The organism is Massilia aerilata, from assembly GCF_042656905.1.
Lineage (GTDB): Bacteria > Pseudomonadota > Gammaproteobacteria > Burkholderiales > Burkholderiaceae_D > Telluria > Telluria aerilata.
The window spans coordinates 282,275-394,090 of sequence record NZ_JBHSMZ010000016.1; the positions used below are offsets into that span (position 1 = coordinate 282,275).

The 111,816-nt window shown below is 65.5% G+C and carries 110 protein-coding genes, 1 other RNA gene and 1 pseudogene (2 of these 112 only partly in view); 50 read left to right on the forward strand and 62 right to left on the reverse strand.

Annotation, left to right across the window (positions count from 1 at the left end):
• Both ACFPO9_RS20680 and ACFPO9_RS20685 read left to right on the forward strand, forming a co-directional pair.
• Window positions 1-77 carry the end of a LysR family transcriptional regulator gene (locus tag ACFPO9_RS20680; RefSeq protein WP_379774289.1) on the forward strand. Its footprint begins 826 nt before the window's first position, so only the last 77 of its 903 coding nucleotides appear in the window; the start codon falls outside the window, past its left edge; the stop codon is at window positions 75-77.
• 2 nt (window positions 78-79) lie between these two features.
• On the forward strand, window positions 80-343 hold the full coding sequence (locus tag ACFPO9_RS20685; protein WP_379774291.1) for a hypothetical protein: 264 nt from the start codon (window positions 80-82) through the stop codon (window positions 341-343).
• A gap of 3 nt (window positions 344-346) precedes the next feature.
• Here ACFPO9_RS20685 and pcp read toward each other — a convergent pair whose 3' ends face one another.
• The 3 genes from pcp to ACFPO9_RS20700 are packed head-to-tail and all read right to left on the reverse strand — an operon-like array spanning window position 347 to window position 2,638.
• Window positions 347-994, reverse strand: a complete 648-nt coding sequence (gene pcp / locus ACFPO9_RS20690; protein WP_379774294.1) for a pyroglutamyl-peptidase I — start codon at window positions 992-994, stop codon at window positions 347-349.
• 4 nt (window positions 995-998) lie between these two features.
• The gene (locus ACFPO9_RS20695; RefSeq protein ID WP_379774296.1) at window positions 999-1,955 is read right to left on the reverse strand and encodes a DUF979 domain-containing protein; all 957 of its coding nucleotides are present in this window, start codon (window positions 1,953-1,955) and stop codon (window positions 999-1,001) included.
• Window positions 1,952-2,638: a DUF969 domain-containing protein gene (locus ACFPO9_RS20700; RefSeq protein ID WP_379774299.1), complete on the reverse strand. Its 687-nt coding sequence runs from the start codon at window positions 2,636-2,638 to the stop codon at window positions 1,952-1,954. Before ACFPO9_RS20700 ends, ACFPO9_RS20695 begins: the two co-directional genes overlap by 4 nt.
• A 216-nt stretch (window positions 2,639-2,854) precedes the next feature.
• Between ACFPO9_RS20700 and ACFPO9_RS20705 the strand changes: the two genes are divergently transcribed.
• Window positions 2,855-4,003 carry an NHL repeat-containing protein gene (locus ACFPO9_RS20705; RefSeq protein WP_379774301.1) on the forward strand — a complete coding sequence of 383 codons (1,149 nt, stop codon included), beginning with the start codon at window positions 2,855-2,857 and terminating at the stop codon, window positions 4,001-4,003.
• A 21-nt stretch (window positions 4,004-4,024) separates the two neighbouring features.
• On the opposite strand, the gene ACFPO9_RS20710 is transcribed toward ACFPO9_RS20705, so the two are convergent.
• Complete coding sequence (locus tag ACFPO9_RS20710; protein ID WP_379775047.1) at window positions 4,025-4,327, reverse strand: YciI-like protein; 303 nt, start codon at window positions 4,325-4,327, stop codon at window positions 4,025-4,027.
• Between the two features lie 95 nt (window positions 4,328-4,422).
• Here ACFPO9_RS20710 and ACFPO9_RS20715 point away from each other — a divergent pair, with 95 nt between their 5' ends.
• From ACFPO9_RS20715 to ACFPO9_RS20740, 6 genes are all read left to right on the forward strand, one after another.
• Complete coding sequence (locus ACFPO9_RS20715; RefSeq protein ID WP_379774303.1) at window positions 4,423-4,725, forward strand: PAAR domain-containing protein; 303 nt, start codon at window positions 4,423-4,425, stop codon at window positions 4,723-4,725.
• A gap of 168 nt (window positions 4,726-4,893) precedes the next feature.
• A complete protein-coding gene (locus ACFPO9_RS20720; protein ID WP_379774306.1) occupies window positions 4,894-5,967 on the forward strand; it encodes an alpha/beta hydrolase in 1,074 nt (357 codons plus the stop codon).
• Between the two features lie 354 nt (window positions 5,968-6,321).
• The gene (locus tag ACFPO9_RS20725) at window positions 6,322-7,320 is read left to right on the forward strand and encodes a BMP family lipoprotein (protein ID WP_379774308.1); all 999 of its coding nucleotides are present in this window, start codon (window positions 6,322-6,324) and stop codon (window positions 7,318-7,320) included.
• Between the two features lie 97 nt (window positions 7,321-7,417).
• Entirely contained in the window at window positions 7,418-8,947 is a 1,530-nt protein-coding gene (locus tag ACFPO9_RS20730) for an ABC transporter ATP-binding protein (RefSeq protein ID WP_379774311.1), read from the forward strand.
• Window positions 8,948-8,962: 15 nt separating this feature from the next.
• Entirely contained in the window at window positions 8,963-10,063 is a 1,101-nt protein-coding gene (locus ACFPO9_RS20735) for an ABC transporter permease (protein ID WP_379774314.1), read from the forward strand.
• Window position 10,064: 1 nt separating this feature from the next.
• Entirely contained in the window at window positions 10,065-11,030 is a 966-nt protein-coding gene (locus ACFPO9_RS20740) for an ABC transporter permease (RefSeq protein ID WP_379774317.1), read from the forward strand.
• Between the two features lie 62 nt (window positions 11,031-11,092).
• On the opposite strand, the gene ACFPO9_RS20745 is transcribed toward ACFPO9_RS20740, so the two are convergent.
• The 10 genes from ACFPO9_RS20745 to puuE form a co-directional block, all read right to left on the reverse strand.
• Window positions 11,093-11,944, reverse strand: a complete 852-nt coding sequence (locus ACFPO9_RS20745) for a MipA/OmpV family protein (protein WP_379774319.1) — start codon at window positions 11,942-11,944, stop codon at window positions 11,093-11,095.
• Between the two features lie 100 nt (window positions 11,945-12,044).
• Window positions 12,045-13,106, reverse strand: coding sequence for a S1/P1 nuclease (locus tag ACFPO9_RS20750; RefSeq protein WP_379774321.1), 1,062 nt, complete (start codon window positions 13,104-13,106; stop codon window positions 12,045-12,047).
• Between the two features lie 61 nt (window positions 13,107-13,167).
• Window positions 13,168-14,862 carry a bifunctional metallophosphatase/5'-nucleotidase gene (locus ACFPO9_RS20755; protein WP_379774323.1) on the reverse strand — a complete coding sequence of 565 codons (1,695 nt, stop codon included), beginning with the start codon at window positions 14,860-14,862 and terminating at the stop codon, window positions 13,168-13,170.
• A gap of 78 nt (window positions 14,863-14,940) precedes the next feature.
• Window positions 14,941-17,340: a TonB-dependent receptor gene (locus ACFPO9_RS20760; protein WP_379774326.1), complete on the reverse strand. Its 2,400-nt coding sequence runs from the start codon at window positions 17,338-17,340 to the stop codon at window positions 14,941-14,943.
• Between the two features lie 469 nt (window positions 17,341-17,809).
• Window positions 17,810-19,297 carry an adenosine deaminase family protein gene (locus ACFPO9_RS20765; protein WP_379774329.1) on the reverse strand — a complete coding sequence of 496 codons (1,488 nt, stop codon included), beginning with the start codon at window positions 19,295-19,297 and terminating at the stop codon, window positions 17,810-17,812.
• A 31-nt stretch (window positions 19,298-19,328) separates the two neighbouring features.
• Window positions 19,329-20,633, reverse strand: coding sequence for a guanine deaminase (guaD, locus tag ACFPO9_RS20770; protein ID WP_379775050.1), 1,305 nt, complete (start codon window positions 20,631-20,633; stop codon window positions 19,329-19,331).
• A gap of 7 nt (window positions 20,634-20,640) precedes the next feature.
• Complete coding sequence (gene xdhC, locus ACFPO9_RS20775; protein ID WP_379774331.1) at window positions 20,641-21,648, reverse strand: xanthine dehydrogenase accessory protein XdhC; 1,008 nt, start codon at window positions 21,646-21,648, stop codon at window positions 20,641-20,643.
• A gap of 1 nt (window position 21,649) precedes the next feature.
• Entirely contained in the window at window positions 21,650-23,977 is a 2,328-nt protein-coding gene (xdhB, locus tag ACFPO9_RS20780) for a xanthine dehydrogenase molybdopterin binding subunit (protein WP_379774333.1), read from the reverse strand.
• 11 nt (window positions 23,978-23,988) lie between these two features.
• Window positions 23,989-25,437, reverse strand: coding sequence for a xanthine dehydrogenase small subunit (gene xdhA / locus ACFPO9_RS20785; RefSeq protein ID WP_379774335.1), 1,449 nt, complete (start codon window positions 25,435-25,437; stop codon window positions 23,989-23,991).
• Between the two features lie 207 nt (window positions 25,438-25,644).
• Window positions 25,645-26,598: an allantoinase PuuE gene (gene puuE, locus ACFPO9_RS20790; RefSeq protein WP_379774338.1), complete on the reverse strand. Its 954-nt coding sequence runs from the start codon at window positions 26,596-26,598 to the stop codon at window positions 25,645-25,647.
• Between the two features lie 112 nt (window positions 26,599-26,710).
• Here puuE and uraH point away from each other — a divergent pair, with 112 nt between their 5' ends.
• From uraH to ACFPO9_RS20850, 12 genes are all read left to right on the forward strand, one after another.
• Window positions 26,711-27,064 carry a hydroxyisourate hydrolase gene (uraH, locus tag ACFPO9_RS20795; RefSeq protein ID WP_379774341.1) on the forward strand — a complete coding sequence of 118 codons (354 nt, stop codon included), beginning with the start codon at window positions 26,711-26,713 and terminating at the stop codon, window positions 27,062-27,064.
• Window positions 27,065-27,121: 57 nt separating this feature from the next.
• A complete protein-coding gene (locus ACFPO9_RS20800; RefSeq protein WP_379774344.1) occupies window positions 27,122-27,679 on the forward strand; it encodes an ATP-dependent Clp protease proteolytic subunit in 558 nt (185 codons plus the stop codon).
• A gap of 252 nt (window positions 27,680-27,931) precedes the next feature.
• Complete coding sequence (locus tag ACFPO9_RS20805) at window positions 27,932-29,176, forward strand: hypothetical protein (protein ID WP_379774346.1); 1,245 nt, start codon at window positions 27,932-27,934, stop codon at window positions 29,174-29,176.
• 18 nt (window positions 29,177-29,194) lie between these two features.
• The gene (locus ACFPO9_RS20810) at window positions 29,195-29,602 is read left to right on the forward strand and encodes a type 2 periplasmic-binding domain-containing protein (RefSeq protein WP_379774349.1); all 408 of its coding nucleotides are present in this window, start codon (window positions 29,195-29,197) and stop codon (window positions 29,600-29,602) included.
• 70 nt (window positions 29,603-29,672) lie between these two features.
• Window positions 29,673-31,238, forward strand: coding sequence for a methyl-accepting chemotaxis protein (locus ACFPO9_RS20815; protein ID WP_379774351.1), 1,566 nt, complete (start codon window positions 29,673-29,675; stop codon window positions 31,236-31,238).
• Between the two features lie 195 nt (window positions 31,239-31,433).
• The gene (locus ACFPO9_RS20820) at window positions 31,434-32,732 is read left to right on the forward strand and encodes an HlyC/CorC family transporter (protein WP_379774354.1); all 1,299 of its coding nucleotides are present in this window, start codon (window positions 31,434-31,436) and stop codon (window positions 32,730-32,732) included.
• A gap of 300 nt (window positions 32,733-33,032) precedes the next feature.
• Window positions 33,033-34,763, forward strand: coding sequence for a type IV-A pilus assembly ATPase PilB (pilB, locus tag ACFPO9_RS20825; protein WP_379774357.1), 1,731 nt, complete (start codon window positions 33,033-33,035; stop codon window positions 34,761-34,763).
• Between the two features lie 20 nt (window positions 34,764-34,783).
• Window positions 34,784-36,019, forward strand: coding sequence for a type II secretion system F family protein (locus tag ACFPO9_RS20830; RefSeq protein ID WP_379774360.1), 1,236 nt, complete (start codon window positions 34,784-34,786; stop codon window positions 36,017-36,019).
• 101 nt (window positions 36,020-36,120) lie between these two features.
• The gene (locus ACFPO9_RS20835) at window positions 36,121-36,609 is read left to right on the forward strand and encodes a hypothetical protein (RefSeq protein WP_379774363.1); all 489 of its coding nucleotides are present in this window, start codon (window positions 36,121-36,123) and stop codon (window positions 36,607-36,609) included.
• A 1-nt stretch (window position 36,610) separates the two neighbouring features.
• The gene (locus ACFPO9_RS20840; protein WP_379774366.1) at window positions 36,611-37,132 is read left to right on the forward strand and encodes a C39 family peptidase; all 522 of its coding nucleotides are present in this window, start codon (window positions 36,611-36,613) and stop codon (window positions 37,130-37,132) included.
• Window positions 37,133-37,198: 66 nt separating this feature from the next.
• On the forward strand, window positions 37,199-37,741 hold the full coding sequence (locus ACFPO9_RS20845; RefSeq protein WP_379774368.1) for a hypothetical protein: 543 nt from the start codon (window positions 37,199-37,201) through the stop codon (window positions 37,739-37,741).
• Between the two features lie 80 nt (window positions 37,742-37,821).
• Complete coding sequence (locus tag ACFPO9_RS20850; protein WP_379774371.1) at window positions 37,822-39,786, forward strand: acyltransferase family protein; 1,965 nt, start codon at window positions 37,822-37,824, stop codon at window positions 39,784-39,786.
• Between the two features lie 6 nt (window positions 39,787-39,792).
• Here ACFPO9_RS20850 and ACFPO9_RS20855 read toward each other — a convergent pair whose 3' ends face one another.
• Window positions 39,793-40,245, reverse strand: a complete 453-nt coding sequence (locus ACFPO9_RS20855; RefSeq protein ID WP_379774374.1) for a hypothetical protein — start codon at window positions 40,243-40,245, stop codon at window positions 39,793-39,795.
• A 194-nt stretch (window positions 40,246-40,439) separates the two neighbouring features.
• Here ACFPO9_RS20855 and ACFPO9_RS20860 point away from each other — a divergent pair, with 194 nt between their 5' ends.
• The 7 genes from ACFPO9_RS20860 to ACFPO9_RS20890 all read left to right on the forward strand — a co-directional run bounded on the left by ACFPO9_RS20860 (window position 40,440) and on the right by ACFPO9_RS20890 (window position 45,559).
• Window positions 40,440-41,312 carry a prepilin peptidase gene (locus ACFPO9_RS20860; RefSeq protein WP_379774377.1) on the forward strand — a complete coding sequence of 291 codons (873 nt, stop codon included), beginning with the start codon at window positions 40,440-40,442 and terminating at the stop codon, window positions 41,310-41,312.
• Between the two features lie 7 nt (window positions 41,313-41,319).
• Window positions 41,320-41,958, forward strand: a complete 639-nt coding sequence (gene coaE, locus ACFPO9_RS20865; protein ID WP_379774380.1) for a dephospho-CoA kinase — start codon at window positions 41,320-41,322, stop codon at window positions 41,956-41,958.
• Window positions 41,959-42,031: 73 nt separating this feature from the next.
• Window positions 42,032-42,787 carry a cell division protein ZapD gene (zapD, locus tag ACFPO9_RS20870; RefSeq protein WP_379774382.1) on the forward strand — a complete coding sequence of 252 codons (756 nt, stop codon included), beginning with the start codon at window positions 42,032-42,034 and terminating at the stop codon, window positions 42,785-42,787.
• Window positions 42,788-42,795: 8 nt separating this feature from the next.
• On the forward strand, window positions 42,796-42,975 hold the full coding sequence (yacG, locus tag ACFPO9_RS20875; protein ID WP_379774384.1) for a DNA gyrase inhibitor YacG: 180 nt from the start codon (window positions 42,796-42,798) through the stop codon (window positions 42,973-42,975).
• 1 nt (window position 42,976) lies between these two features.
• Window positions 42,977-43,357, forward strand: a complete 381-nt coding sequence (locus tag ACFPO9_RS20880; protein ID WP_379774386.1) for a tautomerase family protein — start codon at window positions 42,977-42,979, stop codon at window positions 43,355-43,357.
• A 65-nt stretch (window positions 43,358-43,422) separates the two neighbouring features.
• Window positions 43,423-44,412 (forward strand): aldo/keto reductase, encoded by a 990-nt coding sequence (locus ACFPO9_RS20885; RefSeq protein WP_379774389.1) that lies wholly within the window; start codon window positions 43,423-43,425, stop codon window positions 44,410-44,412.
• Between the two features lie 103 nt (window positions 44,413-44,515).
• Complete coding sequence (locus ACFPO9_RS20890; protein WP_379774391.1) at window positions 44,516-45,559, forward strand: hypothetical protein; 1,044 nt, start codon at window positions 44,516-44,518, stop codon at window positions 45,557-45,559.
• Between the two features lie 14 nt (window positions 45,560-45,573).
• Here ACFPO9_RS20890 and ACFPO9_RS20895 read toward each other — a convergent pair whose 3' ends face one another.
• The 4 genes and pseudogenes from ACFPO9_RS20895 to argJ form a co-directional block, all read right to left on the reverse strand.
• Window positions 45,574-46,596 (reverse strand): S41 family peptidase, encoded by a 1,023-nt coding sequence (locus ACFPO9_RS20895; protein ID WP_379774394.1) that lies wholly within the window; start codon window positions 46,594-46,596, stop codon window positions 45,574-45,576.
• A 77-nt stretch (window positions 46,597-46,673) separates the two neighbouring features.
• Window positions 46,674-47,084: an NUDIX domain-containing protein gene (locus tag ACFPO9_RS20900; protein WP_379775053.1), complete on the reverse strand. Its 411-nt coding sequence runs from the start codon at window positions 47,082-47,084 to the stop codon at window positions 46,674-46,676.
• Window positions 47,079-47,957: pseudogene (locus tag ACFPO9_RS20905) on the reverse strand (ATP-binding protein); the annotation flags it as partial. The gene ACFPO9_RS20900 and the pseudogene ACFPO9_RS20905, both read right to left, overlap by 6 nt.
• A gap of 6 nt (window positions 47,958-47,963) precedes the next feature.
• Window positions 47,964-49,202: a bifunctional glutamate N-acetyltransferase/amino-acid acetyltransferase ArgJ gene (argJ, locus tag ACFPO9_RS20910; protein WP_379774396.1), complete on the reverse strand. Its 1,239-nt coding sequence runs from the start codon at window positions 49,200-49,202 to the stop codon at window positions 47,964-47,966.
• 133 nt (window positions 49,203-49,335) lie between these two features.
• Here argJ and ACFPO9_RS20915 point away from each other — a divergent pair, with 133 nt between their 5' ends.
• From ACFPO9_RS20915 to ACFPO9_RS20925, 3 genes are read left to right on the forward strand one after another with little or no spacing between them, the layout of a single operon-like run.
• A complete protein-coding gene (locus ACFPO9_RS20915) occupies window positions 49,336-50,949 on the forward strand; it encodes a DUF945 family protein (protein WP_379774398.1) in 1,614 nt (537 codons plus the stop codon).
• Between the two features lie 23 nt (window positions 50,950-50,972).
• Complete coding sequence (locus ACFPO9_RS20920) at window positions 50,973-52,040, forward strand: AI-2E family transporter (RefSeq protein WP_379774400.1); 1,068 nt, start codon at window positions 50,973-50,975, stop codon at window positions 52,038-52,040.
• Window positions 52,041-52,096: 56 nt separating this feature from the next.
• A complete protein-coding gene (locus ACFPO9_RS20925; RefSeq protein WP_379774402.1) occupies window positions 52,097-53,098 on the forward strand; it encodes a MerR family transcriptional regulator in 1,002 nt (333 codons plus the stop codon).
• An 85-nt stretch (window positions 53,099-53,183) separates the two neighbouring features.
• Here the strand turns inward: ACFPO9_RS20925 and ACFPO9_RS20930 are convergent, their stop codons facing one another.
• Window positions 53,184-53,594 carry a helix-turn-helix domain-containing protein gene (locus ACFPO9_RS20930; RefSeq protein ID WP_379774405.1) on the reverse strand — a complete coding sequence of 137 codons (411 nt, stop codon included), beginning with the start codon at window positions 53,592-53,594 and terminating at the stop codon, window positions 53,184-53,186.
• A 505-nt stretch (window positions 53,595-54,099) separates the two neighbouring features.
• On the opposite strand from ACFPO9_RS20930, the gene ACFPO9_RS20935 reads away from it, so the two are divergent.
• Entirely contained in the window at window positions 54,100-54,411 is a 312-nt protein-coding gene (locus ACFPO9_RS20935) for a hypothetical protein (RefSeq protein WP_379775065.1), read from the forward strand.
• Here the strand turns inward: ACFPO9_RS20935 and ACFPO9_RS20940 are convergent.
• Both ACFPO9_RS20940 and secA read right to left on the reverse strand, forming a co-directional pair.
• Window positions 54,299-54,556, reverse strand: a complete 258-nt coding sequence (locus ACFPO9_RS20940) for a transposase (protein ID WP_379774407.1) — start codon at window positions 54,554-54,556, stop codon at window positions 54,299-54,301. The genes ACFPO9_RS20935 and ACFPO9_RS20940 overlap by 113 nt on opposite strands.
• A gap of 79 nt (window positions 54,557-54,635) precedes the next feature.
• A complete protein-coding gene (gene secA, locus ACFPO9_RS20945) occupies window positions 54,636-57,419 on the reverse strand; it encodes a preprotein translocase subunit SecA (protein WP_379774410.1) in 2,784 nt (927 codons plus the stop codon).
• Window positions 57,420-57,654: 235 nt separating this feature from the next.
• On the opposite strand from secA, the gene ACFPO9_RS20950 reads away from it, so the two are divergent.
• Window positions 57,655-58,155 carry a DciA family protein gene (locus ACFPO9_RS20950; RefSeq protein ID WP_379774413.1) on the forward strand — a complete coding sequence of 167 codons (501 nt, stop codon included), beginning with the start codon at window positions 57,655-57,657 and terminating at the stop codon, window positions 58,153-58,155.
• 3 nt (window positions 58,156-58,158) lie between these two features.
• On the opposite strand, the gene lpxC is transcribed toward ACFPO9_RS20950, so the two are convergent.
• From lpxC to mraZ, 18 genes are all read right to left on the reverse strand, one after another.
• Window positions 58,159-59,094, reverse strand: a complete 936-nt coding sequence (gene lpxC / locus ACFPO9_RS20955; protein ID WP_379774415.1) for a UDP-3-O-acyl-N-acetylglucosamine deacetylase — start codon at window positions 59,092-59,094, stop codon at window positions 58,159-58,161.
• Between the two features lie 72 nt (window positions 59,095-59,166).
• A complete protein-coding gene (locus ACFPO9_RS20960) occupies window positions 59,167-60,060 on the reverse strand; it encodes a DMT family transporter (RefSeq protein ID WP_379774418.1) in 894 nt (297 codons plus the stop codon).
• 48 nt (window positions 60,061-60,108) lie between these two features.
• Window positions 60,109-60,612, reverse strand: coding sequence for a peroxiredoxin (locus tag ACFPO9_RS20965; RefSeq protein ID WP_379774420.1), 504 nt, complete (start codon window positions 60,610-60,612; stop codon window positions 60,109-60,111).
• Between the two features lie 224 nt (window positions 60,613-60,836).
• Window positions 60,837-62,042, reverse strand: coding sequence for a cell division protein FtsZ (ftsZ, locus tag ACFPO9_RS20970; protein WP_379774422.1), 1,206 nt, complete (start codon window positions 62,040-62,042; stop codon window positions 60,837-60,839).
• Window positions 62,043-62,187: 145 nt separating this feature from the next.
• Window positions 62,188-63,420 carry a cell division protein FtsA gene (ftsA, locus tag ACFPO9_RS20975; RefSeq protein WP_052233471.1) on the reverse strand — a complete coding sequence of 411 codons (1,233 nt, stop codon included), beginning with the start codon at window positions 63,418-63,420 and terminating at the stop codon, window positions 62,188-62,190.
• Window positions 63,421-63,438: 18 nt separating this feature from the next.
• Entirely contained in the window at window positions 63,439-64,263 is an 825-nt protein-coding gene (locus ACFPO9_RS20980) for a cell division protein FtsQ/DivIB (protein WP_379774425.1), read from the reverse strand.
• 4 nt (window positions 64,264-64,267) lie between these two features.
• On the reverse strand, window positions 64,268-65,236 hold the full coding sequence (locus ACFPO9_RS20985; RefSeq protein WP_379774428.1) for a D-alanine--D-alanine ligase: 969 nt from the start codon (window positions 65,234-65,236) through the stop codon (window positions 64,268-64,270).
• The gene (gene murC, locus ACFPO9_RS20990) at window positions 65,233-66,642 is read right to left on the reverse strand and encodes a UDP-N-acetylmuramate--L-alanine ligase (protein ID WP_379774430.1); all 1,410 of its coding nucleotides are present in this window, start codon (window positions 66,640-66,642) and stop codon (window positions 65,233-65,235) included. Before murC ends, ACFPO9_RS20985 begins: the two co-directional genes overlap by 4 nt.
• Entirely contained in the window at window positions 66,639-67,715 is a 1,077-nt protein-coding gene (gene murG, locus ACFPO9_RS20995; protein WP_379774432.1) for an undecaprenyldiphospho-muramoylpentapeptide beta-N-acetylglucosaminyltransferase, read from the reverse strand. The genes murC and murG overlap by 4 nt, the downstream gene beginning before the upstream one ends.
• A complete protein-coding gene (gene ftsW, locus ACFPO9_RS21000) occupies window positions 67,712-68,935 on the reverse strand; it encodes a putative lipid II flippase FtsW (protein ID WP_379774434.1) in 1,224 nt (407 codons plus the stop codon). Before ftsW ends, murG begins: the two co-directional genes overlap by 4 nt.
• Window positions 68,935-70,443, reverse strand: coding sequence for a UDP-N-acetylmuramoyl-L-alanine--D-glutamate ligase (gene murD / locus ACFPO9_RS21005; protein ID WP_379774436.1), 1,509 nt, complete (start codon window positions 70,441-70,443; stop codon window positions 68,935-68,937). The genes ftsW and murD overlap by 1 nt, the downstream gene beginning before the upstream one ends.
• A 10-nt stretch (window positions 70,444-70,453) precedes the next feature.
• Window positions 70,454-71,623, reverse strand: coding sequence for a phospho-N-acetylmuramoyl-pentapeptide-transferase (gene mraY / locus ACFPO9_RS21010; RefSeq protein ID WP_379774439.1), 1,170 nt, complete (start codon window positions 71,621-71,623; stop codon window positions 70,454-70,456).
• Window positions 71,624-72,994, reverse strand: coding sequence for a UDP-N-acetylmuramoyl-tripeptide--D-alanyl-D-alanine ligase (locus tag ACFPO9_RS21015; protein WP_379774442.1), 1,371 nt, complete (start codon window positions 72,992-72,994; stop codon window positions 71,624-71,626). It abuts the gene before it with no gap.
• Window positions 72,994-74,541 (reverse strand): UDP-N-acetylmuramoyl-L-alanyl-D-glutamate--2,6-diaminopimelate ligase, encoded by a 1,548-nt coding sequence (locus tag ACFPO9_RS21020; protein ID WP_379774445.1) that lies wholly within the window; start codon window positions 74,539-74,541, stop codon window positions 72,994-72,996. Before ACFPO9_RS21020 ends, ACFPO9_RS21015 begins: the two co-directional genes overlap by 1 nt.
• Entirely contained in the window at window positions 74,541-76,328 is a 1,788-nt protein-coding gene (locus ACFPO9_RS21025) for a peptidoglycan D,D-transpeptidase FtsI family protein (RefSeq protein WP_379774448.1), read from the reverse strand. Before ACFPO9_RS21025 ends, ACFPO9_RS21020 begins: the two co-directional genes overlap by 1 nt.
• Entirely contained in the window at window positions 76,325-76,597 is a 273-nt protein-coding gene (gene ftsL / locus ACFPO9_RS21030) for a cell division protein FtsL (protein ID WP_379774451.1), read from the reverse strand. Before ftsL ends, ACFPO9_RS21025 begins: the two co-directional genes overlap by 4 nt.
• The gene (rsmH, locus tag ACFPO9_RS21035; RefSeq protein WP_379774454.1) at window positions 76,594-77,550 is read right to left on the reverse strand and encodes a 16S rRNA (cytosine(1402)-N(4))-methyltransferase RsmH; all 957 of its coding nucleotides are present in this window, start codon (window positions 77,548-77,550) and stop codon (window positions 76,594-76,596) included. Before rsmH ends, ftsL begins: the two co-directional genes overlap by 4 nt.
• 8 nt (window positions 77,551-77,558) lie before the next feature.
• Entirely contained in the window at window positions 77,559-77,987 is a 429-nt protein-coding gene (gene mraZ / locus ACFPO9_RS21040; protein ID WP_230020397.1) for a division/cell wall cluster transcriptional repressor MraZ, read from the reverse strand.
• Between the two features lie 480 nt (window positions 77,988-78,467).
• Between mraZ and ACFPO9_RS21045 the strand changes: the two genes are divergently transcribed.
• Window positions 78,468-79,418, forward strand: coding sequence for an AAA family ATPase (locus ACFPO9_RS21045; RefSeq protein WP_379774459.1), 951 nt, complete (start codon window positions 78,468-78,470; stop codon window positions 79,416-79,418).
• A gap of 8 nt (window positions 79,419-79,426) precedes the next feature.
• Here the strand turns inward: ACFPO9_RS21045 and ACFPO9_RS21050 are convergent, their stop codons facing one another.
• Window positions 79,427-79,819: a hypothetical protein gene (locus ACFPO9_RS21050; RefSeq protein ID WP_379774461.1), complete on the reverse strand. Its 393-nt coding sequence runs from the start codon at window positions 79,817-79,819 to the stop codon at window positions 79,427-79,429.
• A gap of 120 nt (window positions 79,820-79,939) precedes the next feature.
• On the opposite strand from ACFPO9_RS21050, the gene ACFPO9_RS21055 reads away from it, so the two are divergent.
• Entirely contained in the window at window positions 79,940-80,557 is a 618-nt protein-coding gene (locus ACFPO9_RS21055) for a YcxB family protein (protein ID WP_379774464.1), read from the forward strand.
• Here the strand turns inward: ACFPO9_RS21055 and ACFPO9_RS21060 are convergent.
• Genes ACFPO9_RS21060 through ACFPO9_RS21070 form a run of 3 tightly spaced genes read right to left on the reverse strand, consistent with a single transcriptional unit; the run spans window position 80,513 to window position 81,797 of the window.
• Window positions 80,513-80,902: a hypothetical protein gene (locus ACFPO9_RS21060; RefSeq protein ID WP_379774467.1), complete on the reverse strand. Its 390-nt coding sequence runs from the start codon at window positions 80,900-80,902 to the stop codon at window positions 80,513-80,515. The genes ACFPO9_RS21055 and ACFPO9_RS21060 overlap by 45 nt on opposite strands.
• A 12-nt stretch (window positions 80,903-80,914) precedes the next feature.
• Complete coding sequence (locus tag ACFPO9_RS21065) at window positions 80,915-81,328, reverse strand: hypothetical protein (protein WP_379774469.1); 414 nt, start codon at window positions 81,326-81,328, stop codon at window positions 80,915-80,917.
• 1 nt (window position 81,329) lies between these two features.
• Window positions 81,330-81,797: a hypothetical protein gene (locus tag ACFPO9_RS21070; protein ID WP_379775056.1), complete on the reverse strand. Its 468-nt coding sequence runs from the start codon at window positions 81,795-81,797 to the stop codon at window positions 81,330-81,332.
• A 123-nt stretch (window positions 81,798-81,920) separates the two neighbouring features.
• Here ACFPO9_RS21070 and ACFPO9_RS21075 point away from each other — a divergent pair, with 123 nt between their 5' ends.
• The gene (locus ACFPO9_RS21075; RefSeq protein WP_379774472.1) at window positions 81,921-82,460 is read left to right on the forward strand and encodes a GNAT family N-acetyltransferase; all 540 of its coding nucleotides are present in this window, start codon (window positions 81,921-81,923) and stop codon (window positions 82,458-82,460) included.
• Here the strand turns inward: ACFPO9_RS21075 and glpK are convergent.
• Window positions 82,452-83,936 (reverse strand): glycerol kinase GlpK, encoded by a 1,485-nt coding sequence (glpK, locus tag ACFPO9_RS21080; RefSeq protein WP_379774474.1) that lies wholly within the window; start codon window positions 83,934-83,936, stop codon window positions 82,452-82,454. The two genes, ACFPO9_RS21075 and glpK, sit on opposite strands and share 9 nt — an antisense overlap.
• 18 nt (window positions 83,937-83,954) lie before the next feature.
• An RNA gene (gene rnpB / locus ACFPO9_RS21085) (RNase P RNA component class A) lies at window positions 83,955-84,299 on the reverse strand.
• Between the two features lie 142 nt (window positions 84,300-84,441).
• Between rnpB and ACFPO9_RS21090 the strand changes: the two genes are divergently transcribed.
• Window positions 84,442-86,142 (forward strand): thiamine pyrophosphate-binding protein, encoded by a 1,701-nt coding sequence (locus ACFPO9_RS21090; protein ID WP_379774477.1) that lies wholly within the window; start codon window positions 84,442-84,444, stop codon window positions 86,140-86,142.
• 138 nt (window positions 86,143-86,280) lie between these two features.
• Here the strand turns inward: ACFPO9_RS21090 and ACFPO9_RS21095 are convergent, their stop codons facing one another.
• Entirely contained in the window at window positions 86,281-86,442 is a 162-nt protein-coding gene (locus ACFPO9_RS21095; protein WP_379774479.1) for a hypothetical protein, read from the reverse strand.
• A 333-nt stretch (window positions 86,443-86,775) separates the two neighbouring features.
• On the opposite strand from ACFPO9_RS21095, the gene ftsY reads away from it, so the two are divergent.
• From ftsY to rpoH, 4 genes are all read left to right on the forward strand, one after another.
• Complete coding sequence (gene ftsY, locus ACFPO9_RS21100; RefSeq protein WP_379774482.1) at window positions 86,776-88,005, forward strand: signal recognition particle-docking protein FtsY; 1,230 nt, start codon at window positions 86,776-86,778, stop codon at window positions 88,003-88,005.
• A 7-nt stretch (window positions 88,006-88,012) separates the two neighbouring features.
• A complete protein-coding gene (locus ACFPO9_RS21105; RefSeq protein ID WP_379774485.1) occupies window positions 88,013-88,684 on the forward strand; it encodes a cell division ATP-binding protein FtsE in 672 nt (223 codons plus the stop codon).
• Window positions 88,681-89,604 (forward strand): permease-like cell division protein FtsX, encoded by a 924-nt coding sequence (ftsX, locus tag ACFPO9_RS21110; RefSeq protein WP_379774487.1) that lies wholly within the window; start codon window positions 88,681-88,683, stop codon window positions 89,602-89,604. The genes ACFPO9_RS21105 and ftsX overlap by 4 nt, the downstream gene beginning before the upstream one ends.
• A gap of 416 nt (window positions 89,605-90,020) precedes the next feature.
• Window positions 90,021-90,911 (forward strand): RNA polymerase sigma factor RpoH, encoded by an 891-nt coding sequence (rpoH, locus tag ACFPO9_RS21115; protein WP_379774490.1) that lies wholly within the window; start codon window positions 90,021-90,023, stop codon window positions 90,909-90,911.
• 141 nt (window positions 90,912-91,052) lie between these two features.
• Here the strand turns inward: rpoH and ACFPO9_RS21120 are convergent, their stop codons facing one another.
• A complete protein-coding gene (locus ACFPO9_RS21120) occupies window positions 91,053-91,937 on the reverse strand; it encodes a dienelactone hydrolase family protein (protein WP_379774493.1) in 885 nt (294 codons plus the stop codon).
• Between the two features lie 98 nt (window positions 91,938-92,035).
• Here ACFPO9_RS21120 and ACFPO9_RS21125 point away from each other — a divergent pair, with 98 nt between their 5' ends.
• A complete protein-coding gene (locus tag ACFPO9_RS21125; protein ID WP_379774496.1) occupies window positions 92,036-92,695 on the forward strand; it encodes a glutathione S-transferase family protein in 660 nt (219 codons plus the stop codon).
• 78 nt (window positions 92,696-92,773) lie between these two features.
• The gene (locus ACFPO9_RS21130; protein ID WP_379774499.1) at window positions 92,774-93,589 is read left to right on the forward strand and encodes a calcium-binding protein; all 816 of its coding nucleotides are present in this window, start codon (window positions 92,774-92,776) and stop codon (window positions 93,587-93,589) included.
• 12 nt (window positions 93,590-93,601) lie between these two features.
• On the opposite strand, the gene ACFPO9_RS21135 is transcribed toward ACFPO9_RS21130, so the two are convergent.
• Window positions 93,602-94,069, reverse strand: coding sequence for an MgtC/SapB family protein (locus tag ACFPO9_RS21135; protein ID WP_379774502.1), 468 nt, complete (start codon window positions 94,067-94,069; stop codon window positions 93,602-93,604).
• Between the two features lie 102 nt (window positions 94,070-94,171).
• Between ACFPO9_RS21135 and ACFPO9_RS21140 the strand changes: the two genes are divergently transcribed.
• The gene (locus ACFPO9_RS21140; RefSeq protein WP_379774504.1) at window positions 94,172-94,426 is read left to right on the forward strand and encodes a hypothetical protein; all 255 of its coding nucleotides are present in this window, start codon (window positions 94,172-94,174) and stop codon (window positions 94,424-94,426) included.
• On the opposite strand, the gene ACFPO9_RS21145 is transcribed toward ACFPO9_RS21140, so the two are convergent.
• Window positions 94,386-94,802 (reverse strand): DUF2141 domain-containing protein, encoded by a 417-nt coding sequence (locus ACFPO9_RS21145; protein ID WP_379774507.1) that lies wholly within the window; start codon window positions 94,800-94,802, stop codon window positions 94,386-94,388. The two genes, ACFPO9_RS21140 and ACFPO9_RS21145, sit on opposite strands and share 41 nt — an antisense overlap.
• A gap of 36 nt (window positions 94,803-94,838) precedes the next feature.
• Between ACFPO9_RS21145 and ACFPO9_RS21150 the strand changes: the two genes are divergently transcribed.
• Window positions 94,839-95,381 carry a sterol desaturase family protein gene (locus ACFPO9_RS21150; protein ID WP_379774510.1) on the forward strand — a complete coding sequence of 181 codons (543 nt, stop codon included), beginning with the start codon at window positions 94,839-94,841 and terminating at the stop codon, window positions 95,379-95,381.
• On the opposite strand, the gene crtB is transcribed toward ACFPO9_RS21150, so the two are convergent.
• Genes crtB through ACFPO9_RS21175 form a run of 5 tightly spaced genes read right to left on the reverse strand, consistent with a single transcriptional unit; the run spans window position 95,272 to window position 101,242 of the window.
• Window positions 95,272-96,258 carry a 15-cis-phytoene synthase CrtB gene (gene crtB / locus ACFPO9_RS21155; protein WP_379774512.1) on the reverse strand — a complete coding sequence of 329 codons (987 nt, stop codon included), beginning with the start codon at window positions 96,256-96,258 and terminating at the stop codon, window positions 95,272-95,274. The two genes, ACFPO9_RS21150 and crtB, sit on opposite strands and share 110 nt — an antisense overlap.
• Window positions 96,255-97,769: a phytoene desaturase gene (locus tag ACFPO9_RS21160; protein ID WP_379774514.1), complete on the reverse strand. Its 1,515-nt coding sequence runs from the start codon at window positions 97,767-97,769 to the stop codon at window positions 96,255-96,257. Before ACFPO9_RS21160 ends, crtB begins: the two co-directional genes overlap by 4 nt.
• Window positions 97,766-98,941: a lycopene beta-cyclase CrtY gene (crtY, locus tag ACFPO9_RS21165; RefSeq protein WP_379774516.1), complete on the reverse strand. Its 1,176-nt coding sequence runs from the start codon at window positions 98,939-98,941 to the stop codon at window positions 97,766-97,768. Before crtY ends, ACFPO9_RS21160 begins: the two co-directional genes overlap by 4 nt.
• A complete protein-coding gene (locus ACFPO9_RS21170; protein ID WP_379774519.1) occupies window positions 98,938-100,257 on the reverse strand; it encodes a glycosyltransferase in 1,320 nt (439 codons plus the stop codon). Before ACFPO9_RS21170 ends, crtY begins: the two co-directional genes overlap by 4 nt.
• A gap of 19 nt (window positions 100,258-100,276) precedes the next feature.
• Window positions 100,277-101,242 carry a polyprenyl synthetase family protein gene (locus ACFPO9_RS21175; RefSeq protein WP_379774521.1) on the reverse strand — a complete coding sequence of 322 codons (966 nt, stop codon included), beginning with the start codon at window positions 101,240-101,242 and terminating at the stop codon, window positions 100,277-100,279.
• Between the two features lie 194 nt (window positions 101,243-101,436).
• Here ACFPO9_RS21175 and ACFPO9_RS21180 point away from each other — a divergent pair, with 194 nt between their 5' ends.
• The 3 genes from ACFPO9_RS21180 to ACFPO9_RS21190 are packed head-to-tail and all read left to right on the forward strand — an operon-like array spanning window position 101,437 to window position 103,958.
• Window positions 101,437-101,823, forward strand: a complete 387-nt coding sequence (locus ACFPO9_RS21180; protein ID WP_379774523.1) for a hypothetical protein — start codon at window positions 101,437-101,439, stop codon at window positions 101,821-101,823.
• On the forward strand, window positions 101,820-103,577 hold the full coding sequence (gene ggt, locus ACFPO9_RS21185; RefSeq protein ID WP_379774525.1) for a gamma-glutamyltransferase: 1,758 nt from the start codon (window positions 101,820-101,822) through the stop codon (window positions 103,575-103,577). The genes ACFPO9_RS21180 and ggt overlap by 4 nt, the downstream gene beginning before the upstream one ends.
• Before the next feature lie 12 nt (window positions 103,578-103,589).
• A complete protein-coding gene (locus tag ACFPO9_RS21190; protein WP_379774528.1) occupies window positions 103,590-103,958 on the forward strand; it encodes a hypothetical protein in 369 nt (122 codons plus the stop codon).
• A 7-nt stretch (window positions 103,959-103,965) separates the two neighbouring features.
• Here ACFPO9_RS21190 and ACFPO9_RS21195 read toward each other — a convergent pair whose 3' ends face one another.
• The 3 genes from ACFPO9_RS21195 to ACFPO9_RS21205 are packed head-to-tail and all read right to left on the reverse strand — an operon-like array spanning window position 103,966 to window position 106,669.
• Complete coding sequence (locus ACFPO9_RS21195) at window positions 103,966-105,387, reverse strand: hypothetical protein (protein WP_379774530.1); 1,422 nt, start codon at window positions 105,385-105,387, stop codon at window positions 103,966-103,968.
• Window positions 105,388-105,395: 8 nt separating this feature from the next.
• Window positions 105,396-106,280, reverse strand: coding sequence for an ABC transporter ATP-binding protein (locus tag ACFPO9_RS21200; protein ID WP_379774533.1), 885 nt, complete (start codon window positions 106,278-106,280; stop codon window positions 105,396-105,398).
• A complete protein-coding gene (locus ACFPO9_RS21205; protein ID WP_379774536.1) occupies window positions 106,277-106,669 on the reverse strand; it encodes a GntR family transcriptional regulator in 393 nt (130 codons plus the stop codon). The genes ACFPO9_RS21200 and ACFPO9_RS21205 overlap by 4 nt, the downstream gene beginning before the upstream one ends.
• 141 nt (window positions 106,670-106,810) lie before the next feature.
• Between ACFPO9_RS21205 and ACFPO9_RS21210 the strand changes: the two genes are divergently transcribed.
• On the forward strand, window positions 106,811-107,962 hold the full coding sequence (locus ACFPO9_RS21210) for a GGDEF domain-containing protein (protein ID WP_379774539.1): 1,152 nt from the start codon (window positions 106,811-106,813) through the stop codon (window positions 107,960-107,962).
• 126 nt (window positions 107,963-108,088) lie between these two features.
• Here ACFPO9_RS21210 and ACFPO9_RS21215 read toward each other — a convergent pair whose 3' ends face one another.
• From ACFPO9_RS21215 to ACFPO9_RS21230, 4 genes are all read right to left on the reverse strand, one after another.
• Window positions 108,089-108,673, reverse strand: a complete 585-nt coding sequence (locus ACFPO9_RS21215; protein WP_379774541.1) for a TerD family protein — start codon at window positions 108,671-108,673, stop codon at window positions 108,089-108,091.
• A gap of 32 nt (window positions 108,674-108,705) precedes the next feature.
• On the reverse strand, window positions 108,706-109,404 hold the full coding sequence (locus tag ACFPO9_RS21220; RefSeq protein WP_379774543.1) for a TIGR00266 family protein: 699 nt from the start codon (window positions 109,402-109,404) through the stop codon (window positions 108,706-108,708).
• A gap of 56 nt (window positions 109,405-109,460) precedes the next feature.
• Complete coding sequence (locus tag ACFPO9_RS21225; RefSeq protein WP_379774546.1) at window positions 109,461-110,036, reverse strand: TerD family protein; 576 nt, start codon at window positions 110,034-110,036, stop codon at window positions 109,461-109,463.
• Between the two features lie 75 nt (window positions 110,037-110,111).
• A complete protein-coding gene (locus ACFPO9_RS21230; RefSeq protein WP_379774549.1) occupies window positions 110,112-111,182 on the reverse strand; it encodes a DUF475 domain-containing protein in 1,071 nt (356 codons plus the stop codon).
• Window positions 111,183-111,293: 111 nt separating this feature from the next.
• On the opposite strand from ACFPO9_RS21230, the gene nhaR reads away from it, so the two are divergent.
• A protein-coding gene (gene nhaR, locus ACFPO9_RS21235) for a transcriptional activator NhaR (protein WP_379774552.1) crosses the window boundary here: on the forward strand, window positions 111,294-111,816 show its 5' portion. It continues 365 nt past the right edge of the window; 523 of the gene's 888 nt are visible here — the first part of the coding sequence; it begins with the start codon at window positions 111,294-111,296; its stop codon lies off the right edge, out of view.

Sequence of the window (111,816 nt, forward strand, 5' to 3'; positions counted from 1 at the left end):
ACATTACTTATCCGATCCAGGACGATGCGCCGGTGGTGCGGGCTTTCCTGAAGATCGTCAATCCGGAAGGGGAATAAACATGAAAAAGACCGATTTGGCCAAGTACGACGCGAAGAAACTGATGAACCAGGCGGGCCCGCGCGGGTCCGCCTTCGGCGCCGCCACCGCAGCGCCGGTCGACCGCCGCGAACAGCGCGAACGCGAACGCGCCCTCGGCCTGGTGCCCTTCGCGGTCAAGCTGAATGGCGACCTGGTCAAGCAGCTGCAGGAGCTGGCGAAAGAACGCGGCGTCGAGATGAACGAGCTGGTGGCCGAGGTGCTGCAAAAAGGCCTGGCTGCCTGAAGCTCAGTGCGTGGCGCCGCCGGCCTGCACCAGATCGGCACCGGTCGCCACCGCCACTTCCACCGCCACGCGCAAGCCTGCCACGATCTCCTCCAGCGTCATCGAAGGCGTCGGCTGCACCGGATACGCCGCCGCCTGCTCGGGCAGGAAAGGCACGTGGATGAAGCCCGCCTTTACCCCCTGCCCTCGCAGGTGGTGCATCAGCGCATAGAACACGTGATTGCAGACGAAGGTGCCGGCAGTCTGCGACACGCCGGCCCGGATGCCCTGCTCGCGGATCGCCGCCGCCATGGCCTTGATCGGCAGGGTCGTGAAATAGGCCGCCGGGCCGTCCGCCACGATGGGGACGTCGATCGGCTGCCGGCCGGCGTTGTCGAGGAAGCGCGCGTCGTCGACGTTGATGGCGATGCGCTCGATCGAGATCTCGGGCCGCCCGCCGGCCTGCCCCACCGCGATTGCGATGTCGGGGCGGAGCGCGTCGACGAAGCCCAGCAGCGCCTCGGCGGCGGCGCCGAACACGCAGGGCAGCATGCGCACCTCGACCTTGAAACCGTCGCCGGACCAGCCGTCCAGCAGGCGCACGGCTTCCCACGAAGGATTGATGGCGGCGCCACCGAAGGGTTCGAATCCGGTCAGCAGGACAGTTTTCATGGGCTTATCGGTACATCAGGAAGTACAACAGGACGATATTCGCCAGCAGCAGCGGCAGCGCCGTTGGAAGCTGGGCCTTGATCACGGCGTTCTTGTCGTGCAGCTCGAGCAGGGCCGCAGGCACGATGTTGAAGTTGGCGGCCATCGGCGTCATCAGGGTGCCGCAGTAGGCGCTGAACATGCCGATTGCCGCCATCACGGCCGGATTCGCATGATACACCCCCACCAGGACCGGAATCCCGATGCCGCCGGCGATGACGGGAAAGGCCGCGAAGCCGTTGCCCATCACGACCGTGAACAGCGCCATCCCGATGCAGAAGGCGGCGCAGGCCACCAGGCGCGAATCCATGTCGATGTACGAGGTGGTGATGTGGGCCACGGCCTTGCCGACGCCGGCCTCGGAAAACAGCAGCCCGAGCACGGCCAGCATGTGCGGCAGCACCACCGCCCAGCTCATGGCGTCGATCAGGCGGCGCGCCTCGCGCACGCCCTGCAGCGGCGTCGCGCGCGTGAACCAGCAGGCCAGCGCCAGCGCGATCATCGAGGCGCAGCCCATGCTTACCAGGCTCAGGTTCTTCGGGTCGAGCAGCGGTGTGGCGTCGATGCGCACGTCCTTTAAAAGCGTCGACCCGATCATGGTCACCACCGGAATCGCCAGCGCCGGCACGAGCAGCTTGTGGCCCAGCCTTGCAGCGCCGGCGCGGCGCGTTTCTTCGGGCGGCAGATGGGCCTTGCCGCCCTTGACCAGGCCGAAGCCCGCCACCAGCGCCATCGCGATCATCACGAGGCCCGTGGCCGCGGGCGGCATGCGGCTGCCGGCCAGGTAGAGCAGCGCGTACAGGCCCCAGAACAGCGCCGTCGTGGTGCGCCGCGGATTGCTCCGGTCGCGCAGGTTCATGATGGCCGTGGCCGCGAACAGCAGGCCGACCAGGATGTAGAAATCGTCGAGCGCGAGGATCATCGTGCCGCCTTCAGGATATGGGCGTCGAGCCGGCGCAAATTCCAGGCGTGGATGAGGAAGGCCGTCACCGCGGTCGGGATGCCCCACAGCGCCATGCGCAGCGGATCGACTTCCAGCCCTTCGGCGCGCAGGATGGTCTGCATCAGCACGATGGCGCCGAAGGCCACGAACACGTCCTCGCCGAAAAACAGGCCGACGTTGTCGGTGGCGGCGCTCATCGCGCGGATACGCTGGCGCATCGCCTCGTCCAGCTTCACGCCGCGCGCTTCGGCGGCCGCTTCGGCCATCGGCGCCACCAGCGGCCGCACCATGTTCGGATGGCCGCCCAGGCTGGTCAGGCCGAAGGCGGCGGCCAGCTCGCGCACCAGCAGGTACACGGTCAGCAGGCGCCCGGTGGTGGCGGAGCGGATCTTCGCGATGCTGGCCTGGGCATGCTCCTTCAGTCCGGCGCGCTCGAGCAGGCCGATCGCCGCCAGCGGCAGCAGCAATATCAGGGGCAGGTTGCGCGTCTTGACGAAGGCCGTGCCGAGCGATTCCAGCAGATGCATCACGGGCAGGCCGCCGGCGATGCCGGTCACGCCGCAGGCGGCGATCACGACCAGGACCGGATTCGCGCGCAGCAGGAAGCCGGCGACGACGACGGCAATGCCAAGCAGCGGCCACAGGTTGACGACAGTGTGCATAAGTCTCCAGCTTGTTTTTGTTAGCGCGAAGATATTACCTCAGCAGGGGCACGCCTCAGCGAATGGATGAGATCCGCCGCCACTACCCGCGCCGCCGTCGCTTTTACGCCGGAATTCCGGCCACTGCACGAATGCGCCCTTTTTGCTTTGCGTGCGCGCATACCGGCGCCACGCGTGGCCGCTATGCTCAATGGGTCATCAAGAGGAGAGATGTTCATGAGACCGCTATTGCGCTGCGCGGCATTGCTGGCCGCGCTAGTACTCGCCAGCTGCGGTGGCGACGTCGGCATCGGCATCGGCGTCGTCTGGCACGGCGGCGACCATCCCTGGCCGAATCATCCGGACTGGCCCAGCTGGCCCGACCGGCCACAGGGCGCCACCGGCCTCTTCCCCATCGCCGGGGACGTCTGCGGCGTCTGCACCGGGTCCACGGACGGCACCGGCTCGGCGGCGCGCTTCAATGCCCCGGAAGGCATCGCCGCCGACACCGCCGGCAACCTGTATGTGGCGGAGCCGGCCAGCGCCACCGTCCGCAAGCTGACCCCGCAGGGCGCGGTCACGACTCTGGCCGGCGCCCGCGGCGCGGTCGGCTACGCGGACGGCGACGGCAATGCCGCACGCTTCAACCAGCCCTCCCGGCTCAGTGCCGATGCGCAGGGCAATGTCTACCTGACCGATACCGGCAACTCGGTAGTGCGCAAGATTACGCCGGCGGGCGCGGTCGGCACGGTGGCCGGCAACGGCATCTGCGGCAGCCTGGACGGGCGCGCCACCGGCGCCCAGTTCTGCAGTCCGAAAGGCATCGTCCTGGACCGCCGCGGCAACCTGTGGATCGCCGACACCGGCAACCACACGGTGCGCCGCATCGATATCGCCGGCAACGTCACCACGGTGGCCGGCTCGCCGGGCGTGTGCGGCAGCGCCGACGGACGCGGCGGCACGGCGCGTTTCTGCAATCCGCAGGACGTCGGCGTGGACGAATGGGACAACGTGTACGTGGTCGATACCGGCAATTCGACCATCCGCATGATCAAGCCGAACGGCGAGGTGTCGACCCTGGCCGGCCAGGCCGGCCAGTGCGGAGCGGCGGACGGCAGCCCCACGGTCTCGCGGCTGTGCGCGCCCGGCGGCATTGCGGTCGAGGGCAACGATTTGTATATCGCGGACACCGGCAACGCCACCATCCGCAGGATCAACCTCGACAACGTGACCAGCACGGTGGCGGGGGTGGCCGGCCGCCAGGGCATCGCGCTGGGCGCCCTGCCCGGCGGCCTCGACCGCCCGGTCGGCGTGGCGCGCGCGCCGGACGGCTCGTTTGCGCTCACGACCCACAACCTGGTCGTGAAGCTGCTGCCGGCGAAGTAGGAATTCGCCGGCGTTTTCGGATTACTCCGGACGCACTGGCGTGCTGGCGTCCTTGCCGACAACCGTCGTCCACGGACGCACGATCCAGGTTTTCACCAGGCCTTCGGTCACATAAGGATCGGCCTTGGCGAAGCGCTCGGCCACTTCCGGCGAATCGCCGGTGAACAGCAGGACGGCGTAGTCGGCCGGGTCGGCCAGGGCGCCGGCGATCACGATCTCGCCGCGCTGTTCGGCTTCCCAGGCCAGTTTCAGGTGTTCGTTGCGAAATTCGCCGCGGCGCGCCAGGTAGTCGGGCGCCAGTTCATACATCAGCAGGTAGTGCACGTCGTCTCCAGTCGGTACAGAAGGAATCATCATGACAGTCCATCTTAACCGATCAGGAGCAAGGCCGGACCCGATGGGGATGGCACCATGGGATCATGAAACGCCATCTCATCACCCTGGGCGCCCGCACGACCGCCAACGGCGTCGTCACCACGGCCTCGAGCACGATCTCGATCAACGGCGCCCGCGTCGCCCTCGAAGGCGACGAAGTCTGCTGCCACAGCTGCGGCGCCACCGGCACCATCCGCTGTACGGGGCCACGCACCCCGGAGCGCTTCGACGGCAGGCTGGCCGCGCTGGAGAACGACGAGTGCGTCTGCAATTGCCCGACGCCGCCCAGGCTGATCCCGAGCCAGCACCTGCGCTATCAGGCGCTCAACGACACGGCCGCTTCGTAAGCATGCCGTCCTCTGCACCTTCCCGCCAGGCATGATATTGTTGTGTTATGGCAACGCATTTGCGGATGTCGCGCGCGTCATCAGGCTTTGTCCCCGAACGCACAGACCGTTTCAAGATGGCAGAGGTAGACTGGTAGCATGGACACTCGGAAAAAAGTAGCGGCTGGAATGGCTGGCTTTGCCAGCATGCTGTGGCTGGGCCTCACGGCCGCGGTCGCCGCCAACCAGCGCCGCCTGGTGTTCAATCCCACCGTCGAACGCGAAGTGCAAAGCCCGCGCAGCAGCGGCCACCGCACCCGTCCCGTGGTCTTGCGCGCCGCCGACGGCACCCGTCTCTGCGGCTGGCTGATGACGCCCAAGATGCCGGGCCCGCATCCGGCCGTGGTCTATTTCGGCGGCCGCTCCGAGGAAGTCTCCTGGGTGGTGCGCGATGCCGGCAAGCTTTTCCCCAATATGGCCGTGCTGGCCGTGAATTACCGCGGCTATGGCGAATCGCATGGCGTGCCGGCGGAAATCCAGATGGTCGAGGATGGCTGCATGCTGTTCGACTGGATGGCCGCGCGCGTTCATGTGGACTCGCGCCGCATCGCCGTGGTCGGCCGCAGCCTGGGTTCCGGCGTGGCGGTGCAGGTGGCCAAGGAGCGCCCGGCGCATTCGGTGGTCCTGATCACGCCCTACGATTCGATCCTGGCGATTGCCAAGCGCAAGTTCCGCGTGATGCCGATCGAGTACATGCTGCGCCACCGCTTCGAGTCGATCAAGTATGCGCCGGCCCTGAAGGCGCCGACCTATGTGCTGCGCGCGGCCAGCGACGACGTGGTGCCGCATTCGCATACCGATCAATTGGTGGCCAAGCTGGCCCAGTTGTGCGGCGACGACATCGTGCCCGAGTCGGACCACATGAACATCCCCTACCTGGAAGGCACGCAGAGCCGTATCGCGAATTTCCTGACGTCCCAGTTCGACAAGCCGCTCCGCGAAGCGGCGGCAGCCGGCAGCCCGGGCGCCGATTCGCTCCAGGTGCAGGTGCAGGCCGCGGCCATTTCCGTCGGCGCGATTCCCGCTCCAGCCATCGCCGCCGCCGCGATCGACGCGGCGCCGGTCCTCCTGCCGCCGCCCGGCGCGGCGATTCCCGCGCCTGCCCTCGCAGTGGCCGCCGACGCGGCCCCGATCGCCATGCCCGTCCTTGCCACGCTGCCGCTGGCGGCGGCCACGGCCGAGCTTCCCCTCTCAGGCAAGTAGAGCGCAGCGCTACGCCAAATTGCCAGGTGTTGTCCTTACGCATACGCCAACACATGTGGTTTTCTGTAAGAAACACCTGAAAAATAGCACTATTTATATTTCAACTAAATAAATTGCGAAGTAAAATCGTATTTGCCACGAATAAACGTGCTGATGCATAGTTTGCAAAGCTGAAGGTCTCCGGACTGCACTTAAGCGCCCGGCCTCGACCGCGATACAAATCGTAACTACAAGATAGAACGAGATTTGACACAATCCGCTGGCAGAGCGCCGCGGACTGCTGGTCCTTGCTTTGCCGCCTCCCATCGCAGCCGTTGCGCCGGGTACAATATCAGGATTCCAGGAGCCATTTACATGAAATTCAAGCAACTCAGTATGATGATCGCGGCGCTGTGCGTCGCCGGCAGTGCGGCCGCAGCAGGCGCGCCGAAGCTGGGCATCGTCTACGACGCCGGCGGCAAGTTCGACAAGTCGTTCAACCAGTCGGCAGCCGAAGGCATTGAGCGCTTCAAGAAGCAGAACGGCATCAACGTCTTCGAAGCCCAGGCCAGCAGCGACACCCAGGCCGAGCAGGTGCTGCGCGGCCTCGCCCGCAAGAAGCTGGACCTGATCGTGTCGGTCGGTTTCTCGCAGACCCAGGCCGTGCAGAAGATCGCCGCCGAATTCCCGGCCGTGCACTTCGTGATCATCGACGGTAACGCCACCGGCAAGAACGTCAACTCGATCCTGTTCAAGGAGCAGGAAGGCTCCTACCTGGTCGGCGTCGCCGCCGCGATGGCGGCCAAGTCGGGCAAGATCGGCTTCGTCGGCGGCATGGACATCCCGCTGATCCGCGCCTTCGAATGCGGCTATGCGCAGGGCGCCAAGGCCGTCAATCCGAAGATCGACGTGCAGCAGAACATGGTCGGCACCACCGCCGCGGCCTGGAACGATCCGGCCAAGGGCGGCGAGCTGGCGCGTGCCCAGTTCGACCGCGGCGCCGACGTCGTGTTCGCCGTGGCCGGCGGTTCGGGCCTGGGCGTGATCCAGATGGCCAAGACCAAGGGCAAGCTGGCGATCGGCGTCGACTCCAACCAGAACGACATCCAGCCGGGTTCCGTGCTGACCTCGATGGTCAAGAACGTCGGCAACGCCACCTACGATGCGCTGATGCAGGCGAAAGCCGGCCAGTTCGCCTCGGGCGTGACCTACAAGGGCCTGAAGGAAGGCGGCGTCGACTGGGCACTGGACAAGAACAACCGCGCCGTCGTCTCCGCGGCAATGGAAAAGCGCGTGAACCAGGCCAAGGCCGACATCATCAGCGGCAAGATCAAGGTGGTCGACTACCGCACCGCCGGTTCCTGCCCGCAGTAAGCACAATCCGATTTAAACAAAGCGCGCCGCGCCTGGGTAAAACCGGCGCGGCGCGTTTTTGAATAATGCTTCTTATATTTACTGACTACAGATCGCTATGCAGCCAGCCGTAGAATTTCGCAACATTAGCAAAGCCTTCGGGGCGGTGCAGGCGAATGCCGACGTCAGCTTCTCGATCGCCAAAGGCTCGATCCATGGCGTGATCGGTGAAAATGGCGCCGGCAAGTCGACTTTGATGAGCATCCTGTATGGCTATTACAATGCCGACAGCGGCCAGGTCCTGATCGATGGCCAGGCACAGGATATCCGCACCAGCCATGAGGCCATCGCGCTCGGCATCGGCATGGTGCACCAGCACTTCATGCTGGTCGAGAACATGACCGTGCTCGACAACGTCATGCTGGGCAACGAGGGCGGCTTCAAGCTGGCCGCCAAGCGCGGCGCCGTGGAAGCGAAGCTGCGCGAGATCTGCGACCGCTACCGCCTCGACGTCGATCCGCTCGCGACCATCCACGACCTGTCGGTGGGCGCGCAGCAGCGCGTCGAGATCCTCAAGCAGATCTACCGCAGCGCCAACATTTTGATTCTCGATGAGCCCACCGCCGTCCTGACCGCCCAGGAAACCGCGTCGCTGTTCGAGATCCTTCGCCTGTTCAAGGAACAGGGCAAGACCATCATCCTGATCACCCACAAGCTGCAGGAGATCATGGACATCACCGACGAGGTGACGGTCATGCGCGCCGGCCGCGTGGTGGGCGCCGTGAAGACGCTTGAAACCTCGAAGGAGCAGCTGGCCAACATGATGGTCGGCCGACCGATCCAGAGCGAACTGCCGCGCGCGCCCTTCAATCCGGGCGCCGACGTGCTGAAGGTCTCGAACCTGCAGCTGAAGGACGCCAACGGCGTCGCCCTCCTCTCGGACATCGACTTCACCCTGCGCGCGGGCGAAGTGGTGGCGATCGCCGGCGTGTCCGGCAATGGCCAGAGCGAGCTGCTCGAGATCCTGTCCGGCATGCGCCTGCCGACCAGCGGCAAGGTCGAATTCCTCGGATCGGCCCTGCCCTATGCCGGCCGCGCGAACGCCGACGGCCTGCCGGCCACCTTCCGCGAGCTGGGCATCGGCCACGTGCCGGAAGACCGCCTGCGCGACGGCGTGATCAAGGATTTCTCGGTCATGCACAACACCGTGTTCGGCTACCAGGACCACGTCAAGAACCGCTGGGGGCTGTTCGACTTCAAGAAGATCGCCCAGCGTTGCGCCGGCCTGATGCAGGCCTTCGACGTCCGTCCGAACAATCCGGACCTGCGTATCGGGCTTCTGTCGGGCGGCAACCAGCAGAAGGTCGTGATCGCGCGCGAAGTCGCGGCCAAACCGAAGATGATGCTGGTCGGCCAGCCGACCCGCGGCGTCGACATCGGCACCATCGAGAGCATCCACACCCAGCTGCTGCGCCTGCGCGACGAGGGCGTGGCGATCCTGCTCTCCTCCGTGGAGCTGGAAGAAGTGCGCGCGCTGGCCGACCGCATCCTCGTGATGTCGGGCGGGCGCATCACCGGCATTCTCCCGATCGACGAATTCGACACCACCCGCATCGGCCTGCTGATGGGCGGCATGCACAAGTCGTGATTGCACTGAGCTGACATGAAAACTGAACTTCCACGCTGGGCCACGGGTTTCGTCCTGCCCATCCTGAACCTGCTGTCGGCGCTGCTGGTGGCGGCGCTGGTGATCCATCTGCTGGGCGAGAGCCCGCTCGAATCGATGCAGATCCTGATCAACAGCGCGATCGTCAATCCGGAAGGCCTGGCCTACACGCTGTTCTACGCCTCGACCTTCATCTTCACCGGCCTGGCCGTGTCGATCGCGATGCAGGCGGGTCTCTTCAACATCGGCGCCGAAGGCCAGATGTACATCGGCGGCCTCGGCATCACCCTGGTCATGCTGGCCTTCGATGCCAGCCTGCCCGCCTGGGTGCTGATCCCGGCCGGCATGCTGGGCGCGGCCCTGTTCGGCGGCCTGTGGGCCTTCCTGCCGGGCTTCCTGCAGGCCAGGCGCGGCAGCCACGTGGTGGTCACGACCATCATGTTCAACTTCATCGCCGCCAACCTGATGAACTTCCTGATCGTGCGCTACATGATCCCGGAAGGCCAGCAGAACCCGGCCTCGCGCACCTTCTCGGAAGCCGCCACCATGCCGCAGCTGCAGAACTGGTTCATGCGGGCCGACGGCAGCTCGCTGCTGGGCGACACCCCGCTCAACATCAGCTTCCTGATCGCGATCGCGGCGCTGGTGATCTACGGCGTGGCCGTGTGGCGTTCGTCCTGGGGCTACAAGCTGCGCGCGACCGGCTTGAACCAGCACGCCGCGCACTACGCCGGCGTGAAGATCAGCCGCACCATCATCGTCACGATGCTGGTGTCGGGCGCGCTGGCCGGCCTGGCCGCGGTCAACTCGGTGATGGGCTCGACCCACTACCTGTCGCTGAACTTCCCGGCCGGCGCCGGCTTCGTCGGCATCGCGATCGCGCTGATGGGCCGCCAGCACCCGGTCGGCATCTTCCTGTCGTCGGTGCTGTTCGGCGCGCTGATCCAGGGCGGCTTCGACCTCTCGCTGGAAAAACCGAACATCCCGCAAGAGACCTTCATCTTCATCCAGGGCCTGATCATCCTGTTCTGCGGCGCGATGGAATACCTGTACGGTCCGGCGCTGCTGAAACTGATCAATCTCCGCAAAGGTAAATAAAATGGAAGACCTTCATCTCGCCAGCATCGTCGTCTCGACGATCCGCAATGCGCCGGTGCTGATGTTCGCCGCGATGGCCGGCCTGTTCGCCGAACGCAGCGGCGTGGTCGACATCGGCCTGGAAGGCAAGATCCTGGCCTCGGCCTTCGTCTCCGCCGCGGTGGCGTATACGACCCAGAATCCGTGGTACGGCATCGCCGCCGGCGTCGCCGTGTCCGCGGCCCTGGCCATGATCCAGGCCTTCGTCGCCATCACCCAGAAAGGCAACCAGCTGGTGTGCGGCATCGCCATCAACATCGCGATGAGCGGCCTGACCTTCGTGCTGGCCCAGTTCTTCTTCCAGCAGGGCGGCCGCACGCCGGACCTGGGCGGCGCGCGCCTCACCGACGTGGTCCTCCCCGGCACCGCGGCCCTGGACGGCATCCCCTTCATCGGCTGGCTGTACGGCCACGTGATCGGCGGCCAGTCGGTGCTGGTCTACCTGGCGTTCCTGCTGCTGCCGGTCGTGCACTGGGTGATCTACCACAGCCGCTTCGGCCTGCGCCTGCGCGCCTGCGGCGAGAACCCGCATGCGGCCGACGCCGCCGGCGTCTCGGTGGAGCGCACCCGCTACCTGGCGATGCTGGTGGCCGGCGTGCTGTGTTCCTTCTCGGGCGCCTATCTCGCCATCGTCCAGAGCGGCTTCTTCCTGCGCGACATGTCGGCCGGCGCCGGCTACCTGGCCCTGACCGCCCTCGTGTTCGGCAACTGGCGTCCGCTGCACACCGTGCTGGGCTGCCTGATGTTCGGCCTGTTCGGCGCGATCCAGATCCAGCTCGAAGGCGTCGACCTGCCGGTCGTGGGCCGCATCCCGGGCTCGCTGATCCAGATGATCCCTTACGTCGTCACCGTGGTGGTGCTGGCTGGCCTGATGGCCAAGTCGGTGGCGCCGAAGGCGATCGGCAAGCCGTTCGTCAAGTCCCGATAAGGGCAACGTGGGCACGGAGTGCTCACCCTACGGTAGGGTGGGCTCCCCGAGCCCAGCCACATTCACTCCGCCCCGCGCGCCCGCGCTTCCGAGCGCGCAAATGTCCACACCAGTCCCACGAAGGCCGACACGCCGCTCGATTTGCGCATCAGCGGACTGTCCTTGTTGGCCGCTCCCGAATACAGCTCGTAACGCACTGAACTGAACAGGCGCAGGTCCGGGTTCAGGCGCAGGCTGCCGCCCACGCCGGTGCGCACCAGCATCAGGCCGGCATCGGCGTGGTAGGCGGGGCGCGTCGCCGTCGCATATTGCGGTTCGACTTCGTAGAAATAATGGTTGACGCGGCGGTCGCCGAACACCGCGCCCAGCTGGGCGTCCATGGTCCAGCGCGCGCCTTCGCCGCGCTGCTCCCACACCAGGCGCGGCTCCATGGTCCAGCCCTGGCGCCGCAAGCCGCCCCTGGCTTCGATGACGGCGCGCAGCGGCAGGTCGATGCGCAGTTTGCCGTGCTCGCCCAGGTCGGCGAACTTGTATTTCACGCGCGGACCGAATTCCAGCAAGGTGCCGAGGTCCGGCATGCCGCGCCGCGCCTCGACGTCATCGGAGTGCGCGGGCAGCGAACCGGAAAAGCCGATGTCGAATTCGACCTTGTCCGTGTTGAGCAGGCGCGCGCCGACGCCGTTCTGGTCGGCGCGGAAAACCTTGCCGCGATAGATCAGGAAAGGCAGGACCAGGCCGCGGTTCGAGCGGTCCGACGAACCTGGATAGGCCGGCGTGCTGAAGCCGGCGGCGCCGACGCCGGCCTCCCACAGCGGCAGGCTGCGGTCGACGGGTTCGACGCGTTCGGACTGGGCGGCGGCGAGGCCGGGCAGGAAAACGGCGCCGGCAAGGGCGAGACAGGAAAGTGTGCGCATGATGGCAGGAAGGTAAATGTTGGCGACATTGTAAATGCAGGTGCAAAAAAAACGCCGCACACCCTGTGGCGTGCGGCGTTTCATGAAGTGGTGCGGCAGATTACTGGTAAATCGCCTGCAGCAGCTGCGCCAGATGATACCCACCCTTGATCAGCTGGGTCTTGGCGATCTGCGAGCTCGGCACCGGGTAGTTCTGCGGCACTTCCAGGCTCCAGGTGTAGTAGGTCTCGCCCTTCTTGCTCACCTGCGGCGTGATCTTGCCGACAGTGACGCCGTCGAAGGCCTGCTTGGACACGGCCAGCGCATCGTCCGCCCACTGGTAGGGCCAGGTGGCCAGGTCGCCGGTGGCGGAGGCGATCGCCGGCTTGCCGTCGATGGCGGCTTGCGCGAACTTTTCCGGGGTCCTGGTCTGGATGCGGCGGAAGGCGTAGTTGACGGTGGTGCTGTCCCAGTAGGAGTGGAAAGGCTTGGTCAGGGCCTTGGGCACGCCTTCCTTGAGCGGCTTGGCTTCTTCCGGCGGAATCACGTCGGACAGCTTGGCGACCAGGCCGGTGAGCTTTTCGTCGTCCATCAGGAAGTTGTTGCCGCCGCGCGAATCGAAGACCGCGGTTTCGTCGATCTCGGCCTTGGTCCTGGGGACCACGAACTTGCCGTCCTTGGACACGAAGGCCGCGCCCACGTGCAGCGGCTGGTGGATGTCGCCGGTCATGTGGGTGACCAGGATCAGGGCCTGGCGCGGGGTGAACTTGTGCGGGTTGGTGGCCGGGGTGTCCTTGCCCTGCAGGACGGCGATCGCCTGCTTCAGGGTCTGCACGATGTCGTCGTCGGCGGTACCGGCGGCGCCGTCATGGTAGTGCTCCAGCTGGAACGGCACGTCGGTGTAGTGGTACTCGCTGTGCTTCGGGTTGGCGTTCACGTAGTCGATCATGTCCTGGCTCTGCGGGCCGCAGTAGCTGCCCTTCACGCAGTCCGGCCAAGTGGAAACCGATTCCAGGGTTTCGCCAGGCAGCAGGATGGACTTGATCTGCTGTTCGGCCTTGCTGCCCTTGAGCAGCTTGTCGGCGATGGCGCCGACCGCGCGGTGGCCGTCAGTGCCCCAGGCGAGTGCGTCGGTCGAGGCGAAGGCGCCTGCCAGCGCGAGTACACAAGCGAGTTTTTTCATGAGTGATTCCTTGGTAAGACCGTGTCTTGTCTAAGCTGTCTATTATCCGGCAATGCGCTTCTCAGCGCACCTTCTGAATACGGGCCTGTGGCGCCGCCATCGAGGCCGCGCCAAACTCCGGATGCTGCTTCATGTAGGCGATCAGGGCGTCGAGGTCGCGCATCTGCGTGTCCGAGCGCTTGACGCCCTTGGCCAGGGCCGGGAAGTTGTCGCCGCCGTCGGCCAGGAAGTTATTCGCCGCCACGCGGTAGGTTTTCGCATCGTCGACCGGCACGCCGTTCACCTTCAGGCTGCCCGGCACCAGGCGCTGGCCGACCGGGCGCGTGCTGTCCCAGGCATAGGACAGGCTGTGCGAGACCTGCAGCATGTAGCGGCCGCCGCCCGGGCGGTCCCACTGCTGCTCCAGGGTAGCGCGCAGATTGGCGCCGCTCAGGTCCATCACCACCAGGGTGTTCCCGAACGGGAGCACGGCCTGGGCCTGGCCGAAGCTGACCACGCCCTTGTCGCCCACTTCCAGATCCTTGCGGATGCCGCCCGGATTCATGAAGGCCACCTGCACGCCCTGCTCGCGGGTGGCGGCCAGCGCGGCGTCGGCGATCAGATCGCCCAGCGGCGATTCGCCGGCTTCGCTTTCCTTGCGCTGCACCGGGGCCGCGGCGCCGATGGTCGCCACCGGCTTGGCCAGTTCGGCCGTGCTGCGCGCGCGGATGCCCTGCAGGTAGGCGGCCAGGGCCGGATCGGGAGCGTAAGCGCCCGGCGCCATCACGACGTTGCGCACGTCGATGTCGCGCACGGCGCCGCTGGCCGGGTCGACCTGCATGCGGATGCGCGACAGCACGTGGCCGGCGTAGTCGGCCTGGGTCACGACGCGGCCGTCGACCTTGCACAGGTACCCCTTGTGCGAGTGGCCGGTGATGACCAGGCGGATCGCCGGGTCGAGCTTTTTCACGATGCCGACGATCGGACCCTGCAGGCCGTCGCACCAGGTTTTATCGAAAGGCTCGCCGGTATGGCCGCCCTCGTGGATCAGGACCACGAACACCTGGGCGCCCTGCGCGCGCATCGCCGGCAGGACCTTGTTGATCGAGTCGGCTTCGTCCAGGAAGGACAGGCCCTTGATGGCCGAGGCCACCGCCACCGACGGCGTGTCCTGCAGCACCGCGCCGATCAGGCCGACCTTGACGCCCTTGACGTCGACGATGCGCCAGCCCGGCACCAGGTTCTTGCCGGTCGCCTGCTCGACGACGTTGGCGGCGAGGTAGCTGAAGCCGGCGCCCTTGAAGCCCGGCGCGAGCTGGCAGGCCTTGCTGGGCCGCGGCGAATCGCAGCCGCCGTGCTGCTGGCGCAGCAGTTCCTTGCTGCCCTGGTCGAATTCATGGTTGCCGAGCGAGCTGGCGACCAGTCCCATCTTGTTCATGGCTTCGATGCTCGGCTCGTCCGCCCACATCGAGGACAGCGCCGGGCTGGCGCCGACCAGGTCGCCGGCGGCGACGAACAGCAGGTCCTTGTCTTCCTTGCGGAAGGCGGCAATCGCCCCGCCCAGGACGTCGATGCCGCCGGCCTGGATGGTCTGCTTCTGCGCGCTGCCGGCCGGCGCGTACGTGTACTTGCTCGGTTCGAGGTTGCCGTGGAAGTCATTCAGGGCCACCAGGTTGATGTCGACGCTGCGGGCGGCCGGTTGGTGGGAAGTGGCGCAGCCGGCGGCCGTGAAGGCGAGCGCGAGGGCCAGGGCGGCGGTAGAGAGACGAAGGGCCATGTGGGTGTCAATACGAAAGCGGGGATCAAAAAAAACAGGCCCGGAGGCCTGTTTTCATTTTACGGCATCAGCCTGCGATCAGATATCGACCGACAGGGTGACCGATGCGAAGCGCGGTGCGCCCAGGTAGTAACGCAGGGTGCCGGCCGAGATGCCCGGGTAAGCCAGTGCGTTGGTCACCGTGGTCGACGACGGATTGCGGTACTGCTTGTTGGTGATGTTGCTGATGTTCCATTGCAGCTTCGGATTCTTCAGCAGGCCGTAGTTCGCGAACTTGTAGCCGCCGTCCAGGCCGAAGGTGGTGTAGCCCGGCGCGGTTTCGTCGTTGACGAAGGTGCCCTGCTGTTCGCTGGTGGCGCGTGCCTTGATGCGAGCATAGAACTCACCCACCGAGTACTGGAGCGACAGGCCGCCCTTCCAGCGCGGGGTATTCGGCATTTCCTTGCCGGCGGTCGGCAGCACCGCGGTCGAGCTGATGCGCAGGTCGTTCTTGATCTCGCTCTTCTGGTAACCAGCCGAGGCGTACAGCGACCAGCCGTTGATCGGCATGTTGTTCGCTTCGATCTCGAAACCGCGGTTACGCACGTCGCCGACGTTGGTGTAGCTGCTGGCCTGCGAGAACTCGTCGAACGCAGTTGCCTGGCGGTTCTTGAAGTTCACGTCGAACACGGTCAGGGTCGCGATGTACTTGTTGTCCTGGTGGCGGTAGCCGAGGTCGGTGTTCCACGAGGTTTCCGACTTCACGTCGCCCTTCAGGGTCGCAACGCCATTGACGAACTGGACGTTGGTGCCGGCGTTACCGTACACGAAGTTCGGCGGCGCCTTCATGTTCTTGGCGATCGACGCGAAGATCTGGTCGTCGTTGGTGATGCGGTAGCGCGCGCCCAGCTGCGGCAGGATCGAGCTGTAGGTCTTTTCGATACGGTAGGTACCGTAGGTGTTGCCTTCGCTCAGGTTGTTGGTGACGTCACGCTTCAGGTGCGGGGTGCGCACGCCGAAGTTCAGGGTCGCCTTGTCGTCCAGCAGGGTCACGGTGTCCTGCAGGAATGCCTGCCAGCCGATCGACTTGGTCACCCAGTCGCGGCTCTGGAAGAAGGTGCCGTCGGCGCGCTTGATGGCGCCATCCTGCAGCCACGGATCGAAGCCGCCGTTGTTGTCAACAGGCACCATGGTGCCGGTCTGACGGTGCTTGGCGTTCTCGTACCAGAAGCCGCCCAGGATGGTGTGGTCGCCCATGGTGTGGGTGACCGAAGCGGTGACGCCAGGACGGTTGGTGCGGGTCACGCTGGCGTTGGCCACGATCACGGTGTCCAGGGTGTCGCCGTCGCCGTTCAGGTCGACGGTGCCGTTGGTGTTGTAACGGCCGGTGCTGGCGTTGACGGTGGTGCCCAGGAAGCTGTTTTCACGCTGCGAACGCTGCTGGATACCGCCGTTGCCGAAGCCGTACCAGTAGTAAGGCACGATCTTCAGGTCGGTGTCCGCGCCCAGGCGGAACTTGGCGACTGCCGAAGCGATGGCGTTCTTGAAGGGGTTGCGCGACAGGCCGTAGTACGGCGGGGCCGGGGTCACGTCGACGTCTGCCTTGCCCTTGGTTGGGGTAGCGTGGCCAGGGAACACGGCGGTGGTGTCGTACTCATAGCCGTTCTTCTGCAGTTCGGCCAGGGTGACGTTGTTGATGTTGTTGTTGTTTGCGTTGTTCCACAGGATGGTGGCGTGAACGTAGTTGAAGCGATCCCAGTCGTAGTTGAAGCCGCCGTCGATGTGCTCGCGCTCGGCGCCGCCTTCACCCTTCCACTTCTTGGAGTGGGCTTTGGAGTACGAAATGAATGCCTTCGAACGGCCGTCCGGGAACAGGCCGGTGTCGTAGCGGACGAAGGTCTTGTTCAGGTGCAGCTGGCCCAGGGTCTGCATCACGCGAACGCGCTGCTTGTTTTCCGGGTTGCAGGTGATGATGCCGAAGTTACCGCCGGTGGCGCCGACTTGCGGCGAATCCACGTCGGTCGAACCCTGGGTCACGAATTCCGAGCAGGTGTTTTCCTGGTCGACGTATTCTTGCGGATAGACCGAGAACGAACCCGAGTCATTGACCGGCACGCCGTTGATGGTGGCGCCGATCTGGTCGCTGTTGAAACCGCGCAGGGTCAGGCCGCCGCCGAACAGGCCGGTCGCGTCCATGTTGTAGCTGTTCACCGACGGCAGCATCTCGAGTGCTTCATAGGCGTTGCCGGTCGGGCGCTGCTTTTCCAGTTCCTCTGCCGTGATGGTCGAACGTGCCTTCGGCGCGTCTTCGGTGACCATCAGACCCATACCAATCTTCTTGCCGGTGATGACGACTTCGCGCATCTGGCCAGCGTCGGCGTCAGTCTTCTGCGTCGTCGAAGTTTGGGCGTTGGCCGCGGCCGCGAAGCATGCCAGCTGGCATGCCACAGCGATCAGGCTGAGGCGCAACTTGGGTTGTTGATGAAAAGCGGATTGCATTAAGGTACTCCCTAGAGTGTTATTGTAAAAACGACAACAGCAGTTTTGACCCTGCGAAAATCTATGGGGAGGGACGACCCTCCGGCTTTGAAGCACGGCAGTATAGGAAGCGGATATGTCAGATTGATGACATGAGGACAATCTGCGAAAACTTGCAAATTTATCTAGCCGCGCCACCCGATCATGCATGAGCCCACCATGCGTGACAAATATGATTTCCGACAGCAATTTATATGTTGACCATATAAATACATGGTGAAAATCATGATTTCCTGGGTTTTTCCCCTGCAAACATGCATAAGCACTGTCGGGCGGATTATAAGGGAGGCATGCTTATGAGAAATCACAAACCGCGAAATTCTCAAAATCTGTCCTTTTGGCAAAAGAATTTTGTCGTTTAGGCGAGACAGATTTAAGTTTTTGACAAGGCTTTACCCACCCGGCAAGCATGCCGGATGGGTAAAACAGATTATCTGGCGGCGGGCGCCTTGCGGTCCAGGAGGACGATACCAGCCTCGAATCTGGCGAATCGCTCGTCCAGCTGGCGGGTCAGGCGGGCCTTCTCAAGCGCCGGCAGGAAGGAATAACGGATGCTGTTATAGGACGCTTTCTTGACTTCCGCATAGCTCGGCTTGTAGCGGCTGGCAAACAGCACGTACTCGTTGGCCAGGTTGTGCCGGGTCACGCCGGCGTCGTCGGTCGAGATCACGTAAGGCACGCCGTACTTGCGGTACAGGGTGACCGGGTGGTTCTCCCCCTTCACGCCGTTGATGAAGCCATTCGAGGTCAGGTTGATCTCGACCGGGATGTCCTTGTCGCGCATGCGCTGCATGATGGCGGCGGCATTGGTTTCGTGCGCGAGGTCGATGCCGTGGCCGATGCGGTCGGCGCCGGCCAGGTTCAGGGCTTCGTCGATGTGGTACTGCAGGTCTTCGGGCGGCACGTCGCCCAGGGCCAGCTCGCCCGCGTGCAGGGCCACCTTGACGTCCGGGTAGACCGACTTCAGGAAGCGGAACATCTTCATGTGCAGCGTGTAGTCGCGCATCGAGACCATCTGGCTTTCCTGGCCGACGATGTTCACGCCCACGATCTTGCTGTCCTTCTTCGCCGCCTTGAAGCCGGCCAGCATCGAGGAAAACACCTGGGACGGGTTCAGCAGGCGCAGCACATAGGTCTGGTAGCGCATGGTGAAGCGCTCGTCGTCGATGCCGGCGGCGGCTTCGTCGATCTTGGCGGTGAAGTCAGCGATCGCCCCGTTGAACTTCTGGTCGCCGTCCAGTTGCGACATCCAGGCGCGCATCTGCGCTTCGAAAGCTTTGTCGTCCTTCGCGTTCTGCCAGGCCTGGGTGTCGAACTCCTTATTGACAACGAACGGCGACATCTTGAACATGGTCTCGATGTAGCCGACGTTCTCGCGGATGGCGCGTTCCTTGATCTCGACCAGGCCTTCGTGGAAGTTCGCGTTCGAGATCGGGCCGAAGTAGCCGAAGGTCTGGAAGAACTGGCGGTCCGGCGGCGCCTGCAGCGCGCCGTGGTTATAGAAATCCTTGCTCGACCAGCGCTGCAGCAGCTCGCGGTAGGTGAAATCGTCGGCGTAGACGTCGGCGCTGCCGAGGCAGCTGCGTTCCTTGGGCTGCTTGTTGCGCTCGGCCTCGACCACGGCCGGCTTGGTCTCGATCCTGTAGGTCTGCTTGTCGACGCAGTAGCCCTGCTTGTCGAGGAAGTCGACATAGGTCTCGGCGTAGATCGCGCCCGAGTAGTGGTGGTGCAGGTCCCCGCCCTTGGGCATCTGGGTGAAGAACATGGTCAGCTCGGCCGTCTTCGGCTCGCCGGCGATCAGCGCGGCGTAGTGGCGCGCGGTGGCGGCCTCGTTGGCCTTGGCGGCGTTCGGGCGCGCATCGGCGGCGCCGGCGGCGAGGGCCAGGCTGAGCGTGGCGGCGAGGAAGGTCTTCTGCATAGGTACTTTCGGTCGGTCCAAGGGGGAAACCTCAGGGCAGCGTCCTCTCGTGCACCAGACTGCCGGCCGCGTAGGTGGCGCGGACGGCGCGGTCGTCGCCCAGCATCGCCAGCGCGAACAGGGTCTCCTCGAGCGTATTGCTGTGCGCGGTGCGGCGCGCCAGCAGCGGCGTGGCCCTGGGGTCGAGCACGATGAAATCGGCCTCGACGCCGGGCGCGAAATTCCCGATCGTGCCTTCGAGCTGCATGCTGCGCGCGGCGCCCAGCGTCGCGAGGTAGAACATACGCAGGGCCGGGAGGTAGCTGCCTTTCAGTCGCGCAACTTTATACGCTTCATTCATGGTTTGCAACATCGAGAAGGAAGTGCCCGCCCCCACGTCCGTGCCCAGCGAGACCAGCGCCCCCGCCTGGTCGGCGCGTGCGATGTCGAACAGGCCGCTGCCCAGGAACAGGTTCGAGGTCGGGCAGTGCGAAATCGCCGCGCCGGTTTCCGCCATGCGCGCGAAGTCGGCATCGTCCAGCCAGATGCAGTGGCCGTACATGGCGCGCGGGCGCATCAGGCCGTAGTGGTCGTAGACGTCCAGGTAGCTGCGGCGCTGCGGGAACAGTTCGCCCACCCAGCGGCACTCGTCCTGGTTTTCCGAGACGTGGGTCTGGATGAAGGTGTCCGGATAGGCGCGCGCCAGCTCGCCGGTGGCGGCCAGCTGGGCTTCGGTCGAGGTCGGGGCGAAGCGCGGGGTGATTGCGTACATGCTCCGCCCCTGCTTGTGCCAGCGCTTGATCAGGTCTTCGCTCTCGCGCAGGTCGGCGGTGTCCTGCAGGAAGTCCGGGCAGTGGCGGTCCATCAGCACCTTGCCGCCGCCCATGCGCAGATTGCGCGCCGTGGTCGCCTCGAACAGCGCGTCCACCGATTCCTTGTGCACCGTGCAGTAGACCAGGGCCGTGGTGGTGCCGTTCCTCAGCAGCTCGTCGAGGAAGAAGTCGGCGGTGGCGCGGCCATGCGCCGGATCGCCGAACCGGCGCTCGGTCGGGAAGGTGAAGTTCTCCAGCCAGGGCAGCAGGCCCGGCGCCGGCGACGCGATCATGTCGGTCTGCGGGAAATGCAGGTGGGTGTCGATAAAGCCGGGCACGATGATCTTGCCGCGGTAGTCGACGACCTCGACGCCTTGCGGCAGGCTGCCGATCAGCTGCGCATGATCGCCGGCCGCCTTGATATGGCCGTTCTCGACGACCAGCAGGCCGTCGGCATGCCAGGCGTAGGCATCCTCGGCAAAGGCCGGATCGGCGTGAAAATGCAGCAGGCTCGCTCGGTAGGCCTGCAGGTTCCGGGTGTCCATCGACATATTAAAGTATTCCTGTTGAAGCTTTGGTAGCGGTGCGGGCTTCCCACACCATCAGCAATTGCGCGGCCACGGCGACCGCGATCACGGCCGGGGCCTTGCCTTCGATGCCGGCCACGCCGATCGGGCAGACCATGGCATCGAGGCGCGCCTGGTCGACCCCGCGGTCGCGCAGGCGGTGCTCGAACTGCTTGCGTTTGGTTTGCGATCCGATCAATCCGAACCAGTCCTGGTCGAAGGACGGGCGCTTCAGGATCGCGTCCGCCAGGCGCTGGTCGAGCGCATGGCTGTGTGTCATGACGAGGAAGCTGGTTCCCGGCGCGGCCTGCTCCGCCAGCGCTTCCGGCGTGTCGGTCGCTTCGATGCCCACGTTGCCCGGTACGCGCTCGGGGAACAAGTCCTCGCGCTGGTCGATCCAGGTCACGCGGCAGGGCAAGTCGGCCAGCGCGCGCACGATGGCCGCGCCCACGTGGCCGGCGCCGAACAGCATCAGGTGGTCCATCGGCGCTTCGACCTTGTCGACCAGCCAGCGCCGCCCGTCGGGACCGCGCATGATATGGGTGCCTTGCGCGCCTGTAAAGTCCGGCGCCGCGCCGCCGTGGATTTGTTGTCCGTGCGCGTCGAACAGGGCCCGGTCGGGCACGCCGTCGAGTGCGACCAGGCGCCAGCTGTCTTCATGCGGGCGCTCGGCCAGCACTTTGGCGTGGCCGGCATCGAGCAGCTCGAAAGCCAGTTGCACCACGCCGCCGCAGCACTGGCCGAGGCTGGGACCGAGCGGAAAACGTTCGAGGCGGCGGGCCTCGAGGCTGGCCAGCATCGCGCGCGCGGTCTCGCAGCCGCGCAGCTCCAGGTGGCCGCCGCCGACCGTGCCCCACTGGCGCGTGGCGTCCACCAGCATCCGGGCGCCGGGTTCGCGCGGCACCGAGCCTTCGACCGCGGCCACGGTGACCAGCACCCTGGGCGCGGCATCAGACCCGGCATCTTCTGCCGCTGCTTGCAGCCAGTCTTCCATCTCAGGCGCCCGCTTCGACCGCGGCGACGGCCTTGAGGATGGCTTCGCAGGTCGCCGGTGCGTTCAAGGGCGGATGGACCTTGTGGCCGCCGACGCTGGAGATGGCGTCGCGGATCGCGAAGAACACCGAGAAGGGCAGCAGCAGCGGCGGCTCGCCCACGGCCTTCGAGCGGTGGATCGAATCCTCGACGTTGCGGTTCTCGAACAGGCGCACGCGGAAGTCTTCCGGGCAGTCGGAGATCGCCGGGATTTTATAAGTGGACGGCGCGTGCGTCATGAGCTTGCCGCCGTCGTTCCACCACAGCTCCTCGGTGGTGAGCCAGCCCATGCCCTGGATGAAGGCGCCTTCGACCTGGCCGATGTCGATGGCCGGGTTCAGCGACTTGCCGGCGTCGTAGAGCGCATCGGCGCGCAGCAGCTTCCATTCGCCGGTGAGGGTATCGACGATCACTTCCGACACCGCGGCGCCGTAGGCGAAATACGAGAAGGGACGGCCGGTCATGGTCTTCGGGTCCCAGGACAGGCCGGGGGTGGCGTAGTAGCCGTCCGACCACAGCTGGGTGCGCGCCAGGTAGGCTTTCGCCACCAGCTCGCCGAAAGGGATCTCGCTGCCGTTGACGAACACGGTATCAAGCGCGAAGCGCACGTCGTCCACCGCGCCGCCGTACTGCTTGACGGCGAAGGCGGCCAGGCGTTCGCGGATCTGGCGCGCCGCATCCTGGGCCGCCTTGCCGTTCAGGTCCGCGCCGGTGGAAGCCGCGGTGGCCGAAGTATTCGCGACCTTGCTGGTATTGGTGGCGGTGATGCGCACCCGGTTCAGGTCCACGCCCAGCTCGTGCGCCACCACCTGCATCACCTTGGTGTTGACGCCCTGCCCCATCTCGGTGCCGCCGTGGTTGACCAGGATGGAGCCGTCCACATACACATGCACCAGCGCGCCGGCCTGGTTCAGGTGGGTGACGTTGAAGGCGATGCCGAACTTGACCGGCGTGAGCGCCAGGCCCTTCTTCAGCACCGGGCTGCTGGCGTTGAAGGCCTCCACGGCGGCGCGGCGCGCGCGGTATTCGCTGCTGGCTTCCAGCTCGTCCACCAGCTCGTGGATCACGTTGTCGACGATGACCTGGCCGTAGGGCGTGACGTTGCGCTCCTGCTTGCCGTAGAAATTCAGCTTGCGCACATCCAGCGCATCGCGGCCCAGGTTGCGCGCGATCTCGTCGAGCACGTACTCCATCGCGATCGCGCCCTGCGGGCCGCCGAAGCCGCGGAAGGCGGTGTTCGACTGGGTGTTGGTCTTGCCGCAGGCGGCGCGGATGTCGACGTCGGACAGGTAATAGGTATTGTCGAAGTGGCAGACGGCGCGGGTGGCGACGGGGCCGGACAGGTCGGCCGAGTAGCCGGCGCGCGAGACCATATCCACTTTCGCCGCGACGATGCGGCCCTCGCCGTCGTAGCCGACTTCGTATTCGTAGTGGAAGCAGTGGCGCTTGCCGGTGACCAGCATGTCGTCGTCGCGGTCGGCGCGCAGCTTGACCGCGCGCCCCGTCAGCCTGGCCGAGATGGCCGCTGCAGCCGCCCACAGCGCCGACTGCGATTCCTTGCCGCCGAAGCCGCCGCCCATGCGCCGGCATTCCACCACCACGTGGTGCGAATGCAGGCCGAGCGCGTGCGCGACCACGTGCTGCATCTCGCTCGGGTGCTGGGTCGAGCACTGCACCAGCATGCCGTCGTTCTCCTGCGGGATGGCGTAGGCGATCTGCCCTTCCAGGTAGAACTGTTCCTGGCCGCCGACATGCAGCTCGCCTTTGACGGTGTGCGGGGCGCGTTCGAAGGCCGCCTGCGCATCGCCGCGGGCCAGGTGCATGGGCGGCAGCACGTAGCTCTGCGCCTTGCGTGCGGCCTGCGGGGTCAGGATGGCCGGGAGTTCTTCATACGTCACGACGCCCTTCCTGGCGGCGCGGCGCGCATTGTCGTGCGTGTCCGCGACCACGATGAAGACCGGCTGGCCCACATACTGCACCAGGCCGTCGGCCAGGATGGGATCGTCGTGGATGATGGGACCGCAATCGTTGGTGCCGGGGATGTCCCGAGCGGTGTAGACGGCGGCCACGCCGCGGCTGGCGCGCACGGCATCCAGGTCGATCGCCACGATCTTCGCGTGTGGCTTGCTGGACAAGCCCAGGGCCGCGTGCAGGGTGCCGCGGACCTCGGCGATATCGTCCGTGTAGTCGGCCTGGCCGAGCACGTGCAGGCGCGCCGATTCGTGGGCCTTCGAGACGCCGACCGCGGTCCACGCCGCCGTCTTGACTTCCGGTGCGCTCATGTCGTTCATGGTCGCTCTCCTTAAGCGAATACGTTGACGGCGTCGGCCGGCAGCGGGTTTTCCAGCCGCGTTTCGAGCCAGAAGCGGCGCAGCAGGTTCTGCGCGCCCTGCAGGCGGTAGCCGTTCGAGGCCCGCATGTCGCTCAGCGGCGCGTAGTCCTGCTGTAACGCCGCCATCGCCTCCTTCATTGCCGCCTCGTCCCAGGCGCGGCCGTTCAATGCGGCTTCGGCCAGCGCCGCGCGCTTGGGTGTCGCGGCCATGCCGCCGAAGGCGATGCGGGCTTCCTTGACGATACCGCCGTCCAGTTCAAGGGCAAACGCGGCGCACACGGCCGAGATGTCCTGGTCGAAGCGCTTCGCCAGTTTATAGGTGCGGAAGGCAAGGTTCGCGCGCGGCAGCGGGATGCGCAGCGCCTGCACGAATTCGCCCGGCTGCAGATCCTTCTGCTGGTAGCCGAGATAAAAGTCTTCCAGCGCCAGTTCGCGTTGGCCGTTCGGCCCGCGCAGCACGATGGCGGCTTTCAAGGCGATCAGCCAGGGCATGGAATCGCCGATCGGCGAACCGTTGGCGACGTTGCCGCCCAGGGTGCCGGCGTTGCGGATGGGGAGCGAGGCGAAACGCTGCCACAGCTCGGCGAGTTCGGGATAACGCGCACAGATGGCGGCATAGGCATCGTTCAGCGTGACGCCCGCGCCGATCTCGAGCATGTCATCTTGTTGACGCACGCTTTTCAGTTCCTCGACGTGGCCGAGCCAGATGATGTCGCCGAGCTCGCGCATCTGCTTGGTGACCCACAGGCCGACGTCGGTCGAGCCGGCCAGCAGCACGGCTTGCGGATGGGCGGCGCGCGCCGCCACCAGTTCGTCGACGGTGCGCGGCGCGTGGAAGGTCTGGCCCTGGGCGATATAGACGGTGCCGGCTTCGTGCTGCAGGCCGCGCAAGGTGGCCGCCAATGCTTCGCGGTCGAAGTCCACGCGCGGCAGTTCCGTCATGCGGCGGGCCGCATCGATGATGGGACGGTAGCCGGTGCAGCGGCACAGGTTGCCGGACAGGGTGTCGTCGATCTCGCGGCGCGAGGGGCAGGCTTCGCTTTTCAGGTACATGCCCCACAGAGACATCGCGAAGCCCGGCGTGCAGAAGCCGCACTGCGAGCCGTGGCATTCGACCAGCGCCTGCTGCACGGGATGCAGCTGGCTGCCCTGCGCCAGGTCTTCGACCGTGAACAGGGCCTTGCCGTCCAGGGTCGGCGTGAACTGGATGCAGGCATTCACCGCCTTCATTTCGAGCTGGCCGTTCTCCAGCGACCCGATCACCACGGTGCAGGCGCCGCAATCGCCCTCGGCACAGCCTTCCTTGGTGCCGGTGCAATGCAGGTCTTCCCGCAGGTGCTGCAGGACGGTCTGCGTGGGGGAGACGTCATTTACTTCCTGAACGGCCCCGCGGTAGAAGAATCGGATCGGTGTTGACATTGTTGCCTCGGATTTAACCCAGCTTGCGAGATTAACACCGGAGGGGGCGCTACATATAACTTCATGATGATTTTAAATATCACCAAAATCGCATAATCCGTCATTCCCGCCAAGGCGGGAATCCAAGTTCGGCATGCGTCACGTCAGCTCAACAAACTTGGGTCCCCGCCTTCGCGGGGACGACGTGCATGCGTTACGAGCGTGGGTTCATTTTACAAAAGGGTGAACCGATTCCCAGTGCCGCGCAATATCGATCCTTCGCGTGATCCACACATGCTGATGCGTCAGCACATAATCCAGGAAGCGCGCCAGCGCCGCCGCCCGCGCCGGCCGGCCGACGATGCGGCAGTGCAAACCGATCGACAGCATCTTCGGCTGGTTCAGCCCGTTCGGATCCCCTTCCGCATACAGCACATCGAAAGCATCCTTCAGATAGTCGAAGAACTGGGTCCCGGAATTAAAACCCTGCATGGCGGCGAAGCGCATGTCGTTCGTATCCAGGGTGTAGGGCACCACCAGGTGCGGCCGCAACGCATGCCAGCCGTTCGCATCCGTGCATTCGACCTCGGTCCAGAACGGCAAATCGTCGCCGTAATGGTCGGCGTCGTAGACGAAGCCGCCATGTTCGGCCACGAGGCGCCGGGTGTTGGGCGAGTCGCGGCCGGTGTACCAGCCCTGCGGCGCTTCGCCGGTGAGTTCGCGGATGATGTCGACCGCTTCCTTCATGTGCGCGCGCTCGGTGGCTTCGTCGACGTTCTGGTAGGAGATCCAGCGCAGCCCGTGGCAGGCGATTTCGTGGCCCAGCTCGCGGAAGGCCGCCACCGCTTCCGGGTTGCGCTTGAGCGCCATCGCCACGCCGAACACCGTCAGCGGCAGCTTGCGCTCCTCGAAGATGCGCAATACCCGCCACAGCCCGGCCCGCGAACCGTATTCGTAGAGCGATTCCATGCTCATGTGGCGCATGGGAAAAGCTTGCGCGCCTATGATTTCGGAGAGAAAAGTCTCCGAATTCGCATCGCCATGCAGCACATTGTTCTCGCCGCCCTCTTCGTAGTTGAGCACGAACTGCAGGGCGACCCGGGCCTGCCCCGGCCATTGCGGGTGGGGAGGCGTGCGGCCGTAGCCGACCAGGTCGCGCGGGTAATTGTCGTAGGTGCTCATGGGGGCTCGCAGGAGGTGAGGTATATCCTCCATCTTATATTGCAAGAAGCACAAAGGTATATCATGGCCCGCATAGCCGATTTCATGCACGCCATATAGGACGAACAAGACCATGGGAAAACTCAGCACCCACGTGCTCGACACCGCGCAGGGCAAGCCGGGCGCCGGCGTGAAGCTGGAACTGTATGCCGTCGAGGGCGGCCAGCGCAGCCTCGTCAAGCAAGAGCTGACCAATAGCGACGGCCGCTGCAACACGCCGCTGCTGGAAGGGGAGCAGCTCAAGGCCGGGCAGTACGAGCTGGTGTTCGCAGCCGGCGATTATTTCGCGGCCCAGGGCGTCGCGCTGCCCTCCCCGCGCTTCATCGACCGCGTCACGATCGCCTTCGGCGTGGCCGACCCGGGCCAGAACTACCACGTGCCGCTGGTGGTCACGCCCTGGTCCTATTCCACCTACCGGGGCAGCTGAACAAGGCGACATCGCAAAACTTGCTATGCTTGAAGCGACTGGAAGGAGAAGCCAAGCATGAGTTTGCACGTCGTCCATTTCATCGGCCCCATCAACGCCACTTCCGCCTGCACGGTGCGCAACCTGTGCCTGCAGGCCCTGCAGAGTGGCGCCACTGAAATCGAACTGCACATGTCGACCGAAGGCGGCAACATGACGGCCGGCTTCGCCCTGTACTACTTCCTCAAGTCCCTGCCTATCCCCCTCACCACCTGGAACGTCGGCAGCGTCGAATCGGTCGGCGTCGCCATCTTCCTGGCCGGCCAAAAGCGCTACGCCTGTCCCGGCACCCGCTTCCTGATCCACCCGCTGCACTGGGGCTTCGGCAACCTGGTGGCGGCGGATCATGCCCGCATCTCGGAATGGCGCGACTGCCTCGACTTCGATGCCGAGCGCTACGCCGGCATATTCGACGAAGCCACGCGCGGCGCCAAATCGCCGCACGACATCCGCGGCTACCTCACCGGCAGCTCCCGCATCTACACGGCCGGCCAGGCCGTCGACGCCGGCATCGTCCACGCCGCCCGCCAGGCCCGCCTGCCGGAAGCCGGCACCACCTCGCACTGGTGGAATTGACGAAATTACCGATAAGATCTTTTTGTTCAATATCTTTTGATTATATAGACATGAGATCGTGTCTGTTTAGCACAACAGTAAACTACCAAAAGTCGTCGTGACAATTGGTGATTATCTATTTTCCTTGCAGCAAGAAATACTGCGTGCTTACAATTGATTACAGGACATACGCGGTGGCCTAATCCTTGCCACCGACTCCTCGCATAACAAGAATCAATCCCATCAGACGTAGGAATTTCGCAGGCTTATCCCATGAATAAACGCATTATCGCGGCAACTTTGCTCGCCTTGCCTCTGGCCGTCTCGACCGCTTACGCCCAGGATAGCGCCGGCGTGCGCATCAGCGGCTTCGGCACCGGCGCCCTGACCTGGACCAACAGCGACCAGGCCGAATTCAGCCGCCCGAACCAGGCGACCGGCGCCAGGAAGAACCTCACCACCGGCATCGATTCCAACCTCGGCCTGCAAGCCGATTACGCCATCAACAGCTGGCTGTCCGTCACCGGCCAGGGCCTGGTGCGCAAGGATGCCGAAGACGACTTCGGCGCCGAACTGTCCTGGGCCTTCGCCAAGGCCAGGATCAATGACGAGCTGAGCGTGCGCGCCGGCCGCATCGGCCTGCCGGTCTTCATGATTTCGGACTACCGCAACGTCGGCTACGCCAACACCTTCCTGCGTCCGCCGGTCGAGCTCTACTCGCAGGTGCCGTTCAACAACATCGACGGCGCCGACGTGACCTGGCAACATGGCTTTGGTGACACCACGGTCACCGCCCAGCTCGCCTACGGCCACAACAAGACCCAGCTGACCAACGCCAACACCATCTCGGGCAATGTGAGTGCCCTGAACCTGGTGGCCGAACACGGCCCGCTGACGCTGCGCCTCGGCCGTGCCGACGGCAAGATGACCGCTCACGCGGCATCGCTGAATACCCTGCTGGCAGGCCTGCGCGGCGCCGGCGCCGGCTACAAGTTCTCGCAGCTGAACCAGCTGGCGAACGACCTGGAGCTGAACAAGAAGAAGGCCTCCTTCACCTCCGCCGGCCTGGGCCTGGACTGGAACAACATCGTGGTCCAGACCGAGTTCGCCAAGCGCAAGGTCGACGGCTACGTCAACGATACCAGTGCCTGGTATGCAATGGCCGGCTACCGCTTCGGCAAGGTCCTGCCCTACTACGTGCACTCGGAGCTGAAGATTGACAGCATCGTCACCAACACCGTCCCGGCAGCCTGCCCGGCCGGCTACCCGGCGGCCTGCACCCCGACCATGGCGGTCCTGCGCGCCGGCGTCAACAGCCTGAAGAACAGCGGCGTCGGCCAGGGCGAACAGAGCACCGACACCATCGGCGTGCGCTGGGACTTCTACCGCTCGGTGGCCCTGAAAGCCCAGATCGACCGCGTCCGTCCGCAGAACGGCAACGGCCTGTTCCTGGCGCCGCAGCCCGGCTTCAAGGGCCCGGTCACCGTCGGCGCGGTCGCCCTCGACTTCGTGTTCTAAGGTTTGGGAAAGACACAGATGAAAGCACTAATCAAAACAAGCATCGCAGCAGCCGCCCTGGCGCTGGCCCTGCCGGCCATGGCCGAAGTGGTCGTCGTCGTCAACCCGAAAGCTCTTGAGTCCAGCATGACCAAGGACCAGGTCGCCGCCTTCTTCCTCGGTAAATCGTCGGCCATGACCCCGGTCGACCAGCCGGAAAGCGCCCCGGTCCGCGCCGAGTTCTACAAGAAGGTGACGGACAAGGACGCCTCCCAGGTCAAGTCCCTGTGGTCCAAGCTGGTCTTCACCGGCAAGGCCACGATGCCGAAGGAAGCCGCGGACAGCGCCGCCGTCAAGAAAGCGGTGGCGAGCGATCCGAAGGCCATCGGCTACATCGAGAAGAGCGCGGTCGACGGCTCCGTCAAGGTGATCTACAGCGCCCAATAAGGCGTCATTTCAGGCCCGCGCCCCGATCTTTTCCGGGCGCGGGTTGTTCATTTTCAGGAGACACGGCAGCATGAGCATCAAACGCAGAATTTGGGCACTACCGGTCATCTCGACCATCATCTTCGGCCTCGGCGTGGCCGTCAGCGCGAGCATCGCGACCGGCGCCCTGAATTCCATCCACACGACCGAAAGCGTCGACTTCCCGGCCCTCGGCGCATCGAAGGCGCTGGCCGCCGAGATCGAAGCGCTCACCAATGGCCTGCGCGACGCCGTCAGCGAAGGCGACAAGGCGCGTGTCCAGCAGATCGGCGAACAGGCCAACAAGGTCCGAGCCCGCCTGGGCGAGATTGGCAAGATTGAAGGCCAGGAAGGCAAGGCCAAACGCCTCAGCAAAGAATTCGAGGACTACTATGCCCCGGCACTGTCCTCCGCCAGGATCATGCTCGAACTCGAGCAGGGCGACGCCCAGGCCACGGTCGGCAAGATGCAGAGCACGCTGGGCGTGCTGAATGCCGACGTCGCCAGGTTCGGCGAAGCGGCCCAGCAGCAGTTCAAGGCCGGCATCGAACGCAGCGCCTCGAAGGTGCGCAGCGTCGTGACCTCCATCGTCATCACCGCGCTGATCGTGATCCTGGCCCTGGCCGTGGTCTCGTGGTTCGTGGTGCGCACCATCTGGCAGCAGCTGGGCGGCGAACCGGCCTATGCGCGCGAGATCGCGCAGGGCGTGGCCGCCGGCGACCTGTCGATGGAAATCCGCACCGAGCAGGGCGACACCGGCAGCCTGCTGGTGGCGCTGAAGGAAATGCGCGCGCGCCTGGCCACCATGGTCGCCGAGATCAAGGCATCAAGCGAGACCATCCTGATGGCCAGCGCCGAAATCGCCAGCGGCAACGCCGACCTGGCCAGCCGCACCGAGTCGCAGGCCTCGAGCCTGGGCAACACGACCCGCGCGATGGAATCCCTCACCGACACCGTGCGCGCCAACGCCGCCAACGCCAACCAGGCGAATGAACTGGTGGTCTCGGCCACCAGCATCGCCACCCGCGGCGGTGATGTGGTGGGCAACGTGGTGCAGACCATGGGCTCGATCAGCGAATCGTCGAAGAAGATCGTGGACATCATTTCGGTCATCGACGGCATCGCCTTCCAGACCAATATCCTGGCGCTGAACGCGGCCGTCGAAGCGGCCCGCGCCGGCGAACAGGGCCGCGGCTTCGCGGTCGTCGCCGGCGAAGTGCGCACCCTGGCCCAGCGCTCGGCCGCCGCCGCCAAGGAGATCAAGGAACTGATCACCGCCTCGGTGTCCAAAGTCACCGCCGGCACCGCGCTGGTCGACGAAGCCGGCGCCACCATGGACCAGATCGTCAACTCGGTGCGCAAGGTGCACGACATCATGGCCGAGATCACCGAAGCCGGCCAGCGCCAGACCCAGGGCATCGAACAGATCGGCCGCGCCATCGACGACATGGACCAGACCACGCAGCAGAACGCGGCGCTGGTCGAGGAAGCCTCGGCGGCGGCGGAGTCGCTGAGCGACCAGACCGTGCAGCTGTCGAATGCGCTGGCGGTGTTCAAGCTGGATAACAGCCCGGTGCTGGAGGCGCCCGTTGCCGAGAAGCGTTTGGCGCTGCGTTAAACCGACTCTATCGTTCCCGCCCCCCGTCGTTCCCGCGCAGGCGGGAACCCAAGTTATGCTTGCGCTAACGTAACGCACGCAAACTTGGGTCCCCGCCTTCGCGGGGACGACGTGTTGTACATACTAGCCAAACTTGCAACCCCCACCCCATACCTTTAGAATCAGCCTTCCCTAGCTGCTTCTTCACGGTCAACCTTGGAAACCGTACCCCTTTGGGCGCTCGTCCTTGCCCTGGCCCTCCTGATTCTCTGTTCGGCCTTTTTCGCGATGGCGGAAACGGCCCTGATGGCGGCGAATAAATACCGCCTGCGCCACCTGGCCAAGCGCGGCCACCGCGGCGCCATCACCACCCTGTGGCTGCTGGAACGCACCGACAAGCTGCTGTCGCTGGTCCTGATCGCCAATACCCTGATCAATGCGATGGCCACCGCCCTGGTCACGGCGATCGCGATCCTGTCCTTCGGCCACGAGGAAAGCGTGATCACGATCGCCACCGCCAGCGTGGCCTTCCTGCTGATCGTGTTCGCCGAGATCGCGCCCAAGGTGATCGGCGCCACCTACCCGGAACGGATCTCGCTGGGCGCCAGCCTGGTGCTGCGGCCGCTGATGAAGCTGGCCAAGCCGGCGATCTGGTTCGTCAACCTGTTCGTCTCCGCCATCCTGCGCCCGCTGGGCATCCGCGCGAATGCCGGCGCCCACCAGCAGCGCCTGTCGGCCGAGGAATTGCGCACCGTCGTGCTGGAAGGCGGCAATTTCATGCCGCAAAAGCACAAGAGCATCCTGCTCAACCTGTTCGACCTGGAAAAGATCTCGGTCGAGGACATCATGACGCCGCGCGCCCAGATCGAAGCCCTGAACCTGGCCCGCCCGATCGAGGAAATCAAGGCCGAGCTGATCACCTGCTACCACCGCAAGCTGCCGGTCTACGAGGAAGAAATCAACCGCATCGTCGGCATCCTGCCGGTGCGCAAGACGGTGGGCCTGCTGAGCCAGTCCGACGAACCGACGGTCGAGGATTTCCGCGCCCTCCTGACCGAGCCCTACTTCATCCCGCAGGACACCGACGTCTTCACCCAGCTCCAGTATTTCCAGGAAAACAAGGAAAGGCTGGGTATCATCGTCGACGAATACGGCGAGGTGCAGGGCCTGGTGACGCTCGAGGACATCATCGAGGAAATGATCGGCGACTACACGACCTCGACCCCGGCCAATGCACGCGCCGACGCCATGGCCTGGAACGCGAAAGGCGAATGCCTGCTGGAAGGCAGCACGCCCCTGCGCGACATCAACAAGAAGCTGGCCCTGGACCTGCCGCTGGACGGCCCGAAGACGGTCAACGGCCTGCTGCTCGAACAGCTGCAGGAGATTCCCGAGTTCCCGATTGCGCTGAAGGTGGGTGGCGTGGTGATTGAAGTGGTGCAGGTGCAGAATCAGTCAATCCGAGTGGTGAAACTGTTAAGGCCGGTTGTTATCAAACGGTGGCTGGCAGCTTGAATCACCGTCGCCCCCGCGCAGGCGGGGGTCCAAGTTTGCTTGAGCTGACGAAACGCATGCAAACTTGGGTTCCCGCCTGGGCGGGAACGACGAGCTGCCGGCATTTCCCCAATTCAGGAGCCCCAATGCCCACCACCACCTGCTTGTCACCTCAGCAATACCATTTCGTCTACGTGGTATGCAAGCCTCTCTCCCGACGCCAATCGCTTTACAAATCTGATGCCTACGGGCATCATCCAAAGCAGCCACCGGGCATGACCGTCCAGCCCGGCTCCTTGTCGCCACTCCGTCCCTGATCCTATGGCAGCAGTCCTCCCCAACACGACCGCAGGCACCGCATTGCCCGGGTTGGCGCGCGCCCTGGTCCAGGCTGGGCGCCTGAGTTTGCCGCAGGCGGACGGCCTGCAGAAGAAGGCGACGGCGGACAAGACCGGCTTCATCGATACCCTGCTGGGCGCCGGCCTCATCGACGCGCGCAGCCTGGCGGTGTTCTGCGCCGAGACCTTCGGCTACCCGCTGCTCGACCTCTCCACCTTCAGCGTCGATTCGCTGCCGGCCAACGCCATCGACGCCCGCCTGATGCAGGGCCAGCGCGTGATCGCCCTGGCCAAGCGCGGCAACAAGCTGTCGGTGGCGCTGTCCGACCCGACCAATTCCCAGGCCCTGGACCAGATCAAGTTCCAGAGCGAAGCCTCGGTCGAGCCGGTGATCGTGCCCCACGACACCCTGCTGGCCTTGCTGGCCACGCTGACCAAGAACGCCGAGCAGAGCATCAACGAACTGGTGGGCGACGAGGGCGAGATCGAATTCGCGGAGGACGAGCCGCAAACGAGCCAGGCCGACGCGGCGGCCGCCACCGAAGTCGAGGACGCGCCCATCGTGCGCTTCCTGAACAAGGTGCTGATGGATGCGATCACGCTGGGCGCGTCCGACATCCACTTCGAGCCCTACGAAAAGCAGTACCGGATCCGCCTGCGCGTGGACGGCGTGCTGCGCGACCACCTGGCGCCGCCGCTGTCGATCCGCGACAAGCTGGTCTCGCGCATCAAGGTGCTGGCCAAGCTCGACATCTCCGAAAAGCGCGTGCCGCAGGACGGTCGCATGCGCCTGGTGCTGTCCGCCACCAAGACCATCGACTTCCGCGTCAGCACCCTGCCGACCCTGTTCGGCGAGAAGACGGTCATGCGTATCCTCGATGCCACCCAAGCGCAGATGGGCATCGACGCGCTGGGCTACGACGCCGACCAGAAAGCGCTGCTGATCGACGCCATCACCCGCCCGTACGGCATGGTGCTGGTGACGGGACCGACCGGCTCCGGCAAGACGGTCTCCCTGTACAGCTGCCTGAATCTGCTGAACAAACCGGGCATCAACATCTCGACCGCGGAAGACCCGGCCGAGATCAACCTGCCCGGCGTGAACCAGGTCAACGTCAACGAGAAGGCGGGCCTGACCTTCCCGGTCGCGCTGAAAGCCTTCCTGCGCCAGGATCCCGACATCATCATGGTCGGCGAGATCCGCGACCTCGAAACCGCGGACATCGCGATCAAGGCCGCCCAGACCGGCCACATGGTGTTCTCGACCCTGCACACGAACGACGCGCCGTCCACGCTGACGCGCCTGATGAACATGGGCGTGGCGCCCTTCAACATCGCTTCGTCCGTCATCCTGATCACCGCCCAGCGCCTGGCGCGCCGCCTGTGCACCTGCAAGCAGCCGCTCGAGGCCGAGCGCGAGGTGCTGAAGGCGGCCGGCTTCCGCGACGCCGACCTCGATGGCGACTGGAAGCCCTACGGCCCGGTGGGCTGCGAGCGCTGCCTCGGCTCGGGCTACAAGGGCCGGGTCGGCATCTACCAGATCATGCCGATTTCGCCGGCGATCGAGGCCCTGATCCTCGCCAACGGCAACGCGATGGAAATCGCCGCGGTAGCGGAAAGCGAAGGCGTGAACTCGCTGCGCCGTTCCGGCCTGATGAAGGTGAAACAGGGGCTGACCAGCCTCGAAGAAGTGCTCGGCTGTACCAACGAATAGTTTTAGAAACGGGACCACACATGGCAACTTCGGCCTCAGCGCGTACCGGCGGCAGCGCCCAGATCAAGGAATTCGTCTATGCCTGGGAAGGCAAGGACAAGACCGGCAAGACCGTGCGCGGCGAGATGCGCGCCGGCGGCGAAACCATCGTCAACGTGACGCTGCGCCGCCAGGGCATCATGGTCACCAAGGTCAAGAAGAAGGCCTACCGCAGCGGCAAGAAGATCGTCGACAAGGACCTGACCCTGTTCACGCGCCAGCTGGCCACCATGATGAAGGCAGGCGTGCCGCTGCTGCAGTCCTTCGACATCGTCGGCAAGGGCCACTCGAACCCGTCGATGTCCAAGCTGATCATGGACCTGCGCGCCGACATCGAGACCGGCACCAGCCTGAACAACGCCTTCCGCAAATACCCGCTCTACTTCGACCCGCTGTTCTGCAACCTGGTGGGCGCCGGCGAGCAGGCCGGTATCCTCGAGGATCTGCTGACGCGCCTGGCCGTCTACAAGGAAAAGACCCTGGCCCTGAAGGCCAAGATCAAGTCGGCCCTGACCTACCCGATCGCGATCCTGGCGATCGCCTTCGTCGTCACCGCCGTGATCATGATCTGGGTCGTGCCGGCATTCAAGGAGGTGTTCAGCAGCTTCGGCGCCGACCTCCCGACCCCGACCCTGGTCGTGATGGCGATGTCGGACTTCGTGGTGAAGTGGTGGTACATCATCTTCGGCTCGCTGTTCGGCGCCATCTACTTCTTCCTCCAGTCCTGGCGCCGCTCGCTCAAGATGCAGCAGACCATGGACCGCCTGATGCTGCGCCTGCCGGTGTTCGGCGAAGTGATCCGCAAGGCGACCATCGCGCGCTGGACCCGCACCCTGGCCACCATGTTCGCGGCCGGCGTGCCGCTGGTCGAAGCCCTCGACTCGGTCGGCGGCGCGGCCGGCAACGCGGTCTACCTGGACGCGACCAGGAAGATCCAGACCGAAGTCAGCACCGGCACCAGCCTCACGGCCGCCATGCAGAATGCCAACGTGTTCCCGAACATGGTCACCCAGATGGTCGCCATCGGCGAAGAATCTGGCGCGCTGGACGGCATGCTGGGCAAGGTGGCGGACTTCTATGAAGAGGAGGTCGACGAGGCGGTGAGTGCGCTGTCTTCGTTGATGGAGCCGATGATCATGGTGATCCTGGGGGTGCTGATTGGTGGTTTGGTGGTGGCGATGTATTTGCCGATCTTCAAGCTGGGGGCGGTGGTGTAAAGCCGAGTGCGGTGGGTCGAGTGCGCATTCGGAACTGTCGCATTCACCCGCCGTCTAACGTTCGTGTGTCTCACTTACCGTCACTTTAACGGGGGGCGAGCATGACGAAAACTAACAACCCTGGCACAGGCTCGATCGCGCCCTTGGCGGAATCAACGGCCACCTCGCACCACGTCTGGGCAACTGCTGCGCGTGAATGCATCGCCGCTGTCCTGTCCTTGCTGATTGTCGGGTTCACCCTCTACTTCATGTGGGCGATGTTCTCCGCCCCTGACGATGTTGCCCCGATGCGATGGCAGCATCAGTCTAGTGTCCTGCAGACAGCGCTTGGGCTGACCGGCGCCGTCATCGGTTACTACTTCGCGCGCATTCCGGCCGAACGCGCGGTTTCGGTGGCGCAGCAGAAAGAGGCCGCCGCCATTTCCTCGGCCGAGCAAGCTGCCGAGTCAAAAGGCCGGATTGTCGGGTCTGTACAAGAAATGCACGACGATTACGCGTCGCCGCACGGCGGTGGCGACGACCACGTCGACGGTGACGCCATGCGTGCCGATATCGCCCAGCGGCTGGCACAAATCCTGAGAAAGGCGTGACATGTTCCCTACTTCAAACCATGGTCCGCCCCTGGCGAAGACACTGCCGTTCGCGATGGAGAAAAGCAGGGAGAAGGACTGGTGCTGGGCGGCGACGGCCGTCAGCGTTTCCCGATACTATAATCCGCAGTCCCCGTGGAACCAGTGCAAGGTGGCGGACGCGTGCTTGTCACTACCCTGCTGTCATCAACCCGCCCCCGCAAACTGCCTTCGAACGTACAGCCTCACCGGGCCATTGCGAAAGACGGCGAACCTGAACCGTTACGGCGCAGGAAGCGCATCGCTTCAGGATGTGGAAACAGAAATCAACAATGGAAGACCGGTCTGCTGCCACGTGAAATGGCGAGGCAAGGGAGGACATTTTGTCGCGATCGTCGGCTATGACCTGCTCGCCCAACAGGTCATCGTCGAGGATCCGAAAGGTAACGTCGCCAGGCTGCCCTACGCGGTTTTTTGCAAATCTTATTCCGTCGGCAGTAACAAAGGGGGCGTCTGGGACTATACCTATTACACGCAACCGTGAGAGATACCGGGAAATGAAGCCATGTCGATACTACAGCAAAGCGGACCCGAAGACGGCAGAGCCGTCATGGAACAGGCCCTGGCTATCCGGGCCCATCCGATAACGGAGCATGCCATGCCGCTGGCAGGCGCGCGGCAAAGCGGTGCACCGGTGCCGGTCTTCTATCTGGAGCCCCAGCAACTGACCGGGCCGGATCCCCTGTCCAGCGCTGTGCAGACGAACTGGGTGTATCCGGTCATGGCTGGCGGCGAACCAGGCCTGGTCGACATTCGACCCGCGGACAACGAGAGCGTCTCGGAATTCGGCGGGATCTACTATGGCTTGCTTGCCCGGCGCGTGGGCGAAAGCGTCCAGCTGGCACAACTGGCGGTTGGCGAGAACAACATGGCTTTTCAGCTGCGCCTGCTCCAGATGCCCGAACTCGATTTTGCCGCGCTCTGGCTGAAAGGCCGAAACGAGGATTATTTCATTTCACTGTTCGAGGGACGGCCTCCGGGAACGGCGACCCTGCAGCTCCAGGGCGACGTGCTGGCGGAGTTGAGAGAGCAGGCTGCGCACCGGTTCGCCAGCGTCGACGAACTCGATCCCGACGGCACACCGACAAATTGACTCGGCGCATACTTGTGCTGCAAGCTTCAGTAGATGAAAATAGGAAATTATTAGTAGGCAAATAATTTCCTGGGTTCATCTTGAGCATTACCACACCGGCCACCTCGCCCGCCGCAGCCGCCACGCGCGCGGCCAGCACCCACATCCCCTACCGTCCGGACATCGACGGCCTGCGCACCGTCGCGGTCCTGGCCGTGGTCCTGTTCCACGCCTTCCCGACCCTGCTGCCGGGCGGCTTCATCGGCGTCGACGTCTTTTTCGTCATTTCCGGCTACCTCATTTCCAGCATCCTGCTGCGCGAACTCCAGCACGGGCGGTTCAGCATCGCCGGCTTTTACGCGCGCCGGGTCAGGCGCATCTTCCCCTCGCTGCTGGCGGTGATGCTGGCCTGCCTCGCCTTCGGCTGGTATGCCCTGTTCCCCGACGAATACGCCCAGCTGGGCAAGCACGTGGGCGGCGGCGCCAGCTTCGCCGCCAACTTCTTCTACTGGGCCCAGGTCGGCTACTTCGACACCAGCGCCGACACCAAGCCCCTGCTGCATCTGTGGTCGCTGGGGATCGAGGAGCAGTTCTACATCGTGTGGCCGGCCGTGCTGGCGCTGGCCTGGCGCCGGCGCGCCAACCTGCTGCTGGTGACGGCGCTGCTGGCCCTGCTGTCCTTCGCGTTGAACGCGGCCGGCATCGCCCACCACGCCACCGCCACCTTCTATTCGCCGCTCGGCCGCGCCTGGGAACTGCTGGGCGGCGTGCTGCTGGCCTGCGCGGCCCACGGCCGGCCGGTCCCGGCACGCACCGGCGGCAAGGCGAACCTCGCCGCCGGCGCCGCGATGCTGCTGCTGGCCGCTGGCCTGGCCTTCACCACGCCGGAACGCTTCCCCGGCTGGCGCGCGCTCACGCCGGTTGTCGCGGCGATGCTCCTGATCGGCGCCGGCCCTGGCGCCTGGTTCAACCGGGTGGTGCTGGGCAACCGGCTCATGGTGTCGATTGGCCTGATCAGCTACCCGCTCTACCTGTGGCACTGGCCGCTGCTGTCCTTCGCGCAGATCGTCGAAGGCCACCTGCCGGCACCGCGCATCCGCGTGTTTGCCGTGCTGGCGGCGGTGGTGCTGGCCTGGCTGTCTTACCAGGTGCTGGAGCGTCCGCTGCGCCGCATGCGAGGGCGCCGCGCGCGCCTGCAGGTGGTGCTGCTGTGCGTGCTGATGGCTGCTACCTGCCTGGCCGGCGGCTGGCTGTACCAGAACGAAGGGCTGCCGCAACGCGCGCCGATCCGGGACAACCTCGCCAACCAGAAGGCCCTCATCATTGTCGAGGACAAGGCCAACGCCGCCGCCTGCAAGCTGCGCTACGGCTTCGCTTCCGACTACGAGTACTGCCTGATCGCCTGGCCGGACCGCGACCCGAGCGTGGTGCTGCTCGGCGACAGCCACGCCTTCCACGTCGTGGCCGGCCTGACGGACTACTACAAGGGCAAGGGCGAGAACCTGCTCTTCCTCGGCACCCGCCATCCCTACTGGGGCCTGCCGGGGCGCGACGATCCCTACCAGAAGGCGACCCAGCCGATGCTGGAGCTGGCCCTGAACACGCCTTCGGTGAAGACGGTCGTGTTCTCGACCCACCTGAAGCTCAACACCGGCGCCGACGCCAAAATCTATGTCGATGCCGCGCGCGAGACCTACCGCCGCTTCCTGGCCGCCGGCAAGCGCGTGATCGTGATGGAAGACGTGCCGATTCTTCCCTTCGATCCGCGCACCTGCATCAAGCGCGCCGGCGTCGCCTCCTCCGCCACCACCACGCCCTGCGCCATCCCGCGCGCCGCCTGGGACAAGGAGATCGCCGAGCACGAGGTAGTGCGCAAGCAGTTCGAGCGCGAATTCCCGAAGGTCGAATGGTTCCGCGCCTCCGACGCGCTGTGCGACGAGCGCGCATGCCGCGCGATGGTCGACGGCCGCCTGATGTACCGCGATAACAACCATCTGAGCTACGACGGCGATTTGCGCGTGGGCGAGTACTTCAGGCGCTGGGCCCGGCAGCAGCGCCTGCCTTGACCTGGGCTAGGTAGCGGGGATCTCGTAAAAGCACATGTCCCCGTCCTGGCGATCGATTTCCTTGCCGACCTGCTGAAGTGCCGTGCGCGCAGCCCCATTACTCTTTGGGCAGGTGACGATGAATGACGCCATCCCGTGCCGCCAGGCCAGGCTTTTCAGGGCCTTGATGCAATCCTTGCTATGCCCTTTGTCGCGGTATGCGGCGTCCACATGCCCGCCGGCGTTGCCGATCTCCCCAACCTGATCGGGATCGCCTGGCGCGAAGTGGTATTGCCCCACCACCGCGCCGTCGTCGGCAAGAAGCTTGAAGACATACAGGGGAAGCTTGCGTACCGGATCGTATTGGTAGGATTCAAGGTCGAGCCGGGTTCGGCCGTGCTGCAAATCGCCCACCTTGTCGAAGAGCCCGTGCGCGACAGGTGCGCCTGCTAGTTGTTCAAGAAACTGACTGGTCGTCATGCCGATCTCCTCTGAACGTGCCCGCCTGGACGGGCGTTTTCGCGTGCTGGGTTCAGGATGCGCCATTTGGCATCGAATGTCGCGCCGACCGCTTATCGTGCAGGCAAACCGGCATTTTCGCCACACTCCCCCCACCTGAACTCGTTAATTCCACCTACAATCATTTACCTTAAGAAACTACCACTTGCCGCGCCATGCACCCGGACACCCTCTTATTCGCCGCCGCCGCCAGCCTGATTCCCGCCATCGCCGCCGCCATCTTCGGCCTCCTGATCGGCAGCTTCCTGAACGTGGTGGTGCACCGCCTGCCGATCATGCGCCAGCGCGAAATCGACAACTACATCGCGGACAAGGACGGCAAGCCCTTGCCCCACCCGGACCGCTACAACCTGATGGTGCCGCGTTCCGCCTGTCCGCATTGCGGCCACCAGATCACGGCGCTGGAAAACATCCCCATCGTCAGCTGGCTGGCCCTGCGCGGCAAGTGCAGCGCGTGCAAGGCGCCGATCTCGGGCCGCTACCCGATCGTCGAAGCGGTCAGCGGCATCCTGTCCGGCCTGCTGATCTGGCATTTCGGCAGCGGCTGGGCCGGGCTGGCGACGCTGGTCTTCACTTATCTCCTGATCGCGATGACCCTGATCGACGTCGACCACAAGGAACTGCCGGACGACCTCACCTACCCGCTGCTGTGGCTGGGCCTGCTGATCAACCTGGACGGCAACTTCGTGCCGCTGCGCGAAGCGGTGATCGGCGCCGCCGCCGGCTACCTGTTCCTGTGGGCCGTCGCGCGCACCTATGAACTGGTGCGCGGGCAGATCGGCATGGGCGACGGCGACTTCAAGCTGCTGGCCGCCCTCGGCGCCTGGTTCGGCTGGAAGATGCTGCCGACTATCATCATCCTGTCCTCCTTCGTCGGCGCCGCCATCGGCATCACCATGATCGTGATCGGCCGCACCAAAAAGGGCCAGCACATCCCCTTCGGCCCCTACCTGGCCGGCGCTGGTATGATCGCCCTCTTCTACGGCCCGGAACTGACCCGCCTGGCGATCGGCATCGCCCAGCCTTAGGTTCTTAATGGATAAACAGATCTTCAGCGTCGGCCTGACCGGCGGCATCGGCTGCGGCAAGACCACGGTGGCCGACCTGTTCGCCGCGCGCGGCGCCTCGGTCATCGACACCGACCAGATCGCCCACGCGCTCACCGCGCCGGGCGGCGCCGCCATGCCGGCCCTGGTCGAAGAATTCGGCGCGGACTATGCCACGCCGGACGGCGCGATGGACCGCGCGAAGATGCGCGCCCTGGTGTTTGCCGACCCCGGCGCGCGCACCCGCCTCGAAGCCATCCTGCACCCGAAGATCCGCGAAGCGACGGTGGCGGCGGCCTTGATCGCTACCGGTCCCTACGTCATGTTCGTGGTGCCGCTGCTGATCGAATCCGGCACCTGGCGCGAACGGGTGGCGCGGGTGCTGGCCATCGACTGTCCGGAAGAAGTGCAGGTCGCGCGCGTGATGGCAAGGAATGGCCTGCCGGAGACGCAAGTCCGCGCCATCATGGCGGCCCAGGTCACGCGCGCCCAGCGCCAGGCCGCGGCGGACGATCTCATCCTCAACGACGACGGCCTCGACGCCCTGCTGCCCCAGGTGGAACGCCTGCACGCCTTTTATCTTGACGAAGCGGCAAGATTAACGAGCCTGCCGAACGAGCGTTTGTAATTTTGCCCACGATGGTTCAGAATCACGTGGTCGCTCGACCGGGCCGTCGAACTATGCCGAGAGGAATGCCACTTTGATCGTCTACGAATACCCATTCAACGAGCGGATTCGCACGTTGTTGCGGCTCGAGGACCTGTACGAGAAATTCAAGTTCTTTGTAAACCAGGAGCATCCTCTGCAGCACCACGTCGCCCTCGCGACGATCTTCGACATGCTGGAAGTGGCAGGCCGCGCAGACCTCAAGTCCGACTTGCTGCAGGAACTCGAACGCCAGAAGCAAAGCCTCCTTAGCTACCGCAGCAATCCCGCCGTCGCCGCCGAGGCGCTCGACGCCGTGCTGGCCGAGCTCGACCTGGTGAGCAACGCCCTCGTCAACGCCCAGGGCAAGACCGGCCAGAACGTGCGTGACAACGAATGGCTGATGAGCATCCGCGGCCGTACCGTGATGCCGGGCGGCGCCTGCGAATTCGACCTGCCCTCCTACTACGCCTGGCAGCAGCGTCCCGCCGACCAGCGCCATGCGGACATCTCGGCCTGGTTCGCGCCGCTGGCGCCGCTGTTCGACGCCCTTTCGCTGGTGCTGCGCCTGCTGCGCGACTCCGGCGGCCCGGTCAAGATGATTGCGGCGGCCGGAAGCTACCAGCAGATGCTGCAGGGGAAGGTGTATCAAATGCTGCGCCTGGCGATCGACGGGAACCTGGGCGCGATTCCGGAAATCTCCGCCAACAAATACATGCTGTGGGTGCGCTTCACGAGCCAGGGCGGGGACCTGAAACCCAAGCCGCTCGAAGACGATGTACCATTCGAGCTCACCCTCTGTAACTTCTGAAATCTGACATGACCGTCGTCGCCTGCCCCACCTGCGGCAAGAAAGTCGAATGGACGCCCGCGAACAAGTTCCGGCCATTCTGCTCCGAACGCTGCAAGCAAATCGACCTTGGCGCCTGGGCCGAGGAAAAGTACACGATCCCGGGCGCCACGCCCACCGATGCCCAGGACGATCCGCTGGCCGAATGATATGCCGCTCGTCACTCTTACCGTCCGCAAGCCGAAGCCTGCCGAGTTCAAGGGCAAGGTGCTCGATGCCGTGCACGCCTCCCTGGTCTCGACCGGGGTGCCCGAGACCGACAAGTTCCAGCGCGTGCTGGAGCTCGATGCCGACGACTTCCGCTTCGATTCTTCCTATCCCGACGTGGCCGGGGCCCGGACCGACGACTTCGTGCTGATCGAGATCCTGTGGTCGGTTGGCCGCAGCGTGAAGGTCAAGAAGAAGCTGCTGGGCGAGCTGATGGAGCGCCTGCGCGCGGCCGGCCTGGATCCGGAAAACGTGATGGTGGTGTTCAAGGAGACCGCCTGGGAGAACTGGGCGTTCGCGGGCGGCCGGCTGATTCACACCTGACGTCGCCGCCAGCGCCGAAGTGAGCGGACTGCTATAGTCGCCGTTCACCTTCTCGGGAGCGCGCGATGCAGAAACGACGATTAGGCAGCCTCGAAGTCTCCGCCCTCGGCCTGGGCTGCATGGGCATGACCCACGCCTACGGCCAGGCGCCGGACAGGCAGGCGATGATTTCGCTGATGCGCAGCGCCGTCGAGCGCGGCGTTTCTTTCTTCGACACGGCCGAAGTCTACGGCCCTTTCAATAACGAGGAACTGGTCGGCGAGGCGCTGGCGCCGCTGCGCGACCAGGTCGTGATCGCCACCAAGTTCGGCTTCGCCCCCGATCCGAACGGCGGCGCGCGCTGGAGCGGCCTGGACAGCCGCCCGGAACACATCCGCGCCGTCACCGAAGCCTCGCTCAAGCGCCTCAAAACGGACAGCATCGACCTGCTCTACCAGCACCGCGTCGACCCGAACGTGCCGATCGAGGACGTGGCCGGCGCCGTCGGCGAACTGATCAGGGAAGGCAAGGTGAAGCACTTCGGCCTGTCCGAAGCCGGCGCCGACACGATCCGCCGCGCCCACGCGGTGCAGCCCGTCACCGCGCTGCAGAGCGAATACTCGCTGTGGACGCGCGAACCGGAACAGGAAATCCTGCCGCTGCTGGAAGAACTCGGCATCGGCTTCGTGCCCTTCAGCCCGCTCGGGCGCGGCTTCCTGACCGGGAAGATGGACGAGACCACGCAGTTCGACAGCAATGACTTCCGCAACAGCCTGCCCCGCTTCACGGCCGAGGCGCGCAAGGCCAACCAGGCGCTGGTCGATCTGCTGGGCCGGGTCGCGCAACAGAAAGGGGCAACGCCTGCCCAGGTGGCGCTGGCCTGGCTGCTGGCCCAAAAACCGTGGATCGTGCCGATTCCGGGCACGACCAAGCTGAACCGGCTGGACGAAAACCTCGCTGCGGTTTCTCTTGCCCTGACGCCGGAAGACCTGGCGGAGATCGACCGGGCGGCATCGAAGATCACGGTGCACGGCGCCCGCTACCCCGAACATCTGGCGCGCCAGGCGAAAGGCTAAACAGAGTCGGCATTGAGTGAAATCAAGACTGCACTATGCCTTGCGATTATTCTGGTTTCCCCTAAGCAACTACCTGGAGAGGCCAATGCAAACTCACTCATGCTTGTCCCGCGTTCTACTGACAGTCCTGGCCAGCCTGCCCCTGTGGGCACAGGCGGCGCCGAAGCACGCGTATCAAGCGCTCGCGCAGGTTCCCTTCACGCCAGGGCAAGGCTCGGGCGTGGCGATGGCGATCAACGACCGCGGCACCGTTTGCGGCATGTGGACCGGCCCGACCGGCGCCTTCTGCTGGCGCGACGGCCAGCTGACCGAACTGCAGCCGCTGCCCGGCGACGACAATGTCTTCGTCGAAGGCATCAACGAGCGCGGCCAGGCGGTCGGCTTCTCGCAATCGACCGTCAGCTTCCGGCGCAGCGCCGTGGTCTTCATCGACGGCGCCGCCCAGCCGCTGACGATCCCGCAGGCCACCGACGCCTACGCCTCCGGCTTCGACAATGCCGGTGACGTGGTCGGCACCTACACGGCCCGCAACGGCGACAACATGGCCTTCGTGTACCGGCACGGCGAAGTGCGGGACCTCGGCACGCTCGGCCAGGCGATCCGCAACAGCAGCGCCGCCGGCATCGACAACCGCAAGCAGATCGTCGGCAGCTCTTACGTCGACACGCTTACGCCGCTGGGCAACCGCCAGACGCGCGCCTTCCTTTACCAGCACGGCGCCATGACGGCGCTGCCCACGCCCGCCGGCTACGGCAGCGTCGCCTCGCGCATCAACGAACGGGGGCAGGTAATCGGGCGCCTGGAGCGCAACGACGCCTCGTTCGAGGACTACCGCGCCGCGCTCTGGGACAAAGGACAGGTGAAGGTGCTGCTGGAGCAGGCCTCGGACGCGCGCGGCATCAACAACCGCGGCCAAGTGGTGGGCGCCGTGCTGACCGGCAGCGGCGGCTTCTTCTACGAGCCGGGCAAGGGGGTGCGCAGCCTGAACGATCTGATCGACACCTCGAGCGGCTGGAACATCGTGTATGCGCAGGCGATCAATGAGCGCGGGCAGATCGTGGGGTTTGGCTGCAAAGGGGATTTGTGCGGGCCGGTGTTGATGAACCCGGCGCCGCCGTCGATGTCGTGGAGCGGGGCGGGACAGTGATCCAGCGTTCCGCTTCAGGAGGCTGAGCCGAGTTCCTCGAGGCGCTTGCGGAGGTCGGCCTGCACCTCCGGCTCCTGCTTGCGTGCGCGCAGTTTGTCGAGGATCAGGATCTGGGCCCGGGTCAAGGCCTCCGCCGCAGGCACGGCCACGTCGGGCGCCACGCCCACGCCTTCCCAATCCTTGAGCGTGACCGGATCGCGCGCCGTTGAGACCGGCAGCATCAGCGCGAGATGGGCATTGATGGTCTTGATGCGCGAAGGATGCGCGCCGCCGCGCGTCGTTTCACCGACGATCACCGCGCGCTTCAGGTTTTTCAGGGCGAAGGCCAGGCCTTCGGCTGCCGAAAACGTCTCCTTGCTGGTCAGGATATAGACCTCATTGTCTGCGCCAAAACGCTTGCCCGGCACCGCCGGCGAAGTCCACTGCTGCTCGGTGACGTCCCCCGCGCGCCGGTAAAGGTCGGCGATGTGGGTCGGCTCGTCGAAGAAATAACTCGCCAGCAGAGGCACCGCATCGGTGGCGCCGCCGCCGTTCTCGCGCAGGTCGATGATGAGGGCATCCGTGTTGGCCAGCAGCGTCATGGCCGCGCCGATGGCGGGTCCCGACTCGGCCGCGGACGCGAAGAAGCGCGTCTTCAGGTAGCCGATATTGCCGGGCAGGCGCTCGACACGTTCGATGCCATAATTCTCTTCACGCATGCGCGCCTGCCGTTGCGCGAGGGTCGGCGCCGGCTTGGCCCTGGTGCCTGCCGGCGCCGGCTCCGCCCTGTACAGCAAGCGCAGGTGCGGGTCTTTCGTCACGTCCTGCATCATCGCCGTGACGCTCCTGGCAAAAGCCTCGTCGCTGTCCGCCTTGCCGAAGTCGGCGCGGCGCAAGACCGGGTCCAGCTTGCGGGCCTTGTCGGGATCGATATAGGAGGTGTTCAGTTCCTTGACGATGCTTTGGATGATGGCGGCCCGCTCACCGGCCGGTGCGGTCTCGGCGCGTGCCGAAAAGATGGTCAACAGGGCGGAAAGCAGGATGACATGACGATGCACGGTAGGCTCCATTCGCTGGGCTCGGACAAACTTGTCCGGCCCAGCGAAGATAGCTTATGTAGACATCGATGTCTATATTAACTATCCGGGTAGCGCACCCGATCCAGCCACTCCAGCAAGGGAATGGTCGCCGGCAGCAGCGGACTCACCGAATACCCGCCCTGCCAGGCAAAGGCCTGGCCTTCCAGGCTTTGCGGCTCACCCGTCCACTCGCGGCTGATATAGAAATACAGCCGCACGTGCGCATGCTCGTAGACGTGTTCGACGCAGCACCAGGCTTCGGCGCTGACGACCTGCACGCCCAATTCCTCGACGAATTCGCGCTGCAGGGCGTGGAAGATGTCCTCGCCCTGCTCCACTTTCCCGCCCGGGAATTCCCAGTAGCCGGCATAAGGCTTGCCTTCGGGGCGCTGGCCCAGCAGCACGTCGCCGTTCTCGCGCATCAGGATGCCGACCGCGACGTCGATCGGCTTTACTTTTTCGGGCAGCTTGCCCGCGTAATCCTTGGCGAACTGCCAGGCCACCCGGCCCGAACGCGAGCCGCGGCCCAGCGCCCAGCGCAGCGCGTCCGCGCGCGACGCCTCGACCTGCGCCGCCGAGCAGCCGAAGCTGCGCAGCCAGTGCGCGACGATGTCGAGGTAGTCGTCCTGCTTGAACGGATAGAAGGACAGCCACAGCCCGAAGCGCTCGGACAGCGAGATCTTTTCCTCGACGGTCTCGCCGGGGTGCAGGTCGCCGTCGTCGCCGTGGCTGTAGCCGGTGTTATCCGACATCTTTTCCGGCATCAGGTGGCGCCGGTTCGAGGTCGCGTAGATCAGCACATTGTCCGACTGCGCCGCCACGCTGCCGTCCAGCGCCACCTTCAGCGCCTTGTAGCCGGCTTCGCCCTCTTCGAAACTGAGGTCGTCGCAGAAGATCACGAAGCGCTCCGGGCGCCCCGCCACCAGGTCGACGATGTCCGGCAGGTCGGCCAGGTCCGCCTTGTCGACTTCGATCAGGCGCAGGCCCTGGCTGGCGAAGCCGTTCAGGCAGGCCTTGATCAGCGAGGATTTGCCGGTGCCGCGCGCCCCCGTCAGCAGCACGTTGTTGGCCGGGCGGCGCTGCACGAATTGGCGGGTGTTCCGCTCGATCTCTTCCTTCTGGCGTCCGACGTGCTGCAGATCGTCCAGCTTGATGATGGACGAATGCAGCACCGGCTGCAGGTACTTGCCCCCATTCGCGCCGCCGCCGGGCCGCCTGCGCCAGCGGAAGGCGAAGCTGCGCCCCCACTCGGTCTCGCGCGGCACGGCCGGCGGCAGCATCGCCTCGACCCTGGCCAGCAGGTTTTCGGCGCGGTGCAGGAACTGCTCGAGCTGGTTCATTACCGCTTACGAACGATAGTCGGCGTTGATCGAGACGTAGTCGTGCGACAGGTCGCAGGTCCAGACGGTGCTGTTCGCATCGCCGCGTCCGAGTTCGACGCGCACCAGGATCTCGGCCTTCTTCATCACGCGCTGGCCGTCTTCTTCCTTGTAGTCCGGATTGCGGCCGCCGGCCTTCGCCACCAGCACGTCGTCCAGGTAGAGGTCCAGCTTGGCGGTGTCGAGGTCGTCCACGCCGGCATAGCCGATCGCGGCCAGGATGCGGCCCAGGTTCGGATCGGAGGCGAAGAAGGCGGTCTTCACCAGCGGCGAGTGGGCGATGGAATACGCGATCTTGCGGCACTCTTCCATGTCGCGGCCCTGCTCCACCGAGATGGTGATGAACTTGGTCGCGCCTTCGCCGTCGCGGATGATCTGCTGGGCCAGGTGGGTCGAGATGCCGGTGACGGCGTCGCGCAGGGCGATGTAGTCCGGGCTGTCGACCGAGTCGATGCTCAGGGAACCGGCGCCCGTCGCCACCAGGATGAAGGAGTCGTTGGTCGACGTATCGCCGTCGATGGTGATGCAGTTGAAGGAACGGTCGGCGGCATGGCGCACCAGTTCGTCCATCACCGGCTGCGCGACTTTCGCATCGAAGGCCAGGTAGCCCAGCATGGTCGCCATGTTCGGCTTGATCATGCCGGCGCCCTTGCTGATACCGGTCATCGTGACGGTATGGCCGCCGATGGTGGTGGTCAGCGAGGCCGCCTTCGGCTGGGTGTCGGTGGTCATAATGGCCTCGGCCGCATTGAACCAGTTGTCCTGCTTCAGGTTCGAGACGGCGGCCGGCAGCGCGGCGACGATCTTCTGCACCGGCAGCTGTTCCAGGATCACGCCGGTGGAGAACGGCAGTACCTGCTGGGCGTCGATGCCGAGCAGGCGCGCGACTTCCTCGCAGGTGGTGCGCGCACTTTGCAAGCCCTGCTCGCCGGTGGCGGCGTTGGCGTTGCCGGTGTTGACCACCAGCGCGCGGATCGGCTTGCCGCCGTTCGACACGGCCGCCAGGTTGGCCTTGCTCACCTGGACCGGCGCGGCGCAGAAGCGGTTCTTGGTGAACACGCCGGCGACGGTGGCGCCCTCGGCGAGTGTCATCAGCAGCACGTCCTTGCGGTTCGGCTTCTTGATGCCGGCTTCGGCAAAGCCGATGTCGATGCCGTTCACGGGCTTCAGTTCACTGGCGACGGGCAGGGGGGAATTGACGGCCATGGTGTTCTCTCAAGATTGACGAATCCGTTATTGTACCGCCAGCGGCAGGCAGGATGCGCCACCCCGGCAGTTAATGACTTTTTAAGCCGGCTCGTTAATAATTAGAAACATTACAATGAGCGGACCCGTCCCCGTGAAAACCGTGCTTACCACTTCGCTGCTGGCGGCTTCGCTGCTGGCGCTTCCCGCCGCCGCGGACGACGCCAGATCCGCCGCCCGCCCTGCTCCCGGCCCGGTTGCGGACGCCATGCAGTCCGCCGTGCGTGAAATGCAGATGAACCAGGACCCGCGCCTGCCCCTGCCGGTCCAACTGGATAATCTGGCTGCGCTGCGCTACAGCCCGGAAACCGCCGCCAAGCTGGGCGCGGTGTTCGGCAACGACAAGCCGATCACGGTTGACCGGCAGCCCGCCAAGCCGGGAGACCTGGCCTACCGCATGCGCCTGCAGCCTCTGCACTACACGGGCGCGGACAATTCGCGCGTGGACTGGGACGAAGCGCTGGTCGACTTCGACATGGACAGGGCCGGCAAGACGGTCGACTTCAAGGGCCACTGGAACACGGTGGCGGCCGAAGACCCGACCACGCGCCTGAGCGCGGAGGGCATCACCCTGACCGGGCGCCAGCGGCAAGCGGCGGACAAGCTCTGGTTCGGCAACGGCCAGCTGCGCATCGCCCGCGTGCACGGCGAAACCCCGGCCACGCCGAATGCCGGCAAGGACCTCACGATGAACGACCTGCGCATGGACTGGCGCACGGTGGAGCGCCCGAAGACGATCGACATGCAGTTCCAGCAGCGCATCGGCAGCATCGCCGCCGCCGGCGAGAAGATCGAGGACGTCCGCTTCGATATGCGCATCGTGAACGTCGACCGCGCTTCGATGGTGGCGATGCAGGCCGCCGGCGAGCGCCAGCGCGAGCAGCTGAAGACGATGACGCCCGAGCAGCAGATGGCCGCCATGAAGCCGCTGCTGCAGACCTTCGGCAAGGCCGCCATCCTGCGCGGTTCAAGCATCGAGATCGACGAGATCAGCGCCCGCTTCCATGGCAACAAGGCCAGCATCCGCGGCCGCATCGGCCTGGCGGGCGCGGTCGAGGCCGACCTGAACGACATGCTGGCGCTGGTGAAAAAAATCGTGGCGCGCTTCGAGATCCGGGTGCCGGTGGCGATCGTGCGCGACGTCAGCGCCATCGTCGCCGTGCGCCAGGGGCAGCCGCCTGCCGCGGGGCAGACCATGACCGATGTCGTGGTCGGCAAGCTGCTCGGCGGCGGTTTTGCGAAGCTGGAACACGACGTACTGGTCTCGAACCTCGAATTCCGCAACGGGAAACTGAGCGCCAACGGCAAGGAGATCGTGCTGCCGAAGGCCGCGCCGGCGGCCCGCAGCTCGACCGGCCAGGCGCCGGCCGTGGTGCAGCGCTCGAACCTGCCGCCGGGCGCGCTGCAGGCCCGCCGCATCGAGGACAGCTGCCGCCTGCCCGACTATCCCGCGGAGGTGGTGCGCCAGGACCAGCCGCTGCGCGCCAGCTTCGCCTACCGCGTCGACGCCGAAGGCAAGGTGCACGAGGTGCGCGTGGCCCAGGCCAGCGGCTACGCGGACTGGGACCAGGCCGCGCTCGATGCGCTGGGCCAGTGCCGCTACATCCCTGCCCTGCAGGACGGCAAGCCGATCGAATTGCAGATGAGCTGGAGCCTGGTCCGCGAAGCCGGCAGCAGGCGGCCGCGCGAGCCCGATCCTGTTCCCTGAACGGCGCCCTGAACGGAGAGCTTATGACCGAGAACCAACGCAGCACCCTGAGCGCCTGCTTTTCGCTGGCGATCATCCTGTTCGCCCTGTTCGTGACCCAGCGCTTCGTGCTGCCGCTGCTGTGGGCCGCGATCCTGTGCATCGCCACCTGGCCCTTGTACCTGCGCGCGCTGCGCATGCTCGGCGGCCGCGAGATCCTGGCCGCGGCCCTGGTGACAATCGTGGCGGCGCTGGTCTTCATCACGCCGCTGGTGCTGGGCATCAGCCAGGCCGCGCACCAGGCGCCGGCCCTCGCCCAGCTGGTCGCCGACGCCAACACCGAAGGCTGGGCGGCGCCGGCATGGCTGCTGCGGATTCCGATGGCCGGCGATGCCATCTACAACTGGTGGCAGGCCACGCTGGGCCAGCCGCATGGCCTGGCGCACCTGCTGCAGGACAGCTCGGTGGGTCATATGCAGTCGGCCAGCGAGGTGCTCAAGCGGGTCGGCAGCGGCACCCTGCACCGCCTGATCGACATCGGCTTCGCCTTCCTCTGCCTGTTCTTCTTCTACAAGGACGGCCACGCGCTGCAGGGCCAGACGAATGCCCTGGGCGCCCACCTGATTGGCGCCGAGCGCTGGAGCCTGTACGCGCTGAAGGTGCCGGTTGCGGTGCGCGCCACCGTCAACGGCCTGGTGCTGGTCGGCCTGGCCGAGGGCGTCCTGCTGGGCATCGGCTACCAGTTCGCCGGCGTGCCCTCGGCGGTGCTGTGGGCGGCCGCCAACGGCGTGCTGGCCATCATCCCCTTCGGCGCGCCGCTGGCTTTCGGCGCGGTGGCTGCCCTTCTGCTCTACCAGGGCAATGCCGCCGCGGCCGCCGCCATCGTCGCCTGGGGTGCAGTCGTTCTGTTCGTGGCCGACCACTTCGTGCGCCCGACCATCATCGGCAATGCGACAAAGCTGCCTTTCCTGGCGGTGTTGCTGGGTATCCTGGGCGGGGTCGAGACCCTTGGGCTGATCGGTTTGTTCGTCGGGCCGGTGGTGATGACTTTGTTCGTCACCTTGTGGCATGAAGAAAAGCGCTTTCGGCACGCCCCGCATCAAACCCCTTGACCCTCACGCCACGTCAGGCTCCAGACTGGTCCCACGCTGAACAAAGGAGCTGAACGATGCTGAAAGTGGGAGAACTCGCGGCGCTGGCCGGGCTGACGGTCCGCACGCTGCACCATTACGACAGCATCGGACTGCTCCAGCCTTCGGCGCGTTCCGATGCCGGCTACCGGCTCTACGACCGCGACGACGTGGCACGCCTGCACCAGATCCAGGCCCTGCGTTCGTTTGGCATGAGCCTGGCCGACATCGGCCTTTACCTGGACAGCCCGGCGGCCAGTCCGCTGGCCGTGGTCGAGCGGCAGCTGGCCGCGCTCGACCGCCAGATCGCCGAGGCAGCGCGGGTGCGCGAGCAGTTGCAGCGCCTGCACGGCGAGCTGGCGGCCGGCGGCCAGCCGGACCTGTCCACCTGGCTGGACTCACTGGAGCAGATGAGCATGTACGAAAAATACTTCACGCAGGATGAACTGGCGCGCCTTCCGATGTACCACGACGAGGCGGTCAAGGCGCAATGGAAGGGGCTGGTCGAAGAAGCCCAGGAGCTGATCCGCACGCAGGTGGCGCCGGATTCGGAAACCGCCAAGGCCTTCGGGCAGCGCTGGCTGGAGGCGTTCGGACGCGGCACCGGCGGCGACCCCGATCTTGCGGCCCGCATCAACCTCATGGCGCAGCGCGAAAATGGCGCTCCCAGCCTGCCCTCCGAGGTCTTGACTTATATGAGGACCGTGATCGGCGCACTCAAAACCGCCATCTGGGCAAAGTACCTGGCGCCGGACGTGATCGCGCGCATGCACCGCCACTATGCCAGCCGCGGCCAGGAATGGCCCGCCCTGGTCGGCAAGGTGCACGAACAGATGCGCCTCGATCCGGATGCCGCTCAGCCGGCCTCGCAGGCGCTGGGTCGGCAGTGGATGGAGCTGTTCCACGACATGGTCGGTACCGATCCGCAGGTGGTGGCGGCCTTCCGGCGGGCGACCGAAGAAGAGCCGCTACTGCGCAAGGGCTCGGGGATCAGCGATGAGGCGATTGCTTGGTTACGCAAAGGTCTCGGACGGGCGTAAACCGCACGTGGGCACGGGGTGCCCACGTGAACGTCACCAATAAAAAAGGCGCCCCGCTGAGCTTATTCGGTGGTTTGATTCCCAGTTATGCGGGGATGCTTTTTACAGCTTGCCATGCGGTTCGCGAGATCGGGGAACGCCCGTTTTCCCAGTTCTGGACGGTCGCCCGCGACACGCCGAGGATTTCTGCAATCTGAACTTGTGTGCGCTTGCCGCGCGCCGCGACCAATTGCGCGTGCGTTGCTGCGAATTTCCTTTCGTGTTCATTCCGCCCCCTTGAATTCGACCCGTTCCCAAGTCCACAACCCCGCGCCAATGCCCCACACTTGCGAACCATCGGGCGCGATGATCGGCGCGTATTCTTCGCGGTCTTTCGGGTCATCGCCCATATGAGCAATGACCTTTCCCCCGCCAGAAAATCGGCGGTGACAGTCCCGCGTACCATCACGGGCGCGGGCGCAGGTTCGTAGAAATCTAAAAACGCAACGTTGTGCATCGTGCGTTCTATGCCGCCCTGCGGGAAGAAGCGGATAATTTCGGCTTTCAGGTTCGCACCGTCGAAGACTTCGACAAGGTGCCCTAAATTCTTTTGTCGAAAACTTTCATTTCTTTACCCCTTCAAGAATTTGGCAGCGCCGTTGTTCTGCGTCTAGCAGCGGCATGGCGCTCGGCAAACTGCTTGCGTGAGCCTTACCTAGCATGGGTTGGCTGCGGCGCGTGTCGCAGCAATTCTCTAAACTAGCTTGGAGGCAAATATGTTAAAGATGGTCAAGGTTTTGGCCGGGCAATCGCCCTGGTCGCGCTCGCGCTGCCGGTGGTCGCGCAGCAATTGACGGTGACGCGGGAAGCCGCGTCGCAAGCTGCGCCCAAAAAGGCTGATCTAAGCTGCGAGAACGGCGACTGGTCATGGATGGAAAACTTCAATTACATTTGGGAGTAATTAGCGATCTACAATTCATACCCGTCAGATAGCGGGTGCTTTTCAGCTTGGGGGATAAACAATGCGAACATTAGCGGATGCATTGCAGGAATCGGCGGACGCTGCCGAGGCGCATGATTATGCCAAAGCCTTAGAATTGCTGGTCTGGATACATGACAATCCGAACCCCGCCGATCCGTCGAGCGAGATGTTCCGGCGTGCTTACGGCTTTCTCGCATTCGGCGTGCTGGCGGGGGTCTATGAACCGGCAAAGGCTAAGCTTATTGAGCTAGTGACGGCAAAGCGGGCTCAGGTAGCGGCGGGGCTTGCGGACGACGCGACAAAAGCCGATTTGCGGGCGCTAGAAGCGAGGCTGCGCGACTCGGAAGCCTGACAGCGCGGGCTTGAAACGCCAGAACCCATCGTCTGACCATGCCGTATCCCAGCCCATGCTTATTAGCGATCGATCGGTAACCGCCATCACCCCTGAGATACTGCGCTACTACCGATGACTTGAACTGCTTATCGTATTTCGTCATGAAAAAACCCCAAAAGTTGGTGTCCAACTTTTGGGGTTGAGGTCAGCGCGGGGCGCCTTCTTTTTACCGGACCGGCAGATTACGCCAGCTTGCCGTGGCAAGCCTTGAACTTCTTCCCGCTGCCGCAAGGGCACGGATCGTTGCGGCCGACCTTCATGCCCATGTAGGTGGTGGACGGGTCGTCGCTCACCGCGGTGGTGCCGGCGGTGACTGCCTGGGGCGCCATCAGGTCTTCCGGCGCCGCCGTCGGGTCGAAATCGGCGTGCTGGTAGTTGACGTTTTCCAGGTGCGCGGCGGCCGCCTGCATGGCCGCTTCCGCCGCCTCGACTTCCTCGCGGGTCTGGATGCGGACCGTCATGACGGTGCGGATCACTTCGTTCTTGATCTGGTCCAGCATGGCGCCGAACAGCTCGAAGGCTTCGCGCTTGTATTCCTGCTTCGGGTTCTTCTGGGCGTAGCCGCGCAGGTGGATACCCTGGCGCAGGTGGTCCAGCGCCGCCAGGTGCTCGCGCCAGTGGGTGTCGATATTCTGCAGCATGACGTTGCGCTCGAAGCCGCCGAAGGCGTCCTTGCCGACGATCGCCACCTTGCTGTTGTACGACTCGTCGGCGGCGGCCAGCACGCGCTCGAGGATGTCGTCGTCGTTCAGGTTCGGCTCGTCCTCCAGCATCTGCGCCAGCGGCACCTCGAGCGACCACTCGTCGTTCAGCACGCGCGTGAGCGCCGGGATGTCCCACTGCTCTTCGACCGACTCGGCCGGCACGTAGGTGCGCACCACGTCGGTGAACACGCCGGTGCGCAGCGAGGCGATCAGCTCGGAGATGTCGACCGACTCCAGCAGTTCGTTACGCTGGGTGTAGATCACCTTGCGCTGGTCGTTGGCGACGTCGTCGTATTCGAGCAGCTGCTTGCGGATGTCGAAGTTGCGGGCCTCGACCTTGCGCTGCGCCGACTCGATCGAGCGGCTCACGATGCCGGCCTCGATCGGTTCGCCTTCCGGCATCTTCAGGCGGTCCATGATCGCGCGCACGCGGTCGCCGGCGAAGATGCGCAGGAGCGGATCGTCCAGCGACAGGTAGAAGCGCGAGGAGCCCGGGTCGCCCTGGCGGCCCGAACGGCCGCGCAGCTGGTTGTCGACGCGGCGGGATTCGTGGCGCTCGGTACCGATGATGTGCAGGCCGCCCTGCGCCACCACGTGGTCGTGCAGCGATTGCCATTCGTCGCGCAGCTTCTGCGCCTGTTCGTTCTTCTGCTCCGGCGACAGCGCTTCGTCGGCTTCGATGAACTGGATCTGCTTCTCGACCATGCCGCCGAGGACGATGTCGGTACCGCGGCCCGCCATGTTGGTGGCGATGGTGATCATCTGCGGACGGCCGGCCTGCGCGATGATTTCCGCTTCGCGGGCGTGCTGCTTCGCGTTCAGGACGTTGTGCGGCAGGTTGGCCTTGGACAGGATCCCGGACAGCAGTTCCGAGTTCTCGATCGAGGTGGTGCCGACCAGCACCGGCTGGCCGCGTTCGTGGCAGTCGCGGATGTCGTTCAGCATCGCGCCGTATTTTTCCTCGGCCGACTTGTACACCTGGTCCTGGCGGTCCTTGCGCTGCGACGGACGGTTCGGCGGGATGACCACGGTCTCGAGGCCGTAGATCTCTTGGAATTCGTAGGCTTCCGTGTCGGCGGTACCGGTCATGCCGGACAGCTTGGTGAACATGCGGAAGTAGTTCTGGAAGGTGATCGAGGCCAGGGTCTGGTTCTCGTTCTGGATGCGCACGCCTTCCTTGGCTTCCACGGCCTGGTGCAGGCCGTCGGACCAGCGGCGGCCCGTCATCAGGCGGCCGGTGAATTCGTCGACGATCACCACTTCATTGTTCTGCACCACGTAGTGCTGGTCCTTGTGGTACAGGACGTGCGCGCGCAGGGCGGCGTACAGGTGGTGGATCAGGGTGATGTTGGCGGCGTCGTACAGCGAGGCGCCTTCCGGCAGCAGGCCCATCTTGGTCAGGATGGCTTCGGCCTTCTCGTGGCCGGCCTCGGTCAGCAGCACGGTGTGCGCCTTCTCGTCCTTGGTGTAGTCGCCCGGGACTTCGACCGTGCCCTTGCCGTCCGGCGTTTCTTCGCCGATCTGCAGGGTCAGCATCGGCGGCAATTCGTTGATCTTGTGGTACAGGTCGGTGTGGTTCTCGGCCTGGCCGGAGATGATCAGCGGGGTACGGGCCTCGTCGATCAGGATCGAGTCCACCTCGTCGACCACGGCGAAGTTCAGGCCGCGCTGCACGCGTTCCTTCGCGTCGTAGACCATGTTGTCGCGCAGGTAGTCGAAGCCGTATTCGTTGTTGGTGCCGTAGGTGATGTCGGAGCCGTAGGCCTGCTGCTTGCTGTCGTGATCCATCTGCGACAGGTTGACGCCGGTGGTGAGGCCGAGCCAGCCGTACAGGCGGCCCATCTGGTCGGCATCGCGCTGGGCCAGGTAATCGTTGACGGTCACCACGTGCACGCCCTTGCCGGACAGCGCGTTCAGGTAGACCGGCAGGGTCGCCATCAGGGTTTTACCTTCGCCGGTGCCCATCTCGGCGATCTTGCCGTAGTGGAGGACCATGCCGCCGATCAGCTGCACGTCGAAGTGGCGCATTTTGAGCACGCGCTTGGCGGCTTCGCGGCAGACCGCAAAGGCTTCGGGCAGGATGTCGTCGAGCGAGGCGCCGCCGGCGATCCTTTCCTTGAATTCGGGGGTTTTTGCCTGGAGTTCGGCGTCCGACAGCTTTTCCATCTGCTGCTCGAGCGCGTTGATGTCGCGCACGGTTTTTTGGTATTGCTTGAGCAGACGCTGGTTACGGCTGCCGAAAATCTTGGTCAGGAATGACATGCTGTGTTCTTAAAAAGTACGCCGCGAAAAAGCCATGGATGATATCAAAATAATATCCTCCGAAGACCGCCTATGGCAAAAAGCCACCGATTTTATCATGCGATCCGGCCACACTTGGGGGTGAAGGGGCGTATCACAAGTGCAAGCGGACAAAGAATGTTATCAAATTGCACTCGAAACCACGTTTACTGTACGTTTCTTTATGAGCATGGCCTGGCTGTGGTATGTTCCGCCCATGCAGTCTTCGAAGCCTTCCTATCATATCTACGGCACCAAGGTCCGCCGCACGTCGATCGAGGCGACCGACTTTCTACGCCGTAACGACCGCCTGGCCAGCCTGCTGCCGGCGGCGACGCGCATGGCCAGCCTGCAAAAGGACGTGCGCCTGATCCTGCCGCCGATGTATGCCAACTGCGAGACGCTGTCCATCCAGGAAGGCGTGCTGACCCTGGCCGTGCCCTCCTCGGCCGTCGCGGCCAAGCTCAAGCAGCAGGGGCCCAAGCTGCAGGCGGCGCTGCAGAAAAAGGGCTGGCAGGTGGATTCGGTGCGGATCAAGATCCAGGTGGGACGCGCCATGCCTGCCAAGGAAGACATCATGAAGCCGTCCTCGTTCGAGCTGCCGCCGACGGCGGTGCAGGCGTTCGAGGAGCTGGGGGAGGCGCTGCCGGCTTCGCCGCAGAATGCAACCTTGATTGCGGCGATCAGGCGGCTGGCGGAGAAGCGGAAAAACAAATAGCGCTTAGGTCAGCGCCCACTCCCGCTCCATCTGCGCCCCATACGACTCCGGCGCGCGCGCCTGTTCGGCGAATGAAACGATCTCATAAGCCTCCGGATGCGCCAGCAGTTCGCGCAGCAGCAGGTTGTTCAGCCCGTGGCCGGACTTGTGCGCTTCGTAGCTGGCCAACAGCGGGTGGCCGACCAGGTAAAGGTCGCCGATCGCGTCGAGGATCTTGTGGCGCACGAACTCGTCTTCGTAGCGCAGGCCGTCCGCGTTCAGGATGCGGTACTCGTCCATCACGATCGCGTTTTCCAGCGAGCCGCCTCTGGCCAGGCCCATGCCGCGCAGGCTTTCGACGTCCTGCATGAAACCGAAGGTGCGGGCGCGCGCGACGTCGTGCACGTAGGAGACCTTGCCGAAGTCGACTTCGGCGCGCTGCATGGTGCCGTCGACGGCCGGGTGGTTGAATTCGATGAAGAAGTCGAGCTTGAAGCCGTCGAAGGGGGTCAGGCGGGCCCACTTCTCGTTGCTGCCGCTGCCCTGGCGCACTTCGACCGGTTTCAGCACGCGGATGAATTTCTTGGCGGCGCCCTGCTCCTGCACGCCGGCCTGCTGCAGCAGGAACACGAAGGACGAGGCCGAGCCGTCCATGATCGGGATCTCTTCGGCGGTGACGTCGACGTACAGGTTGTCGATGCCGAGGCCGGCGCAGGCCGACATCAGGTGCTCGACGGTCGAGACGCGCGCATTGTCCTTGCTGAGGACCGACGCCATGCGGGTGTCGCCGACGATTTCCGCGTTCGACGGGAACTCGACCACGGGGTCGAGATCGACGCGGCGGAACACGATGCCGGTGTCCGTATCAGCCGGGCGCAGGGTCAGCTCGACCTTGGTGCCCGAGTGCAGGCCGACACCTGTCGTACGCACCAGCTGTTTGATTGTTCTTTGTTTGAGCATCAAGCGATTATATAGGAGGCCCATTTTGTTCGCCCGGGGCCCCGGGCTGCCGGTGGCGGGAACACCACGTTTTCAGGGATGTTCGGCCTCGGCGTGGGAGGTTTCGTGGCGAATCAGGTACAGGCCGCTGCCGATGATGATGGCGGCGCCGATCAGCGTGATCTGGTCGGGCAGGGTTTGCCACAGCGCCCAGTCGATCGCGATGCCGCAGGCCAGGGCTGTGTATTCGAAAGGCGCGACCACCGAGGCTTCGCCATGGTTGAAGGCTTCGGTAATCGCCAGCTGGGCCAGGAAACCGCTGAGCGCAAGGCCTGCCAGCAGCGGCAGGTGGCGTGCCTGGACCGGAGTCCAGTCAGGCAGCGCCAGCAAGGTGGCGCCGATGGCCATCAGCAGCATCAGCCAGAACACCATCTGCTCGCTGGAGTCGCTGCGCGCCAGCACCCGCCCGGCCACGGCCGACACCGCGTAGCACACGGCGGCGACCAGGATCGCCAGCCCGCCCAGGGTCAGGAAGCCGTCGCCGCTGGGGCGCAGCACCACCAGCACGCCGGCCATGCCGATCGCGATCGCCAGCCAGCGCGCGCGGTTCACGCGCTCCTTCAGCACGAACACCGACAGCGCGGTGATCAGGATCGGGCCGATGAAGAAGATCGTATAGGCCTCGGCCAGCGACAGCCCGCGCACGCCGTAGGCGAACAGGGCCAGCATGACGATGCCGATCGCGGCGCGCAGCAGGTGCAGCGGCCAGCGGACCTGCATGATCGAACCGAAGCCGCCGCGCCAGGCCACGTACGCGCAGACCAGCGGCAGCGAAGCGAGCGAACGCAGCGCCGCCACCTGCATCGCCGGGAATTCGGCGGACAGCAGCTTCATGATCGTGTCCATGATGGAGAACATCAGCACCGCGGCAAGCATCGCTCGGATGCTGCGCAGGTTGCCGGCTACGCGTAGGGTCTTGGTGGTCATGGCGATAAAAAACGGCGCCGCGGCGCCGTTCGGGTGCGTTGCGGAAGATTAGCCCAGCTGTTCCAGCAGCTTCTCGGCCGAGGACACTTCGAAGCCGGCGGTTTCCACGTTCAGCTGCTTGACCACGCCGTCGACGACCAGCATCGAGTAGCGCTGGCTGCGGGTGCCCATGCCGTGCTTCGAGAAGTCGGCGTCCAGGCCCAGGGCCTTGCTGAAGGCGGCGTTACCATCTGCCATCATGCGGACGATGCCGGTGGCTTTCTGGTCGCGCCCCCAGGCGCCCATCACGAAGGCGTCGTTGACCGACACGCACCAGATTTCATCGACGCCCTTGGCCTTCAGCTGGTCGGCCAGCTGGATGTAGCCCGGCAGGTGCTGGGCCGAGCAGGTCGGGGTGTAAGCGCCCGGCAGGCCGAAGATGGCGATGGTCTTGCCTTTGACCAGGTCGGCCGTATTGAACGTGTTCGGGCCGAGCGAGCAGCCTTCGGTTTCGGTCTCGATGAACTCGGACAGGGTGGACTCCGGCAGGCGGTCGCCGATCTGGATAGTCATAGCAGAAACTCCATATTGTGATAATCAGAACCCGCAAGTATGCCTGATCTGCAGCAAACCGGGGTCAGACCCCGATATTTGGCACTATCCCTGAGGCAGTTGCCAAAATTCGGGCTCTGACCCCGGTTTGATTCACGATAAACAAAAAGCCCGTACTGCTTGGATCAGTACGGGCTTTCGCATCATGGAGCGCCGGTGGTCAGCCGGCTGGAGTGTGCTCTAGCTTAGTCAGCCTGTTTACGCAGGAAGGCCGGGATGTCGTAGGTCTCGACGCCGTTGTTCTGCATCGCGCGGACCTGCTCGGAGGCCTGCTCGCGGCGCCACACGGCCGGCTGCTTCATGCCGGCATCGGCGCCGCCGGTGCTGATCGAGCCCATGCGCACGTTGCCCGCGGGGACGGTGGCGGCGCCCGCCATCATCGGCGAACCGTAGGTGCCGGTATGCAGCATCTGCTGCGGCTGCACCAGCGAGATGTTGGCCTTGTTCTTGCCCAGGCCGGTCGCGACCACGGTCACGCGCAGCTCGTCGCCCATCTCGTCGTCGTAGGCGATGCCTTGCGCGATGGCGGCGTCCGGTGCGGCGAAGGCGCGCACGGCGGCCATGACTTCCTTGATTTCCTTACCCTTCAGGCTGCGCGATGCGGTGACGTTCACCAGCACGCCCTTGGCGCCCGACAGGTCGATACCGTCCAGCAGCGGCGACGCCACGGCCTGTTCGGCGGCGATGCGCGCGCGGTCCACGCCCGAAGCGGTCGCGGTGCCCATCATGGCCTTGCCCTGCTCGCTCATGATGGTCTTGACGTCGTTGAAGTCGACGTTGATGTGGCCCGGCACATTGATGATCTCGGCGATACCGGCCACGGCGTTGTTCAGCACGTCGTCGGCATGCTTCATCCAGTCCAGCATCGATTCGTCTTCGTAGATGTCTTCCAGCTTTTCGTTCAGGATGACGATCAGGGAGTCGACGTGCTTGGTCAGCTCGGCCAGGCCGGTCTCGGCCACGTCCATGCACTTCTGGCCTTCGTAGGAGAACGGCTTCGACACGACGGCGACGGTCAGCGCGCCCAGGCTCTTGGCGACTTCGGCCACGATCGGCGCGGCGCCGGTGCCGGTGCCGCCGCCCATGCCGGCAGCGATGAAGACCATGTGCGCGCCGCGCAGTGCGTCTTCGATGCGTGCACGCGACTGCTCGGCCAGCTGGCGGCCGACTTCCGGACGCATGCCGGCGCCCAGGCCGGACTCGCCGATCTGGATGACGTTGTGCGCGCTCGACACGGCCAGTGCCTGCGCGTCGGTATTAGCGGCGATGAACTGCACACCGGCGACACCTTTATTGATCATGTGCTGGACAGCGTTACCACCCGCGCCGCCAACCCCGACGACCTTGATGACCGTACCCAGTGATGCGTTATCGACCATATCGAACTCCATGATGAACTCCTAATCTCAATGTGCCGTTCCCAAGCTGCAGACCTCATCGATCGCGATCAAACCTGCAGATTGGAAACGCGCTTGTATTGTAAAAATATTTGCGTGCGTTGACCAACAAAAAAGTAACTTCTTGTAGCTGAAATTCTTAAAAGTTCCCTAAAAACCACTCCTTCATGCGCTGCCACACCGCTTTCACCGATCCATCCTGGCGCGTGACGATGTGGCCGCGCAAATACTGCTTCTTCGCTTCCAGCAAAAGGCCGAGAACGGTCGCGTAGCGCGGACTGCGCACCACGTCGGCCAGCTGGCCGCGATACTCCGGCGTGCCGAGGCGCGCCGGTTTCAAAAAGATGTCTTCGGCCATCTCGATCATGCCCGGCATGATCGACGAGCCGCCGGTCAGCACGATGCCCGACGAGAGCACGCCCTCGTAGCCGGATTCGCGCACCACCTGGTGCACCATCGCGAACAGTTCCTCGACGCGCGGCTCGATCACGGCGGCCAACGCCTGGCGCGACAGCGAGCGCGGACCGCGGTCGCCCAGGCCCGGCACTTCCAGGGTTTCGCCCGGATCGGCCAGCACCTGCTTGGCCACGCCGTAGCGGATCTTGATCTCTTCCGCTTCGCCGGTCGGGGTGCGCAGGGCCATCGCGATGTCGCTGGTGATCTGGTCGCCGGCGATCGGGATCACGGCCGTGTGGCGGATCGCGCCGTCGGAGAAGACTGCGATGTCGGTGGTGCCGCCGCCGATGTCGATCAGGACCACGCCGAGTTCCTTCTCGTCGTTGGTCAGCACGGAATCGGCGGACGCCATCGGCTGCAGGATCAGGTCCGAGACCTCGAGCCCGCAACGGCGCACGCACTTTACAATATTCTGCACCGCGGACACCGCACCTGTAACAATGTGCACGCGCACTTCCAGGCGGATGCCGCTCATGCCGATCGGCTCGCGCACGTCTTCCTGGTTATCGACGATGAATTCCTGCGGCACCGTGTGCAGCAGCTGCTGGTCGGTCGGGATGTTGACCGCCTTCGCGGTCTCGATCACGCGCGCCACGTCGGTCGCGGTGACTTCCTTGTCCTTGATCGCCACCATGCCGCTCGAGTTGAACGAACGGATATGGCTGCCGGCGATGCCCGCATACACGTTGCGGATCTTGCAGTCGGCCATCAGCTCGGCCTCTTCGAGCGCGCGCTGGATCGATTCGACGGTCGCTTCGATGTTGACGACAACGCCCTTCTTCAAACCTTTCGACTCGTGCTGGCCGAGTCCAATTACTTCATGGCGCCCATCGGCCATCACCTCGGCCACCACCGCCACCACCTTCGAGGTGCCGATGTCGAGGCCGACGATCAGGTTCTTTGCGTCTTTAGTCATTTCTTGTCGCCTGCTTGATTAAGTGTGCTTTGTTGTTTTGGTAGGTGCTTTTTTCTTTGCCGCCTTGACCGGCTTGGTGGCGTCGGCCGGAATGCTCAAGGCCGACGACGACAACGCCAGCCCGTTCGGATAGCGCATGTCGATAGTGTCGATATGCCCTTCCTGCAGGCGCGCCACCAGCTGGGGATAGATGCTCACCAGCCGCTCCACGCGCGCCTTCATGCTGTCCCTGCCCTGGTCGCGCTCGCGGCCCAGCTCCACGCTCATGCCGTTGTCCAGCCGGACCGTCCAGGCGTAGCGCTTCGACAGGCTGAGCGAAGTCGGCACCAGGCGGATCGGCGCGAACAGGCCGCGCAGCTCGGCGAAGCGCGCCAGCACTTCCTTCTCGCTGCCGGCGGGACCGTCGAAAGCAGGCAGCTCATGGTCCTCGTCGGCCTCGGCCAGGTTGGCGGTAAAGCTGTCGCCCTTGACCGACAGCAGGCGTCCATCCTCGCCCCAGGTGCCGAGCGCTTCGTGTTCCTCGACCTGGACGATCAGCTGGTTCGGCCATTCGCGGCGCACGCTGGCCTTGCGGACCCAGGGCACGGCCTCGAAGGTGCCGCGCACCTGCTCCAGGTCGGTGGTGAAGAAATTCCCCTTGATCTTGCCGAGTACGCCGTTGCGCACCGTGAGTTCGTTCACGTGCTGCAGGTCCAGGCCGTACATGCTCTCGACGCGCACCGCGCGCAGGGTGAACATCGGACGCTGCGATATCCACCATACGCCCGAGGCGATACAGGCGAGCGCCACCAGCGCGGTGATCGCGCCGGATGTTGCGTTCAGGGCTCGCGCGTCATGCCACATCGTCTTATGCCTTCCCCTTGCCGATTTTCAGCGACGCCGAGCGCAGGATCTCGACGCACAGGTCTTCATAGCTCGTGCCCTCGGCGCGCGCGGCCATCGGCACCAGCGAGTGCGTGGTCATGCCCGGCGAGGTGTTCACCTCCAGCAGGAAGAACTGCTGGTCGGACTCGCGCAGCAGCACGTCGATGCGGCTCCAGCCTTCGCAGCCGAGGGCGCGGTAGGCTTTTTCCACTTCGCGCTGGATCGCGGCGGTCAGGTCCGCATCCAGCGGCGCCGGGCAGTGGTACTTGGTGTCGTCCGTAAAATATTTGTTCTGGTAGTCGTACTTGCCTTCCGGGGCGACGATCTCGATGATCGGCAACGCGCGCGCGGTGGGGCCGGTGCCCAGCAGCGGCACCGAGAATTCGCGTCCTTCGATGAACTGCTCGGCCAGCACGCGCGCGTCGTACTTGCGGGACAGGTCGACGGCCGCCTGCAGCTCTTCGCGGCGGGTCACCTTGGTGATGCCGATGCTCGAACCTTCCAGCGGCGCCTTGACGATCAGCGGCAGGCCAAGCTCGGCCACGACCTTGTCGAGATCCGTGCCGTCGTCGATGACGGCGTACTTCGGCGTCGACACGCCATTCGCCAGCCAGACGATCTTGGTGGTGATCTTGTCCATGCCGACGCTGGAGGCCATCACGCCGCTGCCGGTGTAGGGGATGCCGAGCTGCTCGAGGGCGCCCTGCAGGCTGCCGTCTTCGCCGTAGCGGCCGTGCAGCGCGATGAACGCGCGGTCGAATTTTTCGGCGGCCAGCTCGCCCAGCGAACGCTCGGCCGGGTCGAAGGCATGGGCGTCGACGCCTTTCGATTGCAGGGCCTGCAGCACGCCGGTGCCGGACAGGATCGAGATCTCGCGCTCGGCCGAGCGGCCGCCGAACAGGACGGCGACCTTGCCGAGGTCTTTTATTTCAGAAGCGGAAAGTACGCTCACGATTGAACCTTTTGAACCTGGTTTTGTTGCTGAATGAGTTGATGCGGAACGCCGCCGATCGAGCCGGCGCCCATGGTGAGCACGACGTCGCCGTCGCGCGCCACCTTCAGGATCGTGGCCGGCATGTCGGCGATGGATTCCACGAAGATCGGTTCGATCTGGGTGCCGGCGCGCAGCGCGCGCGACAGCGCACGGCCGTCAGCCGCCACGATCGGGGTTTCGCCGGCCGCATACACCTCGGCCAGCAGCAGCACGTCCGGTGCGGCCAGCACCTTGACGAAGTCTTCGAACAGGTCGCGGGTGCGGGTATAGCGGTGCGGCTGGAAGGCCAGCAGCAGGCGCCGGCCCGGGTAGGCCGCGCGCGCCGCTGCGACGGTCACTTGGGCTTCGACCGGATGGTGGCCGTAGTCGTCCACCAGGGTGAAGCTGCCACCGGATTCCAGCGGGATCTCGCCGTAGCGGGTGAAGCGGCGGCCGACGCCGCGGAACTCGGCCAGGCCGGCGGCCGTGGCCGTGTCCGGGATGCCGATCTCGCGCGCGATCGCGATCGCCGAGCAGGCGTTCAGCACGTTGTGCATGCCCGGCTGGTTCAGCACGAAGCTGGTGTCCGGATAGCCTTCCTGGCGCACGATGAAGCGCATGCGGGTGCCGTCGGCGCGGGCTTCCATGGCGCGCACTTCGGCGTCCTCGGAAAAGCCGTAGGTCGTCACCGGCTTGGTCACCTGCGGCAGGATGGCGCGCACGTTGGCGTCGTCGATGCACATCATCGCGCGGCCGTAGAACGGCAGGCGGTGGGTGAAGTTCACGAACGCCGCCTTCAGCTTCTCGAAGTCGTGCTCGTAGGTGTCCATGTGGTCGGCGTCGATGTTGGTGATCACCTCGATCATCGGCGACAGGTTCAGGAAGGACGCGTCGGATTCGTCGGCCTCGGCCACGATGTAGTCGCCGTTGCCCAGCTTGGCGTTGGCGCCGGCGGCGGTCAGGCGGCCGCCGATCACGAAGGTCGGGTCGAGGCCTCCCTCGGCCAGCACCGAGGCCACCAGGCTGGTGGTGGTGGTCTTGCCGTGGGTGCCGGCGATGGCGATGCCGCGCTTCAGGCGCATCAGTTCGCCCAGCATGATCGCGCGCGGCACCACCGGGATCTTGGCGGCGCGGGCGGCCACCACTTCCGGATTCGCTTCGTTGACGGCGGTCGAGGTCACCACGGCGTTGGCGCCGCGGATGTGCTCCTCGGCGTGGCCGATGCAGACCGTCGCGCCCAGTTCGGCCAGGCGCTGGCTGGCGGCGTTGGAGGCCAGGTCCGAGCCCGACACCTTATAGCCGAGGTTCAGCAGCACCTCGGCGATGCCGCTCATGCCGCTGCCGCCGATGCCGACGAAGTGAATATGCTTGATCTTGTGTTTCATCGTCCCGCCAATTCTTCCAAAACGTTTGCGATCGCCGCATTGGCGTCGCGCCGGCCGACCGCCTGCGCGGCTTCCGCCATCTTCAGGCAGGCCTCACGGTCGGTCGCTTGCAGCAGCTTCGCCAGCTGCTGCGGATTCAGTTCGCCCTGCGGCAGGTGAATCGCCGCCTTTTGCTTGTCCATCCAGATCGCGTTGTCGCGCTGGTGGCTGGTGGTGCTGGCGACGAAAGGCACCAGCACGCTCGCCACGCCGGCCGCCGTCAGTTCCGACACCGTGATCGCGCCGGCGCGGCAGATCACCAGGTCGGCGTTCGCGTATTCCGCCGCCATGTCGTCGATGAAGTCGACCACGTTGGCCTGCACGCCCGCATTCGCATACGCCGCGCGCAGGGCCTCGATGTTCTTCTTGCCCGACTGGTGGGTGACGATCGGACGCAGGCCTTCCGGAATCAGGGCCAGGGCCGCGGGTACGGCATCGTTCAGCACCTTGGCGCCCAGGCTGCCGCCCACCACCAGGATGTTCAGCGGGCCGCTGCGGTTGGCGAAGCGGTGGCCCGGCGACGGCATCTCCAGGATTTCCTTGCGCACCGGGTTGCCGGTGACGACCGCTTTATTCGCCGCCTTGCCGAAGTCGGCCGGGAAGCCGAACAGCACGCGCCGCGCGATCGGGGTCAGGGTTTTATTGGACAGCAGCAGCGCGGCGTCGGCATTCACCAGCGCCAGCGGCACGCCGCGCGAGCGCGCCATCATCCCGCCCGGCACGGTCACATAGCCGCCCATGCCCAGCACCACGTCCGGCTTGCGCGCGGCGATGATGCGGCGGCAGGCGGCAAACGCGCCCAGCATCTTGAAGGCGCCGGTGATGGTGTGGCCCAGGCCCTTGCCGCGCAGGCCGGCGAAGTCGATGCTGTCCATCGCGATGCCGTGCTTCGGCACGATGTCGCATTCCATGCCGTGGGCGGTGCCCAGCCAGCTCACTTCCCAGCCGCGCTCGCGCATCGTCTGGGCGATGGCGATGCCGGGGAAGATGTGGCCGCCGGTGCCGGCCGCCATGATCATCAGGCGCCTGGTCATTTGGCGATCCCCTGGCGGCCGCCGCGCATGCGCAAGCGGTTTTCGTAATCGATGCGCAGCAGGATCGCCAGGCCGACGCAGTTGAACAGCACGCCCGAACCGCCGTAGCTCATCAGCGGCAGGGTCAGGCCCTTGGTCGGCAGCAGGCCCAGGTTCACGCCCATGTTGATGAAGACCTGCACGCCCAGCCAGATGCCGATGCCCTTCGCGGCCAGGCCGGCGAAGTGCTGCTCCAGCGCGATCGCCTGGCGGCCGATGTCGAAGGCGCGTTTCACGAGCCAGTAGAACAGGCCGACCACGATCAGCACGCCGGCCAGGCCCAGCTCTTCGCCGATCACGGCCATGATGAAGTCGGTGTGCGCTTCCGGCAGGTAGTGCAGCTTCTCGACGCTGCCGCCCAGGCCGACGCCGAAGATCTCGCCGCGGCCGAAGGCGATCAACGAGTGGGTCAGCTGGTACGACTTGTCCAGCGCATTGCCGTCTTCCCACGGGTTCATGTAGGCGAACATGCGGGCGCGGCGGAAGGGCGAGAGCGCGATGATGGTCGAGAACACCATCACCAGGATCGCGCCGATACCGGTGAACCAGATCATGTTGAAGCCGCCCAGGAACAGGATGCCCATCGAGATGCAGACGATCACGCCGAAGGCGCCGAGGTCGGGCTCGAGCAGCAGCAGCACGCCGACCAGCGCCATCGCGGCCGCCATCGGCATGAAGCCCTTGGTCAGCTTGTGCATGTACTGCTGCTTGCGCACCGTGAAGTCGGCCGCGTACAGCACCGCCACCACCTTCATGATCTCGGAAGGCTGGCCGATGCGCATCGGCAGCCAGCGGCGCGCGCCGTTGACCGAAATGCCGACGCCCGGCACCAGCACCAGGGCCAGCAGGATCAGGGTGACGACGAACATCAGCGGCGCCAGGCGCTGCCAGGTGGCGACCGGCACGCGGAACACGAACAGGCCGCCCACCAGCGAGATCGCGATGAACATCGCCTGGCGCAGCAGGAAGTAGTTGTTCTTGCCGCCCAGGTAGGCGAACTTGGGCGAATCCGGCAGCGCGATCGAGGCCGAATACACCATCACCATCCCGAACAGCATCAGCAGGACCACGACCCAGACCAGCGGCTGGTCGTACTCCATCATGCGCGACGGCCGTGCGCCGGCGGCGACGCTCGCGTCGCCGGCGCTGCCGCCGAACTTGAAGGGAAGCTGGAAAGCCATCAGATCTCCTGCCCCTTCTCGAGCGCGATCTCGCGCACCGCATCCACGAACACCTGGGCGCGGTGGGCGTAATTGGTAAACATGTCCAGACTGGCGCAGGCCGGCGACAGCAGCACCACGTCGCCCGCCGTTGCTCCACCTTTGGCCAGGCCGTAGGCGCGGCGCACAGCCGAAGGCAGGTCGGCCAGGTCGAAGCAAGGCACGCCGCTCGGTTCGATCGCGGACCTCAAGCCAGGGGCGTCGCGGCCGATCAGCAGCACAGCCTTCACGTAGCGCGAACAAGGCGCGGCCAGCGGCGCGAAATCCTGGCCCTTGCCGTCGCCGCCGGCAATCAGGAGGATCTGGCGGCCGGTCTCGCCGAAGGTCTGGCCCAGGCCTTCCAGCGCGGCGACGGTGGCGCCGACGTTGGTGCCCTTGCTGTCGTCGTAGTAGTCCACGTTGGCTATGCTGGCGACCAGCTCCACGCGGTGCGGCTCGCCCTGGTAGTCGCGCAGGCCGTGCAGCAGCGGCGCCAGCGGCAGGCCGCAGGCGCGGCACAGGGCCAGCGCGGCCAGCGCATTGGCGGCGTTGTGGATGCCGCGGATGCGCAGCGCGTCGGCCGGCATCAGGCGATTGATGACCAGCTCGTGCGGCTCTTCCACTTCATGTTTCTTGCGCTTCTTTTCCGGTTCTTCCGCCGGATTGGCGTTCGCCAGCCACAGCACGCCACGCTCGTTGACCAGGCCGAAGCTGCCCGGCGCGTCCGGTTCGCCGGTGCCGAAGGTGGTCATCCGGGCGTCCGGATTGGCCATGCGCATCACGGTGGCGTCGTCGCGGTTCAGCACGCGGACCGTGTCCTTGCCGAAAATGCGCGCCTTGTCGAACGCATAGGCGCTCATGCTGCCGTGCCAGTCCAGGTGGTCCTGGGTCACGTTCAGGACGGTGGCGGCGTCCGGGTTCAGGCTGAAGGTGGCGTGCAGCTGGAAGCTGGACAGTTCCAGCACCCAGGCCTGCGGCAAATCGTCCTTGTCGAGGACTTCGCGCAGCACGTCCAGCGCGGCCGGGCTGATATTGCCTGCCACGCGGGTGGTGAAACCGGCGCGGCGGCACAGCAGGCCGGTCAGGCTGGTCACCGTGGTCTTGCCGTTGGTGCCGGTGATGGCGATGACCTTGGGCGAATATCCGCGGCTGGTCTTCAGGTCCGACAGGGCCTGGGCGAACAGCTCGATCTCGCCCCACACCGGGATGCCGCGCGCGGCGGCGCCCGGGGCGATGTCGGCCAGCTCGCGTTCCGGCATCAGGCCGGGGCTGACGGCGACGAAGTCGACGCCGTCCAGCAAGGCCGCATCGAAGGCGCCGCCCACGAACTCGGCGGCCGGCACCGCTTCGCGCAGCGCGAACAGGCGCTGCGGCTCGGTACGCGTGTCCGCGACGCGCACGCGCGCGCCGCAGCGGGCGAGCCATTGCGCCATCGCGAGGCCCGATTCGCCGAGCCCGAGTACCAGTGCGGTTTTGCCTTCGTAGTTCATATGTCGAAAGTCAGCGCAGTTTGAGAGTAGAGATACCGATCAGGACCAGGATGATGGTCACGATCCAGAAGCGCACCACGACCTTGGTTTCCTTCCAGCCCTTCTGTTCGAAATGGTGGTGCAGCGGCGCCATCAGGAACACGCGGCGCCCGGCGCCGTAGCGCTTCTTGGTGTATTTGAACCAGCTCACCTGGATGATCACCGACAGGGTCTCGGCCACGAACACGCCGCCCATGATGAACAGCACGATCTCCTGGCGCACGATGACGGCGAGGGTGCCGAGCGCGCCGCCCAGCGCCAGCGCGCCGACGTCGCCCATGAACATCTGCGCCGGGTGCGCGTTATACCAGAGGAAGGCCAGGCCCGCGCCCGCCATCGCGCCGCAGAAGATCAGCAATTCGCCTGCGCCCTCGATGTGCGGGATGAACAGGTATTTCGAATAGGTCGCGTTACCGGTCAGGTAGGCGAACAGGCCCAGCGCGCCGCCCACCATCACGGTCGGCATGATGGCCAGGCCGTCCAGGCCGTCGGTGAAGTTGACGGCGTTCGAGGCGCCCACGATCACGCAATAGGTCAGCGCGATGAAACCCCACACGCCCAGCGGGTAGCTGACGGTCTTGAAGAAGGGGACGATCAGGTCGGCCTTGGGCGGCAGGTTCATCGAGAAGCCCGACTGCACCCAGGCGAAGAACAGCTGCCACACTTCCCATGGGGTCGCGGCCGAGACCGAAAACGCCAGGTAGAGCGAGGATGAGATGCCGATCAGCGACATCCAGAAGTATTTTTCGCCCGAGCGCATGCCTTCCGGGTCCTTGTAGACCACCTTGCGGTAATCGTCGACCCAGCCGATGGCGCCGAAGCCCAGCGTCACGACCAGCACCGGCCAGATCAGGCGGTTCGACAGGTTGCACCACAGCAGAGTCGAGATGCCGATCGCGATCAGCACCAGCACGCCGCCCATGGTCGGGGTGCCGTGCTTGGCCAGGTGGGTTTGCGGGCCGTAGGCGCGCACCGCCTGGCCGACCTTCATCGCGGTCAGTTTGCGGATCACCGCCGGGCCGCACAGCAGGCCGATGGCGATCGCGGTGATCGTCGCGGCCACCGCGCGGAAGGTGATGTAGTTAAAAATCCGCATCGGACCGACATAGTCCTGGAAATATTGTGCGAGCCAGAGAAGCATTTAGTGGGAATCCTTGCCAGTGTTTTGTGATTGAACGAGATGCTGGACCACGCGTTCCATCTTCATGAAGCGCGAGCCCTTCACCAACACAGTTGCGTCGGATTTGCTGCCCAGTTGCTTATCCAGTGCTGCCAATAAATCGTCGAACTGCTCGAAGTGTTGCGCGCCCGCGCCCGTCATGTGGCGCGCCAGGTCGCCGGTGACGAACACGGTCTCGATGCCGCGGCTTGCCGCATACGCACCGATTTCTTCATGAAACTCGGGTCCCTGCGTGCCGACTTCGCCCATGTCGCCCAGCACCAGGATGCGCGGTGCGGCCGACTGTGCGAGCACGTCGATGGCGGCGCGCACCGAATCCGGGTTGGCGTTGTAGGAGTCGTCGATCACGGTGGCGCCGTTCGCGGCCTGCTTGCGCTGCAGGCGGCCGCTGACGGGCGCGAAGGCTTCCAGGCCGCGCACGATGGCCTCGGCCGGGATGCCGGCGGCCAGCGCGCAGGCGCAGGCGGCCAGGGCGTTGCGGACGTTGTGTTCGCCGGCGGCGGCGAGCTCGATGCCGAACTGGCCCTGCGGTGCAGTGACCTGTAGCGCGCTGCCGAAGCTGTTCGGCGTGTAAGCCGCACGCACGTCACAGGCATCCGTCAACCCGAACGTCAGCACATCCTTGCCGGCAGCCAGCTCGCGCCACAGCGACGTATATTCATCATCCCCCGGGAACACCGCCACGCCATCCGCCGGCAAGGCCGCCAGCACCGAACCATTCTCGCGCGCCACCGCTTCCACGGTATGCATGAACTCCTGGTGCTCGCGCTGCGCATTGTTCACCAGCGCGACGGTCGGCGCCGCGATCGCGGCCAGGCGCGCGATTTCGCCCGGGTGGTTCATGCCCAGCTCGACCACCGCGGCCTTGTGCGCGGCGCTCAGGCGCATGACGGTCAGCGGCACGCCGATCTCGTTGTTCAGGTTGCCCTGGGTGGCCAGGCGCGCGTCCTCGCCCACATGCGCGGCGAGAATCGCGGCGATCATTTCCTTGACCGTGGTCTTGCCGTTGCTGCCGGTGACGCCGATCACGGGAATCGCGAACTGGCTGCGCCAGGCATGGCCGATGCGGCCCAGGGCCGCCAGCGTATCCGGCACCACCAGCGCCGGCAGCGGGAAGTTCTCCGGCAGTTTTTCGACCACCACGGCCGCCACATGCCTGGCCGCGACCTGGTCGAGGAAGTCGTGCGCATCGAAGGTGTCGCCGCGCAGCGCGACGAACAGCGCGCCGGCCGGGGCCGAGCGGCTGTCGGTCGACACGCCTTCGAAAGCGGCGTCACGCGTCATGCGGGCGCCGGCGATCGATGCGGTCAGCTGTTGAAGCGATCCTTGCATTAATTCGTCCTCATCATCGTCAGCCGCGCAGTCAAGGCCAGCGCGGCATGGTCGGCATCGGAAAACGGCATTTTCCGGCCCTTGATTTCCTGGTAGGGCTCGTGCCCCTTCCCGGCCAGCAGGATCACGTCCGGCTTGCCGGCGTGCTTCACCGCCGATAGGATGGCCGCGGCGCGGTCTTCGATCGCCTGGAAGCCCGACGTCGGGTGATGCGGGTCCATGCCCGCCACGATCTGTTCGATGATCGCGCGCGGCTCTTCGCTGCGCGGGTTATCGCTGGTGACCAGCACGTGCTCGGCCATCTGGGCGATGGCGCCCATCTGCGGACGCTTGCCCGGATCGCGGTCGCCGCCGCAGCCGAACACGCACCACAGCTGGCCGCCGCGCTCGTGCGCGACCTGGCGCAGCGCGCCCAGCGCCTTTTCCAGCGCGTCCGGGGTATGCGCGTAATCGATCACGATCAACGGTGCGTCGGCGCCGCCGATCTGCTGCATGCGGCCCGGGGCCGGGACCAGGCCTTCGATCGCGTCCAGCGCCGCGCGCAGCGGCGCGCCCTTGGCCAGCAGCACGCCCAGCACCGCCAGCGCATTGCTGACGTTGAAGTGGCCGACCAGGCGGGTACGCGCCAGCGCGCCGCCGGCCGGCGTATCGACGTGGAATTCGGTGCCTGCCGGGCGCGAACGGAGCTGGCTGGCGCGCAGGATGGCCACGCCTGCAGGTGCGGACTGCTCGTCTTCGCCGCGCACGGTGTAGCCGGTGACCGCCACTTCGGGACGCTGCGCGCGCAGGTGCGCGGCGATGCGGCCGCCCGCCGGGTCGTCGAGGTTCAGCACCGCATGCTTCAGGCCCGGCCACTCGAACAGTTTCAGCTTGGCCGCTTCGTAGCTGGCCATGTCGCCGTGGTAGTCCAGGTGGTCGCGGGTCAGGTTGGTGAACACGGCGACGTCGAAATGCATGCCGGCGGTGCGTTCCTCGACCAGGCCGATCGACGAGACTTCGATCGCCAGCGCGCCGGCGCCGTCGTCGCGCAGGCTGGCAAGGCGGGTCGCCAGCAGCACCGCGTCCGGCGTGGTGTAGCCGGTGGCGTCGAATTCGGGTTCGACGCGGGCGCGCACCAGGCCGACGCCGAGCGTGCCGATGACGCCCACGCCCGCGTCCACGCTGGCCAGGCGGGCCAGCGCCTGCGCGGTCCACAGCGCGATCGAGGTCTTGCCGTTGGTGCCGGTCACGCCGACCGTGAACATGCCGGCGTCCGGCTGGCCGTACCAGGCGTGGGCGATGGCGCCGGCGTTCTTTTTCAACCCAGGCACCGCGAGGTGCGGCACGTCCATCGACTCGGGCCAGGCGAAATCGCGCGCTTCATACACCACCGCTGCGGCGCCCTTCTCGACTGCCGAAGCGATGTGCTTGCGGCCATCGGCAGCGCCCTCGCCCGGATAGGCGAAGAACACGTCGCCGCGGCCTGCACGGCGCGAATCGGAAACGAGACGGCCGCCTGGTGCGGCGGTCCGGATCCATGCGCAGATGTCGTTCAAATCCAGCGCCATCAGTTGCTCTCCTCGAGTGGGTGTTCGGGGATGATGATGTCTGTGACCGTTGAATCCGGCGGCACGTTCGCCGCCCGCAATGCATTCGCCGCCAGCGTTGCGAAGGTCGGCGCCGCCACCGCGCCGCCGGTGTGCAGAGGGCCGCTCGCATCGTCGATCATCACCGCGATGATGAAGCGCGGGTTCGACATCGGCGCGATGCCGACGAAGTTGCCGACGTAGTGGGTCTGCGAGTAGCGGCCGTCGATGACTTTCTGCGCGGTGCCGGTCTTGCCGCCCACGCGGTAACCGGCCACCTGGGCCTGCGAGGCCGTGCCTTCCGGGCCCACCACGGATTCGAGCATGACGCGCATCTGTCCCGCGGTCCTGGGCGAAATGATCTGCTGGCCGACCGGCTTCTCGGTGATCTTCTGGAAGGACAGCGGGATCATGTCGCCGTCGCGCGCAAAGATCATGTAGGCGCGCGCCAGCTGCAGCAGCGACATCGAGAGGCCCTGGCCGAAGGACATGTTGGCCTGCTCCACCGGGCGCCAGGATTTATACGGACGCACGCGGCCGGCCACCGCGCCCGGGAAGCCGAAGCGCGGCGCCTGGCCCAGGCCGACCTTGGTGAACATCTCCCACATCTCCTGGGCCGACATCATCTGCGAGATCTTCGAGGTGCCGATGTTGGACGACTTCTGGATGATGGTGCCGATGTCGATCACGCCGTGCGGGTGGGTGTCGCGGATCACCTTGCCGGTCACCATGAAGCGGCCGTTGCCGGTGTCGATCAGGGTACTCGGCTTGATCAGGCCCTTGTCCAGCGCCAGCGCCACGGTGAAGGGCTTGAAGGTCGAACCCGGCTCGAAGGTGTCGGTGATGACGCGGTTGCGCAGCTGTTCGCCGGTCAGGTGGGCGCGGTTGTTCGGGTCGTAGGTCGGCCAGTTGGTCAGCGCCAGCACCTCGCCGGTGTGGACGTCCAGCACCACCGCGGCGCCGGCCTTGGCGTGGAATTTCTCGACCGCGTTCTTGATGCTGTTGAAGGCGATGTACTGCAGCTTGCTGTCCACCGACAGCGTCAGGTCCTTGCCGTCGTGCGGCTCGCGCGACATGCCGACGTCCTCGACGATCCGGCCCAGGCGGTCCTTGATCACGCGGCGGCTGCCCGGCTGGCCGGCCAGGGCCTTCTGCTGCGCCAGTTCCATCGCTTCCTGGCCGACGTCCTCGACGTTGGTGAAGCCGACCATGTGCGCCATCACCTCGCCCTGCGGGTAGAAGCGCTTGTATTCCTTGCGGGTGTCGATGCCGTCGATGCCGAGCTTCTCGATCTTCGCGACCACGTCCATCTCGACCTGGCGCTTCAGGTAGACGTAGCTGCGGTCCGACTTCAGTTTCTTCAGCAGATCGGCTTCCGGCATCTCGAGCAGGGTGGCCAGCTCGTGCACGGTTTCCGACGCCGCCGGATTGGCCTTGTAATCGTCGGTGAAGATCGAGACCGACTTCACCGGCAGCGAGGAGCCGAGCACCATGCCGTTGCGGTCGAAGATCTTGCCGCGCGTGGCGGGCAGCTCCTGGGTGCGCATGTAGCGGTTGGCGCCCTGCTCCTGCAGGAATTTGTTGTCCGCGACCTGGACCCACACCGCGCGGCCGCCCAGCAGCGCGAAGGCGGCAAACAGGACGAACAGCACGACGCGCGAACGCCAGTCCGGCAGGCGCACGGCCAGCACGGGGCTCTTCGAGAAGGCCACGCCCTTGGAAGCGGCGACGCGGGAATTGGAGCGGGACGAGCTGGCGGACGACCTCATTTGCTGCCTTCCGTCAGATACTGGGTGCGCGCCGGACTGAGGGGCGCCATGTTCAGGTTGACGCGCGCGATCTGCTCGATGCGTTCGTTCTTGCCGAGCGTGGACTGGTCGAGCTGGAGCTGGGCCCAGTCGACGTCGAGCTGGCGCTGCTGGGTCGCCAGTTTTTCGATGTCGTTGACGAGGTGGTTGCGCTGGTAGCGGGCGTTGACGACCGACAGCGCGCAGCCGACCAGCAGGCCGGCCAGCACCACATTGATCTTGCCGGTCATGCCCGGCCTCCCAGACGCTCGGCCACGCGCAGCACCGCCGAGCGGGCGCGCGGATTGGCCTCGACCTCGGGGCCGGACGGCTTGGTCTTGCTGATCAACTTCATCAAGGGCTGAGGCAGATCGACGGCGCGGATCGGCAGCCGGCGGTCCGGTTGCTCGACCTTGGCCTTCGACGCCAGGAACTGCTTGACCATGCGGTCTTCCAGCGAATGGAAGCTGATGACCGACATGCGCGCGGCGGGCGCGAGCAGCGCGTAGGCCGCGCTCAGACCTGCTTCAAGGTCCTCAAGCTCTTTATTGATGAAAATCCGGACAGCTTGAAAGGTGCGGGTTGCCGGATCCTTGCCTTTCTCCCGGGTTTTGACCGCGTTTGCCACGATTGCGGCAAGCTGTCGTGTGCTTGAAATTGGCTCGACTGACCGGCGAGCAGCAATCGCCTTTGCAATCTGAAAAGCAAACCGTTCTTCCCCATAATCCCGAATCACCTTTTCCAGTTGTTGTTCCGGCACCGTCGCCAGCCACTCGGCGGCGGAAATGCCCCGTGTCGTGTCCATCCGCATGTCCAGAGGACCGTCATTGCGGAAGCTGAAACCGCGGCTGGCGTCGTCCACCTGGGGCGACGAAATGCCGAGATCCAGCAGAATCCCGTCGACCTGCGTGACGCCGCGCTCGGCCAGCGCCTCGACCATCGTCGCAAAGCTGTCGTGCACGATCGAAAAACGCGGATCGCCGATCTGCTCGGCGGTGGCGATCGCCTGGGGATCCTTGTCGAAAGCGATCAGGCGGCCGTCCGGCGCCAGTTTCGACAGGATCAGCCGGCTATGACCGCCGCGGCCGAAGGTGCCATCTATATAAGTACCGGATGCGCGCGCACCGTCGAGAGCGAGCGCATCGACTGCTTCATCCAGCAGCACCGTACGATGCTGCAATTCAGGCACCGGAATAGCGTTCATGCAGTGCCTTAGAAGGAGAAATTGGAAAGGACATCGGGCATGCCGCCGGCGACGGCCAGGGCCTCGTCCGCGGCCAGTTTCACGGCGTCCCAGATCTCGAAATGGGTGCCCATCCCGAGCATCATCACTTCCTTCTCCAAACCAACCGCATTGCGCAATTCAGGCGAAATCAGCACCCGGCCCGATCCGTCCAACTCGACATCGCAGGCGTTACCCAGGAAAATGCGTTGCCACGACCGGGCCGACATCGGCCAGGCGGCGATCTGTTCGCGGTGCTCTTCCCACACCGGGCGCGGGAAGAACAACAGGCAACCCTGCGGATGTTTCGTGAGCGTCATACGGCCTTCGCACTGCTGCAACAAGGCGTCACGGTGCTTGGACGGTATTGACATCCGTCCTTTTGCATCGAGATTGATCGCAGACGCGCCCTGAAACACGTATTTACCTAGTTTTGGAGAATTATCAGTTTGTTAGTTTTAGGCGCCGGGGAGATCGCATTTGCCACTTCACTTCTCCCACAAAACTGCACTTTTTGCCACCGTTTCCCACTTTAGAGGAAGCGTTGTTCTTGGTCAAGCGAATTCACCTTTTGAAAACCGCGAAATTGCTAATGAAACCAATGACTTAGCGCACTTCGCTGAAGCTACCTCAAGTAAAAATGTTGAGCAAAATTAGGGACTTAGCTTAGAGAGTGCATGTGTCAGCTCATGTATACACATGGGTTTCACCTTTGATCAGCCGCAACTTTTTACTGGTGGTAGGCGCGTTCGCGCCATGCAGCATGGATGCGACGCCTCGGTGGAATTGCAGATTCATGCGCGGCGAGTTAGGATGAATTCGAGCGATCACCCAGCAGCACGACAGGTGTGAGTGAGCATGTACTAACTCTCAGGCGCAGCCTGCGCAGGAGGAACGCCGTGAGCATCGCATTAGCCCGGACCCGCGCCGTTTACGACCTCCACGAGGTGCAGGGCGCGCTCGACCGCAGCCGCGGACGCTCGCCCGAGCTCGACACGTTCTACGAACGCATGCTCGAGACCGGCGCCGAACGTTTCGTCACCACCCCCTCTTCCATCGACGCCCTCGAACCGCTGTTCGGGGAATGCCCCAACTTCGACGAAGTGCTGGACGACCTGGCGCGCTACCTGCGCCTGGCCCATGCCGGCGACAAGGGGTTCAATGTCATGCCCATCCTTTTATTGGGCGGCCCAGGCGTCGGCAAGACCCACTTCGCCAAGCGCCTGGCCAGGGTCATGCAAACCGACTGCGAACTGATCAGCATGAACGCCCTCTCGGCCGGCTTCGTCATCACCGGCAGCTCGGCCAGCTGGCGCGGCGCCAAGTGCGGCAAGGTGGCCGAGCGCCTGGTGCGCGGGCAGTTCGCGAATCCGGTGATCGTGCTCGACGAGGTCGAGAAAGCGACCGGGTCTTCGCAATCGGATCCGCTGGCGGCGCTGTATCAATTGCTGGAGCCGGAGACCGCGTCTGCTTTCCGCGACGAGTTCATCGACGTGGACATCGATGCGTCGCAGATCTTCTGGGTGCTGACAGCGAACTCGACCGAGGGGATTCCGCATCCCCTCCTGAACCGGATGGCGGTGTACGAGGTGCCGGCGCCGACGCCCGAGCAGGCCGCCGGGATTGCGCAACGCATGTATGCCGGACTGTTGAAGGAGCTGAACCTGGCGGCTTTCGATCCGCGATTGGGGGATGTGGTGCTCGACAAGCTGGCGGGGGTATCGCCCCGGGATTTGCGCAAGACCTTACTGGATGGTCTTGGTTACGCGGTGGCGGCTGGACGGGAGCATGTGATTGCCGGGGATATTCGGGTCAAGCAAACGCCCGGGAAAGGGCGGATCGGGTTTTAAAGCTTCGATTACTTGATGAGGGAAGCGCTTATATTGATGTGATATGGCGTTTCCATGAGTTCGACGACTTCCGGAACTGGATAAGCATTTGCACAGCAGTCTATTTCGACATATTCCAGGCTGCCGGAATCCCCTGCAAACAGGATGATTTCGATGGATTTATCTTCGTTCGCCATTCGAAAATCCGCCTCGAATACAGCGCCATATCCTCCAGGGTCTGCAATTGGAGACGGGCTGGCATCGGTTCTGGTCCGAACCCTGAAGCTATTGCATCCACATTCGCAAAATTCGACCAGCTCGGCCGCTTCGAATTGTGCTCGAAGCGCCTGCGGCGCGGGGAAATCACAGCAAGAAAGAATGAACTCTTTCCAATAGAGCGCTCGTTGGAGATTGTTTTTCATATTTGATTACACTCTTGCAATTATAAAAATACGCTCCATTTGCCGGACATTGCTCATCAACGCGGAGTCACCATGTTCGGAACCGGCCATCCCCAGCCCCCACACCGCAAGGAGGTGGCCATGCAGATCGTCCAGCACGAGCAAAAAGCCTTTGCCGGCACCGAACTGACCATCGAGTCGCCGCCATCCGGCGACGTCGCAGCGCCACCGGAAACGCCGCCGATCCGCTTCAGCGTCTCCTACACGCTGGCCGAATACATGAGCATCCTGCGCGCGCACCTCGGCTTCATCCTGCGTCACACGCCGAAAGCGAAGCGGCTGCGCCAGACCTGGATACCGCTGGAATTCGGCGTGTTCGCCGCGCTGGTCGCATGGATGCTGGCCCCGGGCTGGGCCAGGAATGCCTTCTCCGCCCTCAGTGCGCTGTCCTTCCTGTCGCTGCCGTTCACGCTCGACCTGTGGGTAGCGCTGATCGCGCCGCCGGTCTTCTTCCTGAAAAAGCGCCGTATGCCGGTCTGCGAGTTCCGCATCGACGGTCAAGGCATCACGCGCACGAGCCGGCTCGGCCGCTTCGAGCGGACCTGGAAGGATGTGAAGATGGTGCGCCGCTACGAGCGCGGCTATCTGCTGATGTTCGCCAGGGGCGGGATTCCGATTCCCTTCCGCTGCCTGGACCAGCGCCAGCAGGAGCGGCTACGCATATATATCACCGGCCGCGAACTCGCCGGCGCGGCCTGAAGATGCCTGGCTGTCCGGCTTCGGCCAGCAAACGATGTTGAAGTCGGCGCCCGCACCTTCGACCAGCTCGACGATCTCCCTGCCATCCCTACCAGATACAAGGTAGCTGAAGTCTTCACAACCGGCGCTGCCACTGTACCTGGATGACATCCCGAGCAACAGCGTGCTGCCGGCCGGCCCGATCGATCGTTCGACCTCTTCAGAAGGCAGGACTGCTCTTGCCGCGATTTTTTGTCCGTCCGGGATCAAGAACGTCAGCAGCGTACCGAGCGAACCTAGCAAGACTGCGGCGATGCAAAGGTAGGCCAGCGCTTTAGGATTGAACAGCCACGAAAGCGGATTCACCTGACGAATGGATTACTTTGCCGCGACCGGCGCATTCTGCCCCGGCTGCTTCGGCACATGCACCCAGCGCCCATTGACCTGGCGGAAGTCGAGCGTATCGAAGTAGTGGGCGATGCCGCCGTATTCCATCTTGACCTGGGCGGTGTCGCCGTGCAAAAGGGCGCCGGCGAAGCGGCTGTGCGGCTCGCCCTTCGCGCTGACGCAGCCGGCGGCAAAGGCGCCGCCGCGGTCGGCGACGTCGGGGCCGATGACGATACGGATGTCGGCCGGGAGCTCGGCCAGCGAGCCGATTTCGCCCGGCTGCAGCGGCGCGGCCTGCCCGGCGGCAGCGGCTGGAACACCGGCGCTGCCGGCAATCACGAAGATGAGAGGCATGATCAGGTTCCGGTGGCGCATCGCAGTTCCCTGGAAGGTCTTGCGGAACATATTAACCCTTCTCTTCGAGTTTGACATCCTCGCTTTTCGCCTCTTCCATCGCCTCCGGTTCCAATAGCTCGGCTTCCTTGTTGAAGCGGATGAACAGCCCCCAACCCGCCAGCAGGAAGCCGGCCGCGACCAGCACGGAGGCCGCGTGCGGCAGCAGTTCCGGCTCTTCGTGCAGGGCCTTGAAGGTGCCGACCAGGCCCTCGATCGACAGCGCCACCACCACCACGACCATGAAGCGCGACAGGTAGCGGCGCACCCGCGTCGGCGCGCTGATGTGGGCGTCGCGAATGACTTCCTCTTCGGCGATGGTCTGCGAGATCTGCAGCGAGACCACGGCGATGGCCAGCAGGCCGATCGCCTCGATCGCGCTTTCCGCGCCTTCGCTCGGCGCCACGCCGACCGCTTTCCAGCCCGTCATCGCGGCCATCACCATCAGCAGGAAGGAGATGGCGATGAACAGCAGGGCCATGACGGCGTGGACGGTAGAGAAGAAGGCTTTCAAGGGGGCTCCGCTGGATTGGTCTGTGCCGATTGTGCCCTATCCGCCCGCAGCGGCACGCACGGCTCGGCTGCCCCAACATATAATCGCCGCATGACCCAACTGACTCCCGGCCGCTTACTGCTTCGTCCCTTCACCGCGGCGGACGCGCCCGCGTTCGCGCAAGCGGTACGCGAATCGATGGCCAGCCTCGGACCGTGGATGAACTGGGGCCATGGCGCTTATGCCGAGGACGAAGCCCTGTCCTGGTTCGCCTGGTGCGATGCGGCCCGCGCCAACGGCAGCGCCCACGAATTCGGCATCTTCCTCGATGACGGCGAGACCCTCGCCGGCGGCGCGGGGCTGAACCAGTTCAATACCATGAACGGCTTCTGCAACCTGGGCTACTGGGTGCGCGCCTCGCAGCAGCGCCAGGGCGCGGCGGTGGCCGCCGTCGACCTGCTGGCGCGGCTCGCCTTCGATACGCTGAAGCTGTCGCGGGTGGAGATCGTCATCGCCGACGGCAACCAGCCCAGCATCGCGGTGGCGCGCAAGGCCGGCGCAGTGCACGAGTGCCTGGCCCGCAAGCGCCTGCAGCTGCGCGGCAGGGCGGTCGACGCCCACGTGTTCTCGCTGGTATCGACCCTAGATTAGGGCCCAGCCCTTCGCATGCGCCACCGCCTTGGCCCAGCGCGCCATCAGCTCCTCGCGGCGCGCCGCTTGCATCGCCGGCTCGAAGCGGCGCTCGGCCTGCCATTGCGCCGCAATCTCATCGACTGAAGTCCAGAAGCCGACCGCCAACCCGGCCAGGTAGGCCGTGCCCAGCGCGGTCGTCTCCGTCACCCGCGGACGGATCACCGGCACGCCCAGCAGGTCGGCCTGGAACTGCATCAGCATGTCGTTGCGCGCCGCGCCGCCATCCGCGCGCACCTCGTGCACGGCGCAGGCGGCGTCCTTCTGCATCGCGGCCAGCAGTTCGGCGCTCTGGTAGGCGATGCTCTCCACCGCGGCGCGCGCGATGTGGGCGCTGGTCGTCCCGCGCGTCATGCCGACGATGGTCCCGCGCGCATAGGCGTCCCAGTGCGGCGCGCCGAGGCCGACGAAGGCCGGCACCAGCATTACGCCGCCGCTGTCCGGCACCGACAAGGCCAGCGCCTCGACGTCCGACGACTGCTTGATGATGCCGAGGCCATCGCGCAGCCACTGCACGGTGGCGCCGCCCATGAAGACGCTGCCTTCCAATAAATAGTCGGTGCTACCGCCGATGGTCCAGCCGACCGTGGACAGCAGGCGATTGTGCGACCTGGGGGGCGCATCGCCCGCATGCATCAGCATGAAACAGCCGGTGCCATAGGTGTTCTTGACCATGCCGCGGCGGTGGCAGGCCTGGCCGAAGGTCGCGGCCTGCTGGTCGCCGGCGATGCCCGCCAGCGGGATCGCGCGGCCGAACCACGCTTCATTCGTGACGCCGACCTGCCCGCTGCTGGCGACGACTTCCGGCAGCATCGAGGCCGGCACGCCGAACAGCGCCAGCAGCTCTTCGTCCCAGCGCAGGCTGTTGATATTGAAGAGCATGGTGCGAGAAGCGTTGCCGACGTCCGTGACGTGGCGGCCCGTCAGTTGATAGGCGAGCCAGCTGTCGACGGTGCCGAAGGCGAGTTCGCCCCGCTCCGCGCGGGTGCGCGCGCCGGGCACGTGGGTAAGCAGCCATTGCAGCTTGGTGGCGGAAAAATAGGCGTCGAGTTCGAGCCCGGTCTTGCGCTGGATGAGGGGCGCGTGGCCGGCGGCGCGCAGGGCGTCGCAACGTTCCGCCGTGCGCCGGTCCTGCCAGACGATGGCGTGGCACAGCGGCTCGCCCGTCTTGCGGTCCCAGACCACCGTGGTTTCGCGCTGGTTGGCGATGCCGATCGCGGCCACCCGCGCGGTGTCGATGCCGCTCTGCGCCAGCACCTCGCGCGCGCAGGCGAGCTGGCTGTGCCAGATGTCGAGCGGGTCGTGCTCGACCCAGCCGGGCTGCGGGAAATGCTGGGGATATTCGTGCTGGGCGCTGGCGGCCACCTGGCCCTGGCGGTCGAACAGGATGGCGCGCGAGCTGGTGGTGCCCTGGTCGAGGGCGAGGATGTAGTCCATCGACATGACCGAAATAATGTGTAAAGCAGGCCGATAGGCCGGATTCTGTGTAGTGGTTTCCCTTGCGGGACGCCCCTATGACAGCCATTCCTCTAGGCGCCGAATTACTCCGGCGCTCAAGCTTCCTACCCGCACGCTCCGCGAGCAACATCAACGCGTGCCTATTTGGAATTGCTCCAGGTGGAGGTTACCGCGTTTCACCGTAACTTAATACGCTCGTCTCTGTGGCCCTATTCCTCGCCTTATACCGGCTTGCGCCGGCTTTCGGCGGACGGCCGTTAACCGTCACCCCGCTCTGTGGAGTCCGGACCTTCCTCCCGCCAGCACCTTGCGGTACCGGCCAGCGGCTGTCTGGCCTGCTTCACGGCCCGAATTGTACCCGATGCGCGTCACTGCCGGCTGTAATCGCCGCGTTTTCTGTAAGTTTGTGTCGCCATTTCAAAAGCCACCTGCCCCAAGCTTGCCTAGAATGTCCGGATAGCAAAATCTACAAGGACGACGCACCATGACCCACCCCTCCCGCAGCGGCGGCCAGATCCTGGTCGATGCACTCCAGGTCCACGGCGTGGACACCGCCTTCGGCGTGCCCGGCGAAAGCTACCTCGACGTGCTGGATGCCCTGCACGATTCGAACATCCGCTTCGTGATCAACCGCCAGGAGGGCGGCGCGGCGTTCATGGCCGAGGCCTACGGCAAGCTGACCGGCAAGCCCGGCATCTGCTTCGTCACCCGCGGCCCGGGCGCCACCAATGCCTCGATCGGCGTGCACACGGCCTACCAGGATTCGACGCCGATGATCCTGTTCATCGGCCAGGTCGGCACCGACTTCATGGACCGTGAAGCGTTCCAGGAAATCGACTACCGCCGCATGTACGGGCAGATGGCCAAGTGGGTGGCGCAGATCGACCGCGCCGACCGCATCCCGGAATACATGGCGCGCGCCTTCCAGGTCGCGACCAGCGGCCGTCCGGGCCCGGTGGTGCTGGCGCTGCCGGAAGACATGCTGATCGCGCAAGCGGAAGTGGCCGACACGCGCCGCTACCAGCCGGTGCAGGCTTCGCCTTCGGCGGCGCAGATCGACACGCTACGCAATATGCTGAAGGAAGCGAACAAGCCGCTGCTGCTGCTGGGCGGCGGCACCTGGACCGACGCAGCCTGCGCCGACGTGCGGAAGTTCGCCGAGGCGAACGGCCTGCCGGTGGCCTGCGCCTTCCGCTTCCAGGACCTGCTGGACAACGAGCACCCGCATTACGCCGGCGACGTCGGCATCGGCATCAATCCGAAACTGGCCGCGCGCGTCAAGGAAGCCGACCTGCTGATCGCCTTCGGCCCGCGTCTGGGCGAGATGACGACCAGCGGCTACTCGCTGCTGGCGTCGCCGGTGCCGAAGCCGCGCCTGGTTCACATCCACCCGGACCCGCAGGAACTGGGCAGCGTGTACCAGGCCGAGCTGATGATCGCCGGCGGTGCACCGGAAACCGCGAAGATGCTGGCGGCGATGGCGCCGGTGGATGCTTCCGCCTGGCGCCACACGGTCGAGGAAGCGAAGGCCGAGCTGCGCGCCTGGCAGGAACAGCCGCCCATCTTCAAGGAAGGCAGCGCGCCGCTGGATTTGTGGCAGCTGGTGCAGGACATGCAGGCGACCCTGCCGCACGACACCATCATCACCAACGGCGCCGGCAACTACGCGACCTGGGCGCACCGCTACTGGCGCTACGGCGCGATGCGCACCCAGCTGGCCCCGACCAGCGGCGCGATGGGTTATGGCGTGCCGGCCGGCGTGGCGGCGAAGATCGTCGATCCGGCCCGCACCGTGGTCACCTTTGCCGGCGACGGCGAATTCATGATGACCGGCCAGGAACTGGCGACCGCGGTGCAGTACCGCGCCGGCCTGATCCTGATCGTCTTCAACAACAATATGTTCGGCACCATCCGCATGCACCAGGAGCGCGAGTATCCGGGCCGCGTCTCGGGCACCGAGCTGCACAACCCGGACTTCGCGGCGCTGGCCCGAGCCTATGGCGGCCAGGGTGAGGTCGTGGAAAAGACCGCCGATTTCGCCGCGGCCCTGCAGCGCGCGGTGGCCTTCACGAACGCGCAGAAGCTGCCGGCGGTGATCGAGCTGCGCTACGACGGCAACCTGATCACGCCGGGCGCGACCCTCGAGACCATTCGCAAGAACGCGCAGGCGGCCAAGGCCGGCTGATCGTCCGGTATGGTTTGTCTTGCATCAAACCGGGGTCAGACCCCGAATTTTGGAAATTGCCCAAGGGCTCATGCCAAATTTCGGGCTCTGACCCCGGTTTGAGGAAGCGCAGCCTGGTGACGGCTGGCCGTTGACGATTTAATAGCCGAGGTTGCTGTCGAGTCCCAGCTCCGCCGGCCAGGGTACCGGCGTGTCATTACTTCGCGGATCGTTGGAAGGATGGGTCAGGAATGCGGCGACCAGCGCGATGAACAGCCAGACGACGATGTTGCGCAGCGAGGCCGCGTTACCGCCCGTCACTTCATCTCCGGAAATGAGTCGCTTGAGGTACCTGGACAGGATCTTCACGATAAACCTCTGAGGGAAGACGCTTTTTTGTAGAAGCTCACAATTTATATCAGTCGCCGCCGCTTTTCCAGCAGATGCTTGGCTACGCGAACTGATGAGCGGCATTCTAGCGACAATATGGATGAGCTGTCGCACGAGAGCCCCCCGGATTGTCTGCTAAGCGCGCTTGCCTGGCAGCCAGAGACGGACGAGGCCAGGCCGCCCTGCTCTGGTAGAATACCGCGATCGTTGACATGCCCGCCGAAATCGGGCATATGCATGCAGTTCTCCTCCCCGACATCATCCATGTTTAGTTTCTTCAAAAAGAAAAAACCTGAAGCCGAGACGCCCGTCCAGGCCGAGTCCGCCGCACCCGCGCCCGCCGCCGAAGCGCCTGCGGAAGCGCCCGCCCAGCCGGGCTTCCTGCGCCGCCTGTTCGGCGCCAGCGACGACACCTTCGTCCCCGCCCCCGAGACCGCCGAACAGGCGCCCGAGCCGGAAGAGCCGGCCGCGCGCGAGGCCGAGGTGCCCGATCCGGTCGCCACGAAAATCGCCGAGGAAGCCGCCGTCCTCTCGAGCGCCTACGAAGGCCAGCTCTTCCCCGAGACCGCCGAGCGTCCGGGCAGCGAGCTCGAGAAAAAGAAATCCTGGATGGCGCGCCTGAAGGCCGGCCTGTCCAAGACCTCGAACAACCTGTCGCTGCTGTTCGTCGGCGCGCGCATCGACGAAGACCTGTACGAAGAGCTGGAATCGGCCCTGCTGATGTCGGACGCCGGCATGGACGCCACCCAATATCTGCTCGATAACCTGCGCCGCAAGGTCAAGGAAGAGAAGCTGCTCGACGCCGCCGCCGTCAAGGCCGCGCTCAAGTCGCTGCTGGTCGACATGCTGCGCCCGCTGGAAAAGCCGCTCGAACTGGGCCGCCACGAGCCGCTGGTGATGATGATCGCGGGCGTGAACGGCGCCGGCAAGACCACCACCATCGGCAAGCTGGCCAAGCACATGCAGCGCTTCGAGCAATCCGTGCTGCTGGCCGCCGGCGACACCTTCCGCGCCGCCGCCCGCGAGCAGCTGATGGTCTGGGGCCAGCGCAACAACGTCACCGTGATCTCGCAAGCGTCCGGCGACCCGGCCGCGGTCGCCTTCGACGCGGTGCAATCTGGCCGCGCGCGCGGCGTCGACGTGGTCATGGTCGATACCGCCGGCCGCCTGCCGACCCAGCTGCACCTGATGGAAGAGCTGAAAAAGATCAAGCGCGTGATCGGCAAGGGCATGGAATCCGCGCCGCACGAAGTGCTGCTGGTCATCGACGGCAATACCGGCCAGAACGCGCTGGCGCAAGTCAAAGCCTTCGACGACGCCCTGCAGCTGACCGGCCTGGTGATCACCAAGCTGGACGGCACGGCCAAGGGCGGCATCCTGGCCGCAATCGCGCGCACCCGCCCGGTGCCGGTGTACTTCATCGGCGTCGGCGAAAAGCTGGAGGACCTGCAACCCTTCAGCGCCGACGAGTTCGCCGAGGCGCTGCTGGGATAAAGCCAGAATGATCGAATTCCAGTCCGTCTCCAAAAAATATTCCGCCGACGCACTTGCCCTGCGCGATGTGTCGTTCAGCATCGCCAAGGGCGAGCTGGTCTACCTGGCCGGTCCGTCCGGCGCCGGCAAATCGACGCTGCTGAAGATGATCGCCGCCGTCGAGCGTCCGACCAGCGGCCGCGTCATCGTCAGTGGCCACGACATCGGCAAGCTGAAGAAGGCCGGCGTGCCCTTCCTGCGGCGTAACCTGGGCCTGATCTTCCAGCAGCAGCGCCTGCTGAACGACCGGACCATCCTGGCGAATACCATGCTGCCGCTGATCGTCACCGGCGCCTCGTCCTCGCAGGCCGAGCAGCGCGCACGGGCCGCGCTCGACAAGGTCGGCCTGCTCGACCGCGCCAAGGCGATGCCGCTGGAACTGTCGGGCGGCGAGCAGCAGCGCGTGGCCATCGCCCGCGCCATCGTCAACCGTCCGCAGATCATCCTGGCCGACGAGCCGACCGCCAACCTCGACCGCGCCGCCGCCGACCGCGTGATCGACGCCTTGCACGCCTTCCACTCGGCCGGCGTGACCTGCGTGATTTCCAGCCACGACGAGCAGATCCTGGACGCCGCCGCGCGCGTGATCCGCCTCGAGCATGGCGAACTGGTGGAGGCGTCGGCCGGGGGGGCGTCATGAATATCTGGTTCCGCCAACACCGCTTCGCCCTCGGCGCGGCCTTCGGCCAGGTGCGCAAGACGCCGGGCAGCTTCCTGTTCAACGTGCTGGTCGTCGCGGTGGCCCTGGCCCTGCCCTTTGCCGGCGTGACCCTGCTCGACAATGTGCGCCCGATGTCGGAACAGCTTTCGGTCGATCCCGAGATCAGCCTGTTCATGAAGACGGACGCCCCGCGCGAGCAGGCCCAGGCGCTGGCGCCGCAGCTGCGCGAGATCCTGGCCGGCAGCAAGGCAAAAGTCAGCTTCGTGCCGCGTGAACAGGCGCTGGAGAATCTGAAAGCGAAAAGCGGCCTGACCGGCGTCATCGAGACCCTGGGCGAGAATCCACTGCCGGACAGCTATGTGATGAAGCTGGAAGGCTTTACCAGCCGCACCACGGACGCCGCCCGCGTCGACGGCCTCGCCGAGCAGATGAAGGCGCTGCCGGGCGTGGATTCGGTGCAGGTCGACTCGGCCTGGGTCAAGCGCCTGGCGGCCCTGCTGGGCGTGCTGCGCCTGGTGCTGCTGCTGCTGGCGGTCACCCTCGGCGTGGTCGTGATCGCGGTGGTGTTCAACACCATCCGCCTGCAGGTGCTGACCCAGCGCGACGAGATCGCCGTCTCCAAGCTGCTCGGCGCGACCGACAATTTCATCCATCGCCCCTTCTATTACACGGGGGCCCTGCTCGGCCTGTGCGCCGGCGCGGTGGCCCTGGGTGCGGTGTCCCTGGCCCTGCACCCGCTGAACGCGGCCATCGCCGAATTCGCGCGCCTGTATGCCTCGGAATTCCAGCTGTCGGCGCTGCCGCCGCTGGGCCTGGCCGGGCTGCTGGCCATCAGCGCCGGGCTGGGGCTGATGGGGGCGATGCTGTCGGTGCAGCGGCATCTGGCGCGCTTGAACTGATTATATTTTTGTTATCCCATCCGCCGTTGGCCAGAAAAATCCACGGCGGAGACGGGATATACGCCTACAAATGTAAGTGCGCCACTTCACAGACCTACCATCACAGCGCGCCTAACCTGTCTTCTACCGAATTCAAATAATACGAGCGTCACTTTTGACCTGTATCAACGGTATCGCTCACCTCTGCCCTACAGTTGAATCGAGCCAAAAATTCGATTCCAAAAAGCAATACTTTGACAAGACTTAAGGACGTCGTCAGGGATATGGAGGCGGCTAGCACTCACCTCAAGAGAGTGCTAATATGTCGTCTAAGCACTGTAGGCATCCCGTAACAAGCCGTAAGAATTGCGCCTTCGGGGCACTCTTTCGGGCACATTGACGATGCAGCACAGAACACTCTACGAGGGAATATGACTATGTCCGCACAATCCGCATTGGTTCCCGCTGGCACCCGTGCTCTGGGACTGGGTTTCACCGGCAATCTCGGCAATATCGACGCCTATATCTCGGCCGTCAACCGTCTGCCGATGCTGTCCCACGAAGAAGAAGTCTCGCTGGCAAAGAGCTTGCAGGATAAGAACGACCTGGACGCCGCGCAGAAGCTGGTGATGTCGCACCTGCGCCTGGTGGTCTCGATCGCGCGCGGCTACCTCGGTTACGGCCTGCCGCACGCCGACCTGATCCAGGAAGGCAATATCGGCCTGATGAAGGCAGTCAAGCGTTTCGATCCGAACCAGGGCGTTCGCCTGGTCTCGTACGCCATGCACTGGATCAAGGCCGAGATGCACGAATACATCCTGAAAAACTGGCGCCTGGTGAAGGTCGCGACGACCAAGGCTCAGCGCAAGCTGTTCTTCAACCTGCGCAGCAATAAGGTGGGCCTGGATGCCATGTCGCCGCAGCAAGTCGCCGATATGGCGCAAATGCTTGGCGTGAAGCGCGAAGAAGTCGTCGAAATGGAAACCCGCCTGTCGGGCCGCGACATCGCGCTGGAAGCGCCGACCGACGACGAAGACGACAAGTTCTCGCCGATCGCCTACCTTTCCTCGGACCAGCAGGAGCCGACCAAGGTGCTGGAAGCCAACGACGTGGTGCGCCTGCAATCGGAAGGCATCGAAACGGCGCTGGGCAAACTGGACCCGCGTTCGCGCCGCATCGTGGAAGCACGCTGGCTGGCCAACGACGATGGCTCGGGCGCCACCCTGCACACGCTGGCCGAAGAGTTCGGCGTGTCGGCCGAGCGCATCCGCCAGATCGAAACGGCGGCGCTGAAAAAGATGAAGACGGCACTGGCCGCCTACGTCTAAACGATCCGCGCTCCAAAAGCAAAGGCACCCTCGGGTGCCTTTTGTTTTACCTCAAACCGGGGTCAGAGCCCGAAATTTGGCAAGTTCTATAGCGATATTGCCAAAAATCAGGCTCTGACCCCGGTTTGATGTTGATTAAACTCAGCCCAGCTTTTCCTTGAAGAAGGCGACCGTACGGTCCCAGGCCAGCTTGGCCGCCGCTTCGTCGTAGCGCGGGGTGGTGTCGTTGTTGAAGCCGTGCTCGGCGCCGGCGTAGACGAAGTGCTGGTAGTTCACCTTGCTTTCCTTCAGCGCGGCTTCGTAGGGGGGCCAGCCGGCCAGGATGCGTTCGTCCTTGCCGGCGTCGTGGATCATCAGCGGCGCGCGGATCTTCGCCGCCTCGGCCGGGCTAGGCTGCGAGCCGTAGAAAGGCACGGCCGCCGCCAGCTCGGGCAGCTGGGTGGCCAGGTAGTTGGCGATGCCGCCGCCGTAGCAGAAGCCGACCACGCCCACCTTGCCCGTCCCCTGCGGCAGCGCTGCCAGCGCGTGGAAGGCCGCAATGAAGTCGGCGCGGGTCTTGGCCTGGTCCAGCTTGGGGAACAGGGCGCGCGCCTTGTCTTCGTCGCCCGGATAGCCGCCCAACGGGAACAGCGCATCCGGCGCATAGGCAATGAAGCCTTCCAGCGCCAGGCGGCGCGCGATGTCTTCGATGTGCGGATTCAGGCCGCGGTTCTCGTGCACCACCAGGATCACCTGCAGCTTGCTCTTGGCGTTGGCCGGCATGGCCAGGTAGCCGCTCACCGTCCCGTAGCCCTGCGGCGATGGAAACGCCTGGTAGCTGGTCTTCAGGCGCGCGTCGCTTGCCGCCACCATGGGCGCGGCGAAGGATGGCGACAGCTGGGCCAGCAAGGTGGCCGCGGTGGCGCCACCGACCGCGTAGCGTCCCGCCCGCGCGAGAAAGTCGCGGCGCGACAGGCGGCCGTGGACATAGCCGTCGAACAGCTTCAGCACTTCAGGATCGAAATCGGTGGCGGTCAGACGCGGCATCGTTGCACTCTCTCATGATGGTTGAATTGACAAGCATACGCCAACTCGGGTTAGAGTGGCCATCCCTCCGTTCGAACCCTGAAGAAAGCGCTCCCGCCATGCCACTCCAGCTCTACGGTCATCCCTTTTCCTCCTACACCCAGAAAGTGCTCATCGCGCTCTACGAAGCCGCCCTCTCTTTCGAATTCCGCAGTCTCGGACCGGATACGCCCGAGCACGCGGCGGAGTGGCTGCGCCGCTGGCCGCTGCGCAAGTTTCCGCTGCTGGTCGATGGTCACCGCGACCTGGCCGAAACCAGCATCATCATCGAATACCTGCAGCTGACCCACCCGGACAAGCTGGCACTGCTGCCGGCCGATCCCATGGCCGCGCTGGATGTGCGCTTCCTCGACCGCTTCTTCGACCTGCATGTCATGTCGCCCGTCCAGCATGCCGTCGCCGGCGCCCTGAGCGGCGATGCGGTCAAACACAGCGAGGGCCTTGCCCACGCCACGGAAAAGCTGGCCTGGGCCTACGCCTGGCTTGAACAGCGGCTCACCGGCAAGAACTGGGCTGCAGGCGAGGACTTCACCCTGGCCGACTGCGCCGCCGCACCCTCGCTGTTCTACGCGGACTGGGTCAACCCGATTGCGGCGGATTTTCCCGTGCTGCGCGCCTACCGCGCGCGCCTGCTGGCCCGCCCGTCCTTCGCCCGCGCGGTGGACGAGGCGCGTCCGTTCCGCCACCTGTTCCCCTTGGGCGCGCCAAACCGGGATTAATTGAACAAAGGTGACAAAGCGCGGATTTCCCCCTGGGCAAGATGGGATATCGTTATATTTTCCCAGCAAGGGGGCCCTGTGACCATTTCCATCCCGCCCATCGGCTCGATCCGCATCGACGGCACGCCCTTCGACGACAGCCTGAAGGGGACCCCGGCCAATGAAGACATCCACGGCGGCGCCGGCGACGATGATATCTTCGGCAACGGCGGCATCGACCTGCTCGATGGCGGCCCCGGGGACGACTACCTGCAAGGCGACAGCGGCAACGACACCCTGCTGGGCGGCGATGGCGACGACTTCCTGCTCGGCGAGGGTGGCAACGACAGCCTCGACGGCGGCAGCGGACTGAACGCCCTGGTCGGCGGCGAGGGCGACGACCACTACGAGATCCATGGCCGCACCGACCTGACCTACGATTCCGGCGGCCACGACAGCGGCACGATCCGGGTCGACTGGTACAAGGCCGACCCGGCGATCGAGGACTGGACCTGGGCGCCGGGCGTCAAGAAGCTGCCCTACTGGATCGATGCCCTGGTCTACGACCGCCTGCCCTTCGTCGCCGCAACGCTCGGCCCGGCGCACACGATCGGCTATGCCTTCGCGCAGACGCCGCCGAGCTTCTTCAGCGCCGACGATCAGAATGGCTTCAAGCCCTTCAACGCCGCCCAGCTCACTTATACGAAGGCGGTGCTGGCCTACATCGAGACCGTGCTGAACGTGCACTTCGTCGCGACCACCGATACCGAAGGCGACGGCACCATCGTCTTCGCCAACAACAAGCAGGAAGATTCGGCCGGCTGGGGCTATGCGCTGCAGCTGGCCGGCGCGGGCAGCCGGGTGCTGGTCGGCCAGATGCGCGACGGGATCGCCTACCAGCCCTACCTCGCCTGAGCCCTGGCGGGGTCAGTGCTTGTCCCTGCGCCGCAGCAGCGACAGGATCACGAATGCGAACACGGCGCTGACCACCGCCGTGGTCTCCCTGCCCATCCCGGCCGCCACCCCGACGGCCGCGGTCAGCCACACGCTGGCGGCCGTGGTCAGGCCCTTGATGTCGTTACGGTCGCGCAGCTTGAGGATGGCGCCGGCGCCGAGGAAGCCGATGCCCGCCGTCACGCCCTGCAGCACGCGCGACAGGTCCTCGATCTTCATGCCGGCCTGCAGCGGGATCAGGACGAAGATCGCCGAGCCGAGCGCCACCAGCATGTGGGTGCGCTGCCCCGCCGGCGCGCCGACCGACTCGCGCTCGTAGCCCAGCAGGCCGCCGAGGGCCACGGCGACGATCAGGCGCACCACCACGCGCGTGATGTCCTGGGCGTCGCCCAGGTCCGAGAATTCCTGCTGTATCGTCAGCCAGCTTTGCTCCCACCACATCTTCCATTGCTCCCCTGGGGTATTGGAGCAATAATGCCAGTCGCCGCTCGTCCGTGGCGCGCAGGCGCGCTGCACGCGTCTCACTCAACTCAGGAACACACGATGTCCCGGCTCGAAAAAAAGTGGTGGTTCATCCTGGTGGTCAGCTTCATGACCGCTTTAACGACGCGTTATCTGCTCGACGCCGCCGGGCTGCCCTCGCTGCGCAGCTTCCAGCCTGCCCAATTTGCGGTCTATCTGTTCTGCTTTTTCGGTGTCTGGCGCGGCTTCTCTTTCCTGGGCTGGCTGATCGCCCTGGTCGTCGCGCCATCGCTCGTCAGTGCAGCCGGACCGACGCCACCGTCACCTCATCCCTGACCTCGATGACCGCGTCCTCGAAACCCGGCGGCCCGAACTTGCCGCGCGCATCGCGGCTGAAGCCGTAGTTCTCCTTCGGGATGCCGATGAAATTGCGATCCAGCTCGGCGTTGCCGTTCTCGTCCTGGTAGACCAGCACGGCCCAGCCGCCCTTCGGCACGTTCGGCACGGCGATCACGTTCTCGCCCTCGCGCGCCGGCGCCGAGGCAGTGTAGATGCACTGCTTGAGGAAGCGCTCGCGGTCGCACACGGCGACGCGGAGCATGCCCTTGCCGCCTTCCACCGCCGTGACGCGGACTTCGACGGTGGCGGCCGGGGCGCCGGCGGCGGCCGCCAGCAGCAGAACGCCAGTGAATAGCTGAATGAATCGGGTCATGCGTGTCCTTTCAAACGATTATGGTAGGCTGCTTCCATGCTGCTCAACGCCCTCATTCTTATCGCCACCGTGATCCTGATGGAAGTCTTTTCCATCGTCGCGCACAAGTACGTGATGCACGGCTTCGGCTGGGCGTGGCACCGCTCGCACCACGAGCCGCGCACGGGATGGTTCGAGAAGAACGACCTCTACGCCATCGTGTTCGCGGGCGTGGCGATCGCCCTGATCCACGCCGGCGCCACGCTGGGCCGGCATCCGCTGGAGTGGATCGGCGCCGGCATGACGGCTTATGGTTTCCTTTATTTCGTGGCGCACGACGGCCTGGTGCACCAGCGCTGGCCCTTCCGCTACGTGCCGCGCAGCGGCTACCTGAAGCGCCTCTACCAGGCCCACCGCATGCACCATGCGGTGGCCGGCAAGGAGGGCGCGGTGTCCTTCGGCTTCCTGTACGCGCCGCCCGTGGACGTCCTCAAGCGGGAGTTGCATGCGCTGCACCGGGGCCCCCTTCGCCAGCGGCGCCCGGACGCTGCCACAGGCCCGGCGGACGCGGCCTCCGCGCCTTCACAAGACGCGAACTGAGGGCCTGCACGCCCCCTTCGGCCAGCAGGCGCAGCTTGGTCGCCTTCGAGGTCCCTGCCCGCTCGTCCCAGGCCCGCGCGCCGCGCTGCCTGACCACGACGCCGATCTGCCGGTAGACCTTGCGCGCGGTGGCGATCGCCCAGGCGGAACGCAGCGGCAGGTCCGCGATGCCAGCCAGGGCCGAGTCGTAATACGGCTCGGCGGCATCGACCAGGCGCGCCGCCACCGCCGCCAGCTTGGTCCGGTGCTGCGGCAGCGCGATCTCATCGAGGGGGATGCCCGCCTCGCGCAGCCACTGGGCCGGCACATAGCAGCGTCCAACCTGCGCATCCTCGACGATGTCGCGCGCGATGTTCGTCAGCTGGAACGCCAGGCCCAGGTCGCAGGCGCGGTCCAGCACACGCGGGTCGCTCACGCCCATGATGGCAGCCATCATCAGGCCGACCACGCCGGCCACGTGGTAGCAGTAGCGCAGCGTGTCGGCGATCGTTTCGTAGCGCGCGCCCTCGACGTCCATCGCGAAGCCGTCCAGGTGGTCGAAGGCGTAGCGCGGCGCGATCCGCGGCACTCCGGCGTGCCGCAGCGCGACTTCCTGGAAGGCGGCGAAGGCGGGATCCCGCATGCGCTCGCCCGCATAGGCGCGGCGGGTCTGCTCGCGCAGCCCGGCCAGCTTGTCCGCCGCGTCGTGCTGCTCGCGCGGCGCGGCATTAAAGCCAAGTTCCTGGCCGTCGACCACGTCGTCGCAGTGGCGGCACCAGGCGTAGAGCATCAGCACCTTGCGCCGGGTGTCCGGATCGAACAGCCTGGCGGCGGCGGCGAAGCTTTTCGAGCCGACCGCGATGGTGTTCTCGGCATGGTCAAGCAATGCCTCGTTCATGCGCGCACACCTTCCTGCAGCGCCTGCAGCATCAATCCCGCCGTGGCCTTGGCCGAGCCGATCACGCCGGGCACGCCGGCGCCGGGATGGGTGCCGGCGCCGACCAGGTAGAGGTTGGCCAGCTCGGCGTCGCGGTTGTGCGGGCGGAACCAGGCGCTCTGGGTCAGCAGCGGCTCCAGCGAGAACGCCGAGCCATGATGGGCGTTGAGCTGATCGCGGAAGTCCAGCGGCGTGAAGATGCGGCTGGTGACCAGCTGGCTGCGCAGGCCCGGCATGTAGCGCTGCTCAAGGTAGTCGAAGATCCGCTCGCGGTACTTCGGCCCCTCCTCTTCCCAGTCGATCGGCGCATTGCCGAGGTGGGGCACGGGCGCCAGCACGTAGTGGCTGCCACAGCCGGGCGGCGCCAGCGAAGGATCGGTGACGCAGGGGGCGTGCAGGTAGAGCGAAAAATCCTCGGCCAGGGTCTCGCCCTTGAAGATATCGCGGATCAGCTCGCGGTAGCGCGGCCCGAAGCAGACCGTGTGGTGGCGCAGCTGGCTGTGGTGCGTGTCGAGGCCGAAGTAAAGCACGAACAGGGAGTTGGAAAACTTCTTCTTCGCCAGCGACTCGCCTTGCGCGAGGCCGCGCGGGTGCTGGTTCATCAGCTTCGCGTAGGTATGGACCACGTCGGCGTTCGATGCCACCGCGTCCGCCGCGAAGGCGCGTCCGTCCGCCAGCCGCACGCCGGTGGTGCGCATGCCGCTGACCTCGATCTGCGCCACGGACGCATTCAGCTCGATGCGCCCGCCGAGATCCTCGAACAGGCGCACCAGCCCGCGCACCAGGGCGCCGGTGCCGCCGCGCGGGAACCACACGCCCCACTCGCGTTCGAGGGCGTGGATCAGGGTGTAGATCGAAGACGTCGCGAAGGGATTCCCGCCCACCAGCAGCGAGTGGAAGGAGAAAGCCTGGCGCAGCTGCTCGTCCTGGATGAAGCGCGACACGATGCTGTACACGCTGCGCCAGGCCTGCAGGCGCGCCAGCTGCGGGCCGGCGGCGATCATGTCGCGGAAGGACAGGAAAGGCACGGCGCCGAGTTTCAGGTAGCCCTCCGCGAACACCGCCTTGGAATAGGCCAGGAAGCGGCGGTAGCCTTCCACGTCACGCGGGTTGCGCGCGTGGATCTGGCGGTCCAGCGCCTCCTGGTCGTTGGCGTAGTCGAAGTGGCTGCCGTCTTCCCAGCACAGGCGGTAGAAGGGGGATACCGGCAGCATCTCGACGTAATCCGCCATGCGCTTGCCGGCCAGCGTGAACAGTTCTTCGATGCAGGAGGGATCGGTGATGACGGTGGGGCCGGCGTCGAAAGTAAAACCCTGGTCTTCATACACGTAGGCGCGGCCGCCCGGCTTGTCGCGTTTTTCCAGCAGCGTGGTCTGGATGCCGCGGGCCTGCAGGCGGATGGCCAGGGCCAGCCCGCCGAAGCCGGCGCCGATGACCACCGCGCGGCGCGCGTCGATATTCCGTGCGTTCATTCTGCTTTTCCGATCTGGTGAGGGTGGATCTTGCAGGCGGCGATGAAAGCCTGGCCCACGGGCACCGGCGGCTTGCCGGACAGGAGGCGGGCCTTGTCCTGCAAACTCAGGCGGCCGGCGTAGAAATGCCGGATGAGAGAGGCCGGCAGGCGGTAGAAGCGCTGCATCACGCGCCAGCGGCGGTCCGGACTGCCCGCCAGGAACAGCATGCGGTTCAGCAGGCGGAAGAAGCGCTGGCGCCGCCATTCCTGCGCTGCCTCGTCGCGGATGGCGGCGAACAGGCTCGGTGCGTCGAGCGCGCGCATGCCGGCGATGCGCTCGGCAAGCCGCAGCGCGTGCGGCAGCGAATAGCCGGTGGTCGAGTGGAACAGGCCCGCGCGCAGGCCGGCGCTGGGCTGGCCGGCCAGGTCGTCCCAGTAGGCGTTGAAGTCCCCGGCCAGCACGATCGGCAGCCTGCCTTCTTCCTCGCGCAGCACTTGGTCGATGCGCCAGCCGCGCGCCTGCGCATAAGCGGCGATGTTGGCGCGCAGGCGTCCGGGTTCCCAGGCGGCGCTGTCGACGTAGTGGGTGTCTTCGATCAGCAGGCGCTGCGTATCGAAGGGCAGCACGTAGACGAAGCGGTAGCCGCCCTGCTGCTCGACGCCGGCATCCATGATGATGGGCGCGTTGAGCCCATGCGGCTCTTTCAGCGACACTTCCTGGCCGAGGAAGGTCTGCCAGCCCAGCGCCAGCCGCGAACTGGCGCGCATGCCGCGGCCGTCGATCACGGCGCGCGCTTCCAGCACTTCGCCGTCTTCGAGCACGACCCGGGTCGGACTGACCGTGGCGATGCGCGCCCGCAGGCGCAGCGCCGGCCCCAGCGCCGCTTCGACCACGCGCGCGAAATCCTGCGAGGCGATGCTGGCATAGCCGCCCTCCAGGGTGCGCCGCAGCTGCGGGAACACCACCTCGTAGCGCGGCCAGCGGTGCGACAGGAGCGGCGCGATCCAGGCCAGCTGGCCGGCGTCGAGATCGCTGTCGTGGAAGGACCAGGTGTGGTTGCCGCCCAGGTGTTCGCCCTGCTCCAGCAGCAGGATGCGCAGCTCGGGCCGGCGCTGCGCCAGGCGCCAGGCGATCAGGCCGTTCGCCAGGCCGCCGCCGGCCAGGATCAGGTCCCAGGGCTGGCCGCTCATGCCGGCGCTCTTGCCCCGCCGTCGGCGCGCGCCAGCCGGTCCTCGCTGCGGCGCAGGCGCACGGCTGCTTCGACGATGTCGGCCGCGCGCGGCGTGCCGCCGGCCCGGGCCAGGCCGGCTGCCTGCGCGTCGAGCCGCTCGATGAATTGCTCTTCGCCGAACAGGCGCCGCAGCTGGCGCTCGATGGTGCCGGCGCCGGCCAGGCGCATCGATGCGCGCAGGCCGATCCCGGCGTGCAGGATGCGCGCGGCGGTGCCCGGCTGGTCGAAGGTGACCGGCATCGCCAGGATCGGCGTGCGCGCCTCGACGGCGTCCATCACCGTGTTGATGCCGGCGTGCGACACGACGGCATCGGCGCGCGCCAGCGCTTCCCGTTGCGGCGCGAACGCGCAGACCCAGCTGGCGCCGGCGCGCTTGAGCGCTTCTTCCTGCGCCGCGTCGAGGCCGCCGCAATGGGCGACCAGCAGTTGGGCGTCAAGCCGGCGGCACGCCTTGGCGACACGCTTGAAGATGCCGAAGCGGTGGCCCTGCAGGGTGCCCATCGAGGCGAACACGAAGTAACGGTCCGGGGCTATGGGCGGCAGCGGGGTCGGCGCCGCCGCACCGGGATCGACCGGCGCGCGCAGCGGCCCGACATGGTGGAAATACGGCGGCAGAGCGCGGCGCGGAAAATCGAAGGCTTCGGTGGTCTGGCTGATCTGGGCCAGCGGCGACAGGCATTCGTGCAGGCCGCTTCGCTTCGACAGACCGAGCCGGCGCGCCTGCGCTTCGATGACCGCGCCGAGCGGGCGCATCATCCAGTCGTAGACTCGGGTGCTGCCCTCCACCACCTGCTCGGCCTGTTCGCTGTCGGCATACGCGAAGGGCATCACCGCCAGCGGAATGCCGGGTTCGCGATTGACCGGCATTGCACACGCCACCGAGACGAAAGGCAGGCCCACGGCCTCCGCCACCAGGCCGCCGGCCGCCTCCATCTGGTCGGCGATCAGGGCGTCGATGCCCAAGGTCTGCAGCGCGGCCGGCAATTCGCGGCACAGCATGTCGGTGCCGCGCGCCATGTCGAGGATCACCTGGCGCAGGCCCAGCGGACCGCCTGGATTGGCCGCGCGCCGCAGCGAGGCCGCCAGCGATCCGGGCGGATGGGTGCCGGCGCCCAGCGCATGGAAGCCGATGCGCGGATCCTTCAGATAGATACGCGCGTCCGCCCGCTGCAGGAAAGTCACGCGGTGGCCGCGCTTGACCAGCTCGAGGCCGAGCGCGGCCAGCGCGCTGAAGTGGCTGTAGAAGGCCGGTGCGACCACGCCGAAGTGCGCCATGCCGCTTCTCCCTCCGCTATCAGTGGCGCGCCAGGCTGACGCTGGCGCCGGACGCATGCAGGTGGGCCGCCGCGCCCGGTGCGAAGGCCGCGCCGTCCTGGCTGCGGGCGAACAGGCCGGCGACGAAGCGGCGCGTATGTCCCGCGCCGCCCAGCGCCGCGTGCAGGTGGCGTTCGGCATCGACGAGGTGGCGTTCGAGCCGGCGCCGCGCCTCTTCATGGCCGAGGGTGTTGACGAAAGTCGGCTTGCCGAGGTCCTTGCCGGTGTCCTTGCCGGTGTGGGCGCTGTCGTTGCCGGGACCGTCCTGGAAGTCGTCGCGGATCTGGAAGGCCTGGCCGGCCGCCAGCGCAAACGCGCGCAGCGACTCGGCCACGCAATCGTCGGATTCGGCAATGATGGCGGCCATGTCGACCGCCACGCCCAGCAGCACCCCGGTCTTGAGTTCGTTGGTGACGGCGATCTCGGCGGCGGTGCGGCGCTCGCCGTGCAGGTCGAGGAACTGGCCCTTGGCCAGCCCCTGGTCGCCCACCGTTTCCGACAGTTTGGCCACCAGGCGCGCGCGGATCGCCGCCGGGATTTCCTCGGCCGCGGCCAGGATGCCGAAGGCGCGGCTGAGCAGGCCGATGGCGGCGAGGATGGCGACGTCTTCGCCGAAGCGCACGTGGATGGTGGGCTCGCCGCGGCGCAGCATGGCGTTGTCCATGCACGGCATGTCGTCGAGGATCAGCGAGGCAGCGTGCACCATCTCGACCGCGCAGGCGACGTCCACCAGGGCCTTCGAATCGCAGCCGAGGTCGCGCGCGACCAGCATCAGCAGCAGCGGCCGCATGCGCTTGCCGGCGCCGAGCGCGCCGGCGCGCATGGCCAGGGTCAGCAGATCCGCCTGCTCCGGGCTCTGCACCAGGTGCCCGGCGATGCGGTCTTCCAGTTGCTGGCGCAGTTGGTCGATGCCGAACCCGCCAAAACGCCTAGTCTGTGTCGTCATGCGCATCTCTCTGCCGGAACGGATTTGATGAAATTGAGCCCAATCATACCGGAATGCATTAAGAAATAGTCAATATGCCCAACCGTGCGCACGGGTTCGCCGCACGCGCGCCACACTTGCGCAACACGACCGTGCCCTGCTCTGCCTGGCATCTTTGCTATGATTGGCTTTCCGCAAATAACCGGAAAGATGCAATGAGGTTGCTCGCTCCGCTTGTTCTGATCGGCTTGACCGGATGCGCCAGCGCGCCGCTCAAGGACGGCACCTATCCGCTGCAGCCGGGCCAGCGCGTCAGCCTGTCCGGCAACACCACCCTCAGCTACGACAGCTTCAGCGACAGCCGCTGCCCGGCCAACGCGCGCTGCGTCTGGGCGGGCAAGCTGAGCTTCCAGTTCGCGCTGGAGGGCCCGGACGGCCGCGAAGAATTCGCGCTCGGCCCGGACCAGCTGGCCGCCAGGCCCAGGGCCCTGCACGGCGCCCGCGTGGCGCTCGATCCGGCCAGCATTCCGCCGGTGCGCAACACCACTGCGACGCGCCCCGGCGACGTCATTCCCGTCACGCTCAACATCACCAGCCCATGACCACATCCGCGAAAGCCCTCGCCGGCGCACTGATCCTGTCCATCGTTCTCACACCGCCGCTGGCGTTCGCCAAAACGCCGGTCGCCACCGGGACCGGCGGCGCGGTCGCCACCATCAGCGAAAAGGCCTCCGAATCGGCCATCGCCATCCTGAACAAAGGCGGCAATGCGATCGACGCCGCGGTCGCCGCGGCCGCCACCCTGGGCGTGACCGACCCGTTCAGCTGCGGCATCGGCGGCGGCGGCTTCATGGTCATCTACCTGGCCAGGGACAAGCGCGTGATCACGATCGACCACCGCGAGACGGCCCCGAGTTCCTTCAGCCCGGCCGTGTTCCTGGAAAACGGCAAGCCGATCGACTTCGACACCGCGGTCGCCAGCGGCGCCGCGGTGGGCGTGCCCGGCACGGTGCGCGGCTGGCACGAGGCCCTGCAGCGCTACGGCACAATGTCCTTCAAGCAGGTGCTGGCGCCGGCCATCGACGTGGCCACGAAGGGCTTTCCGATCAGTGAAACTTTTCACAAGTTAACGGCCGAAAATGAAAGAAAATTTCAGCAGTTCACGAGCACCAGCCAGCTGTACCTGAGGAACGGCAAGGCGGTCACGACCGGCAGTACGCTAAAAAATCCGGACATGGCCAAGGCGTATCGGGAGATCGCCGCGCGCGGCTACAAGGCCTTCTACGAAGGACCGATGGCGAAGGCGCTGGTCGATGCGGTCAACCGCCCGCCGCTGGCGAACGGTGCCCAGGTGCGCCCCGGCACCATGTCGCTGGCCGACCTGGCCAACTACGAGGCGCGCATCCGCCAGCCGATCCGCTCGACCTACCGCGGCTACGACATCTACGGCATGCCCCTGCCCAGCAGCGGCGGCATCGCGGTGGCCGAGGCGCTCAACATCCTCGAAGGCTACGAGCTGAAAGGCATGCCGCGCCCGAACGTCGAGCACCTGTACCTGGAAGCCAGCCGCCTCGCCTTCGCCGACCGCAACGCTTACCTGGCCGACCCGGAATACGTCGACGCGCCGGTCGACGGCATCCTGTCGAAGCAGTTCGCGGCCCAGCGCCGCTCGCTGATCCGCGCCGACAAGGCGGCCGGCGTGGTCCCGGCCGGCGACGCCTTTTTATACGAGAACGACCAGAGTTTCCCGCTGCGCCCGCAGCAGAAGCTGATCCAGGAAGGCACCCACACCACCCACCTGACGGTGTCGGACAAGGAAGGCAACGTGGTCGCCTACACCTTCACCATCGAGTCCTGGGGCGGCAGCGGCATCGTGGTGCCGGGCTACGGCTTCCTGCTGAATAACGAGATGACCGACTTCGACTTCACCGGCCCGGCGCCGAACATTCCGGAAGCCGGCAAGCGCCCGCGCTCCAGCATGGCGCCGACCATCGTGCTCAAGGACGGCAAGCCGGCCTTCACCATCGGCAGCCCGGGCGGCGCGACCATCATCACCACCGTGCTGCAGACCATCGTCAACCACCTCGACCTGGGCATGAGCATGGACAAGGCGATCGACGCGCCGCGCCTGTCGCAGAGGAACGCGAAAGAGACATCGGTGGAGCCGGGCTTCGCCGGCAGCATGCAGGCGAAGGGACTGGAGAACTTCGGCCACAAGTGGGAAACCAGCCCGGCGCCCGAAGAAATCGGCGCGGCGAACGCGATCGTGTTCAATCCGGATGGGACCGTGACCGCGGTCAGCGAAGGACACCGCCACGGCATCGGCACGGCGCTGGTGCAGAAGCGCGGACATTGAGGAGACCAAAGCATGAGCATGCAGGACTACCTGAACAAGCTGAAGGCCGCGAAGGCCGACTACCCGTTCCAGCGCTGGGGCGAGAGCGGGCTGGATCAGTACAGCCCGGAGGCCTGCGCGGCCTTCACGAAAATCTTCGACAAGCTGATCGCCGACCTGGGAAAGCTCGGCGTGAACGCGGACGACGAGCTCAAGCTGGCGGCCTTCGAGCAGGCGGTCCTGGCCCTGAACGACCTGGACGACGAGGACGACCGCCTGATCGAGACCGAGGAACGCGAGCAGCTCTGCGAACTGGTCAACACCATCGCCACCGCCGCCGGCCTCGATCCTTCGGAATACGGCAACGGCGAGGGGCCGGCCAGCGAATGGCGCGAGTGGTAGCTCTCGCTTAGCTCATGCGCCCTGCCGGGAAGGCCGGACCGGATGCCAGCATCCTGCGCCAGCCCAGCGCCAGCACCAGCATTGCGCCGATCACGCTGACCAGCGCCAGCCAGACCGAGGACACGCCGCCCAGCAGGCTCAGGGCGAAGGCGATCGCGAGGTTGCAGCCGGCCTGCAGCGCCAGCTTGATGAAGCGCTCCCAGTCGTAGTTCGGCACGGCGCGCCCGAGGTCGCCCAGCAGCCCGGTCATCGCCAGCTGACCGCCCAGGCAGCACACCGCCAGGTAGCGCGCCAGGATCGTGCCGTTGGCGCCGAGCAGCCAGGCCGACAGCAGGATCACGCCCGCCAGCATGGCCCAGCTGCCCAGGCCCGCCTTGAGCAGGCCCGTGGCCATGCGGCGGTTCAGCAAGGCCGCGTTACCGGTCAGCGGCGCCAGGCGCAACAAGGCCTGCTCTCCGGCGTTCGTGCGCAATTGCTGGACGATGTGGGCGGTGCAGAACATGACCATGAAGCCCGAGCCCGACATGCCGAAGCCGAGCAGCCAGTCGTTTGCGCCCTCTGCCAGCGGGCGGCCGAGCATCAGCGGCACCAGGCGCAGCCCGAGGCTGATGGCCAGGATGATGGCCGCGCCGACGATCCAGGCGGTCCAGTGTCCCACCGGGCCGAGCGCATGCATCAGCAGCGCGACCGGGTCGCCCTGGCGGCAGTCCTTGCGCAGCGCCGGGCCGTAGGCAAGGCGGCTGCTCCAGGACGCGCCGCGCTGGGCCCGCATGGTACGCGCCTCCTGACTCTTGATGGTGGCCGCGACCTTGGCATGGCCCTCCAGGTGGCGGTCGCCGCCGGCCGGGTACAGGCGCAGCAGGGTCCAGGCCGACAGCAGCAGCAGCGCCACGCTTTCGAGCGCCAGCCCGGGCGTGCTGGTCATGGCCTGCACCAGCTCCGCCGGCAGCACGCGCCTGGAAATCAGCGGCCAGTTCGCGGAAAAGACGAACAGGACCATTGCCTGGCGCATCCCGGTACGCACCAGGGCCGCGCCGAGCAGGTAGGTGGCAATCAGTGGGAAGTATTCCCAGCCACCGCAGGCGAAGCTCGCGCCGGCGACGATCAGCACCCAGCTGCCGGCCGCCATCTGTATCAGGCGGCGGCGCTGGCGTGGCACCAGCCGGGCATTCGACGCCGAATTCATCAGGACCGAGGCCGGGATGAACAGGACCATCCAGACCATCGCCAGCCAGCCCGCCGCGACGGCCACCTCGAACTTCGGGAACACCGCCGCCGGCATCAGGCCGATGGCGCGCGCGATGAATCCGACCACCAGCAGCAGCAAGGCGAGCCAGTTCAGCCACTGGCTGGAACGCGAATCGCGGCCGCTGACGGTGGCAGACCAGATGCTGCGGTAGTCGCGCCATGCGCCCGTCCGCGCACTCATTGCTGCACTCATTTGTTCACCTCGCGGGTCATCTCGATGAACAGATCTTCCAGGCTGAGCGCCTCGACGCGCACGCCCGGCTTGCCGGCCAGCTGTTCGAGCTGCGCGCCGGCCGCCTGCACGATCACGCTGGTCATCGCGCCTTCGTGGGTGCGGCGCAGCTCGCCGTCCAGCCGTCCCGCCGGCAGCGCATGCGGCGCGGCGACGATGCGGCGCGCGCCTTCCAGCAAGGCGTCGGTCTGGCCCTGCAGCGCGATCCTGCCGTCCTTCAGGAAGGCCAGGTCGAAGGCCACGCGTTCGAGGTCGGACAGGATGTGGGTCGAGAACACCACCGTGGTGCCGCGCTCGATCACCTGGTCGACCAGCTCGCGCAGGAAGTCGCGACGGCCGACCGGGTCGAGCGCCGACACCGGCTCGTCCAGCACCAGCAGCTCCGGCTCGTGGGCCAGGGCGCGGATGATGGACAGGCGCTGCTGCTCGCCGCCGGACAGCTTCCTGATCGGGCTGTTGCGCTTGAGCGCGTCGAAGCCCCAGCGCGACAGCAGGTTCTCGACCTTGGCCTTGTTCCAGCGCGGGTACATGGCCTGGAAATAGTCCAGCATCTGGGTCGGCGTGAGCCACTCGAACAGGTCGGACTTCTGCGGCACGTAGCCGATGCCGGCGCGGGCGCGGTCCGACAGCGCGGCCGCCTCCTCGCCGAACAGCTGGATGCTGCCGCCATCGAGCTCGCGCAGGCCGAGCATGCACTCGAGCAGGGTCGACTTGCCGGCGCCGTTGCGGCCCAGAAGGCCGATCACCTGGCCGGGCGCCACCTGCCAGTCGAGGCGGTCGAGCACCTGGCGGGCGCCGAAGTGTTTGGTGACGGACGACATCTGGACGAGCGAGGTACTCATGGTGCTTCCTTCAGGATGGTAGCGAACAAAGTCAGGACGGTGTCGGGGTCGAGCTCGAGCTGGCGCGCCTCGAGGGCAGCCCGCTCCAGCGCGGGGCGCAGCAGTTCCGCGCGGTCGGCCGGCTTGGCCGGCGCGAAGTCGGCGACGACCATGCCCAGCCCGCGGCGGCGCGCCAGCACCCCGTCCATTTCGAGCAGGCCGTAGGCCTTGGAGACGGTCATCGGGTTCAGGGCCAGGTTCGATGCGATCTCGCGCACCGAGGGCATGGCGTCGCCCGGCTTGAGCTGGCCGGCGGCGGCAAGGCGGCGTACCTGCTCGACGAGCTGGCGGTAGATCGGTTCGGACGAGCCGGTCGCGATCGAAAACAGGTTGGCGGTATGGTCGGTCATGCTGTCTAGTGTATTAATTGATTAATACACTAATACTCGCGATTTGCGCCGTCAAGCTTTTTTTGCAAGGGTTAGAAAGCGTGACTATTTCCTTACGTCAATCTGTCAAAATACCGGGCATCCTGTCGTCCAAGCCTCGCCATGTCTTTTTCCTCCCTCGCGCAGATCGCCCCGCTGACCGGCGAGTTCGCGTCACCTGGCAGCGAAACCGCGTTTCTGCACCATCAGCAGCCGCAGACCCAGCCCCTGCTCGGCTTCACGCTGGCCTTTTGCACGCTGTTTTATGTGGCGTTCGCGGTCACCGACCTGGCCGCGCTCGGATTCGGCGAGGCATTCCTGACGCTGTTCAGCGCGCGCATGGTGGTCGCGCTCACGGCTGGCGCCTGCACGTGGCTGGCCTACCGGCGGCCGCTGACGGTGCCCGCGATGCGGCTTGCCGCCTCCGTGGCGGAAGCGGTGGCGCTGGGCTGCTTCATGATCATCGCCATCTACCGTCCGGCGGAATTCCACTGGCACGCGATGTCGCTGGCGATCATGCTGATGGTCGTCTACCTCTACATCCCGAACAGTTTCGTCAATACCCTGTTGCTGGCTTTCTCTTCCACCGCCGTGTTCGTGGCCATCGCCCTGGGCCAGGGCCGGATGAATTTCACCGACGTGGTCACGATGAGCATGCTGCTGTTCCTCACGAACGCCTTCGGCGCGCTGGCGGCGCGGCGCTTCAACCGCATCTCGCGCGAGGAATACCGGGCGCAGGTCGAACTGCGGCATGCGGCCGAACGCGACCACCTGACCGGCTGCCATAACCGGCGCTACCTGCACGAAAAGCTCATGACGCCGCTGGCGCAGCAGGCCCTGTGCCAGCATGCGCGCGTGGCCGTCGTCCTGTGCGACATCGACAACTTCAAGCACATCAACGACAGCCATGGCCACGCCGACGGCGACGAAGTCATACGGAGTTTTGCGCGGCTGCTGGCCGCGATGACGCGCGAAGGCCTGGACAGCGTCATCCGCTACGGCGGCGAGGAATTCCTGGCGGTCCTGCCGGGCGCCACGCTGGACGAGGGCATCGCGCTGGCCGAACGGCTGCGCAGCCGGTTTGCCGCGGCGGCCACCCTGTCGGCCTACGGGCAGGAACACATCCGCACGACCGCCAGCTTCGGTGTCGCGGCCGGCGCCGCCGACATGGAAGATGGCCCGGCGCTGCGCGACCTGATTGCGGCTGCCGACAAGCTGATGTACGAGGCCAAGCGCGGCGGCCGGGACTGCGTGCGCGCCATGCAGGTGCTTTGAGGCCGGAAAAAAAGACGGCTCCGCAAAGGGAGCCGTAAAAGAACCCGGACGCCAAGCCGCCCGGGCCGGGAACGCGCGGACGGAGACGGTGTCCGCGCGGGGAACTACTGGAAACGGTTTATACAGTTATAGATGCGGCGTAATCAGCGGCATCAGGTCGTCGAAGGTGCGGCCACTGCCGTTTTCGCCGATCGCGTGCATCTTCCATTCGCCGTTGTGGCGGTACAGCTTGGCCATGATCTGGGCCGTGTGCGAGCCCTGCACCGACAGGTCGTAGCGCGCGATTTCCTTGCTGCTGCCGGTGTCGAAGATGCGGCAGAAGGCGTTTTCCACGGTCGAGAAGTTCTGGCCCGTGAAGCTGTTCACGGTAAACACCAGCGACTTCACCTGCGGCGGCACGCTGCGCAGGTCGACCACGATCTGCTCGTCGTCGCCCTCGCCGGCGCCGGTGCGGTTGTCGCCGGTGTGGACGATGCTGCCGTCCTTGCTCTTCAGCTGGCGGAACCAGACCACGTCGATGGGGCGGTTGCTCTCGTCGAACAGGACCACCGAGGCGTCCAGGTCGACCGGCTGCCCGGCGCCGCCGCCGAAGCCGAAGAAGCCTTTACTCTTGGCGACGTCCCAGCCCAGGCCCATCGTGACGCGCGACAGCGCGCCGCCGGCTTCCTTCTCCAGCGAGATCTTCTGACCTTTTTGCAGGTTGACTGCCATGGCGATACTCCTTTATGTGTGTTGAGATCCGCTCAGCGCGCCGGCGCCTGCATCCAGGCCTTGAATGCGGCGCGGTTGCGCGAACAGACGTAAATCTTGCCGCGACCCGAGAAGCGCAGGACGATGCCCTCGCCGCTGGTCTGGCTGTTGATCAGGTTGCCCAGGAAGCCGCCGCTGGTGCCGGTCGTGATCGAGACTTCGTAGCGCAGGGTCGAGTCCCAGGCCACGACGTGCGAGTTGTCGATGATCGCGTCCTTGCCCGGTTCGACGTCCAGCACGCTCATCGAGCCGAAGCCCGACACGACCACCTGGCCGGCGCCCTGCGTCTCGGTGACGAAGAAGCCGCCGCTGCCCGCGAACAGGGCGTTGCCCACGCTCTGGGTGCGCACCTTCAGGTCGACGCCGGAACTGGCCGCGACGAAGGCGCCGTCGCTGATGATGTACTGGCTGCCCGCGCCGCAGTCGACGATCTGCATCGCCCCCGGCAGGGTCGGCGAGAGCAGGCAGTCGCCGTCGCCGCGGGTCGCCTCGATGTGCTGCTGGAAGAAGGACTCGCCGTTGGCGAAGGTGCGCATCAGGGCGCTGCCCAGGCCACCGCGCATCTTGCCCTTCAGGTCGAGCGTCGATTCCATCATCACCATCGCATCGGATTCGCAATAGATGGTTTCGCCGTGGCGCATGGACACGTGCAGGAAGGGATCGATATCCCCGGTCACAGTAAATTTAGGCATTTGGCTTGGCTCCCATGGAGGGGGATCGATGTCCCCCTGTCTTGTTGAGAAAAGAATTAAACGTTCACGCCGTAGTTCTTGGCGAGGGGGCCGAGGCCGCCGTTGAAGCCCTGGCCGACCGCGCGGAACTTCCAGTCCGCGCCGTTACGATAGACCTCGCCGAAGATCATCGCGGTTTCGGTCGAGCTGTCTTCCGACAGGTCGTAGCGGGCGATCTCGCTGTTGTTGGCGGCGTTGACGCAGCGGATGAAGGCCTTGCCGACCATGCCGAAGTTCTGGCGGCGGGTATCGCCTTCGTGGATGGTCACGGCCAGCACCACGCGGTCGACGTCGGCCGGCACCTTGCTCAGGTCGATGCCGAGGCTCTCGTCGTCGCCTTCGCCTTCGCCGGTGCGGTTGTCGCCCGAGTGGACGATCGAGCCGTCGGCCGACTTGGCGTTGTTGTAGAAGATGAAGTCGGCGTCCGAGCGCACCTTGCCCGACTGGTTCAGCAGGAACGCGACGCCGTCCAGGTCGAATGCGGCGCCATCGGTGGCGCGCACGTCCCAGCCCAGGCCGACCTTCATGTTGACCAGGCCCGGTGCTTCTTTCGACAGGTTGACGTTGCCGCCTTTTTGCAGACTGATAGCCATTTGAATCTCCTTTTTGGTTGAACACCCTTGGTACTACTGCTGCGAACTGGTGTTCTGCCGTTCGCTGCAGATTCTTTATTTCACGTCCACCAATTCCTTGTGGCCGAGGCCCATCGCTTCCATACGCTTGCGGTAGCGGATCGAGCTCCACACCGAGGCGCCGATGAAGGCCACGCCGGCCAGGCCGGTCACCATCTCGGGCACGTGGTACTTCATACTGGCCAGCATGATGAAAGCCAGGATGCCGATCGCGTAGTGGGCGCCGTGCTCCAGGTAGACGAACTGGTCGAGCGTGCCCTTGTCCACCAGGTAGACCGTCAGCGAACGCACGAACATCGCGCCGATCGCCAGGCCCAGCATGATGATCACGACGTCGTTGGTGATCGCGAAGGCGCCGATCACGCCGTCGAAGCTGAACGATGCATCCAGCACTTCCAGGTACAGGAAGCCGCCGATACCGCCGCGCTTGACCATGTCGCCGACCTCGCCGCCGCCCTCTTCCGACTTCTCGAGCATGTTCGACAGCACATCGACGCCGACGTAGATCAGGATGCCCCACAGGCCCGACATCAGCACCACCATCTTCTGGCCCTCGGCCACCATGGACAGGCTGGCCATCAGGGCGCCGATCGCGATCATCACCGAGATCGAGGACACCTTGCCCAGCGAACCGAGCTTCTCCTCGAAGTGGCCCAGCCAGTGGTGTTCCTTCTCGTCGTCGAACAGGAAGTTCAGGAAGACCAGCAGCAGGAACATGCCGCCGAAGGCCGCCACCTCGGCGTGGTGGTTGGTCAGGTGCATCGAGTACTCTTTCGGGTTCTCCAGCGCCATCTTCCAGACGTCGCCCATGCCCAGGTCGGCCGCCACCGCGACGATCACCAGCGGGAACAGCAGGCGCATGCCGAACACGGCGATGATGATGCCCACGCCAAGGAACAGCTTCTTCCAGAATTCGTCCCAGGTCTTCAGCACCGAGGCGTTCACCACCGCGTTATCGAAGGACAGCGAGACTTCCATCACGGCCAGGATGGCGGCGATGCCGACCGCGGTCAGCGCCGTGGACAGGCCGCCGTGCGTATAGCCCCACCATGCCGATGCAGCCAGGCAGAGTGCGGTGACAATGAATGACACCCGAAAATGTTTCATCTTGGTTGGTCCCTTGGTTTGTGTCGTTGTTGATATAGCGCAGTGTAGAGGGGTGACGGGAAAGGAAAAAGCGAAGATAATGAGAGTATTACTTCGAAAAATACTGAGACAATGAAGAGTGACCTGAATTTCCGCCATCTCTACTACTTCTGGGTGGTCGCCAAGGAAGGCGGCATCACACGCGCCGCCGAGCGCCTGGGCCTGGCCGTGCAGACCGTCAGTTCGCAGCTGACCCTGCTCGAGCAATCGCTGGGCAAGACCCTGTTCTCGCAGCAGGGCCGGCGCCTGGTGCTGACCGAGGCCGGGCGGGTGGCGATGAACTACGCCGACCAGATCTTCCTGCTCGGCCTGCAGATGCAGGAAGCGGTGACGGAGGCGGACAGCGGGCGGGTGCGGCTGTCGGTCGGCATCTCGGATTCCCTGCCCAAGCTGTCAGCCTACCGCATGCTGGAAGCGGCGATGAACATCGAAAAGAAGGTGCGCCTGGTCTGCTACGAAGACAACTTCGATGCCCTGCTGGCCGACCTCGCCCTGCACAAGCTGGACGTGGTGCTGACCGACCGCGAAGTGCAGCCGGGCAGCGCGCTGAAGGTATTCAGCCACCAGTTGTTCTCGAGCGAGATGCTGGTGGTGG

Bases quoted from the DNA above. Each gene is read 5' to 3' on its own strand.
- crtY (WP_379774516.1), bottom strand. From the start codon at position 98,941: ATGAGCGGCCAGCCCTGGGACCTGATCCTGGCCGGCGGCGGCCTGGCG.
- ACFPO9_RS20705 (WP_379774301.1), top strand. From the start codon at position 2,855: ATGAGACCGCTATTGCGCTGCGCGGCATTGCTGGCCGCGCTAGTACTC.
- ACFPO9_RS21175 (WP_379774521.1), bottom strand. From the start codon at position 101,242: ATGACGACACAGACTAGGCGTTTTGGCGGGTTCGGCATCGACCAACTG.
- ACFPO9_RS21025 (WP_379774448.1), bottom strand. From the start codon at position 76,328: ATGAGGTCGTCCGCCAGCTCGTCCCGCTCCAATTCCCGCGTCGCCGCT.
- ACFPO9_RS21090 (WP_379774477.1), top strand. From the start codon at position 84,442: ATGACCCACCCCTCCCGCAGCGGCGGCCAGATCCTGGTCGATGCACTC.
- guaD (WP_379775050.1), bottom strand. From the start codon at position 20,633: ATGGACACCCGGAACCTGCAGGCCTACCGAGCGAGCCTGCTGCATTTT.
- ACFPO9_RS20730 (WP_379774311.1), top strand. From the start codon at position 7,418: ATGCAGCCAGCCGTAGAATTTCGCAACATTAGCAAAGCCTTCGGGGCG.
- ftsZ (WP_379774422.1), bottom strand. From the start codon at position 62,042: ATGGAGTTCGATATGGTCGATAACGCATCACTGGGTACGGTCATCAAG.
- pilB (WP_379774357.1), top strand. From the start codon at position 33,033: ATGGCAGCAGTCCTCCCCAACACGACCGCAGGCACCGCATTGCCCGGG.
- ACFPO9_RS21065 (WP_379774469.1), bottom strand. From the start codon at position 81,328: ATGTTCCGCAAGACCTTCCAGGGAACTGCGATGCGCCACCGGAACCTG.
- ftsW (WP_379774434.1), bottom strand. From the start codon at position 68,935: ATGGCTTTCCAGCTTCCCTTCAAGTTCGGCGGCAGCGCCGGCGACGCG.
- ACFPO9_RS20815 (WP_379774351.1), top strand. From the start codon at position 29,673: ATGAGCATCAAACGCAGAATTTGGGCACTACCGGTCATCTCGACCATC.
- ACFPO9_RS20755 (WP_379774323.1), bottom strand. From the start codon at position 14,862: ATGGCCCTTCGTCTCTCTACCGCCGCCCTGGCCCTCGCGCTCGCCTTC.
- ACFPO9_RS21105 (WP_379774485.1), top strand. From the start codon at position 88,013: ATGATCGAATTCCAGTCCGTCTCCAAAAAATATTCCGCCGACGCACTT.
- ACFPO9_RS21230 (WP_379774549.1), bottom strand. From the start codon at position 111,182: ATGAAACATTTTCGGGTGTCATTCATTGTCACCGCACTCTGCCTGGCT.
- ACFPO9_RS20930 (WP_379774405.1), bottom strand. From the start codon at position 53,594: ATGCACAACGTTGCGTTTTTAGATTTCTACGAACCTGCGCCCGCGCCC.
- ACFPO9_RS20840 (WP_379774366.1), top strand. From the start codon at position 36,611: ATGTTCCCTACTTCAAACCATGGTCCGCCCCTGGCGAAGACACTGCCG.
- crtB (WP_379774512.1), bottom strand. From the start codon at position 96,258: ATGAACGAGGCATTGCTTGACCATGCCGAGAACACCATCGCGGTCGGC.
- ACFPO9_RS20715 (WP_379774303.1), top strand. From the start codon at position 4,423: ATGAAACGCCATCTCATCACCCTGGGCGCCCGCACGACCGCCAACGGC.
- ftsX (WP_379774487.1), top strand. From the start codon at position 88,681: ATGAATATCTGGTTCCGCCAACACCGCTTCGCCCTCGGCGCGGCCTTC.
- ACFPO9_RS20685 (WP_379774291.1), top strand. From the start codon at position 80: ATGAAAAAGACCGATTTGGCCAAGTACGACGCGAAGAAACTGATGAAC.
- ACFPO9_RS21075 (WP_379774472.1), top strand. From the start codon at position 81,921: ATGACCCAACTGACTCCCGGCCGCTTACTGCTTCGTCCCTTCACCGCG.
- secA (WP_379774410.1), bottom strand. From the start codon at position 57,419: ATGTCATTCCTGACCAAGATTTTCGGCAGCCGTAACCAGCGTCTGCTC.
- ACFPO9_RS21180 (WP_379774523.1), top strand. From the start codon at position 101,437: ATGAGGTTGCTCGCTCCGCTTGTTCTGATCGGCTTGACCGGATGCGCC.
- ACFPO9_RS20720 (WP_379774306.1), top strand. From the start codon at position 4,894: ATGGCTGGCTTTGCCAGCATGCTGTGGCTGGGCCTCACGGCCGCGGTC.
- rsmH (WP_379774454.1), bottom strand. From the start codon at position 77,550: ATGAACGCTATTCCGGTGCCTGAATTGCAGCATCGTACGGTGCTGCTG.
- ACFPO9_RS21145 (WP_379774507.1), bottom strand. From the start codon at position 94,802: ATGACCCGATTCATTCAGCTATTCACTGGCGTTCTGCTGCTGGCGGCC.
- ACFPO9_RS21070 (WP_379775056.1), bottom strand. From the start codon at position 81,797: ATGGCCCTGCTGTTCATCGCCATCTCCTTCCTGCTGATGGTGATGGCC.
- rpoH (WP_379774490.1), top strand. From the start codon at position 90,021: ATGTCCGCACAATCCGCATTGGTTCCCGCTGGCACCCGTGCTCTGGGA.
- ACFPO9_RS20830 (WP_379774360.1), top strand. From the start codon at position 34,784: ATGGCAACTTCGGCCTCAGCGCGTACCGGCGGCAGCGCCCAGATCAAG.
- ACFPO9_RS20745 (WP_379774319.1), bottom strand. From the start codon at position 11,944: ATGCGCACACTTTCCTGTCTCGCCCTTGCCGGCGCCGTTTTCCTGCCC.
- ACFPO9_RS21205 (WP_379774536.1), bottom strand. From the start codon at position 106,669: ATGACCGACCATACCGCCAACCTGTTTTCGATCGCGACCGGCTCGTCC.
- yacG (WP_379774384.1), top strand. From the start codon at position 42,796: ATGACCGTCGTCGCCTGCCCCACCTGCGGCAAGAAAGTCGAATGGACG.
- ACFPO9_RS21050 (WP_379774461.1), bottom strand. From the start codon at position 79,819: ATGAAAAACAATCTCCAACGAGCGCTCTATTGGAAAGAGTTCATTCTT.
- lpxC (WP_379774415.1), bottom strand. From the start codon at position 59,094: ATGCTCAAACAAAGAACAATCAAACAGCTGGTGCGTACGACAGGTGTC.
- ACFPO9_RS21135 (WP_379774502.1), bottom strand. From the start codon at position 94,069: ATGTGGTGGGAGCAAAGCTGGCTGACGATACAGCAGGAATTCTCGGAC.
- murC (WP_379774430.1), bottom strand. From the start codon at position 66,642: ATGAAACACAAGATCAAGCATATTCACTTCGTCGGCATCGGCGGCAGC.
- coaE (WP_379774380.1), top strand. From the start codon at position 41,320: ATGGATAAACAGATCTTCAGCGTCGGCCTGACCGGCGGCATCGGCTGC.
- xdhC (WP_379774331.1), bottom strand. From the start codon at position 21,648: ATGGAAGACTGGCTGCAAGCAGCGGCAGAAGATGCCGGGTCTGATGCC.
- ACFPO9_RS21215 (WP_379774541.1), bottom strand. From the start codon at position 108,673: ATGGCAGTCAACCTGCAAAAAGGTCAGAAGATCTCGCTGGAGAAGGAA.
- ACFPO9_RS20965 (WP_379774420.1), bottom strand. From the start codon at position 60,612: ATGACTATCCAGATCGGCGACCGCCTGCCGGAGTCCACCCTGTCCGAG.
- ACFPO9_RS20880 (WP_379774386.1), top strand. From the start codon at position 42,977: ATGCCGCTCGTCACTCTTACCGTCCGCAAGCCGAAGCCTGCCGAGTTC.
- ACFPO9_RS20800 (WP_379774344.1), top strand. From the start codon at position 27,122: ATGAGTTTGCACGTCGTCCATTTCATCGGCCCCATCAACGCCACTTCC.
- ACFPO9_RS20725 (WP_379774308.1), top strand. From the start codon at position 6,322: ATGAAATTCAAGCAACTCAGTATGATGATCGCGGCGCTGTGCGTCGCC.
- ACFPO9_RS20740 (WP_379774317.1), top strand. From the start codon at position 10,065: ATGGAAGACCTTCATCTCGCCAGCATCGTCGTCTCGACGATCCGCAAT.
- ACFPO9_RS21195 (WP_379774530.1), bottom strand. From the start codon at position 105,387: ATGAGTGCGCGGACGGGCGCATGGCGCGACTACCGCAGCATCTGGTCT.
- ftsA (WP_052233471.1), bottom strand. From the start codon at position 63,420: ATGACTAAAGACGCAAAGAACCTGATCGTCGGCCTCGACATCGGCACC.
- ACFPO9_RS21120 (WP_379774493.1), bottom strand. From the start codon at position 91,937: ATGCCGCGTCTGACCGCCACCGATTTCGATCCTGAAGTGCTGAAGCTG.
- ACFPO9_RS21015 (WP_379774442.1), bottom strand. From the start codon at position 72,994: ATGCAAGGATCGCTTCAACAGCTGACCGCATCGATCGCCGGCGCCCGC.
- ACFPO9_RS21055 (WP_379774464.1), top strand. From the start codon at position 79,940: ATGCAGATCGTCCAGCACGAGCAAAAAGCCTTTGCCGGCACCGAACTG.
- uraH (WP_379774341.1), top strand. From the start codon at position 26,711: ATGGGAAAACTCAGCACCCACGTGCTCGACACCGCGCAGGGCAAGCCG.
- ACFPO9_RS21225 (WP_379774546.1), bottom strand. From the start codon at position 110,036: ATGGCTATCAGTCTGCAAAAAGGCGGCAACGTCAACCTGTCGAAAGAA.
- murD (WP_379774436.1), bottom strand. From the start codon at position 70,443: ATGAACTACGAAGGCAAAACCGCACTGGTACTCGGGCTCGGCGAATCG.
- ACFPO9_RS20935 (WP_379775065.1), top strand. From the start codon at position 54,100: ATGCGAACATTAGCGGATGCATTGCAGGAATCGGCGGACGCTGCCGAG.
- ACFPO9_RS20855 (WP_379774374.1), bottom strand. From the start codon at position 40,245: ATGACGACCAGTCAGTTTCTTGAACAACTAGCAGGCGCACCTGTCGCG.
- ACFPO9_RS21125 (WP_379774496.1), top strand. From the start codon at position 92,036: ATGCCACTCCAGCTCTACGGTCATCCCTTTTCCTCCTACACCCAGAAA.
- pcp (WP_379774294.1), bottom strand. From the start codon at position 994: ATGAAAACTGTCCTGCTGACCGGATTCGAACCCTTCGGTGGCGCCGCC.
- ACFPO9_RS20885 (WP_379774389.1), top strand. From the start codon at position 43,423: ATGCAGAAACGACGATTAGGCAGCCTCGAAGTCTCCGCCCTCGGCCTG.
- ACFPO9_RS21220 (WP_379774543.1), bottom strand. From the start codon at position 109,404: ATGCCTAAATTTACTGTGACCGGGGATATCGATCCCTTCCTGCACGTG.
- ACFPO9_RS20980 (WP_379774425.1), bottom strand. From the start codon at position 64,263: ATGTGGCATGACGCGCGAGCCCTGAACGCAACATCCGGCGCGATCACC.
- ACFPO9_RS20695 (WP_379774296.1), bottom strand. From the start codon at position 1,955: ATGATCCTCGCGCTCGACGATTTCTACATCCTGGTCGGCCTGCTGTTC.
- ACFPO9_RS21190 (WP_379774528.1), top strand. From the start codon at position 103,590: ATGAGCATGCAGGACTACCTGAACAAGCTGAAGGCCGCGAAGGCCGAC.
- ftsY (WP_379774482.1), top strand. From the start codon at position 86,776: ATGTTTAGTTTCTTCAAAAAGAAAAAACCTGAAGCCGAGACGCCCGTC.
- ACFPO9_RS20860 (WP_379774377.1), top strand. From the start codon at position 40,440: ATGCACCCGGACACCCTCTTATTCGCCGCCGCCGCCAGCCTGATTCCC.
- ACFPO9_RS20920 (WP_379774400.1), top strand. From the start codon at position 50,973: ATGACCGAGAACCAACGCAGCACCCTGAGCGCCTGCTTTTCGCTGGCG.
- puuE (WP_379774338.1), bottom strand. From the start codon at position 26,598: ATGAGCACCTACGACAATTACCCGCGCGACCTGGTCGGCTACGGCCGC.
- ACFPO9_RS21200 (WP_379774533.1), bottom strand. From the start codon at position 106,280: ATGAGTACCTCGCTCGTCCAGATGTCGTCCGTCACCAAACACTTCGGC.
- ACFPO9_RS20805 (WP_379774346.1), top strand. From the start codon at position 27,932: ATGAATAAACGCATTATCGCGGCAACTTTGCTCGCCTTGCCTCTGGCC.
- ACFPO9_RS20735 (WP_379774314.1), top strand. From the start codon at position 8,963: ATGAAAACTGAACTTCCACGCTGGGCCACGGGTTTCGTCCTGCCCATC.
- glpK (WP_379774474.1), bottom strand. From the start codon at position 83,936: ATGGACTACATCCTCGCCCTCGACCAGGGCACCACCAGCTCGCGCGCC.
- ACFPO9_RS20760 (WP_379774326.1), bottom strand. From the start codon at position 17,340: ATGCAATCCGCTTTTCATCAACAACCCAAGTTGCGCCTCAGCCTGATC.
- argJ (WP_379774396.1), bottom strand. From the start codon at position 49,202: ATGGCCGTCAATTCCCCCCTGCCCGTCGCCAGTGAACTGAAGCCCGTG.
- ACFPO9_RS20750 (WP_379774321.1), bottom strand. From the start codon at position 13,106: ATGAAAAAACTCGCTTGTGTACTCGCGCTGGCAGGCGCCTTCGCCTCG.
- ACFPO9_RS21210 (WP_379774539.1), top strand. From the start codon at position 106,811: ATGTCTTTTTCCTCCCTCGCGCAGATCGCCCCGCTGACCGGCGAGTTC.
- murG (WP_379774432.1), bottom strand. From the start codon at position 67,715: ATGACCAGGCGCCTGATGATCATGGCGGCCGGCACCGGCGGCCACATC.
- ACFPO9_RS21020 (WP_379774445.1), bottom strand. From the start codon at position 74,541: ATGGCGCTGGATTTGAACGACATCTGCGCATGGATCCGGACCGCCGCA.
- ACFPO9_RS20810 (WP_379774349.1), top strand. From the start codon at position 29,195: ATGAAAGCACTAATCAAAACAAGCATCGCAGCAGCCGCCCTGGCGCTG.
- ACFPO9_RS20845 (WP_379774368.1), top strand. From the start codon at position 37,199: ATGGAACAGGCCCTGGCTATCCGGGCCCATCCGATAACGGAGCATGCC.
- ACFPO9_RS20940 (WP_379774407.1), bottom strand. From the start codon at position 54,556: ATGACGAAATACGATAAGCAGTTCAAGTCATCGGTAGTAGCGCAGTAT.
- ACFPO9_RS21160 (WP_379774514.1), bottom strand. From the start codon at position 97,769: ATGAACGCACGGAATATCGACGCGCGCCGCGCGGTGGTCATCGGCGCC.
- xdhB (WP_379774333.1), bottom strand. From the start codon at position 23,977: ATGAACGACATGAGCGCACCGGAAGTCAAGACGGCGGCGTGGACCGCG.
- ACFPO9_RS20960 (WP_379774418.1), bottom strand. From the start codon at position 60,060: ATGACCACCAAGACCCTACGCGTAGCCGGCAACCTGCGCAGCATCCGA.
- ACFPO9_RS20950 (WP_379774413.1), top strand. From the start codon at position 57,655: ATGCAGTCTTCGAAGCCTTCCTATCATATCTACGGCACCAAGGTCCGC.
- ftsL (WP_379774451.1), bottom strand. From the start codon at position 76,597: ATGACCGGCAAGATCAATGTGGTGCTGGCCGGCCTGCTGGTCGGCTGC.
- ACFPO9_RS20765 (WP_379774329.1), bottom strand. From the start codon at position 19,297: ATGCAGAAGACCTTCCTCGCCGCCACGCTCAGCCTGGCCCTCGCCGCC.
- ACFPO9_RS21140 (WP_379774504.1), top strand. From the start codon at position 94,172: ATGTCCCGGCTCGAAAAAAAGTGGTGGTTCATCCTGGTGGTCAGCTTC.
- ACFPO9_RS21150 (WP_379774510.1), top strand. From the start codon at position 94,839: ATGCTGCTCAACGCCCTCATTCTTATCGCCACCGTGATCCTGATGGAA.
- ACFPO9_RS21170 (WP_379774519.1), bottom strand. From the start codon at position 100,257: ATGGCGCACTTCGGCGTGGTCGCACCGGCCTTCTACAGCCACTTCAGC.
- ACFPO9_RS20925 (WP_379774402.1), top strand. From the start codon at position 52,097: ATGCTGAAAGTGGGAGAACTCGCGGCGCTGGCCGGGCTGACGGTCCGC.
- ACFPO9_RS20835 (WP_379774363.1), top strand. From the start codon at position 36,121: ATGACGAAAACTAACAACCCTGGCACAGGCTCGATCGCGCCCTTGGCG.
- ACFPO9_RS20700 (WP_379774299.1), bottom strand. From the start codon at position 2,638: ATGCACACTGTCGTCAACCTGTGGCCGCTGCTTGGCATTGCCGTCGTC.
- mraY (WP_379774439.1), bottom strand. From the start codon at position 71,623: ATGCTTCTCTGGCTCGCACAATATTTCCAGGACTATGTCGGTCCGATG.
- ggt (WP_379774525.1), top strand. From the start codon at position 101,820: ATGACCACATCCGCGAAAGCCCTCGCCGGCGCACTGATCCTGTCCATC.
- xdhA (WP_379774335.1), bottom strand. From the start codon at position 25,437: ATGTCAACACCGATCCGATTCTTCTACCGCGGGGCCGTTCAGGAAGTA.